The organism is bacterium (assembly GCA_021158245.1).
GTDB lineage: Bacteria > Zhuqueibacterota > QNDG01 > QNDG01 > QNDG01 > QNDG01.
Genome location: JAGGVB010000058.1, coordinates 1 through 109624, shown reverse-complemented (window position 1 = coordinate 109624; position 109624 = coordinate 1). Strand labels below are relative to the sequence as shown.

89 protein-coding genes are annotated in these 109624 nt (G+C 38.4%); 22 read left to right on the top strand and 67 right to left on the bottom strand.

Going from position 1 to position 109624, the window contains the following annotated elements; translation table 11 throughout:
• From J7K93_03510 to J7K93_03400, 23 genes are all read right to left on the bottom strand, one after another.
• The coding region (locus J7K93_03510; GenBank protein MCD6116061.1) for a 30S ribosomal protein S1 at positions 1–1997 on the bottom strand (1997 nt) is incomplete at its 3' end.
• A complete protein-coding gene (gene ispH, locus J7K93_03505; GenBank protein MCD6116060.1) occupies positions 1970–2902 on the bottom strand; it encodes a 4-hydroxy-3-methylbut-2-enyl diphosphate reductase in 933 nt (310 codons plus the stop codon). The genes ispH and J7K93_03510, both read right to left, overlap by 28 nt.
• Before the next feature lie 19 nt (positions 2903–2921).
• Positions 2922–3590 carry a (d)CMP kinase gene (locus J7K93_03500; protein MCD6116059.1) on the bottom strand — a complete coding sequence of 223 codons (669 nt, stop codon included), beginning with the start codon at positions 3588–3590 and terminating at the stop codon, positions 2922–2924.
• A 1-nt stretch (position 3591) separates the two neighbouring features.
• Positions 3592–4326, bottom strand: coding sequence for an rRNA pseudouridine synthase (locus J7K93_03495; protein ID MCD6116058.1), 735 nt, complete (start codon positions 4324–4326; stop codon positions 3592–3594).
• Complete coding sequence (scpB, locus tag J7K93_03490; GenBank protein MCD6116057.1) at positions 4307–4924, bottom strand: SMC-Scp complex subunit ScpB; 618 nt, start codon at positions 4922–4924, stop codon at positions 4307–4309. The genes J7K93_03495 and scpB overlap by 20 nt, the downstream gene beginning before the upstream one ends.
• Positions 4925–5656, bottom strand: coding sequence for a segregation/condensation protein A (locus tag J7K93_03485; GenBank protein ID MCD6116056.1), 732 nt, complete (start codon positions 5654–5656; stop codon positions 4925–4927). It abuts the gene before it with no gap.
• 14 nt (positions 5657–5670) lie between these two features.
• Positions 5671–6651, bottom strand: coding sequence for a tryptophan--tRNA ligase (trpS, locus tag J7K93_03480; protein ID MCD6116055.1), 981 nt, complete (start codon positions 6649–6651; stop codon positions 5671–5673).
• 21 nt (positions 6652–6672) lie between these two features.
• Complete coding sequence (locus J7K93_03475; protein ID MCD6116054.1) at positions 6673–7176, bottom strand: HNH endonuclease; 504 nt, start codon at positions 7174–7176, stop codon at positions 6673–6675.
• A gap of 236 nt (positions 7177–7412) precedes the next feature.
• Positions 7413–8831: a response regulator gene (locus J7K93_03470; protein ID MCD6116053.1), complete on the bottom strand. Its 1419-nt coding sequence runs from the start codon at positions 8829–8831 to the stop codon at positions 7413–7415.
• On the bottom strand, positions 8824–9285 hold the full coding sequence (locus J7K93_03465) for a response regulator (GenBank protein ID MCD6116052.1): 462 nt from the start codon (positions 9283–9285) through the stop codon (positions 8824–8826). Before J7K93_03465 ends, J7K93_03470 begins: the two co-directional genes overlap by 8 nt.
• Positions 9282–11717 (bottom strand): PAS domain-containing sensor histidine kinase, encoded by a 2436-nt coding sequence (locus tag J7K93_03460; GenBank protein MCD6116051.1) that lies wholly within the window; start codon positions 11715–11717, stop codon positions 9282–9284. Before J7K93_03460 ends, J7K93_03465 begins: the two co-directional genes overlap by 4 nt.
• Entirely contained in the window at positions 11690–12277 is a 588-nt protein-coding gene (locus tag J7K93_03455; GenBank protein MCD6116050.1) for a SpoIIE family protein phosphatase, read from the bottom strand. Before J7K93_03455 ends, J7K93_03460 begins: the two co-directional genes overlap by 28 nt.
• Before the next feature lies 1 nt (position 12278).
• Positions 12279–12668: an anti-sigma regulatory factor gene (locus tag J7K93_03450; GenBank protein ID MCD6116049.1), complete on the bottom strand. Its 390-nt coding sequence runs from the start codon at positions 12666–12668 to the stop codon at positions 12279–12281.
• Positions 12669–12688: 20 nt separating this feature from the next.
• The gene (locus tag J7K93_03445; GenBank protein ID MCD6116048.1) at positions 12689–13189 is read right to left on the bottom strand and encodes an STAS domain-containing protein; all 501 of its coding nucleotides are present in this window, start codon (positions 13187–13189) and stop codon (positions 12689–12691) included.
• A 21-nt stretch (positions 13190–13210) separates the two neighbouring features.
• Positions 13211–13636 carry an STAS domain-containing protein gene (locus tag J7K93_03440; protein MCD6116047.1) on the bottom strand — a complete coding sequence of 142 codons (426 nt, stop codon included), beginning with the start codon at positions 13634–13636 and terminating at the stop codon, positions 13211–13213.
• Positions 13637–13668: 32 nt separating this feature from the next.
• Positions 13669–14808 (bottom strand): response regulator, encoded by a 1140-nt coding sequence (locus J7K93_03435; protein MCD6116046.1) that lies wholly within the window; start codon positions 14806–14808, stop codon positions 13669–13671.
• 359 nt (positions 14809–15167) lie between these two features.
• Complete coding sequence (locus tag J7K93_03430; protein MCD6116045.1) at positions 15168–15995, bottom strand: DUF4249 family protein; 828 nt, start codon at positions 15993–15995, stop codon at positions 15168–15170.
• An 80-nt stretch (positions 15996–16075) separates the two neighbouring features.
• Positions 16076–18535: a TonB-dependent receptor gene (locus tag J7K93_03425; protein MCD6116044.1), complete on the bottom strand. Its 2460-nt coding sequence runs from the start codon at positions 18533–18535 to the stop codon at positions 16076–16078.
• Positions 18536–18661: 126 nt separating this feature from the next.
• A complete protein-coding gene (locus J7K93_03420) occupies positions 18662–19474 on the bottom strand; it encodes a hypothetical protein (GenBank protein ID MCD6116043.1) in 813 nt (270 codons plus the stop codon).
• Between the two features lie 263 nt (positions 19475–19737).
• Positions 19738–20202, bottom strand: coding sequence for a periplasmic heavy metal sensor (locus tag J7K93_03415; GenBank protein MCD6116042.1), 465 nt, complete (start codon positions 20200–20202; stop codon positions 19738–19740).
• Between the two features lie 20 nt (positions 20203–20222).
• Positions 20223–20771: a periplasmic heavy metal sensor gene (locus J7K93_03410; GenBank protein MCD6116041.1), complete on the bottom strand. Its 549-nt coding sequence runs from the start codon at positions 20769–20771 to the stop codon at positions 20223–20225.
• Complete coding sequence (locus J7K93_03405) at positions 20755–21117, bottom strand: hypothetical protein (GenBank protein ID MCD6116040.1); 363 nt, start codon at positions 21115–21117, stop codon at positions 20755–20757. Before J7K93_03405 ends, J7K93_03410 begins: the two co-directional genes overlap by 17 nt.
• A 58-nt stretch (positions 21118–21175) precedes the next feature.
• Positions 21176–21751: an RNA polymerase sigma factor gene (locus J7K93_03400; protein MCD6116039.1), complete on the bottom strand. Its 576-nt coding sequence runs from the start codon at positions 21749–21751 to the stop codon at positions 21176–21178.
• Between the two features lie 179 nt (positions 21752–21930).
• Between J7K93_03400 and J7K93_03395 the strand changes: the two genes are divergently transcribed.
• Complete coding sequence (locus tag J7K93_03395) at positions 21931–24285, top strand: carboxypeptidase-like regulatory domain-containing protein (protein MCD6116038.1); 2355 nt, start codon at positions 21931–21933, stop codon at positions 24283–24285.
• A gap of 574 nt (positions 24286–24859) precedes the next feature.
• The gene (locus J7K93_03390) at positions 24860–26833 is read left to right on the top strand and encodes a helix-hairpin-helix domain-containing protein (protein MCD6116037.1); all 1974 of its coding nucleotides are present in this window, start codon (positions 24860–24862) and stop codon (positions 26831–26833) included.
• Positions 26834–26983: 150 nt separating this feature from the next.
• On the opposite strand, the gene J7K93_03385 is transcribed toward J7K93_03390, so the two are convergent.
• From J7K93_03385 to J7K93_03325, 13 genes are all read right to left on the bottom strand, one after another.
• On the bottom strand, positions 26984–27769 hold the full coding sequence (locus J7K93_03385) for an HAD family hydrolase (GenBank protein MCD6116036.1): 786 nt from the start codon (positions 27767–27769) through the stop codon (positions 26984–26986).
• A 160-nt stretch (positions 27770–27929) separates the two neighbouring features.
• Positions 27930–29066 (bottom strand): response regulator, encoded by a 1137-nt coding sequence (locus tag J7K93_03380; protein ID MCD6116035.1) that lies wholly within the window; start codon positions 29064–29066, stop codon positions 27930–27932.
• Positions 29053–32940: a response regulator gene (locus tag J7K93_03375; GenBank protein ID MCD6116034.1), complete on the bottom strand. Its 3888-nt coding sequence runs from the start codon at positions 32938–32940 to the stop codon at positions 29053–29055. The genes J7K93_03380 and J7K93_03375 overlap by 14 nt, the downstream gene beginning before the upstream one ends.
• Before the next feature lie 9 nt (positions 32941–32949).
• Positions 32950–34062, bottom strand: coding sequence for a chemotaxis-specific protein-glutamate methyltransferase CheB (gene cheB, locus J7K93_03370; protein MCD6116033.1), 1113 nt, complete (start codon positions 34060–34062; stop codon positions 32950–32952).
• A gap of 15 nt (positions 34063–34077) precedes the next feature.
• Positions 34078–36420, bottom strand: a complete 2343-nt coding sequence (locus tag J7K93_03365; GenBank protein MCD6116032.1) for a hybrid sensor histidine kinase/response regulator — start codon at positions 36418–36420, stop codon at positions 34078–34080.
• A gap of 38 nt (positions 36421–36458) precedes the next feature.
• Positions 36459–36884, bottom strand: a complete 426-nt coding sequence (locus tag J7K93_03360; protein ID MCD6116031.1) for an Hpt domain-containing protein — start codon at positions 36882–36884, stop codon at positions 36459–36461.
• Between the two features lie 36 nt (positions 36885–36920).
• Entirely contained in the window at positions 36921–38525 is a 1605-nt protein-coding gene (locus tag J7K93_03355; GenBank protein ID MCD6116030.1) for a methyl-accepting chemotaxis protein, read from the bottom strand.
• A gap of 38 nt (positions 38526–38563) precedes the next feature.
• Positions 38564–39142, bottom strand: coding sequence for a chemotaxis protein CheW (locus tag J7K93_03350; GenBank protein MCD6116029.1), 579 nt, complete (start codon positions 39140–39142; stop codon positions 38564–38566).
• Positions 39139–40608, bottom strand: coding sequence for a chemotaxis protein CheR (locus J7K93_03345; protein MCD6116028.1), 1470 nt, complete (start codon positions 40606–40608; stop codon positions 39139–39141). Before J7K93_03345 ends, J7K93_03350 begins: the two co-directional genes overlap by 4 nt.
• On the bottom strand, positions 40605–41102 hold the full coding sequence (locus J7K93_03340; GenBank protein MCD6116027.1) for a purine-binding chemotaxis protein CheW: 498 nt from the start codon (positions 41100–41102) through the stop codon (positions 40605–40607). Before J7K93_03340 ends, J7K93_03345 begins: the two co-directional genes overlap by 4 nt.
• A gap of 24 nt (positions 41103–41126) precedes the next feature.
• A complete protein-coding gene (locus tag J7K93_03335; protein MCD6116026.1) occupies positions 41127–41501 on the bottom strand; it encodes a response regulator in 375 nt (124 codons plus the stop codon).
• Between the two features lie 435 nt (positions 41502–41936).
• Positions 41937–42452, bottom strand: a complete 516-nt coding sequence (locus J7K93_03330; GenBank protein ID MCD6116025.1) for a hypothetical protein — start codon at positions 42450–42452, stop codon at positions 41937–41939.
• Positions 42453–42659: 207 nt separating this feature from the next.
• Positions 42660–42998 (bottom strand): hypothetical protein, encoded by a 339-nt coding sequence (locus J7K93_03325; protein ID MCD6116024.1) that lies wholly within the window; start codon positions 42996–42998, stop codon positions 42660–42662.
• Positions 42999–43681: 683 nt separating this feature from the next.
• Between J7K93_03325 and J7K93_03320 the strand changes: the two genes are divergently transcribed.
• The 3 genes from J7K93_03320 (at position 43682) to J7K93_03310 (ending at position 47210) form a co-directional block, all read left to right on the top strand.
• On the top strand, positions 43682–43882 hold the full coding sequence (locus J7K93_03320; protein ID MCD6116023.1) for a cold shock domain-containing protein: 201 nt from the start codon (positions 43682–43684) through the stop codon (positions 43880–43882).
• A 603-nt stretch (positions 43883–44485) separates the two neighbouring features.
• Positions 44486–45856 (top strand): lysine-sensitive aspartokinase 3, encoded by a 1371-nt coding sequence (gene lysC / locus J7K93_03315; GenBank protein MCD6116022.1) that lies wholly within the window; start codon positions 44486–44488, stop codon positions 45854–45856.
• A 1-nt stretch (position 45857) separates the two neighbouring features.
• Positions 45858–47210: a diaminopimelate decarboxylase gene (locus tag J7K93_03310; GenBank protein ID MCD6116021.1), complete on the top strand. Its 1353-nt coding sequence runs from the start codon at positions 45858–45860 to the stop codon at positions 47208–47210.
• A 201-nt stretch (positions 47211–47411) separates the two neighbouring features.
• Here the strand turns inward: J7K93_03310 and ispG are convergent, their stop codons facing one another.
• Genes ispG through ligA form a run of 3 tightly spaced genes read right to left on the bottom strand, consistent with a single transcriptional unit; the run spans position 47412 to position 51804 of the window.
• Positions 47412–48503 carry a flavodoxin-dependent (E)-4-hydroxy-3-methylbut-2-enyl-diphosphate synthase gene (gene ispG, locus J7K93_03305; GenBank protein MCD6116020.1) on the bottom strand — a complete coding sequence of 364 codons (1092 nt, stop codon included), beginning with the start codon at positions 48501–48503 and terminating at the stop codon, positions 47412–47414.
• A gap of 33 nt (positions 48504–48536) precedes the next feature.
• Entirely contained in the window at positions 48537–49697 is a 1161-nt protein-coding gene (locus tag J7K93_03300) for an acetylornithine/succinylornithine family transaminase (protein ID MCD6116019.1), read from the bottom strand.
• Positions 49698–49716: 19 nt separating this feature from the next.
• Positions 49717–51804, bottom strand: coding sequence for an NAD-dependent DNA ligase LigA (gene ligA, locus J7K93_03295; GenBank protein MCD6116018.1), 2088 nt, complete (start codon positions 51802–51804; stop codon positions 49717–49719).
• A 182-nt stretch (positions 51805–51986) separates the two neighbouring features.
• On the opposite strand from ligA, the gene J7K93_03290 reads away from it, so the two are divergent.
• The 8 genes from J7K93_03290 (at position 51987) to J7K93_03255 (ending at position 60995) form a co-directional block, all read left to right on the top strand.
• Positions 51987–52910, top strand: coding sequence for a GDP-mannose 4,6-dehydratase (locus J7K93_03290; GenBank protein MCD6116017.1), 924 nt, complete (start codon positions 51987–51989; stop codon positions 52908–52910).
• Positions 52907–53650 (top strand): MBL fold metallo-hydrolase, encoded by a 744-nt coding sequence (locus J7K93_03285; GenBank protein MCD6116016.1) that lies wholly within the window; start codon positions 52907–52909, stop codon positions 53648–53650. Before J7K93_03290 ends, J7K93_03285 begins: the two co-directional genes overlap by 4 nt.
• On the top strand, positions 53651–54808 hold the full coding sequence (locus tag J7K93_03280) for a sigma-54-dependent Fis family transcriptional regulator (GenBank protein ID MCD6116015.1): 1158 nt from the start codon (positions 53651–53653) through the stop codon (positions 54806–54808).
• Complete coding sequence (locus tag J7K93_03275) at positions 54798–55304, top strand: LptE family protein (protein ID MCD6116014.1); 507 nt, start codon at positions 54798–54800, stop codon at positions 55302–55304. Before J7K93_03280 ends, J7K93_03275 begins: the two co-directional genes overlap by 11 nt.
• Before the next feature lie 116 nt (positions 55305–55420).
• Positions 55421–57154 carry a tetratricopeptide repeat protein gene (locus J7K93_03270; GenBank protein ID MCD6116013.1) on the top strand — a complete coding sequence of 578 codons (1734 nt, stop codon included), beginning with the start codon at positions 55421–55423 and terminating at the stop codon, positions 57152–57154.
• A 50-nt stretch (positions 57155–57204) separates the two neighbouring features.
• Positions 57205–59121 (top strand): M1 family metallopeptidase, encoded by a 1917-nt coding sequence (locus J7K93_03265; protein MCD6116012.1) that lies wholly within the window; start codon positions 57205–57207, stop codon positions 59119–59121.
• 14 nt (positions 59122–59135) lie between these two features.
• Entirely contained in the window at positions 59136–60029 is an 894-nt protein-coding gene (locus J7K93_03260; GenBank protein MCD6116011.1) for a hypothetical protein, read from the top strand.
• 12 nt (positions 60030–60041) lie between these two features.
• Positions 60042–60995 (top strand): hypothetical protein, encoded by a 954-nt coding sequence (locus J7K93_03255; GenBank protein MCD6116010.1) that lies wholly within the window; start codon positions 60042–60044, stop codon positions 60993–60995.
• Between the two features lie 75 nt (positions 60996–61070).
• On the opposite strand, the gene pepF is transcribed toward J7K93_03255, so the two are convergent.
• The 19 genes from pepF to J7K93_03160 all read right to left on the bottom strand — a co-directional run bounded on the left by pepF (position 61071) and on the right by J7K93_03160 (position 82669).
• Entirely contained in the window at positions 61071–62909 is a 1839-nt protein-coding gene (gene pepF, locus J7K93_03250; GenBank protein MCD6116009.1) for an oligoendopeptidase F, read from the bottom strand.
• A 415-nt stretch (positions 62910–63324) separates the two neighbouring features.
• Positions 63325–63672: an ORF6N domain-containing protein gene (locus J7K93_03245; protein ID MCD6116008.1), complete on the bottom strand. Its 348-nt coding sequence runs from the start codon at positions 63670–63672 to the stop codon at positions 63325–63327.
• A 19-nt stretch (positions 63673–63691) separates the two neighbouring features.
• On the bottom strand, positions 63692–65254 hold the full coding sequence (locus J7K93_03240; GenBank protein ID MCD6116007.1) for a radical SAM protein: 1563 nt from the start codon (positions 65252–65254) through the stop codon (positions 63692–63694).
• A gap of 6 nt (positions 65255–65260) precedes the next feature.
• Positions 65261–66454: a cell division protein FtsZ gene (gene ftsZ, locus J7K93_03235; GenBank protein MCD6116006.1), complete on the bottom strand. Its 1194-nt coding sequence runs from the start codon at positions 66452–66454 to the stop codon at positions 65261–65263.
• A 56-nt stretch (positions 66455–66510) separates the two neighbouring features.
• The gene (gene ftsA, locus J7K93_03230; protein ID MCD6116005.1) at positions 66511–67776 is read right to left on the bottom strand and encodes a cell division protein FtsA; all 1266 of its coding nucleotides are present in this window, start codon (positions 67774–67776) and stop codon (positions 66511–66513) included.
• A 3-nt stretch (positions 67777–67779) separates the two neighbouring features.
• Positions 67780–68553, bottom strand: coding sequence for an FtsQ-type POTRA domain-containing protein (locus tag J7K93_03225; protein MCD6116004.1), 774 nt, complete (start codon positions 68551–68553; stop codon positions 67780–67782).
• Positions 68550–69464 (bottom strand): UDP-N-acetylmuramate dehydrogenase, encoded by a 915-nt coding sequence (murB, locus tag J7K93_03220; protein MCD6116003.1) that lies wholly within the window; start codon positions 69462–69464, stop codon positions 68550–68552. The genes J7K93_03225 and murB overlap by 4 nt, the downstream gene beginning before the upstream one ends.
• A complete protein-coding gene (locus J7K93_03215) occupies positions 69464–70783 on the bottom strand; it encodes a UDP-N-acetylmuramate--L-alanine ligase (protein MCD6116002.1) in 1320 nt (439 codons plus the stop codon). Before J7K93_03215 ends, murB begins: the two co-directional genes overlap by 1 nt.
• A 96-nt stretch (positions 70784–70879) precedes the next feature.
• A complete protein-coding gene (locus J7K93_03210) occupies positions 70880–71254 on the bottom strand; it encodes a hypothetical protein (GenBank protein ID MCD6116001.1) in 375 nt (124 codons plus the stop codon).
• A gap of 19 nt (positions 71255–71273) precedes the next feature.
• Positions 71274–72368: an undecaprenyldiphospho-muramoylpentapeptide beta-N-acetylglucosaminyltransferase gene (murG, locus tag J7K93_03205; protein MCD6116000.1), complete on the bottom strand. Its 1095-nt coding sequence runs from the start codon at positions 72366–72368 to the stop codon at positions 71274–71276.
• Positions 72368–73492 carry a cell division protein FtsW gene (locus J7K93_03200; protein MCD6115999.1) on the bottom strand — a complete coding sequence of 375 codons (1125 nt, stop codon included), beginning with the start codon at positions 73490–73492 and terminating at the stop codon, positions 72368–72370. The genes murG and J7K93_03200 overlap by 1 nt, the downstream gene beginning before the upstream one ends.
• The gene (gene murD, locus J7K93_03195) at positions 73489–74844 is read right to left on the bottom strand and encodes a UDP-N-acetylmuramoyl-L-alanine--D-glutamate ligase (protein MCD6115998.1); all 1356 of its coding nucleotides are present in this window, start codon (positions 74842–74844) and stop codon (positions 73489–73491) included. Before murD ends, J7K93_03200 begins: the two co-directional genes overlap by 4 nt.
• Positions 74845–74849: 5 nt before the next feature.
• A complete protein-coding gene (locus J7K93_03190; protein ID MCD6115997.1) occupies positions 74850–75962 on the bottom strand; it encodes a phospho-N-acetylmuramoyl-pentapeptide-transferase in 1113 nt (370 codons plus the stop codon).
• Positions 75963–75965: 3 nt separating this feature from the next.
• Positions 75966–77351 (bottom strand): UDP-N-acetylmuramoyl-tripeptide--D-alanyl-D-alanine ligase, encoded by a 1386-nt coding sequence (locus J7K93_03185; GenBank protein ID MCD6115996.1) that lies wholly within the window; start codon positions 77349–77351, stop codon positions 75966–75968.
• A gap of 1 nt (position 77352) precedes the next feature.
• Complete coding sequence (locus tag J7K93_03180; GenBank protein ID MCD6115995.1) at positions 77353–78819, bottom strand: UDP-N-acetylmuramoyl-L-alanyl-D-glutamate--2,6-diaminopimelate ligase; 1467 nt, start codon at positions 78817–78819, stop codon at positions 77353–77355.
• A gap of 4 nt (positions 78820–78823) precedes the next feature.
• Positions 78824–80797, bottom strand: a complete 1974-nt coding sequence (locus J7K93_03175) for a transpeptidase family protein (GenBank protein ID MCD6115994.1) — start codon at positions 80795–80797, stop codon at positions 78824–78826.
• A gap of 24 nt (positions 80798–80821) precedes the next feature.
• Entirely contained in the window at positions 80822–81193 is a 372-nt protein-coding gene (locus tag J7K93_03170) for a hypothetical protein (GenBank protein ID MCD6115993.1), read from the bottom strand.
• Positions 81194–81195: 2 nt separating this feature from the next.
• A complete protein-coding gene (rsmH, locus tag J7K93_03165; protein MCD6115992.1) occupies positions 81196–82182 on the bottom strand; it encodes a 16S rRNA (cytosine(1402)-N(4))-methyltransferase RsmH in 987 nt (328 codons plus the stop codon).
• On the bottom strand, positions 82154–82669 hold the full coding sequence (locus J7K93_03160; protein MCD6115991.1) for a hypothetical protein: 516 nt from the start codon (positions 82667–82669) through the stop codon (positions 82154–82156). Before J7K93_03160 ends, rsmH begins: the two co-directional genes overlap by 29 nt.
• Positions 82670–82846: 177 nt before the next feature.
• Between J7K93_03160 and miaB the strand changes: the two genes are divergently transcribed.
• The 5 genes from miaB to J7K93_03135 all read left to right on the top strand — a co-directional run bounded on the left by miaB (position 82847) and on the right by J7K93_03135 (position 88036).
• Positions 82847–84193, top strand: coding sequence for a tRNA (N6-isopentenyl adenosine(37)-C2)-methylthiotransferase MiaB (gene miaB, locus J7K93_03155; protein ID MCD6115990.1), 1347 nt, complete (start codon positions 82847–82849; stop codon positions 84191–84193).
• A 79-nt stretch (positions 84194–84272) separates the two neighbouring features.
• Positions 84273–84629, top strand: coding sequence for a LapA family protein (locus J7K93_03150; protein MCD6115989.1), 357 nt, complete (start codon positions 84273–84275; stop codon positions 84627–84629).
• Positions 84626–85771, top strand: coding sequence for a tetratricopeptide repeat protein (locus tag J7K93_03145; protein MCD6115988.1), 1146 nt, complete (start codon positions 84626–84628; stop codon positions 85769–85771). The genes J7K93_03150 and J7K93_03145 overlap by 4 nt, the downstream gene beginning before the upstream one ends.
• The gene (locus J7K93_03140; protein MCD6115987.1) at positions 85768–86565 is read left to right on the top strand and encodes a tetratricopeptide repeat protein; all 798 of its coding nucleotides are present in this window, start codon (positions 85768–85770) and stop codon (positions 86563–86565) included. The genes J7K93_03145 and J7K93_03140 overlap by 4 nt, the downstream gene beginning before the upstream one ends.
• A gap of 157 nt (positions 86566–86722) precedes the next feature.
• Positions 86723–88036, top strand: a complete 1314-nt coding sequence (locus tag J7K93_03135) for a hypothetical protein (GenBank protein ID MCD6115986.1) — start codon at positions 86723–86725, stop codon at positions 88034–88036.
• A gap of 109 nt (positions 88037–88145) precedes the next feature.
• On the opposite strand, the gene J7K93_03130 is transcribed toward J7K93_03135, so the two are convergent.
• Both J7K93_03130 and J7K93_03125 read right to left on the bottom strand, forming a co-directional pair.
• Complete coding sequence (locus tag J7K93_03130) at positions 88146–88514, bottom strand: response regulator (GenBank protein MCD6115985.1); 369 nt, start codon at positions 88512–88514, stop codon at positions 88146–88148.
• Positions 88511–92182 carry a PAS domain S-box protein gene (locus tag J7K93_03125; GenBank protein ID MCD6115984.1) on the bottom strand — a complete coding sequence of 1224 codons (3672 nt, stop codon included), beginning with the start codon at positions 92180–92182 and terminating at the stop codon, positions 88511–88513. The genes J7K93_03130 and J7K93_03125 overlap by 4 nt, the downstream gene beginning before the upstream one ends.
• A 298-nt stretch (positions 92183–92480) precedes the next feature.
• Here J7K93_03125 and J7K93_03120 point away from each other — a divergent pair, with 298 nt between their 5' ends.
• A complete protein-coding gene (locus tag J7K93_03120) occupies positions 92481–94511 on the top strand; it encodes a response regulator (GenBank protein MCD6115983.1) in 2031 nt (676 codons plus the stop codon).
• A 191-nt stretch (positions 94512–94702) separates the two neighbouring features.
• Here J7K93_03120 and J7K93_03115 read toward each other — a convergent pair whose 3' ends face one another.
• Together J7K93_03115 and J7K93_03110 are read right to left on the bottom strand one after the other, a co-directional pair.
• Entirely contained in the window at positions 94703–95944 is a 1242-nt protein-coding gene (locus tag J7K93_03115) for a ribonuclease H-like domain-containing protein (GenBank protein ID MCD6115982.1), read from the bottom strand.
• Positions 95945–95980: 36 nt separating this feature from the next.
• A complete protein-coding gene (locus tag J7K93_03110; GenBank protein MCD6115981.1) occupies positions 95981–96331 on the bottom strand; it encodes a carboxymuconolactone decarboxylase family protein in 351 nt (116 codons plus the stop codon).
• A gap of 268 nt (positions 96332–96599) precedes the next feature.
• Between J7K93_03110 and J7K93_03105 the strand changes: the two genes are divergently transcribed.
• The gene (locus tag J7K93_03105) at positions 96600–97253 is read left to right on the top strand and encodes a YggS family pyridoxal phosphate-dependent enzyme (protein ID MCD6115980.1); all 654 of its coding nucleotides are present in this window, start codon (positions 96600–96602) and stop codon (positions 97251–97253) included.
• Between the two features lie 50 nt (positions 97254–97303).
• Here J7K93_03105 and J7K93_03100 read toward each other — a convergent pair whose 3' ends face one another.
• Complete coding sequence (locus J7K93_03100; protein ID MCD6115979.1) at positions 97304–97726, bottom strand: Hsp20/alpha crystallin family protein; 423 nt, start codon at positions 97724–97726, stop codon at positions 97304–97306.
• 296 nt (positions 97727–98022) lie between these two features.
• On the opposite strand from J7K93_03100, the gene J7K93_03095 reads away from it, so the two are divergent.
• Positions 98023–99678, top strand: a complete 1656-nt coding sequence (locus J7K93_03095; GenBank protein ID MCD6115978.1) for a peptidase — start codon at positions 98023–98025, stop codon at positions 99676–99678.
• 120 nt (positions 99679–99798) lie between these two features.
• On the opposite strand, the gene J7K93_03090 is transcribed toward J7K93_03095, so the two are convergent.
• Complete coding sequence (locus tag J7K93_03090; GenBank protein ID MCD6115977.1) at positions 99799–100440, bottom strand: T9SS type A sorting domain-containing protein; 642 nt, start codon at positions 100438–100440, stop codon at positions 99799–99801.
• Positions 100441–100707: 267 nt separating this feature from the next.
• On the opposite strand from J7K93_03090, the gene J7K93_03085 reads away from it, so the two are divergent.
• The gene (locus J7K93_03085) at positions 100708–101463 is read left to right on the top strand and encodes a hypothetical protein (GenBank protein MCD6115976.1); all 756 of its coding nucleotides are present in this window, start codon (positions 100708–100710) and stop codon (positions 101461–101463) included.
• Between the two features lie 93 nt (positions 101464–101556).
• Here J7K93_03085 and J7K93_03080 read toward each other — a convergent pair whose 3' ends face one another.
• The 3 genes from J7K93_03080 to J7K93_03070 form a co-directional block, all read right to left on the bottom strand.
• Positions 101557–103551, bottom strand: coding sequence for a methyl-accepting chemotaxis protein (locus tag J7K93_03080; GenBank protein ID MCD6115975.1), 1995 nt, complete (start codon positions 103549–103551; stop codon positions 101557–101559).
• A gap of 103 nt (positions 103552–103654) precedes the next feature.
• Entirely contained in the window at positions 103655–107266 is a 3612-nt protein-coding gene (locus J7K93_03075; GenBank protein MCD6115974.1) for a PAS domain S-box protein, read from the bottom strand.
• 58 nt (positions 107267–107324) lie between these two features.
• A partial coding sequence (locus tag J7K93_03070; GenBank protein ID MCD6115973.1) for a carboxypeptidase regulatory-like domain-containing protein occupies positions 107325–109624 on the bottom strand: 2300 nt, incomplete at its 5' end.

Sequence of the window (109624 nt, the reverse complement as noted above, 5' to 3'; positions counted from 1 at the left end):
GAAGATTCTTCTTTCTGATCTTTTTCTTCTTCTGAAGACTCTTCTTCATTTGCTTTTTCCTCTTTCACTTCCACGGAAGTTTCCGGTTCAGATTGTTTCCCTGCTTTTTCTTCTTTCTTTTCAACCTCTTCAGAAGCTTTTTTCAGTTTTTCTCCAGCAATTTCGCCGAGAGTTGCCGGCTCTTCCCTGGCCTTAAGAAAAGCATCAACATTTTTCTTCTCACTGCTTTCCTTGTCCTTTTTCTTCTTTTCTTCTATTTTCTTCTGTGAAAGGACAACTCTTTTATTTTTCCTGTCAAATTCAATTACAACAAGATTTAATTCATCGCCTTCCTTAATGCTCTTTGAAATTTTCTCAATAGAAGATTCTATCATCTGTGAAATAGGCACAAAACCTTCCAAACCAAGGGGGAGCTCAACAATAATACCTTTATCCACAAACCTGAGTACAGTGGCTGAAGTCTCGTTGCCTACTTTATAGGCTTCTTCAAATGCCGGCCACGGATCATCAGTCAACTGTTTGTAACCGAGAGAAATACGGCGTTCTTTTTTATTGATATCAAGAACCATCACTTCAATCTCATCACTCTTTTTAAGAACTTCACTCGGATGTTTGATCTTTTTTGTCCAGGACAAGTCAGAGATGTGAATTAACCCGTCAATACCTTCCTCGATTTCAACAAATGCACCAAAGTTGGTCATATTCCTGACAGTACCGGCAATTTTTGTTCCCACAGGAAATCTCTCTTCAATTTCCTGCCACGGGTCAGCAGTAAGCTGTTTCAATCCGAGAGAAATACGCTTTTTCTCCCTATCCACATTCAGCACCTTAACTTCAACAGTCTCACCTACGCTGACAATCTTTGAAGGATGCATACCATGCCGTGTCCATGACATTTCAGAAACGTGAATCAAACCCTCAACACCCTTCTCAAGTTCAACAAATGCACCGTAATCAGTAATAGAAACCACTTTCCCGCTGACAACAGAACCTTCAGGATATTTCTCCTCAACACCCTTCCACGGATGCGGCGTAAGCTGCTTCATTCCAAGAGAAATCCTGTCTTTTGCATCGTTAAAATCCAGAATAACAACTTTGATTGTCTCATCAAGCTTTACAATCTCTGAAGGATGACGAATTCTTCCCCACGAAAGATCATTTATATGCAGAAGGCCGTCAACACCGCCAAGATCAACAAATACTCCAAAATCCGTAATATTCTTGACAACACCGTCCAATACCATATCCTTCTCAAGCCCGTCAAGGACATCCTTGCGTTGTTCTTTTAAACTCTCTTCAAGAAGAGCCCTTCTTGATACAACAATATTTCTTCGTGGTCTGTTAACTTTTACAATTTTAAAGGTAAAATTTTTACCAATAAGGGAATCAAAATCCCTGATTGGTTTTACATCTATCTGAGAACCGGGCAGAAATGCGTCAACACCCTGAAGGTCAACAACAATACCTCCTTTAATACGGCGTACGCATTTACCTTCAATAGTTCCTCCCTGATGAAACGTATCCACAACCTGATCCCACAAACGCATAAACTGGGCTTTTTTCTTTGAGAGAATTAATTGGCCGTCAGTATCTTCAATATTCTCTAAAAAAACCTCAATCTCTTCGCCCGTTTTAATCTCTTCGGGATCATTGAACTCCTCAATAGGGATAGAACCTTCCGACTTAAACCCGATATCTACTAAAACTTCACTATCAGTCTTTGCAAGAATTCTTCCCGTTACAATCTCACCCTGACGAATATCAGCAAGAGTACGGTCATAAAGCTCTACGAATTTTTTGTACTCTTCATCTGAATATTCCTGGTCATCCTGGAACGGGTTGTCTTCCTGATCAAATGTCTGTTCAGGCTTGGATGCCTCTGCCTTTTCAACACTTGGTTCCTCAGGAGCAGGCGTTTGGTTTTCACCTCCTTTCATAACACTTTCGTCCTCCTGGCTCTGTTCGTCCATCATTTTCGGTTTTTCCGAATCCACCATTTAAATGTTCCTCCTTTTCTATTATTTAACCCTTTCGGGTTATTTTCCTTTTGCTGTTCTTCAATATATGCCTTTATCTCTTCCATCTGCCAACGCGGCGTAGATGCTCCCCCAACAATACCAAGACGCTGAGTTTTTTTAAACCACTCGGGGTCGATATCATTAATTCCTTCTATTCTGTAACAATCTTTAACAATAGAATTTGCCGTAGTAAAAAGCAGCCCGAGATTTGAAGAATCACTGCCACCTACAACAAGGACAGTATCAAAATCTTTTACAAATTTACGTACCTCTTCTCTTCTGTTTCCTATAAATCTGCACGTAGTATCAAAAATTTTAAGTATCTTTACACGTTTATTTAACTCTACTCTGATTTTGTCAAAAAGCTCTCCGTCAATTGTTGACTGCGCAAGTAATATGGATCTGTCACTCGTTTTCACTGATTCCGCTTCTTTAACACTTGATACAACAATACCGTTCCCTTTTGCCCGGGCAAGCAGCCCCTCAACTTCAGGGTGCTCATGCTTACCGGCAATTATAACAGCCCATCCTTCACGTACATTCTGCTCAACAACTTCCTGTGAATGTTGAACAATGGGGCATGTCGCATCAACTACAACCATTCCCAGTTTCCGGGCCTTGCTTATTGCATCAGGGATCTCTCCATGTGCTCTGATAAGAAAACCCATTTCTGCCATCTTGTCTGCCTCAGACCTCTTATCAAGTGTGCTCCGGTCAATCACTTCCATGCCCATGCTTCTCAGCCTGTCAACTTCTCTCCTGTTATGTATCAATTTACCCACAGAAAAAAGTTTATCGCCTCTTCCTATGGCTTCCTCAACAAGAGATATGGCCCTTTCCACTCCCGGGCATGGTTTTGATTTTTGTTCAATAACTATTTCCATTTACCGCCTTCGTACTTCTTCAGCCTTTAACCCTTTTAATAACAAGATTAACCTGCTGTTCAATATCAAGATTTGAAGTATCAATTAAAACCGCATCGTCAGCTTTTGTCAGAGGGCTGTTCGAGCGGGAACTGTCACGATTGTCTCGCCGCTCGATATCTTTGATTAAATCTTTAAGTGAAATATCAATCCCCTGTTTTTCCAGATCTTTTTTTCTTCTTAATGCTCTGTCATTTAAAGATGCTACCATGTAAAACTTGTATTTTGCATCAGGAAAAACAACTGTGCCCATGTCTCTGCCTTCTGCTACTACCCTGCCTTTTGATCCTATGGCTCGCTGTTGAGCAACAAGAATTGAACGGACTTTATCTACTTCACACACAGGCCCCACTGCTTTGTCAATTTCAGGCGTCCGTATTCTTTCTGTAACTTCGGTTTTGTCAATAAATACACGGGTTCCGTTACCATAAGGAATAAGGTCTATTTTTGTATCTTCTGCTGCCCTTCCTATTGCTTCAGTATTATCAAAAGAAATGTTTGAATCAATAACCTTTACTGTCATTGCTCTGTACATTGCTCCTGTATCAAGATAGAGCCAGCCGAGGCGTTGTGCAACAATACGGGCTGTTGTTGATTTGCCTGAAGCTGCAGGCCCGTCTATTGTAATAATGTCGCTTCTGATATTCATTTCAACCTGCTCTTTTAACAAGCCCCACAAGAGAATAGAGCATGCTTACTTCTGTTTGCGTAAGGTATCTCCACTCTCCTTTATTCAGGCTATCTGTTGTTAATCCTGCAAAAACTTTTCTGTTTAAATACTGCACAGGGTGCCCTGTTTTTTTCATCATTCTCTTAATCTGGCGTTTTTTCCCCTGATGTATCTTGATCTCAACTATGGATTTATCCTCTCCACTGGTAATAATCCTGGCCTCACCGGATACAATAACACCAGCATCAATTTCCACGCCATTTTTTAACTTTGCAATAATATCGGGTAAAACCCTGCCGCGGACCTCGGCCTCATAAATTTTATCTACTTCAAACCGCGGATGTGCAAGGCGGTATGCAAGATCACCGTCATTCGTTAGAATTAATACACCTTCCGTATCGAGATCAAGCCTGCCGACCGGAAAAATACGTTCAGTAACGTCAATTATATCAAGTACTGTTTTTCTGCCTCTGAAATCAACTGAGGATGTAATAACACCTGCAGGCTTATTTAAAAGTATATAACGATAGGATGTTGGTATTGAAATAACATTATCATCGAGCAAAACTGTATCTCTGCTGACATCAACCTTTTCACCAAGACGAATTACCTTCTCTCCGTTTAGCTGAACACGGCCCTGCTGAATAAGAAAATTTGCTTTCCTGCGTGATGCTGCACCGCACAGCGCAAGAAATTTATTTAGTTGAATTATCATTACTGTTTAAAATGGCGGCTGTAACATCTTCCGAAGCTTCTTCCGGAAGATTCTCCTTGTCTTTTAACAATTCCTCGATTTCCCTTGGTTTGGGGAGATCCGCCAAAGAGTTAATCCCAAAATAAATTAAAAAGTCTTTAGTTGTTTTATATAAAAGCGGCCTTCCGGGGCCGTCTGAACGTCCGGAAATAGTAATAAGTTTCCTCTCAAGCAGAGTTCTTAAAACTCCGTCACAGTTTACTCCGCGAATTGCAGAAACATCGCTGTTTGAAACCGGCTGCTTAAAAGCTATGACAGCAAGTGTTTCAAGCGCAGCCTGGGAAAGCCTCTGTTTGATCCTTTTATAAAAAAGTTTTTTTACCCACTGGGCAAAATCTTCTCTCGTTACAAATTGAAAACCGCCTGCAAGCATAGTAATCTGAAAAGATCTGTTCTGCTGGGAATATTCAAGATTAAGCTGATCAACTGCCTTTTTAATCTCTTTTACAGATGTATCCTCAATATATTTTTTCAACTGTTCAGCAGAAATTGGTTCATCCGAAGCAAAAATCAACGCTTCAACAATCTGCTTTAAATATTCTCCGTCAATACCTGCCAATCAAGCGCCCCTCTTTAAAATATATATCTCACTGAATAATGATGCCTGCTGTATTCTGATTTTATTGTCTCTGATAAGATGAAGAATTGCCATAAAAGTAGCAATTATTACAATTCTTTCCTTAAATTCCGCCATAAGCTCACCGAATGGTATTCTGTTATCAGATTCCAGCCTCTCCTCAATCAACTTGATCTGATCTTCAATAGTAACAATAACAGTTGTAACTGTATGGGAATCCACCTTGGGAGCATTATCAAGTGCAGTCTTAAAAGCGGTCAGAAGATCAAACAGATTCAGATCTTTCAGAACAATCTCTTTTTCTTCGTACTGTTTTTCCCATTCAAAATAAGATCGTGTAAAGTAGCGCCTTCTGTTGTCTTCTTTCTCGCCAAGATCTTCCGAGACCTCTTTAAATCTTTGATAATCAAGGAGCTGCCTTACCAATTCCGCTCTCGGGTCTTCTTCCTCACCTTCCTCGTCCAGACTCTCTCGCGGCAGCAGCATCCTTACTTTTATCTGGATTAGAGTAGCAGCCATTAAAATAAATTCACCTGCAACTTCAAGATCCAGCTCCCTCATAAGGCCAACATACTCCAGATACTGTTTGGTTATGTCAGCAATAGGAATATCGTAGATATCTACTTCCTGCTGCCTTATCAGATGTAACAGCAGGTCAAGAGGTCCCTCAAAATTTTCCAGTCTGACTTTATAACTGTCATTCTTTGTATAAATATTATTTACTTTTGTTACCCCATTTTCATAGCTCTTCGTACTTCTTTCATTGTGGCTTCGGCGACTTCCCTTGCTCTTCTGTCGCCGTCTTCTATGATTTCAAATACTTCATTTTTATGTTCGATATAATACTCTCTGCGGCTGCGGAAAGATTCAAACCTGTCGCTCAGCACCTTTGCCACTGCTCTTTTATGTGCAACACAGCCGAGTTCTCCCATTTTACACTGGCGTTCCACCTCTGCACAATCATCAGGGCTGAATTTTTTATGATATGCAAAAACAACACACCCTTCAGGATGCCCCGGGTCTGTTGCTTTGATTCGTGCAGGGTCTGTATATGCTCTCATTATCTTTTTTTCGATATCTTCAGGAGAATCTGAAATCGCAATAGAATTATTCAGGGATTTACTCATCTTTTTATTATCAAGGCCGGGTAGACGCGCAAATTTTGTGAGAAGCGTTTCCGGCTCAGGGAAAACTTCCCCGAACAGAGAGTTGAATTTCCTTGCAATCTCTCTTGTTATCTCAACATGCGGAGCCTGATCTTCACCGACAGGGACTGCATCTGCCTTATAAAGAAGGATATCGGCAGCCTGCAGAACAGGATAGCCCAGAAAGCCGTATACCATATTTGCACCGATGTCTAAATCTTTTGCCTGCTCCTTTAATGTGGGATTTCTCTGCAGGCGTGCTACTGTTACCAGCATGGAAAATATCAAAGTTAGTTCCGTATGTTCCTTTACATGAGATTGAACAAAAACAGGGCTTTTTTCAGGATCAAGGCCTGCACTCAGCCAGTCAATAACAACATCCACACTATTGCACCATATTTTATCCGTATGCTGCAGGTCAGTTGTAAGCATGTGATAATCAGCAATCATGTGAAAGCTGTTGTACTGATTTTGAAGTTCAATCCAGTTTTCAAGTGCTCCTACATAGTTTCCGAGATGAAGCTTGCCGGTAGGCCTCATACCGCTTAAAATCCTTTTGCCCATATTAATCCCAATCCTGCCTTTTTAGCTCATAAAAAGATACGGCTTCCATCTGTCATCAGGCGTACCTACAATATGCTGAATAAAAAAATGGTAACTCGGTTTTTTTGGTTCCCTCAACAGCTTCATACCAGCTTCTTCAGGGGTTCTGTCACCCTTTTTTGTATTGCATCTCATACACGCACACACCAGGTTTTCCCAGGTATCCTTACCGCCTCTGACGCGGGGTATAATGTGGTCAACAGTCAGAGGTTCCTCAGAAGTCCCGCAGTATTGACACTTATGATTGTCACGCCGGATAATGTTCTTCCTGCTGAGAACAATCCTCTTCTTGGGTATTCTTTTATAATCACTCAGGCGTACTATGCTGGGGAGGGGAATTGACACACTGACAGAATGAATAATGTCATGGTTACGCTCAACCATCTCCGCTTTATGGAGATATAGTAAAATTACAGCCCGTTTTGCACTGCATACGCTTAACGGCTCGTAATTTTGATTAAGCACTAAAACTCTGCTCTCCAACATTTTGACACCACCTACCCTAAATTTAATCCTAAATTTACAAAAAAATAAGCATATAAGCAAGCCATTTTCTTGTGCTTTGGATAAGTAAAACAGAGTATATTCGGGATAGCCTGATTGGTTTATTCTTCTCTTTACATACAGTTCAAACAGTAAAAAATCTACACCTGACAGCAAAGCAGTACTTTTTTTGAAAAAGACTTGCTCTCCGCTTGAAATTACATACAGAAAGTTATTTTTTATTTAACATATTTTCTGAATGTAATAATAAACTCTGTCCAGTCCCCTCTTTTAAGTTCAAGTCTGCCGCTAAGCTGATCTTCAGCCAGGATTTTAACAAGTTTCAGGCCGAGTGAATCTGTGTGATAAACATCAAAGTCATCCGGGATGGGTTCTCCATTGTTTGCCACTGACAATTTAACAACTTCATCCTCAATCGAAGCAGTAACTTTCACAATACCTTTTCCCTGAAAATTCACAGGAAAAGCATACTTAAGGGCGTTGGTAACAAGTTCATTAACGATCAATCCGCATGGAATCATATGGTCAATATCAAGAGTAATATCATCAACATCATATTCAAGTACAACATTTTCATAATCAATTCTATATGTTTTAAATAGATCAACAGTCAATTTTCTCAGATATTCTCTTAAATTTATATCTGCCATTTCTTTTGAGACATACAAATTTTCGTGAATCGCTGCCATGGATTTAATTCTCTGCCTGCTTTCAATTAATACTTCCTTTGTCTTTTCATCGTCCAGTTTCCCAATCTGCAGGTTTAATAGGCTTGAAATAATGGCAAAATTATTCTTTACCCTGTGATGGACCTCTCTCAGCAGAGCGTCCTTATCCTTAAGTGCCTGAAAAAGTTTATCCTTTACATCTGTAAGCTCTGTAATATCAACTGCAATCTCAAGCCGCACATCCTTTCCGCCCGGCCATTTTATTATTCTGTCTGTAAGCAGATAGTTTCTCTTGAGCATTTTATTATAAAACTCCCAATGATATGGTTCTCCATGTTGCTTTAGGAGGATTTCATTAGTGCAGAATTCACACGGTTTATCTTTATTCTGGAATTCCTTGTAACACAATTTCCCTACAGAGTTACGTTTAAGTACATTCATTAAATGCTTGTTAACATACAGAACTTTATAAGTTTTGAGATCACTTACGTACACAGCACTATCCATACTGTCAAAAATGCTTAACAACTGTTCTCTTTCTATTACAAGGGCTTTTTCAGCAGCAAGTTTTTCCCTCTCCATCTTTTTAATAGCAATAGCCTTTTCAATTACTGCAGGGAGTAGGCTGAGGTATCCTTCATCAACATCCTTTACAACATAATCTGCCACACCTATCTTCATTGCTTCTACTGCAATTGCTTCACTCCCTTTACCTGTAACCATAATGATTGGCAGGTCAAGCCCTTTCTCCGACATTTTTTTCACTACTTCAAGCCCGTCATAAACAGGCATTTTGTGGTCAACAGTAACTGCATCATAATTATTCGCTTCTGCCATCATTAAACCCTGCTTACCGTCATAGACAAGATCAACATCAAATCCGTACCTCTCAAGGCATTTTTTAATCAGAGAAGCAGTAGCTTTGTCATCCTCTATACAAAGAACATAAATATTCTCTTTCTTACCCATTTTTATCATCCTTTATCCGGGGAATCTCTCCTGTGGAGAATATCTGACCCAACCTTTTTATTGTATCTTCAAAATCGTCACACCCTATTTGTTTTGTCATAAACAGATTACATCCGAGGTTATAACATCTTGATATTTCGTTCTTGTCATCTGTAGTGGAAAGGACAATTACCGGTATATGTCTGGTTCTCTTATCAGACCGCATAAATTTCAGTACCTGATACCCGTCCATTACAGGCATGTTTAAATCCAATATCAACACGATATCTCTTATATGTTCTTCTCCCTCAAATTCACCCTCGCCGAATAGGTAATCTAAAGCTCTTCTTCCATTATCAAGATGTACAATATTGTTTTTTAAACCTGACCTTTTTAAATTTTTTATTATTAGCCTTGCATGCCCGTAATTATCATCAACAATAAGTATTGTAGCTGCCGCCTGATTATTCATCATACTCCCGTTAAATCTCCGGATTTATCCGGATTTTTAGATATTGTGAAGAAAAATGTTGTACCCTGGCCAAGTTTCGATTCAACCCGGATTATGCCTCCATGTCTTTTTACAAGTGTCTGTACATATGCCATTCCCATTCCCTCACCCGGTTTATCCTGTTTTCCTGCGCGCCGAAAAATTGCAAACACCTTTTCCATATCTTTTTCTGCAATTCCCCGCCCGTTATCACAAATAGAAAATTTGTGGAATTTGGAATCCTCTTCATGGAGTATCTCAATCAATCCGGGCTTATCTGTATCCATAAATTTAACAGCATTGTCAAGAAGGTTGCCGAAAATCTGTTCAATTGATGTTTTGTCTGCAGTTATTTTTACAAGATTTTTTGTTTTAACAGTGATATTTTTCTCTGTGATCTGGTGTGACAACGTTTTTACAATTTCATCAACTACTGCTTTAATATTGACTTTTCTCCATGTTAATTCCCGTCTGCCGATACGGGACAAAGTAAGAATCGAACTTATAAATCGGTCCATTTTTTCAACAGAAGCCTCAATAAATTCAAGAGCTTCAGGTATATCTTCCTCATAAGCAAATTTAATTTCCCGGCTGCTTTTTTCATCAAGGGTTTCAATGGCCGCTTTAATTATGGGGTCAAGAACCTCAATACCTCTTTTAAGTTCTCTCGAGAAACCTTTCAGATTAACAAGAGGAGCTCTTAGGTCATGGGATACAATGTAAGCAAAACGTTTTATTTCTTCATTACTCTCTTTTAAAGATTCCATGTTTTGTCTAAGCGCTTCTTCTGCCTGTTTCTGTTTTGTAATATCCCTGACTATTCCTACTCCGTTCCACATACCTTTAATCATTACAGAAGAGAATGAAAGTGAAGCGGGAAATACATCACCATCCTTCCTGACACCCTGTATTTCAGTAACACGTTCATCAATCAATTCTGCTTTTTTATCTTTAAATCTATTTATCCCTGTACGAAAGACAGATCTGTATTTACTCATTATGATTAAATTAATAATATCCTCACCAAGAGCTTCTGTACTTTGATACCCGAAAATTCTCTCAGCAGCAGGATTCCAAAAAGTAATTCTGCTGTTCTCATCTATCATTATAATTGCATCCTGAGCAGAAGATGTAATAGAGCTTAAATTCTCCTCACTCTCCTTAAGCGCGTTTTCCGCTTCAACACGTTTTGTGACATCCTGCTTAACTGCAGCATAATTAATAATTTGTCCTTTGTTGTTTATGATCGGGAATATTGTGGCTTCCTCATGATATAACGATCCGTCCTTCCGTTTATTAATAAATACACCATTCCAGGCTTTGCCGCGTGTTATTGTATCCCACAGATCTTTGTAAAATGCATCATCCTGAATACCGGATTTTAATACTCTCGGATTCTCGCCAAGAGCTTCCTTTACAGTATAACCCGAGGTCTTTTCAAAAAAAGGATTCGCATAAACAATATTACCATCCAGGTCTGTAAGAACAATAGTATTCTTTGCCTGCTTGACAACTGAAGCAAGACGCAAAACCTCCTGCTCAGCCTCTTTTCTTCTTGTTATATCCTGAGAAACAAACAGATAGCCTGTAATCCATCCCTCATTATTACGGATAGCTGTACCAATCTGATTAACAATAATTTGTGAGCCGTCCTTTTTTACATACGTACACTCCCAGTCATCCTGATCATAACGTCGTATTCTTTCTGTAAAAAGTTCAAACCCTTTAACAAAATGCCCTGTTTCCCTAAAAAAATCTATTGACCGCGCTTCAAGCTCGTGCTCAATAAAAAGATTTGATACCATTATCTTTCCGGTCAAATCACTCTGATTATACCCAAGCATTCTTACGGTACCGGAATTAATTAATGTTATAACTCCATCAACATCAGTGGAAATAATTGAAATGTGGGTAGCTGAATCAAACACAGATTTCAGCTTTTTGTGAGCAGATTCAGCTATATTACGCGCTTCATCATTGGTAAGGCTTGTAAAATCATTTTTAAGTTTGTCAATAAATCCCTTATCAGAGAAATCTTTAGTCCCCGGAATAGTGCGGAATCCTCTGAATACTCTAAATCCCTGTTGGTCTATATACTCCTCAACTTTGTCAAGAATTGACAGAATATTATCCGAATAATTTGAACTATTCAGTTTTCTACTTTTTATTTCAAATATAAAACTGCTATCTTCTCCATTTTCCCCGATTAAAGCACTCAGCACTGCAGCACTATTCTTTTCAAGAGCCCTGTTAATAATTTCAGAAACAGCAGTAGCCAATCTTGTAGCAGTTATTGTTGAAAATCCCAGATCCTCTGCCAGTCTTATTATCCTTACTCTCTTTTCAGTCAGGGCAAGGGAATCCTCAATAATTATACTCCCAATCGTAATCACGTCTTCACCTTTAGTACAATGCATGAAGCATCATCTGTTTCCCTGCCGAATAAATCAACAATAGATTTAGCTGCAACATCAGCAGAATCAGTCAATAAACCCGGATACTGCCTCTCTGATATAAGATTATGGACTCCATCGGAATGCAGAATAACGATATCTCCTTCAGACAGGGAAACATCTCTTACAGCAGGAGTTCTGTATACTTCCCCTATAATTCCTCTAAAAGGAATAAAGTCAGTTTTGTTTTTACCAAATAGCTTTAAAGCCACGTCACCAAATGCAAGATATGACATGGAACCGGTATAAGTATTCACTTTGCAGAATCCTGCAACAGTACCGCGAAGGTGATCCTTTTTAAGCCTTTTATGGATAATTTCAGCAAGATGAACAAAATCATGATTGTAGTGTTCTCTTACAATGTCGACACATATTTCAGCACTTTCCCATGCCTCCTTACCATGCCCGAGCACATCAAAAAGAAAACAGTATATGCATTTTTCGGTTTTGATTACACAAGCAGCATCCCCGCTAAAGGGTTTTTCAAGTGGTCGTATGAAATAGCTGCATTCCACATTTATCATATTAGTTCCATTTCCTTACTGTAATTCGTGTCCCCTTTCCGGGCTCTGTATCAACTTCCATTTCGTCCATTATCCGGCGTACTGCAGAAAGCCCGATACCGAGGGTTCCTCTCGTGCTGAATCCGTCCTCAAACGCTTTTTCAATATCTTCAATACCGGGCCCTTTATCTTCAGCAATTACTTCAATTCCCTGAACTCCGTTATTGTCTATTTCAGAAAGATACAATTCACCTCCATTGCCATGCAAAAGCATATTCCTTGCAAGTTCGGAAACTGCTGTAGATATAAGTACACACTCGGTTTTTCTAAAGCCCCTCTCCCCTGCTAATGCCTGAGCCTCAAATATAGCATCTTTTACTGCTTCTTCCCTGTCAATTATTATTTGAATCATAGCATAGATTGTTTTCTCTATTATAAATCTTTATCTTCATCTCTCGCATCAATTTCAAGGTTTTCATTAACATTCTGCTGGCCCGAATCGCCAAATTCCGATTCCTCAGGGACATCATGATCTTCCTGCACTTCAATGAAATCTTCATCATCAGAAGGTGGCGTTAAATAGTCAATTGCCTCCTCAATAGAACGCTTTATTATAAGGCCTCTATAATTAACATCGGAATCTACCAAGGATGCCACAACACCGGGAGTAAAACCAGTAAGCACGACATCAGTTCCCATCAGAGCAATCATTCTATATGTTGATGAAATTAATTCAAACAGATGAGAATCAACCACTTCCACTCCGGAAAAATCCATAATAACTTTTTTTGCACCTGATCTGTTTATTTTTTGCAAAACAGCATTCTGTATATCCTCAACTACAGATAATGACATTTCAGTTTTAATCAATACTGTTAAACAGTTTTGATAGATATCCATGCTGATTCCGGATAACATTCTATCTGGCCCCATTTCAAACTCCCGAAGGATTTACTATCTTTTTTTAACGTCCTCTTTCTTTACAACCATATAACCGACTTTCTCAAATGCCAGCTCAAGAGCATCTTGCAGAGCTGATGTTGTAACAACATCTTCAATCTCAATACCAAGATTTACCATTGTCTCACTAATAGCCGGAGAAATACCTGAAATAATGCACTCACATCCCATTAATTTTGTTGCTTTGGTAATTTTTAGTAAATGATTTGCAACAGCACTGTCAACCGCCGCGACTCCAAGAACATCCAGGATTACCACTTTTGCCTTGTTGAACTGTATGCTTTCAAGCATATCTTCCATTAAAATCTGCGTTCTTCTTGAATCCAGAACACCAACAACAGGAACTATCAACATTTTGTCCCAGATAATGCCAATTGGTACTGCAAGTTCCATCTCTTCTTTTGTTCTCTGCTTTGCCATAATTTTCTCCTATTAATTAAATTAATTTCTTATCAGGACTTTTCATTCTCTGCATCTTTTAAAATATATTTTGAAAGAGGGCTTGTGTCAGCAAAGGTCATTCCCTCAATTAAAATTCCGCTGCATGACTCCTTTATGGATTCAACCAGTTCGGCCAGTCTGTTTTCTGCATCGCCTGTTTCTGGGTCATTACTGTCTGGTTTCCAATCCGAAAGGTCAAAACAAACATTTTTTATGCCATTTTCCGTTCCGGTTATAATTCTCTGTTTTAATTTATTGACTGATTTCTCATCTTCCGGACAGCCATTTCTCAATTCCACTCTTATTGTCCTTCCTTCAATAGAGAAAAGGAAACCTGGAATTGTAATAATTTCTCTTAATTGGCTTTCAAGAAGCTCTGAATTCATTGTCCTTGTTATACCTGCAGCGTGCTGATCATTATTTTCTTTTTTAAATATATCAAGAAATTTCTTATTTGGGAATACTCTGACAATGACCATATCATTTTCCCTTGCAATATGGCTGAGTTTTGGCATAACAACTTTGCTGTCATACGTATCTGACGTTCGTCCGAGAATAATAATATCCGGTTTCTGCTTAAAACATGTATCATAGAGAACTTTGACATTTTCAACTTCAACAATAGAATAATATTTTCTAAATACAGAATTTACCTGTTTTCTAAAGGCAATGTCTTCATCAGCTACTACCATTTTAGCATTAAGTGCTTTTACAATCCTTTCGATTTCAATAGAATCCTGCTTTATTCCCGAATTAGAAGTATTTTTATTTATCTTTTCAAGCAGCCCCAAAAGTTTTTGAGTCATTGAATCCGTATCTGTTGATTTTACAATGTATCCCGAAACCCCCATACCAATTATTTTCATTACCTCATCTCTATCATTGGAACCTGTGCACATTATAACAGGCAAATCGGCAATCTTTTCATTATCACGTATAGATTTCAGTACTTCAAATCCGTCCATTACAGGCATATTTACATCAAGGATAACAGTATTAAAATTTTCAGAAGTTAATTTTTTTAAAGCATTTTCACCATCTTCCGCTTCTTCAAATTCACACTCCGGATTTTCTCTTGATATGGCTTTTAAAATAAGCTTCCTGAACCCCGGTTCATCATCAACAATTAAAATTTTGCTTTGCAAACTCATTTTTTCAGCTCCCGATGCATTCGTTACTAAAATTCCATAGCCAATACATTCTTTAAAAAAACAATTTATTTGTAAGCAAAATTTATACCAGGCATTAATTATATATAGGCTTGAAAATAAAGGACTTAAGGCAAGTATAAACAATAATATTTTTACCAGGTAGTACTTTTTTAACTATGAGCACATAATTTTTATGTACTTATCTGAAGCAGCAGGAAAATGCAATTATTTTCTTAAAACATGATTTTGTCTTTTCGAGCGAAGCGAGAAATCTTATAACCGCAATAAAAACAATAGATTTCTCGTAGCTTCGCTTATCGAAATGGCCGTAATGGGTCTTTTTAGAATAGACCCCTTAATCATTCAGGCACAACATTAAAGTATAAATAAATACTGCTATTAAATGCACTAAACACACCAAGGCCGTTCTTGATATTTGTCAACGGCTCATTCAAATCACGGGAATCCTGCTTTTTTGATATGTACAAATCAAGATATTCCTTATTGACACGATAAACTTTAATACTGTATCTGCCGTAATAGGACACATTACTAAAACTTATTATATATTTGTTCATATTCGATGGGGCAGAAATAAATGCACCTCGTTTTCCACCGAAAAATTTTCCGCCTCCACTTATTTCGATTGGTTCAGGATTTGTTTCTAAATTTTTCATTACTACATAAAATAATGCTGATGGATCTTCAGTCCAGTTAATAATTAAAACATGTTTAGTAGAATCAATTTCAAAACCCGGATATACTGCCTCTGGAATATACAATGTATTTGATGTCATAGCTACATCTTTCGGGGGTGGGGGAACTTGGGTTATACCGGAGGCATTTTTACCAAAGCAATTCACATTAATTTCAAAAACATCACCTTCCTCTACCGTTAAATCAGTACCGTCGTAATAATAATATCCATCTTCATCTTTCAATTGAAGATCATAACGCATGCCATCTTTCATCAAATATACTTCTGCATCGTTAATCGGCGGTGCGATAGTATCTTCGCTGGACAGAGCAAGTGTACTTGTTATCCGAATATCTTCTACCGGCTCATTGGCGAAAATATAACCTTGAATAACCACTTGATCTGCCTCCGGAACCAGAGAAGCATCTTCTGTGCACCCAGTAACCATGAACAATGCTACCAAAGCTCCTAACATATAAATCTTTTTCATTTTAGCACCTTTAAATTATTATTCATTTCAATACAAATTTTAGAAAAATTTATTCTGCTCTTTAAATCCGTATAAATTTTTCACTTTAGTTTCATCTTAAAATAAACTGTTGGTGTAAATCCAAGCATCAGAGCATCAGTGATAGTAATGGGTGTTGTATCCAAATTATATTCACGATACCATACATTTTTATGATTGTATGCATTAAATACACTAATACCCATTTCAGTGGCTAATTTATTTGACTCAAACTTACGAGAAATGCTCAGATCTAGACGGTGATAATCCAGCAGTCGATTACTGTTCTTATCACTCACGTGTATATAACTTTCAGTTTCACCATTTAGCAAATCAAGGTAATATTGACTCTCTGGTGCAGTATAAGCCTTTCCGGAAGCAAACACCCATGTTGTAGAAAATGTCCATGGTCCCCAATTGTATTTTGCTACTATATTAACTTCGTGCCTGCGGTCGTGACTTGCAGGAAACGGTTTGCCGTTATTAAAAGCCGGAAACGTATGTTCCACTTTGCCAAGGGTATAACCAACCCAACCGGTTAGCTTGCCCCTCTTTTTCTGTGCTAAAAATTCCAGTCCCTTGGCTACGCCCGTACCTATAAAAAAACGATCATTATAGTTTGCTTTGCTATTATAACGACGGGAGAATTCAATGAGGTTATCAAGGTCTTTATAATAAGCGTCCGCACTAAAAACATAATGATTATTTTCATAACTTAATCCGCATATATAATGTTCTGCAAAGCTCGGTTTAAGATTATCATCTGCTAAGAACCAGAAATCAGTACTTCCTTCAGATACTTTCTCATTTATAATTCGATTAACAAACTGATGGTAATGTCCCCACGCGCCTTTTAGCTGTATTTTGTCTGTTAAAGGAATGTTAATAGAAGCACGCGGTTCAAGATACAACTTTCTGGCAGTTTCTTGATAATAAATGCTTCTAAGCCCAAGAGTTAATTCTGCTGATTTAACTTTCCATCTATCCTGTAAATAGAGAGAATACTGTAATGAATTATTTGCTTTATTTAATATCTCAGTTGTATCGTTTAGTGTTGCCAAATACTTGGAATCAAATTGAGAAGTTTCAAAACCAAAATTGAGAGTATGAGATTTAGTTACAAACCAGTCGGCATCTAAGCGAAAGGTTAGGTCATTAACAGTATTATCTTCTTTTGATGCGAAGGAAAAACCATGTACATTACTTACACTATCATCAACAACTGGTGTATTATCACTTAAATTTCGAGTCCTATCAAAATCACTGAAATATTTTGAATATGCTAATAGCATATCCGTATGAAAACGATCCTGCCATTGTCTGGACCATTTACCGGAGAAACCCATGTTTCCCCATCTTGTATAGTCTGTTGTTTTAAGTGTTGTACTTTCCTCCGTACCACTGAATTTAAGTGGCATATTGCTATAATCCTGTGATTTATCTAAATTATCTTTACCGCTATAAATACTAAAATTGATAATATCTTTTGATGAAAGGTTCAAAGTCAGTTTACTGTTAAAATCATAAAAATAAAAACTTGGTAGAAACTCTGCTGATTGTGCACCAGCTCGGCCGCCTTTCCTGCTCACTTGGCCTCCAACAATACCGCCTGAGTCATCACCGGTCACAAAGCCATAAATATTATCATACAAAGAACTTCTGATAAAATCTGTATAAGAACGTCTGCCTGCTATTAAAAAAGTACCTTTATTAAAAACCGGTGTTTCAAAGTAGGCATTTGCACTTAAAAGATTAGCCCCGAAACCAAATTGCCGTTTATTTTTATTTCCGGTTTTACCGGTTAGATTAATAACACTTGAAAGTCTGCCGCCATACTTTGCGGGGAAACCGCCTTTTATAAGCTGAATATCCTTAATTGCATCAGTATTAAATGCACTGAAAAAACCGAAAAAATGATCAACATGATAAATAGTCATGCCATCGAAAAGAATCAGGTTCTGATCCGGAGTACCTCCCCGGACATAAAGACCGGATTCACCCTCATTTGCTCCGCTAATACCTGGTAGAAGCTGCATCGTACGAAAAATATCTACTTCACCTATATTAGGCAGAGACGATAATTGCCTTGGTGAAAATGTAACTTGACTTACCTGCTTTGCAGAAACATCAAGCATTTCTGCCTGGGCAGTAACGGTTACTCCTTGTAATGCAATCACTGTCGGCTTCATTCCTATAATAAGCGGCGTAATACCGGCATATGTATTTTTTACTTCAATAATTTTTGAAATATATCCGATATAATTGACTTGTATAGAGCATTTGCCGATAGGCACATCTACCAGCACAAAATATCCATCGGTATTGGTCGTTGTACCTCTATTAGTACCTTTTAATCTTATATTGGCATAGGGTAATGCCTCTCCGCTCTTTGCATCTATAACATACCCTTTAATATCGCTCTTGTTTAAACTTTTTTCAGCAAATGCTATGCTGCTAAAGAACAAAGTTAAAAGTAATATCGTGCAAATGTACGGTATAATATTATTTTTATTTTGAATCATTATTTCTCCAATCGATTTTACAACCATTATAGATTATTTGTAAATATTGTGACATACAAATTCAACCAATTGTAAATTTCTATTCCACTTCTCATGCCCCAATCTGCAGTTTCCGTACCATATAATTTAATTCACAGCATTCCCTGTTAAAATTAGTTTCATCCAAATTTCCTGCTTTTCAAAATTTTCATATCCAGGCGTCCTTTGTTCACTTCGCATCCCTCTGCCTCTACCCATACCACGTCCGCCACCCATTCTTCCGCCTCTTGTTGTTGAGCCGCCCTTTTGTTCCTTCAATTGACCAAAATTTCCGGAACTCATCCCTCCGAATTCCATACAAATACTCATCTCATCACCTGGTTTTGCACTTATTGGTATCGGCATTCTAATCTCAAAACAAAAAACTCCATTATGATTTGCTGAACCGGCAGATGGCCCCTGCGCCTGATTTTCAGCCATTTCTGATTTTTCTTCATCCTTGATGACAATAATTTTCCCAGGGCCGGGTAAAGTGCTTCTTAATCTTTTCGTCAGCCTATCCATTCTTCCGTTCTTTTCTGATGACATTATTTGTGAGGTCCCCATTTCAGACATGGATTCTAAAAATAGATTAACACTTCCGGCATATTGTATACCATATTCTTTACTCTTTTTTCCGTTCGTATCTAACCAGCATGTAATACCCGCTCTTTGAATTCTCCGTGCAAGTCTTTGATCTGTAAATCTGAACATCAGGTAAATATTCTCAGCATCATTAACTGAGCCCATAACAAAATTCTGCGTTTCAAAATATTGTAAATTAACACCTTCCCAATCAGAATAATTGCCGTCAATTTTCATTGGTTTATCTGTCCATTGATTATTTAACTCTTTGAAATTACAGCCGGTAATCATGATAAATCCTAATGTCAGTACTAATAATGATAATTGTTTTTTCATTTTTCGGTCCCCGTTGTGACAAGCAGTAACGATCATCCTTATCCACCTTGTTTTATTTGCATCAAATCAATAATATTAATTAGAACGATTTATACAGTTAATTTCTTCAAAATATATTACACTTCGACACTTATTATAAATCTGTAAAATGTCTATAATCCCCGTAATGGCTTTCTCCTTTAATAAAAATAGCGGACATGGTTTCAACTGTCATCACCACACCCGCTATTCATTTCAAAATCAAACAAAAAGACTTCAATTAATTACCTTCTGCGTCCTCTGCCCTTCATACATCCTTTACCCATTCTGTTGTGCATACTGTCAAAAACAACTCTCTGTTCCTCGGTAAGCAATGCTCTTACTTCCTGTCTGTGAGATTCGCCCATTTTCATCATCCTGGTCCTTAGAGAGCCGATATCTTCAATAACCTTATTGATTTCCGATGTATTAAGTTTGTCAGCAGTCCGGAGAGTATTTAGCCTTGCCCGTTTTTCAGCAATTTGATTTCTGATATTCAAACCGTCTTTCATAAATTTGGTCCTCAGAGTTTCAATCTTTTTCTGCTGGTCTTCAGTTAAATTCGGCAGCATATTGTGATGCATGCCCATGCTCTTGTGCATTCCGGGCTCACGCTGCTGCCCTTCCATTCTCATACCCATAGGTTTCTGTGCCATCACACTTGCGGCAAACGCCAGTAATCCGATTGTTAATACAGTTATACGTCTCATTGTTCTTTCTCCTTTTTCGTTTATCTTTGTCTTTTCCCGTTTTTCCTGCCATGGTGCATATTATTGTTACGTGTATCGCGATATCCGTTATTTGAAAATCTTTTTGAAGACCTGTCAACAAGCTCCTGAAGAACTCTTCGCTGTCTGTTATTACATACCTTTGTTAAAGCTTCAAAATGCTGAGCTATAAATTTTTCTCTCAGGCCTGAAAAGTACCCTATTTTCCTTGCAAACATTCCTATTTTCGCAGTATCCGGATTCTCCTTGAAAATCTCATTAAAAAGATTTTTTCTCAAAGGCCTGATATCATCATTTAAGTGCCGTATCTGATTAAAATGATCTCTTCTCATTTTCTCAAATTCAGCGATTTGAGAGGGATTAAGGTTAAGCCTGTCACATAAAAAATCCATTACCTTCGGTTTTCTGTCAGGCCCTGCCATCACAGGATGCGGTACAGGGATATCCTTTTTATAAAGAGTATACCACAATGCTGATAATGAAACAATATTTGCAACAACAAGAAAAATAAACAGGCCGGTATAGAACTTTTTCTTATTTGACGATGCCATTCTGCTCCCCTCCCTGCTGTATATTTATATCCAGTAATTCCGTATTATTTAATGCCAGATTATACTCATCTGCAAAATTTTTCTGAGCAGTTACAACAGAATCCTGTTTAAATATGTAATATATTGTAAAAATATTCATTACTGCAAACAGAAGAAGAAAAGCCGGCCTGAGAAAGGAAACAAGAGAGCTGCTCTTTCTGACAGCCTCATCAGAACTATCCATTCTAGCTTTGAGCCTGGTATAAAAGAAAGGATCCGCTGCAATAAGCTGAGGGCCTTCAAGAAGATTCATTGTCTTCTCAACCTCAATTGCAACTCTTTTATTTCTCAACTTTTCATCATTCATTTCTGTTTTCTCCTCTTTTCACTAATTTTGACGCTCTATGCATGAAAAACTTGCGCTCTTATAATAACTTTTTTTCATAAAGGTGCGATAAAATTCCCTTCAGATTCTTTGTGCTTCGATAAATCAGTGATTCAACCGAGCTTACGCTCTTGTTCATAATCTCAGCCACTTCTTTGTATGAATACCCCTGCAGTTTATTTAACACAATTGAGGTTTTCTGATCATCGGAAAGTTTGTTTATTGCCCTGTTTAAAATTTCTCTTCTCTCATTTTCCATTAGATCAAAATCAGGCCGTGATGCATCTGCCGGTTCGGCAATATTATCAGAATTATGCTCATAAAAAATCGTTGTGAGCTGATGGAATTTACCTCTTCTCTTTTTCTTCCTTAAAAAATCCAGGGACTTTGTAACAGCAATTCTGTAAAGCCAGGTAGAAAGTTTTGAATCTCCGCGGAATTTACCTATAGAGCGATAAACTTCAATAAATACTTCCTGAGCAGTATCTTCCGCATCTCTTTTATTCTTCAGGAAACCATAACAAATACTTACAACCCTGTCCTGATTGGCTTCTACAAATTGTTTAAATGCCGTAGAATCCCCAGTCTTTAACAATTTTATCAGTTTAGCTTCCATAATCCTTCAGATTTTTTCATAATAAATTAAGCTCTTTATATTAAGACGTATAAAAAAGAAAAAACTTGTTCCTGAACATCTATTTCTTTGAAACTTTTAAAGAAAATAATAGTATAAGTTAATAATTATTGTTATTTTTTACAAATCTTTAATTTTACATTCATGACTCAGGAGGATTTATGAAAGCCTTTTCAGCAGTTATTGCCATAATGCTATTTGCCTCTCCTCTCCCTGGCCAAAAACTGATTTCAGGTTATGTAATTGACGCAAGCACAGGCAAGCCCCTTTCAAACACAAACATACAGATAGAAAACACCTATAAAGGCACAATAACAAACAGCGACGGCAAATTTAAGATAGAGATAAAAAAGCTGCCTGCAACCCTTAATGTAACATACATCGGGTATATTGCAAAAAAAATTACTGTAACAGAATCTTCACCTTCATCAATTACAGTTAAACTAAATCCTACGGTAATACAGCTCAAACCAATCACTGTATCTGATGAAGACCCTGCCGTAAATATCATGCGTAAAGTAATAAAACATAAAAAATCATGGCTTAAATCACTCAGCAGATACAGAGTAGACGCATATTCCAGGATATCACTTGAGAATGATACAAGTATTGTTTATATCGCGGAGAGTAATTCCAGATTATACTGGGATAAAAACAAAGGAGATAAAGAAGTCATTGTTTCAAAAAAAACATCGGCAAACATTAAAAATACGGAGAACTTCGCATTTGCATCAAATCTTCAGAATCTCTATGATGACAATATAGACGTAGCAGGTTTTAAAGTCATAGGAGTTACAAATCCAAAGGCATTAAAATATTACAATTTTTCCCTTACAAATTACAGATCATTTAACGGGAAGACAGTTTATGACATTGAAGTATCGCCAAAGTCAAAATTACAGCCGACATTTAAAGGCAGAATCAGCGTTGTTGATGAGGACTACGCCATAATTGATGTTGACCTTGTTCCTTCGGAATCAGTAATACTGCCTCCTCCTTTTCAGAATTTTGAAATTCACTATAAGCAGCAGTACAGAAAATTCGGCAGCCTGTTCTGGCTTCCCGTTGACATGCGCATGCACGGCTTAATTAAAATCGGTATGGTGGGGCTGAATTTTCCGAAAATTATCTACAATCAAATTTCAGTGTTTACTGAATACAGCGTTAATTCAGCTTTTCCCGACTCAATATTTAAATCCAAAAAACACATTATTGTGGATTCTCTGTCAATCAGAAAAAATATAATGACAACAACTCCCGTACCATTAACAATGGAGGAATCCTCTGCTTACAAAAACCTTGACAGCACAATGACATTAAACAAAGCATTTAAACCAACCGGATTCCTTGCAAAATATGTTGTTGTCAGTGCATCAAATGATGCAGGAAGTGCCAGTACCAGCGCAGACACAAAAAAGAAAAAACGAACATTATTATCCTATATAAATCCAAGGTTTCAATACAACAGAGTTACAGGTTTTGGCCCCGGGATTGGTATTTCTCTCTCAAAGAAACATGTAAAAATACTTGCATCGACAGATTACTATGCAGGGCTTAAAGAGTTTGCATGGTCAATCCGCGGTGCAGCAAAGCTTAAGAATCTTTCTGTGTCAGCAGACTGTTTTTCCGGCGCACAAAGCAGATTTTCAGCCTTGAACTATCCGGCATTTATAAACACCTACTCCTGTTTAATCGGAGAAACAGATTACAATGATTATTACAGAAACAAACGATTCAGAACATCTCTTAAATACTCTGTTTCAAAGATCCCTGCCAGTTTAAAAATAGGAGTCAACATTGAAACCCACTCTTCCCTCGAAGAAACCAGCACATTTACACTTACGGGCAAAGGAAAAATAAGCAGATTAAATCCTGCAATTGACGCGGGAAACTTACGATCAGTATATCTGAATCTCTCCCTCGGACATGATCTTATTCCATTTGCTCCTATCAGCCAGAACCGCATCTCATTTGAAATAGAACACTCATCACCCGATCTATTTTCAAGTGATTTTAATTTTACATCCTACAGGTTAAACGGAAATTTCAGGATCAATACATTCCTGCGCAGAAGAATGCTTGCGCCCTGTATTGATGTACAATTTACAGCAGGCACTTACAAAGGTACATTGCCATTGCAGAAAATGGGGAATATTGGAACATCAATCGGAGGATTTATGCCTTTTGGAGTGTTTAAAACTCTTAAAAACAGGCCGGTGGAAGGAGAAAAATATGCTGCTGTATTTGCCGAACACAACTTCAGGACAATTCCCTTTGAACTGCTCGGCCTTCACTCCCTTGCAAGAAAAGGCCTCGGAATAATTGTTTTCGGCGCCATAGGCAGAACATGGATGAGTAAAAAGGCGTTAACCTACACTCCGCTTCAGATAACAGATACCTACAGCGAATCAGGTATTTCCATAAACGGGCTATTCGGCATTGCAAGGATTGATTTTGCCGTGCCTCTTACGAGAAAGGGTTTTTATGTGGGATTTGGAATGGCAAGGATGTTTTGATAAACTACCCAAAAGCTGGGAACAAAGACTTTAATCTTTGTTAATGTTATGATATTTCCTTTATAGGGGCTGTGTCAAAAGTCCTAACCCTGTCATTGCGAGCGTCTTTTTGCGAAGCAGTCTCTTCAATTCGGGCTCAATTTCTGAGATTACTATGTCGCTTCGCTTCTTGTAATGACTTCAAATCGACTTTTGATACAGCCCCTAATTTATTTCTTATTTTTTCGAATATTATCTTGACATTTTAAATTTTATTATTATATTATAGCATCATGCATAAGAGCTGCTAAGCACCTGCATCACAACATTAAATTACATTTAACTGTATGTACAATTATACTGTAACCTCGCAGGCAAAAAGTACTGTTGCTGCTTTTTCTATTTTTGTCATGTTTATTTTTTTTACATGGCAGGCCGGAGCACATAACCCGGTTACAAACCGATTATTCCTGACCCTATGTGTGACCGTTTTTTCAACTTGGAAAAATCCGGCTGCTCTTTTTTTTCCCTCATTTTACTTCTTCTATGTTAAAAATTTAGAATCTAACCATAAAAAACAGGGGAGCTATTAATTATGTGCTCAAAAAACAAACTTATTGCACGTTTTTCCATAATCATTCTTTTTTTACCTGCAGTTGTATTATTCAGCCAGGATATTCAGGAAAAACTTCTCGAAGACCAGAAAACAAAAAATACAATGATTTTGGAACGCCTCGAAGATATTAAAGCCAATCCTCTAAACATCAATTCCGCTTCTGAAAAAACCATTAATGCCATACCATTTTTTGATAACATATCTGCACGCAAAATTATCAGGGAGCGTAAAAAAAACGGAGATTTTAAATCATTAAGCGATTTTCAAAGCCGCATGCATTTTGATACTGATTTTGTAAAATTAATATCTTCATATATTAGATTTGACAAAATGGAAAAGTCCACTCCTTTATCCGTGTCTTTCAGGAACAGATACATGCGGAAACTGGAAAAAGAGAAAGGATTCAGCACCAATAAATTCAAAGGGCCGCCTGTTTACACTTACAATCGTATGACATTATCAAAAGGGCCATTTTCTTCAAAGATACTTATCCATAAAGATCCGGGTGAAGCGTCCTATGCAGACCATTTTGTCGGGTATGCAGAGCTGCACATTAAAAAACACGGGCTTAAGATTATTGCAGGCAATTTTATTGCGGAAACAGGCCAGGGCCTTACATTATGGGGGCCTTACAGTCAGTACAAAGGAGCAAATTCCGTAAAAGCTGCAAAAAATCGTACATCAGGAATTTCAGGTTATGCATTATCAACAGAGTTCGGATACATGCAGGGTATTGCGCTTTCTCTTTATAATCGGCATTTCTCATTAACAGGATTTTATTCAAAAGCACACAAGGACGCTTCATTAAATAATGACTCAACAGTCAGCTCCTTTAAAAAATCAGGGCTTCACAGAACCGAGTACGAAATCAAAACAAAGGGCAATGCCTGTGAATCAAATATTTGTTTTTCAGCATCGTACATAAATAAAAATAATTCAGCGGGATTTACAATTATGCACGCACGTTTTTCGCCTCCTTTAAATCCCGAAATAAACGAAAGAAAGCAATTTGAATTTAAGGGGCAGAAACTTTTTGTGTACGGCGCCCATTGGGATATCGAGGTAAAGAATGTAAATTTATATGGAGAATTATCCGAATCTGATCCCGGATCATGCGCCATTGTTACAGGGGCAGCAACAAATATCGGGCTCTTAAAACTTGCTTTCGTTTACTACTATTTTTCAAAAAAATTTTACAGTCCTTACAGCTCTTTTATGTCAATATCTCCTGCAAAAAACAGGCAAGGTATCTATTGCGGCATGAAACGTAAATTCAGCAGGCGTATCTCTGCATCCTTTTATTTAGACTTTCACCATACTCCGTGGAGAACATACTTTATTCCTGTTCCATTTAATTCATCTGATATTTTTTCTCAGTGGGAATTAAAACTCTCACATAAAGTGAAAATTTTGTTAAGGTTTAACAAAAAAACAGGGGCAAGAGCAATAAAAGATACTCATTCTTCAGAGCCTTTAGTACATGTTGCTTCTACTTCGCTTTATAAATTTCGCTCTGGAATCAGCTATTCTCCGTCAAAAAAAATCAGATTCAGGGCGCGGTTCGAAGCAGTCCGTTTCTCGATAAACGGCTCTTATTATGAGTCTATAAAGCATGGTGAAAATGGTTTTCTCTTTTTTGCTGACGGCCTGATAAAGCCATTTCATAAATCATTTGTCAATTTAAGAGCCATAGTATTTGACACCGAATCATGGGATACACGCATTTATGAATTTGAGCGTGACCTTCCGGGTGTACTTTCAAATACCCCACTTTACAACAGAGGAGAAAGGATTTACATCATTTTTGCATTAAATCCTTTTAAATCTTTCAAACTGTCTGCAAAGTGGTCGCTTACATTTTATCCGGGCAGAACTTATTTAAGATCAGGATACAATATGATTTACGGAAACAAAATTAATAAAATAGGAGTTCAGGGAGATATCTATTTTTAAAGAAATATTCTACTTATTATTCTAACTTGCATTATTCACAAATCTAAAAAGTACAAGAAAAAGGTGGATTCCCGCCAGGAGCATGCGGGAATAACATGAGGAAGGGGTTTTATTCCTGAATAATAAAGGTTAATTCACAAATCATTATCATTAAAGAGTGTTCAGCTCATCAAGCTTCAATAAACGGCAGCCATTTGCCCTGGCAATATCATACTCCCGTTCGGTATTAAATCCCCAGGTTGCCAGAAAAAGATTCACGCCCAGATCTCTTACTGAAACAAGATGAAGTACCTTGTCGTCTATAAAACTCATATCGGAAAAATCAACAGCATGCTTCTTTGAAAATGTTACAAGGTGTTCCCTTTTTGAACGGGCATAATCTTTATCAAGGATATTTTCATGTTCAAAATAGTTTATCAGGTCATACTCTTTCAGCAGAATTTCTACAGACCTGACATCTTTTGATGTTGCTATTGCAAGAGTGTATTTTTCTGACAGCTTCGTTACAGCAGGAATCACGCCTGTAAAAGCAGGCAAAATTCCAACCCACGCTTCCGGATCATTTGTCTGCATATCGTACCTGACCTTATAAAATCTTTTTTGATAACTGTCAATTATATCCGGCGAACACGACTTTTTAAATTTATCAAAGTCTTCCTGGGTTTTAATTGTGTTAAAAACGTTTTGCTCAACAATCCTTAATATTACATAATAATCATGAGCAAAATTCCCGAGAGGCATTAATTCCCTGAACATTCTGCAGAATTCTTTTTCCCTTTCTTCAAACTCAAATACTGATTTTTCCGATAGTTTCGAAGATACAGGTAAGTCATGCTCAGAAACGAGTTCTATGTATGTATTGATTGAGGTCATTAATGAATCGTGATATGAGTTGCATATAACTCCGTCAAAATCAAATACTAACAACTTACTCATGCTCAAACTTCCTCCCTGGCCTCGTATGTTTGCATTCAAATCTTACGATAATGAGATTTTGTTTCCATGGATTCAATAATCATGTTATTGTGATTCAGGCTTCTTCGGAAGTGACAGCCTCTCAATACATTACTTATTCATCATTAAAATCCATCCCTCATCATGCTGCGCTATTTGCAGGAATGTACAGAGAAATCATAACTCCATTACTATTGCCCTGCTCAATTGCTGCAATTCCCTGATATCTTGTAACAAACGCAGATGCCACAGTCAGGCCAAATGCAGCATCAGGATGATTTTTGGAGAAATAAAAATTTTCTAACTCTACCGAAGGTATATCATCAGTTCCCCATTTGCATTCACACTGGATACTGATATGCAGATATTCGCTCTCAGGCTTTTCCTTTAGCTGATTTTCAAACCTTTTCGGAAGCCGGCCCATACTGCTCGAAATCTCTATCCCGCCCTGATATTTTACTTCTGCCGACAGATTTACAAGTAATGCAATCATGGCCTGCTGAATTAACGAATACCTGCTTTCAATCATCACAGGCTCTTCCGGGACAGAATACTTGACAGATATTCCTTCTACATTGAATTCTATGAGCTCAACAATATCTATTAATAGAGGAACCAGATTAAAAACTCTGGGAATTTCGGGCTTTTCATCGGCAAAATCATACCATGTTTCCACTAATAATTTAATACGTGACTCAAGTTCAACAGCAATTGAAGCAGCCTGTTGAACTGCGCTGTCAGGATCAGCTTTTTCCTGAATTCTCTTTAACCTGCTGTGAAGCATATCCAAAAAAGATTTTATCTGAGTTGAAAGTTTTAAACCAATATAACCTGACCCTGCAGCTCTCTGGGAGGAAAAAAGAGCTTCTGACAAATGCTCATTCTGGATTTTAAGATAGGTAAGTTCTAATTGTGTCTTTATTCTCGTAGAAATTTCGGAAAGATTAAAAGGCTTTGTTATAAAATCTTTAGCTCCCAATTCAAAACCGTGGAGTCTGTCTTCAACATCTGTTTTTGCCGTTAAAAAAACAATAGGTATATCTTTTGTTGTCTCTTCGGCTTTTAAAAGCTCGCAAACTTCGTATCCGTCAGTTCCGGGCATCATAACATCGAGCAGCACAAGATCGGGATGGTACTTAATAGCAGATTTGAATCCTTCAAATCCGTCTTCTGCTGTAAGTACATTATAGCCCTCTTTCTCAAGATAATGAGTTAAAAGACGAATATTGGCCGGTGTATCATCAACAGTTAAAATAGTCATATTCTCAGGCTTCATCATTAACTCCAAGCAGTTTATACTCTTTTACAATAGCAATTTGCAGAGATGCTATTTCATCCCACTTGCCTTCACGGCCGTAATCTTCTATCTGAGCACCAAGTTTGGAAAAAACAGGGAATCCGTATGATCCTGCTGTGCCTTTAAGAGAATGGCCGAATCTTATAACTTCATCAATATCCTTCTTTTCCATATCCTCATTAAATTTCTTTATCTTTTTAGACAGGTCATCAATGAAGAATTCTCTTAGTTCAGCCATAAGTGGGTCATCTGCAATCAAATTTGTCTGTTCCGTTTTTGATTCTTTTTCCTCCGGTACGCCGGGGTCTGCAAGGTATTTATTGAGGATATCCTGCAATTTGTCGCGATTTATAGGTTTTGACAGATAATCCGTACATCCTGCCTCAAGTGTCTTTTTCTTGTGTTCCTTCATTGCATGTGCAGTAAGCGCAATTATCGGCATATCCTTGTATTTCTCCATACTTCTAAGCTTGCGCGTTGCAGTAAAGCCATCCATTACAGGCATTTCCATATCCATAAGCACAATATCATAATCTTTCTTTTTAAGCATATCAAGAACCTGCTGGCCTGTACCTGCAAGGTCTACAGCATATCCCAACTGACTTAAAAGAAGCCGCATTAGTTTCTGCCCCGAAGGATCGTCCTCTGCAAGAAGAATTCTTACAGCCTCTTCCTCTTCCTGCATTGCTTTATCAATTGCCTCTCTGAGAGACGGCATAACAAGATTATTAAGCTGATTTAACAGTGTTTCAGGCGTTTCACTTGTTTTCTGTAAAAGAAGTGCATAATTTTCATTAAGCCGGGATCTGTCTCTTGAAGTAAGTTTTTTACCTGTATAAATAACAACTGGTATATCTTTTGTCTTTTCTGAAGATTTGATCTTTTTAAGAACCTCAAACCCGTCTACACCAGGCATTAAAAGATCCAGTATTACAAGTGCAATAGGATGCGGGCTTTCAAGATACTTTACTACATCATTCCCATTCTCAAAATTCTTCACAATTACACCCATGCTTTTAAGAAGTTTGCCGAAAAGCACGTGTACGGATTTGTCATCATCTACAACAAGGACTTCCTTATTTTTCTTATCACTCAGCCCTATGGACTTGTGTAAAGTATCAAGAAGGGCCTTCTCCTGTGCAGGCTTTTCAATATACTCCACTGCACCAAGGCTGTACGCCTTTTTCTGGTTTGAAAGTACGGAACATACTATGACCGGAATATCTTTGGTTAAAGTACTTGATTTAAGATTTCTAAGCACTTCCCACCCGTCCATCTTTCCAGGTAATAAAATTTCCAGAATAATAGCATCAGGCCTGTAGAATTTTGCCTTAAGAATTCCATCATCACCTGTTGTACTGCACTGCACTTCATAGCCGTCACGTTTAAGATATCTCTGAAGCAGTTCCATTGCACTGCCGTTATCTTCTATTAAAAGCACAAGCGGCTCTTTACGCTTCTTTTTTGTCTGTATACTTATCTGCTTTGTTTTTCCTTTTCCGGCACCTACAGCTTTTATTTGTGCCTTCTGCACTTTTTTAACAGGAACTCCGACTTTTTCCGAAATTATCCTTACAGGCACGCTAAAGTGGAATGTAGTCCCTTTTCCGAGGTCAGATTCAAACCAGATTTTGCCGCCTAACAGTTCAACCATCTGCTTGCTCAATGATAGGCCAAGGCCTGTTCCCCCAAACCGGCGTGTCATTGACGCATCAGCCTGAGTGAACGATTCAAATATAGCTTGATGTTTGTTCGGGGCTATTCCAATACCGGTATCTGATACATGTACTTCCAGCATACCTCTGGCATTCTTCTGTTTCCGTACATTTACACTAAACCCTATCTCCCCGTCTTCAGTAAATTTGACCGAATTGCCGAGGAGATTAACCATAATCTGACGAATCTTAAGACTGTCGCTTTCAATATACGGAAGATGTTCAGGTTCAGTCGAAACTTTAAACTTAAGCCCTTTGTCAAGAACTCTCGGCCTGAGCAGCTGTGAAACATTTTCAACAAGTTCGGATAAATTACACTCCACAACATCCACTTCCATACGCCCTGTTTCGACCTTTGCCAGATCAAGAATCTGGTTAATAATTTCCAGAAGGCTTTCACCGTTAAGCTTGATAGTCTTTGCGAAATCGACCAATTCTTCGGGCAGATTCTCCTGAAGCAGCAGATCGGAGAATCCTATAATGCTGTTCATAGGAGTCCTGATCTCATGACTCATATTGGCAAGAAATTCACTTTTTGCTCTGTTAGCCTGCTGTGCAAGTTCACTTGTTTTTCTTTCGCTTTCATATAATCTTGCATTCTCAAGTGCCATTGCAATCTGATCCGCAAGCATTTTCATTAAAGCGGAATCCTTTTCATTAAACGAATCACTCTTTTTACTCATTATGTGCAGAACTCCAAGCAGTTTATCCCCTTTCTTAATAGGGGCTGCTATTTCCGAACGAATACCTGCAATTAGCGGCTGCAGATCCTTTATTTTCTTAATATCATTTACAGTAACAACTTCACCGGATTTTGCAGCCTTCCATACAGCAGAGGAGTCTTTTTCCAAAATCCAGCCGTCATGGAATTTTTTACTTTCAATACCCGCATGAGCTCCAATTACCAGTTTATTCTCATCTTCATCTTTAACGAGAAGCAGTATTGTATCCTCTTTGAATTCATTTTGAATTGACTCTACAACATAAACGCTTAGTTCTTCCACGTCAAGAGTTGACACCATTTTTCGTGAAATCTCATTAATCAGAGAAAGCTGTCTTATCCTCCTCTTCTCTTCCTGCAGGAGCCGGGCATTCTCCATTGCAACTCCAGCCTGTCCTGCAAGAATTAAAAGAGTACGCATGTGGGATTCACTGAACTGATGCAGCCCTGTTTTAAGCAGTGCTATAACTCCCATTGTCTCGTTTTCATACTGCATAGGTACTGCAAGAACGGAATATGTCGGGACATTTTTGTTCTTCAGATACCTGGCCTTGGGGTGCTTTGTTATATCCCCCACCATTTCAGGTTTTCCACGGGAATAGACAAGGCCCACAATCCCTTCTCCGATTTTTAACTTTTTAACTTTATCGCTGTTTTTCTCTCCCTGTCTCTGGCCTGCAAATATCGGGATAAGATATTTTTTACTTTCATCAATCGAATATACAATACACTCATCATAGTCAATGAGTTTTTTGACACCGTCTCCGATTGCACGTGCAACATCTTCCGGCATAAGCATCCTGTTCAACTTGCCTGTTACTTCATTGATTGTCTCTATTGTCTCTATTGCTCTTCTCAATTCTTTATTAGTCTCTTCAAGTTCCTGATTTCTCTGTACAGCATTCTCAAAAGTTGAAAACAGAAGATCCAGAATCTGCATTCTGTCGGAAGTTATAAAATGTTTCTGCCCTGCAAAAATAATTTCTATACCCATTTCAGTAATTGAGTTCTTTCTAAGTTCCTGATTTGCAAGTATGTACTGAATTCTGGAAACAAGGAATTGTTCACTGTAGGGTTTTGTAACAAAATTGTCAGCTCCGCTGAGCAGACCTCTTATCACATCTCTCGGATCAAAAAGTTGTGTTAACAAGATTACAGGGACATATTGCAGCTGTTCATCGGCACGTATCTGGCGGCAGAATTCGTACCCGTCCATTTCAGGCATCAGAATGTCACTTATCACGATAGTCGGTTTACGTTTCCGCATCATTTCAAGGGCATCCTTGCCGTTCGTTGCCATATGTACCGTATAATTTCTCCGCTCAAGTATGTATTTTAAATGCATTGCCTGAGTCGGACTGTCTTCCACAACTAATATTTCAATATCGGCTTCAATTGGTCTTAAATCTTGCATTGACATAATATTTTCTCACTGATTAGTATGAGTTATAACTCTTTTTTTCTCTTTATCCCTGAATTCCGCATCATTATCTATCAACATTTTATTAAGTTCTTCAGCTATATCCGGGCACGGAAGCACCTTGTCAGCTGCGCCGAGAGCTACAGCTTCACCCGGCATTCCGAATACAATACAGCTATCCTCGTCCTGTGCAAAGGTAAGGGCCCCCTTATCATGCATTTCTTTTAATTCTGCAGCTCCGTCTCTACCCATCCCGGTTAATAAAACACCTACACCTGACATTCCGAATTCATCTCCTATAGATTTAAACAAATGAGCTACTGACGGGCAAAGCCGATCTCTGCTTTCTCCGCTTATCAGCTTTACTTTAAAATCTTTTGTTATCAGCATATGAAATCTGTCAGGAGCAAGATATGCTTTCCGAGGTAAAATATTTTCATTATTTTCAGCTATTTTCACATCGTACTTTGTTGTCTTTCCAAGCCAGTCTGCAAGCCCTGTAAGAAACCCCGGTGCAATGTGCTGAACAATTACTATTGGGACAGGAAAGTCTCTGTCTATGTTTGAAAGCAAACTCTGAAGTGCAAGAGGCCCACCTGTTGAAGATCCCACGGCAACTATTTTGTAAGTTTTCCGCCCGCTTCTTTTTTTATGCCCTGTATGCACATGATGCGAAGTAATAACCGTTTCTTTCTTTCTTAAACGTGCCCATCTCCTTACGACTTTGACACTTGACATTGCTTTTACGGTATCTATAAGCTGACGCAGGGAATCGTCACTGTCAGTATGAGAAAATCCTCTCGGTTTTTCCAGGGCTGCAACTGCTCCCGCTTCCATTGACCGAAAAGTTTTACTAACTTCAGTGGGATCCCAGCTTGCACTGCATATAACAATCGGGACAGGATTTGTTTCCATAATTTTTCTTGTAGCTTCAAATCCGTCCATTCCCGGCATGTGAATATCCATTGTAATAACATCAGGCTTTAATTCAGCAGCCTTTTCAACTGCTTCAAGCCCGTTACATGCAGTTCCCACAACAGTCAGTTCAGGATCATTGTTGAGTACATGTTCGAGATAACTTCTTATAACAGAGGAATCTTCTGTGACAAGAACTTTAATCATAGGTTTTTATCTTCCCTAAATTAGCTTACTTATAACATCAAGTAAATTACTCTGATCAAAACTTCTTTTTACAATGTAGGCGTTAGCTCCTACTTCAATACCTCTCTCCCTGTCTTCCTTGGACTCAAGCCCTGTTACAAGAATCACAGGAGTGTCTGTTGTTGATCTGTTTTTCCTGATATTTGACACAAGTTCAAAACCGTTCATTCTCGGCATTTCCACATCAGAGACTACAAGGTCATACCTGCCGCTTCGCAAAGCTGAAAAAGCATCAGCACCGTCAACAGTTGCTTTAACAGAATATCCTGCTGATTCAAGAATATTTTTAAGCAGCGTTCGTGATGTTATTGAATCTTCTGCAATAAGTATAGACTTCTTTTCTTCCTGTTTTTTTTGCATTGATACCTCCTGCAGGGGGGAAGATATTACTTTTTCTGCGGATTTGATAATATCCGGGACATTAAGAATAGGCACCACCTTTCCCGATCCAAGAATCGTTGCTCCTGCAATATTTTTTACACGAATTATCTGTTTTCCGAGGCCTTTAACTAAAAACTCCTGTTCATTGACTACTGAATCCACTCCGAGTGCAACCATTTTATTTGCAGATCTGATTATAACAAACTGCAGCATATCTGATTGTGCTGCAGTTCCGACATCACGCCTCAACCCAAGCACATCGCTCAAGTGGATTAAAGAAATCATTTTATTGTGAATTGTTACTACTCTTTTATTCTCAACTGTTTTTATTTTTTTAACCGGCAGCCTCATTGCACGTTCCACATTTACAGTCGGCACAACAAAACTATTCCCTCCGGCCTCTATCAGGGTACCCCGAAAAGTAGCAAGTGTAACAGGTATCACAATACGAAAGCGTGTCCTTTTACCAGTCTCTGTCTCTAATTGAATCAAGCCGCCCAATTTTTCTACTTTTTCACGTACTATCGCAAGCCCGAGGCCTCTTCCTGAGATATCAGTAATTATCGGGCTGGTAGAGAGATCTGATTCAAAAATAAGAGAAATAGCTTCTTTCTCACTCAGATGCCTGGCTTCCTGCTCACTTATTATCCCTCTTTGAACAGCAGTTTTCTTAACTTTTTCAGGATTAATCCCTGCGCCGTCGTCTTCCACCACTATTTCAATTTTATCGCCTTCAATCTGAGAAATTGATATGGATATTATCCCCTGTTCCGGCTTCCCTGTTTTTTTTCTTTCCTCTGGTTTTTCAATACCATGATCAATACAGTTCCTTAAAAGATGGATGAGAGGGTCTTTTATCTCTTCAAGTATTCTTCTGTCAACTTCCGTAGTACTGCCGCGCATAACAAGCTCAACATCCTTATCCTGATCCCGGCTGATATCCCTGACCACTTTCGGAACCAACTTTAAAAGTGTTGAAAACGGCAGCATTAATATGGTTTTCATATCTTCGAGAAGATTGTCAATCATTCCGCTTAATTGACGGAAATTTATTTCTGCAAGTTTATAAACATAGTTAAGCTTGTCATCAACATCTCTCAATTGATGAAAATTCCAATTAAAAAACTCTGCTTCAGCTTCGCTCGAATTTTTATCTAGAATTTCCAATCTGCCTGACGGCCCTCTTCTTATTGAAGAATATACTTTTTCCCATTCCTTTCTCCAGATGTCCATTGTAATAAGGACCTCTTTGAGATCAGTTGTAACCTGCTCCGTCCCAAGCTTGGTAGAAACCATTTCTTCAACCTGAAGAAGGATAGAATCCATTCTTGACGTGGGGATACGTATTGTATCTGTGACAATTGGTTTGGTATCCACTCTTTTAACATTTTTTATGTCATCTTTTATTTCTGGTACATCTTCTTTTTTATGAGATTCAGTTACTTTTTTACTACCGGTTTCTTTCTTTTTAACAGTAACTGGTTTCCTTTTATTTGTTGCCTGCTTTTTAATATTTTTTTTGACTTCACTTTCTGATACAGTTTTCACGCTCATGTTTTCAATGCGCTCAAGTTTGTTGTAAATATTATTAATATCAGTAGAATCAGGAGAATCAACCGCATCTGATACAACATCAACAGCATCAAGCAGTACATCAAATATTTCTCTTGACGGATTAAGTTCCCCGCTTTTAAATAAAGCAAAAATACTTTCAAGAGCCTGGCATAAATGTTCTACTTTGATAAGATTTACAGCTCTTGCTGCACCTTTTAAACTGTGCGCTTCCCTGTAAATTATTTCTAAAATTTCAAGTCTGTCACCGTCTGATGCTTTCTCAAGATCTATAAGGCCTGAAGATATAATTTTCAGATGTTCTTCTGCCTCCACCTTAAACATAGATAAAAGCTCTTTAAGAAAGTCGTCATCGTTTTTCATCATTTCTCCTAATTACCAGCCTTTAGCAATTATATTTTTTTCTATGCGTTTTGCAGCAATATTCTTTCATGTATCTGGCTTATAAGCCTGACAAGCTCTGATTTATCGCCCAGCACCTTTCCTTCTTTGTCAACAGATTTTATCAGAAGCCCAAGCTGATTCTCTGCAATATCAAAAATTTCAAAAGTATCATCTGTCAGCATGGATTCCTTCTGCTTCAGCATTGAAAATATTTTCTCAAACTCCTGGCCGATTTCTTCGAGATCAGTTATTCCAACTGTCCTTGCAGCACCTTTCAGGCTGTGGGCTGCTCTGAATATAGTTTCCACAACTTCCTTGCGTTCAAGCCCTGTAACTCCCTGTTTAAGCTTCGAAACACCGGAAGATATCGTTTCAAGATGCTCCTGCGCTTCCATTCTGAACATCTCAAGAATCTGCTTAAAAAACTCCGGATCACTTATCTGCATAATTTCACCTGCACGTTATGATTAATAAAAACATCTCTATAATTTATATAATTTCACAATATCCATCAAAGTCTGTCCAAGATTGTAAAGATCCTGAGCAGCAGCTTCCACCTGTTTTGTTGCACTTACATTCTGATTACTGGCCTGTTTTATTGATTCCATTGCAGATACAACCTGATCCATGCCGACTGTCTGTTCCTGGCTGGATACTGCTATCTGGGTAGTGGCCTGTGCTGCTTCAGTAACGCTGTTAGCCAGTCTTTGAATTGTTTCACCGGATTTTGCCGATTGTTCCACTCCGGATTTAACGGCCTTTGTACCCTGCTCCGTCTTCATAACAGCTTCACTCGTAGATTTCTGAATTTCGTCAAGAATTGCTCTTATTCGGTTTGTAGCCTGTTTTGACTGCTCAGCAAGTGTTCTGACCTCTTGTGCTACAACAGCAAAACCCTTCCCTTGCTCTCCGGCTTTTACAGCTTCAATTGAAGCATTAACAGCCAATAATCTTGACTGCTCTGCCACGTCCTCAACAGTAGTAATAATACTGCTTATTGCCTGTCCATGTTCACTTAAACGCATAATACTTTCTGCAATAGATTCCATCTGCTCTTCAATCCTCTGCATCTCTTCAATTGTTTCCGCAACGGTTTTCTCACCTGCCTGTGAAATTTTTACAGACTTTTGAGCACTTTCCGACACATGCTTTGCTTTTTTGTTCGAATCAATTGCAGTCTGCCTGACCTCTTCAACAGTTGTATTTGTCTCTGTAGCAGCAGATGCTGTTTCTGCAGCTGCAGATGCAATCTGAGTTACAGATGTAGAAATCTGGCCGGCAGAAGAAGCAAGTGCATTAGATGCCTCCTTGATCTGTACAGCCATTTCCCTGAGGCTTATAACCATTCTCCTGAAAGTTCTAAGGAGTGAGCTCATTTCATCAGTTCCTTCGGTTTCCGGAATATCAATGGTCAATTGGCCGTCTGCAACCTGTTCTGCTACATTAACTACAATGTCAAGAGGTTCCATTACTGATTTTATTACAGCTATTGATAATACCATACTCATTGCAAGTCCAATAAAAATTATTAATCCTATTAAAATAATTAATAATCTGTTTTTGGACCCTATGCTGGAAAATGCCTGACTAACGTTTCTTTTTTCTCTAACAATATTTTTTTGAATTATTGAGTTGAGTGTATCATGCATGGGTTTTAATTTTTGTAAACTTCTATTAATTAGATTCTTACTGCTGCCTGATGATATTTTATCAACAACATCCAGAAAAGCACTGGAAAAACTATCATACTCATTTTTATCAGGCATTAGACTAAGTTTAATTACAGGATCAGATTCTGCCCTTGATAATTCCGCTATGAATTGCTGATGAATGATATCTGCCTGTTTTGCCAAAACTTTGTTTCGTGTCAAAGCAGCATGTTCAACAACACTATTCATTTCCTGAAGTATTGATTTAAGTTCGGAATTAAAAACCTGAACCGGTAGATATTCTGTGCGGATACTATTCAGGAGCTTATCATTTTGGGTTTTGATCAAGCCCGCTGTAATAAAAATCGTAAGCAGTATAATTCCTGCAAGAAAAGGGATGAAAAAGATTTTTGTCTTTAATTTCAGATTTCTTAACATAGTGTACTCCGTGCAAAGTTTATTTTATTAATATATTTTTATACTTCCGAGTTTATTATTAATCTTTTATCACCAAATATTTTGTCCACATCAAGGACAATTAATTTATCCTCGGTAATCCCGTGTATATAATTTCCTATAGTATCACTTGTGACCAATAAATTTGCTTTAAAATCAACATCCGAAATATTTCTTATACCCATTATTCTATCAGCCAGTATACCGAGTTCACTCTCTCCATTCTCAATTATAATCACTCTGTTAAGGTCAGTAATACCGCTGTCAGGCAGATTAAAAAGCTTTTTAATATCAACAATGGAAACAATCCTTCCCCGAATATTCGTAATTCCAAGTAAAAACGGTGGCGTGCCGGGCAGCGGAGTAAAATTTTTTAAAGGGTAAACCTCCTGTACAAAAGACGATTTAATTCCATACAACTCGTATGCAAGAATAAACTCGACAACTTCGAACTTATCCTTATCCTGCCATTCATCAGCCATCTCTTTTGCAAGAGCCTCTGCACGTTTTTTTAATACCGCCTTTTTATCAGGCATGTATATTATTTTACTCATGCTATTATTTTTTTCAATAGTAGAATTTTTACTTTCCTCGGTCATCCGGGATTCTCCGTATTTTTCATACTCTCTATCACATGAATCATTCTTCCTGCAGTAATTCCGTCAAATTCAGTCAACACATCATCTCTTTCTTTTAATCTGAGCAGCTTTTCAGCATTCTCAAAACATTTTTTTGCTTCTTTATCTTTACCGAGCTGATGCGAAATATTTCCGAGAATAAAATACGCTACAAAAGAGTCAGGCTCCAAATATATTACATTTTTCAAAGATTCTACAGCCTTATCCAGCTTCCCCATTTCCTGATAAATCTCTGCTTTCAGCTGATATAATTGAAAATCAAGTTTATTATGTTTAAGGCCCTTTTCAACCCAGTTCAGTGCATGCTTTAAATTACCGAGATTTGCACAACTGCGGGACAGAAGTAAATAAACCTGTACATTCTCAGATAAAACAGGATCATTGACTACTTTTTTCAGGATTTCAGTTGCAAGTTTATAGTTCCCTGCCTCAAATGCGTTAATTGCCTCTGTAAAATCATCTTCTTCTTCGGTTTCATTGTCCGTGGTAATAAATTTTGAAAAATCCGTAACAGTAACAGGATGTAATTCAGGGAGATCTGGTTCATCATGCGTAATTTCCGGTAATTCAAAAGGCGTTTTGGAAGTATCTTTACGATAAACAATCGCGCCGGGAAAATTGACAGTCTGAAATTGAGAAAACAGGATATGGGATGCTTCACTTGATCCTACAATCAGCCATCCGTTATCATTAAGCCCTTCATAAAATCTGTTAATAACCGACCTGACTTGTCCCTGAGAAAAATACATCAAAACATTTCGGCAAAGGATAAGATCAAAAGACTGTAAATTAATAAATGACGGGTTCTCGACACTAACGAGATTAAGATAACTAAAATTTACAAGCCGCTTTATCCCTGGAATTATCTCATAAACTCCGTCATCAATACGTGTAAAATACTTCTCTTTAATCCAGAAAGGAGTATTCCTGAATGACCATTCGCGATAAATTCCTTTTTGTGCCTTTTCAAGGAAATCTATATTTATATCAGTACCGAAAATCACAATTTTCCACGAATCAATATCAGGTATCATTCTGGTTAAAAGTATTGCAATTGAATAGGGTTCTTCTCCGCTGCAGCATCCTGCACTCCATATACAAATAGTTTTAGTGCCATTTCTCCGTGCCTGAATAATACCTGCAATAATATCTTTTTCAAGTGCCTGAAAGACTCTTGATTCACGGAAAAAATATGTCTCGCCAACTGTAAGATGGCGGGCAAGTATTTCTATCTGACGTTTTTTTAAAGGTGATGAAAGTAACCAGTTAATACACATTTCTACATCGGTGAATCCAAATTCTTCTGCAGATTCGCTTACACCGCGCAGCAGATCCAATCTCCTCTCCTTTGGAAAATGGAGTCCCATTTCGCTGTTAATAAATACGCTTAGCTGGTCAAGAAGAATATTTGGTACGCGGGATATCATTTTTTACTCGTTTTCTTTCCCTTTTTTGCTTTTTCGTTAACTTTTTTTAATGCCTTATCAATCTCCCTTTCCTCTCCGAGGCTGAGGAAAGATTCGATATCATGAATGAGAACAATGTCTCCTGCAATTTTCAATGCACCTGCTACATGCTTCATTCCCGGAAGTATTTCATCCTTAAGTATCTTCTTATTGTTTGCAATCTTTGTTATTTCGATAACATCATCAACTACCATAGCTACTATTCGTGTTGAAGTTTTAGTAATTATAAAATGATCCATCAGGTCTATATCTTTTCCCGGCATTCCAAACCTTTTCCTAATGTTTACAACAGGAATAACCTGGCCTTTTACATTTATTATACCCATCACAATACCAGGCCCTTCAGGGAGGTCTGTAACTTCCACAGACAGAGCTATTCTCTTTACAGATTTTATGTTGATTGCAAACTTTTTTTTATCCAGCACAAATATCAAATACTGATCTCTATCACTCATATATTAATCAATCTCCCATGTCCGTTATTGAGTTTTTGATAAAAGATCTTCAACAACTTCAATCACTTTGTGGACATCAAATGGTTTCGTAATATATACATCTGCACGGGTTTCCTGAGCAAGTTCAATTTCCTTACTGTCATCTTTTGCCGTTAGAAAAATTATCGGCACATTGCTCAGCGGTTTGTAGAATTTAATCAGCCGCGCAGCTGTAATTCCATCCATTCTAGGCATCACAACATCCATTATAATCAGGTCAGGGTTTGTTTTTTTGGCAATTTCCACTCCTTCAAGGCCATCCTCGGCAACGAGTGTTTCAAAGCCCTGGCGCTGCAGAAATTTTGAAAGAAGCATCCTCATGCCCATATCATCATCAATAATAAGGATTTTACCTGGCAATTTTTCCTCCTCTTACCTTATGCTGATCTTTTTTCACAATGAACAGTGAACTTTTCAAAAAGTAATGTTATATACTAAAATATGTACATTTTCCAGACACTTTTGTATTTCGGCAAAAGCCGTGCCATTACAAATAGCCTTCTAAAGTCGGGCTGAATATTCTCCATTTACAGCCTGTATCAGGCACTGTGCTTTTGTGAATTGACATATTTTCAGTGTATTATTCAGAAGCAGGAGAGAAAAAAGGAAATGCTCCCCACACCACAGCCTCTTTGCCCGCCAATCCGCCAATGGACTGACAGGGTTTCACGAATTAATAAAATTTATTTTTATGCTTTTTTATTAGTGTCATTCGTGTAATTCGTGGATAAAATTTATATCCCGCTGAAGCCGAATCGAAATGACCCATTTTTTTTGCTCAATGATAGCTATTTATTACTTAAGAAAAGCTTTTGCCTCTTTTTTCATCTTCTTCCAGTCAAACTTTTTAACAAGGCCCAAACCTTCTCTCTCTTTTAATCCATCGTAATTAAACGCAAATATTGCACCGGAATTACTTTTATTTTTTATCAGAGTAACAATAAAAGTACCCTGCTTTTTTCTTTTATCATAAACAGAAACAACCTTAAATCCTCTGATTGTATAATTACTAATTTTGTAGTTGGGCTTATGTTTTATATCAGGCTCCATTTTCTGTAAGGCCTCTTCCTTGCTTGTTATCAAAACTGTTGTATGAATTTTTTTATCTTTCAACGTATAAATGCGGTATGCATTTGCCATTTTCATGCTGCCGAGGCTGACAGCCATGCCATTAGCTTTTTTTGCATTCCAGCCTTTCAGATCAATTAGCATACCTTTTAAATTATCTGCAGTCTGGGCATTAACAGTTGTAATAATGCATAATAATGACAATGCTATAAAAAATATAATAAATATCTTTTTAGTATTCATCTTTATTCGTCCTCCATTTTATTCAATATAGACTCCGATTGATACTATTTACAATTTAATTGGAAAAATTGCAATATATTTTTTATAATAGAAAAAATATTTATAACTATATAAAGAATGCGGTTCAAAAACCGCACTCTTTATTCCAATTAGAACATATCTTACAATGAATAATAATTATAATTATAGAGAAATCGATAAATATTACTATTTATCAGGATCTTCTCCGTCTTTAATCCATGATATCCCTACTTCTTCCCAGTTCGGTGTACTGGATGCATCAATATAGCGCTCCCAGTCATAAATACCAGTCTCTTTAGCAAGACGCCGAAACTGCAATTTTAATATTGTGCTGTTTATAATAACCACAGACCTGACCATCCCCTTCTCTTTGTACAGTTTCTGTCCTGCTTTTAAAACTTCCTGGGCATCTGCAGGGAGTGGTTTCATATTGCTCATATCCACAAAAACACCAAACTCACTCGGTGCAGATAGAAGCTTCTGTTTTGATTCATCATGCCACCTCTGCATCTCTTCAGCCTTCATAAAATCACTAAAAATAATTTAGTACCCCCACTCTTTTTTTTCAATCTTGAACATATTTACCTCCTATAGTTGCATATTCAACTGCCTCTGCAGCACGTCCTGACTACTATTTTAAACAGTAACCGGTGATTTTTTACCCTATAACAGCCAAATTAATTCCAGTATTAATTAATTATTTAACATAATAATTATTTTTTATCTTAACCATATCTAATTGATTTATATATAGTTATCAATCATCACATATAAAGTGTTAATAAATTTTTATCAAAGAACCATCTAACTACATAACCAATTAAGGCAATTAACGTACCAATATTGTATTTTTAATGAATAGCATCAATCAACGCTGCTTTTGCCATGAATATCTGTGCATTTTCCCGTACAAACACAGCCTCTATCAGTTAACTCTCTATAATTACAGGATTTACTATCATATTATATAAATTTTATCGTTTTAATTAAAGAAATTGCTTGCATTATCAATTATCATTTTGTATATTATTCTTAATAATTCATAGTACGTAGCTGTTTTCTTGTTTTCGTTTTATTTGTAGGACGTGTAAAAACATCGATAAGACCAAAAATAAATTCGTGGATGACAGTCAAGCACTGTTAACACGATTTTTTTTTGCAGAAGACAGAAACGTACGAAACACATATTTAAATGAAGGATAGTTTTCATGGAAAAAGGTACTGTCAAATGGTTCAATGGCTCTAAGGGCTATGGGTTCATCTCCAGAGAAGAAGGGGATGATGTTTTTGTACATTACAAAGCGATTGAAGGTGATGGTTACAAATCACTGGACGAAGGCGACGAGGTTATGTTTGAGATAGGACAGGGTCCTAAAGGATTACAGGCTATTAAGGTATCAAAAGTATAAATCTTGCTGACAGAGTTCGCAAAAGCCCTGGTTAGAAATAATCGGGGCTTTTGCAATTTACGAAGTGTAATTAAATTTATTAACAAACAAATCGTGTTAAATTATCTCAAAAAATTATGCAATAATTTATAAAAACAGCCCGAAGCAGATTCCAGCTCAGGGCTGTTATAGATGATAATTAAAAATCATTAGCAGTATAATCCGGGAAGTAAGGGATAAACATTGATATCGGATGCTACACTAAAAATATACGATTTTCCCCTTTAAACACAACAAATATTTTAATTTTTACAGAAAATGCTTGCATCAATGCATTTCATTCTTTATTATATTCAAATTCGATTAGATAGAGGTGCCTGTTTTATCAGTACCTTTCGGGGATGCCCGCGGAGGCAATTTTCCCGGAAAAGAAAGGAAAGCAGGCCGAGACAGACAAATATCCGCAAGTTTGTTTGTCGGCCCGGTTCGTGAACAACAGCCGGTCTGTCACGGAACAGTCCGTGGAGCGCTATTTAATCATTCCGGGACTTTAAAAATATCCAGGGCTGATTGAATACTTCTGCGGATTCAATCAGCTTTTTTATTTGTATAAAGGAAAATTATATGATAGTGATGAAGTTCGGAGGTACCTCTCTTAAAGATGCAGAAGCTGTCCAGAGAGCAACAAACATAATAAAATCAAGGAAACAGGAAAATCCCATAATAGTTGTTTCTGCAATGAGCGGAGTAACAGACAATCTTTTAAGGCTATGTAAAAAAAATACTAATAAAAACGAGATAATATCTGACATTAAAAAACGCCACATAATGACAGGAGAGCTTCTGTTTTTGCATGATTCTGAATGGGAAGAGTGCTTATTATTCGCTTTCTCATTTTTAGAAGAGATAGTATCTTCGGAAGCACAATGCACTCCTGAGATATCAGATTCAATTGTCAGCACAGGAGAGTTTCTGTCTGCAAATCTTCTATCTGCAAATCTGAGGAAAAGCGGTATAAATTCACAAATGGCAGACGCCCGGGATATTCTTCTTACAGACAGTTCTTTCGGCTGTGCAAAACCTGACTTGACATCCTCATTTGTACGAATTAAGAAGTATCTCATCCCTCTCACCGACAAAGGAATAATACCTGTTATTCAGGGATTTGTAGGAAGTGACAATTCTGGCAGAACTACAACTCTGGGACGGGGAGGCTCTGACTACTCAGCAACTATATTCGGTGCGCTTCTCGAAGCAGACAGAGTGGAGATATGGTCAGATGTTGACGGTGTGCTTACTGCTGACCCTTCAATTATATCCGAGGCAAGAAGGATAAAACAGATGACTTTTAACGAAGCTGCGGAACTTGCATATTTCGGAGCAAAAGTTCTTCATCCTGCAACGCTTATTCCGGCCATTGAAAAAAATATCCCGGTAGTAGTTCTTAATTCCATGCATCCGTCGGAACAGGGTACTCTCATAACCTTTGACCAAAGTGTACCTTCTGAACCAGGACTTGTTAAATCAATTGCCTACAAAGAGGGAATAACTGTAATTACAGTGACTTCCACAAGAATGCTGATGGCTTATGGATTTATGTCTGCGATATTTAAAGTTTTTGATAAATTTGAAACACCTGTAGACCTTGTAACAACGTCAGAAGTAAGTGTCTCAATTACAATTTACAAAACGGAACATCTTCATGAGATAATCATGGAACTTAAGGAATTTGCAAAAGTTGAATTTCAGCAGAATAAAGCTATTGTCTGTGTGGTAGGCAGCACTTTAAAAAATGACCCTTCAATAATGGGAAGAATATTCCATCTGTTCAATGATGTACCTATTCATATGGTTTCACAGGGAGCTTCTGAAATAAATATCAGTTTTGTAATTGATGAGCAGGATATAAAACATGTTGTTTCAACCCTGCATGAATATTTTTTTGAACGTACGTTAAATACAAAAATGTTTATTAATGTGGAACATGGAGCTTAATGTGGCCGATTTAAATATTAATACTGATTTTTTGCCAAAAGATAAACTCTTTCCTGAAGGAAATATAACAAGCAGAGACATTCTTAACGCGGCAGGAATGTGCGAAACTCCCTTTTACTTTTATGATGGTAGTATGATTGAGAGGCAGTGCAGTACATTAACGGGAATGCCGAACGCATTTGGAATAAATGTGAGATACGCTATCAAAGCAAATCCGTCAAGGGCTGTACTTGAACTCATAAAAAAACAGGGCATGATGTTTGACGCAGGCTCTTTAAACGAAGCTGCAAGAGCCTGTATTGCAGGGATATCTTTTAATAAAATCCTTCTTACAAGCCAGGATGTCCCGCATGGAGAAGATCTTATCCTTCTTCAAAATATGATGAAAAAAGGGCTTAAATACACCGTGTGCTCTTTTCTCCAGCTTAAAAACATCGCATCATTTGTAATTAAGAACAAAATTGATCTTTCCATAAGGATTCACCCTGGACAGGGTTCAGGAGCATCTGCCACAAGAAACACAGGTGATCATTATGCAAGTTTTGGAGTACAGGAGTCGGAACTTCCCAAAGTTCTCTCCTTTGCAGAGGAAAACAATATTAAATTCACCCGCATCCATGTGCATATAGGATCAGGAAGCAATCCTGAAGACTGGAAGAAAAATGTTAACAAAACTCTGAGCACTGTTGAAAGATTTTTCCCTGACGTCCGAATAATAAATCTCGGAGGAGGGTTCAAAGTTGCACGCATGCCTGACGAAACCGCCGCAGACACGACAGAGCTGGGAGAATATACAAAAGAGAAATTTATAAATTTTTACAGGCAGACAGGAAGAAAAATAATTCTTGAGATTGAACCGGGTACATATGCTGTTGCAAACAGCGGTTATCTTGTAACTTCAGTAATTGACATAAAACCAAATAAAGACGAGACCTTCTGGTTCTTTCTTCTGAACGGAGGAATGGAATCAAATCCGCGCCCGCTTATGTACGGCGCCAGACATCCATTTTATATTGTAGCAAAACATGGAAATCTGCTGTGGTCCGATTATATGAGTTCTGCTAACAGCTCTGTTCCAGGTGTAATTGTAGGCAGATGCTGTGAAACAGGCGATTCACAATGTTTAAATGAAGACGGTACAGTTGCTCCCCGTGCAATGGTAAAACCTGAGACAGGGGATTATATTATAATAGGCGGCACAGGGGCTTACAGCTCATCCCTTGCACCGTTTAACTACAACTCCTATCTTCAGGCAGCAGAGCTTATGCTTACTTCAGAAGGAGAAATAAAAATAATCAGAAAGCCCCAATCTCTTGAGCAATTGCTTATTAATGAATCAGGGCTTGAAGGTTAAAACTATTGGTTCTTCCGGGAAAGAGTTGGAAATTATAAAGTTCATAAAGTTATAAAGTTCATAAAGTTATAAAGTTCATAAAGTTTGTAAAGTTCATAAAGTTTGTAGATTCAATAACTGACCTTTTTTTGCCGGCATCTGAGAATTCCCTTTAAAAAATGTCAAAAAACGGACGCCCAGGCCCTATTCCCTTTTTACTATTCACTTTTCGCTATTCTCCTTCCACTCATCCACCTCCTTTTTCAGCACAGATACGATATCCTTCTCGGGAATTTTTTTAATCACCTCGCCTTTTTTAAAAAGCAGCCCTTCATTTTTTCCGCATGCAACACCGATATCTGCTTCCCGAGCCTCGCCGGGACCGTTTACAGCACATCCCATTACAGCAACAACAACCGGTTTATCGATATCCTTTAAAGCCTCTTCAAGTTCCTCAACAATGCTTGTTACATCAGTCTCTGTACGTCCGCATGTAGGGCATGAAATTATAGTAACGCCTTTTTTCCTGAGATGGAGAGAATTTAATATTGTAAATCCTGCTCTTATCTCCTCAGCATTATCTCCTGTAAGGGATACACGTATGGTATCTCCTATTCCTTCTGCGAGAAGCGTGCCTATTCCGACTGCCGAACGAATTACTCCGCTCTTTACGCTTCCCGATTCTGTTACTCCGAGATGGACAGGATAATCTGTCTCTTTTGATACAATTCTGTTTGCTTCTATCATCACTCCTACATCGGAAGCTTTTACAGAAACAACAATATCGTAAAATCCATGTTTCTCACAAAATTTAATGTGGCGCAGAGCGCTCTCCGCAAGAGCCTGTGCTCCCGGGTGGCCGTACTTTGAGAGTATATCTTTTTCAAGTGAGCCGCTGTTTACTCCTATTCTTATTGAAATACTTTTTAAAGATGCTGCTTCGAGTATCTTTGCCACACGCTCTTCAGACCCGATATTTCCCGGATTAATTCTGATTTTGTCCGCTCCCATTTCAATTGCAAGAAGAGCCAGACGATAATCAAAATGTATGTCAGCAACAAGAGGGATATTGATCTGCTCTTTTATTGCAGGGATTGCATATCCGGCTTTTTTATCAGGTACTGCAACTCGTATTATATCACATCCTGCTGCAGAAAGGACTCTTATCTGTTCAACAGTACTTTCAACATCGTCTGTTTTTGTATTTGTCATGGACTGGACAGTCACAGGTGACTGGCCTCCAATTGCCACCTTGCCGGCAAACACTTCTCTTGTTATTCTTCTCTTCTGTGTAAACACCGGATTATCAAGCATTCATACCTCATTACATTTAATGTATCATATAAATTATTGAACTGATTCAAGTGCGCTTTCCAGAACATCAGCAGCTATTTTAAGTTCTTCCTTTGTAATAACCAGCGGAGGTAAAAGCCTTATCACGTTTTCTCCTGCTGTCAGTACAAGAACACCTCGGCGCTGCATTAAAAGCACAATACTTTTTACCGGTATAGTGAGCTCAATTCCTATCATAAGCCCCCTGTGCCTTATCTCTTTTACAGCAGGCAGTCTTTTACTTTTTATAAGAGAAACAAAATAATCCCCTTTTATGCCTGCCTCTCTGACAAGAGCGTTACTCTCAATAAATTCGATGACAGCAAGAGCCGCAGAACATGACAGAGGATTCCCTCCGAATGTTGATCCGTGCTTCCCGGGCATTTTCGGAATTTTATCCGATACAAGGACGGCGCCGATTGGGACTCCTCCGCCAAGGCCCTTTGCAATAGTAACAATGTCAGGCTTAATATCGTACTGCTCAAAAGCAAACATTGATCCTGTACGCCCTATTCCTGTCTGCACTTCATCAATTATAATGAGTATATCATTTTCAGAGCAGAACCTGCCCAGTCCTTGTACAAATTCCTGATCAGCAGGATAAATTCCTCCTTCACCCTGGATAATTTCAATAATTATCCCAGCTGTGTCTGTATCAACAGAGTTGATAAAAGCATTAAGGTCATTAAACTCTGCAAACTTAAAACCCGGTACCAAAGGTTCAAAAGGTTTTTTATACTGCTCTTTATATGTGGCGCTCAAAGCGCCCATAGTCCTGCCGTGAAATCCTCTTTTCGCGCATACAAAATCCGTCTTTCCCGAAGACAGTCTTGCAAACTTGATTGCAGCTTCCATTGTTTCAGTACCGGAATTACACAGATATACCCTGTTTAAGTATTCCGGAGCAATTCCTGTGAGTTTTTTAGCAAGAAGCATCCTTGTATCATTGTAAAAAAGATTAGACACGCTGATCAGCCTTCCTGCCTGATCTGACAAGGCTGATCTTAAAAACTCATTGGCATGTCCTATGGAAGCGACACCTATCCCACCGACACAATCAATGTATTCATCGCCATTCTCGTCCCATAAACGGGATCCACTCCCTCTTACTATAACAAGATTCCGCCTGCTGTAAACTTCAAGCTCATCTGTCTGTATATTTGTATTATTTATCATACCATCTTTTTTATTCAGATTATATTTCCATCTCAAGCTGATTACCTTTCGGTAAAATCTTCTTTTTTGCCTTTTCAATAATTTTTACAAAAGTATCCTCATCCATAATTTCAACACCAATATCCAGTGCCTTGCTGTATTTTGATCCCGGATTCTGCCCAACAAGGATAAAATCAGTCTTTGTACTGACACTTGATTTTACATCTCCGCCTTCTGATGTAATTAATTCTGCCGCACCATCTCTTGTAAACCTGCTTAACGCTCCTGTAAGGACAAAAATTTTGCCTGCAAATACACCTTTTTTCTTTATATCTCTCTCTTCTTCCATTACAACACCTGCACGGCTCAGTTTATCAAGAACAGCTATATTAGCATCCTGATTAAAAAACGTTACAATACTTTCTGCCATTACAGGCCCAACTCCTTCAATTTCAGTCAGTTTCTCGATTTCAGTTTTTTTCAGATTATCAATTGAGCCGAAATTATCCGCAAGTACTGCTGCAGCCCTTGTTCCGACATATCTTATCCCCAAAGCAAAAATAACTCTGTCAAGTGGCCGCTTTTTACTTTGTTCTATATTTAATAAAAGATTTTCTGCACTCTTATCCCCCATGCGTTCAAGGGAAGCGACATCACCTTTTTTAAGAAAATAGAGATCTCCGTAATCTTTGACAAGCCCTTTATCCGTAAGCAGCTCTATTAATGCTCCTCCCAGTCCCTCAATGTTCATTGCACCGCGTGATGCAAAATGTTCTATCCTTCTCTGAACCTGCGCAGGGCAGCTTACATTTTCACACTGGACCCTTGCTTCGCCCTCTATTCTGACAAGAGGGCCTGAACATACAGGACAACGGTCCGGCATTTTGAAGGGTACTGCATCAGAGGAACGCGTTTCATAAATAACTTTTACAATTTTGGGGATTACATCTCCCCCCTTTTCAATCAGGACTGTATCTCCTATTCTGATATCTTTTCGTTCGATCTCATCTTCATTATGCAGGGTTGCTCTGCTTATCGTTGATCCTGCAAGGAGTACAGGTTTTAGCACTGCAACAGGTGTTACTACTCCTGTCCTTCCCACCTGAAGATGTATGTCCATAAGTTTTGTTGTTGCCTGCCTTGCTTTGAATTTATATGCAATGGCCCATCTTGGACTCTTTGCCGTACTTCCAAGTTTCTTCTGCTGATCAATGGAATTAACTTTAACAACAATCCCGTCTATCTCAAAGGGAAGAGAATCTCTCTTATCCTCCCATTCATTACAGAAATCAATGACATCAGTAATCGACTTTCTTAATACTGCATGCCTGCTTACAGGCAGTCCGAGGTCCCTTAAAAGATGCAGGCGGGCCTTATGTGTTGATATATCAATCTCAGCACTTACTTCCCCGGGATTTATGATTCTGAGATAATAAGCCGAAAATTCCAGGGGCCTTTTTGCCGCAGAACGGGGATCCTGCAGCTTCAAAGACCCTGCCGTTGCATTTCTCGGGTTTGCAAAGAGCTTTTCTCCCCTTTTTTCCTGCTCTCTGTTTAATAATAAGAATCCTTTCCTGGGCATGAACACTTCGCCCCTGACTTCAATATTTCCCGGAAATCCCGGTTTAACAAATAATTTCAGCGGTATGGATTTTACAGTACGAAGATTTGCTGTTATATCATCACCGCGCTTGCCGTCGCCTCTTGTAGCTCCCTGAATAAAAACGCCATCGCGATAAATAAGAGATACAGCAATTCCGTCAAACTTATGCTCCGCTACATACTCATACTTCTCACCTGCCAGCAGTTTCCTTACTCTGTCATCAAATTCATTCAATTCTTCCTGTGTGTATGTATTCGCAAGACTCAGCATTGGCGCCTGATGAATAATACCGGGAAACTCTTTAGTGGGCTCGCCTCCCACTCTCTGGCTCGGTGAATCAGGAGTCACAAGATCAGGATTTTCTTTTTCCAGGCTTATGAGTTTTTCCATTAACCGGTCATACTCATAGTCGGAAATTACAGGGTCTCCGAGAACATAATATCTGTATTCGTGAAATCTTATATCTTTCCTTAATTTTTCAATTTCATCTCTTGCATCAGACATTGTTTTCACCCTTTTCTTCATCTTTCCCATAATATAAAACTACGTGAAAATATTCTTTTTATCAACCTTTTTTTATCTTCATAACCTAACGATCCTGCCGTTAATTATAATTATTATTTCATATAACATAATATCTTGATTTTTTCCCTGCTTATTACTATAATTCATGTATACAATTCATACGGATTTAACAGGAGGAATTAGTGAAGATACTCGTAACCGGCGGTGCAGGTTTTATTGGGTCACACATTACAGACGGCTTTATAAACCAGGGGCACGATGTTGTTGTAATTGACAACCTTGAGGCAGGGAACATTGCGAACCTTAACCCCAAAGCCAAGTTCTATCTTATTGATATAAGAGCCGAACAAATTGATAAAATATTCAGCATTGAAAAATTTGACATTGTTTGTCACCACGCAGCACAAATGGATGTAAGAAGGTCTGTGAAAGAGCCTCTGTTTGACGCAGATGTAAATGTCAAAGGTACATTGAACCTCTTACAGAATGCTGTTAAATACAAAGTAAAGCGTTTTATGTTTGCATCTACAGGCGGAGCGATTTACGGAGATCAGGATGTATTCCCGTGTGATGAAACACACCCTACCCGTCCGGTCTCGCCTTATGGCATCACAAAACTCGCAGTGGAAAAATACCTGTTTTTCTATGCAAGAGAATACAATCTAAAATATACAATCTTCAGATATGCAAATGTTTACGGCCCAAGACAAAATCCCCACGGAGAAGCAGGAGTTGTTGCTATATTCACAGAAAGACTTCTCAAAGGAGAAAAGCCTGTAATAAACGGCGACGGACTTCAGACGAGAGATTATGTATTTGTAAAGGATGTAGTCAGAGCCAACATGGCAGGTTTGAACATAGACGGTAATAATATTTTTAACGTCGGCACAGGCATTGAGACAGATGTTAATACACTTTTCAGTATGATAAACAAAGCAATAGGTGCAGATGCCGAAGAAAAGCACGGCCCTGCAAAACCAGGGGAACAGCAGCGCAGTGTAATTAGTTTCGACAAAGCAAAAAAAGTTCTGGAATGGGAACCCTCACGCAGCCTTGAACAGGGGATAGAAGAAACCGTTAATTTTTTTAAGAATAAATTAAAATGATTTTACAGGCTATCGGTACATCATCCAGTATGCCTGTTCCAAACAGGGGAAGTTCATGCCTGATTCTGCAGGCAGACAGTACAAAAATACTGCTTGATATAGGTGACGGTACGGCACGTCAGCTTGCAAAATTCGGCATTGATCCGGCAGAAATTGATGCAGGAGTAATCACTCATGCTCATATTGATCATTCTGCCGGCATTTTCGGCCTTCTGTTCTGGATGAAACTAACTGAACGTAAAAATGATTTCATAATCTATGCACCTGAATATTTATGCGATGCATTCCGAACCTTTTTACCTTACATGAGAATCAGGCCTGAAACGCTTCCGTTCAGGCTTATTTTCAGGCCTTTGAAAAATGGTATTTTTTTTAAAAATAGCAGCCTTTCTTTAACAGCAGCAGGCAATGATCATCTGAATGCCGGAAAGCAAGGGGAAAAATTTAATGAGAATGTGTACAGTTTCAGCATTATCATCACAGAAAGAAATAAAAAGGCAATCTACTCGTCTGATGTCCGGTCATTAAACCATCTGAGAGATTATGCTTTTAACTCTCCCCTTCTTATTTCTGAAACTGCCCACATTTCAATGGATTCGGTTCTTTCATTTGCAGAAAAATTTAATATTAAAAAAATAGCTCTCACTCATTTCCCGCCGGATTTTAATCCGGACGGAAAATTCGATAATTCCGACCGGAATGTTGTTTTACTCAATGATGGAGATATTTTGAGGATCTGAATGGAAAAAAAAGCAAACAGTATTATCTCATCTCTCGGTATCATAGGAAAGTCTGACGAGTTTCTTAAAGTACTTGAGACGGTTAAGCAGGTATCTCCATTGCAGATAACTGTACTGATTACAGGAGAAAGCGGAACAGGCAAGGAAAAAATAGCAAGGGCAATTCACTTGTTAAGCCCGAGAGCTCAGAACCCGATAGTTACTGTAAACTGCGGAGCAATTCCCGAAGGGTTGCTGGAGAGTGAGCTGTTCGGGCATGAAAAAGGCTCATTTACAGGCGCAACAGAAAAACGAAAAGGTTATTTTGAAATTGCAGACAGAGGATCGCTTTTTCTTGATGAGATCGGAGAAATGCCCCTGTCCACCCAGGTGCGGCTGCTTCGTGTACTTGAAACGCAGGAATTTATGAGGGTTGGAGGCACAACATCCATCCGAACAGATGTGAGAGTTATTGCAGCGACAAACCAAAATCTTGAACAGGCTGTTTCAAAAGGTGAATTCCGCAAAGACCTCTTTTACCGGCTAAACGCAGTAAATATACAACTCCCCCCATTGAGAAAGAGAAGGGACGACATAAGAATGCTTGCTCTGTATTTTGCAAGAGAGCTAAGTGAAAAAAATAACATTCCGTTCAGAGGGTTTACAGCAGATGCGTTCCGGCTGCTCGAACAAAATCCGTGGCCCGGAAATATCCGCGAGTTAAAAAATGTAGTAGAACGGGTTTTGATCCTTGGAAAAGGTGAAAAAATAGATGAAGCCCTTCTTACTTCACATCTTAAAACAACTATCCCCGAAGATGACAGAAATCTGCCTGTTGTTTTAAATAAGTCTCCGGATCAGGCCGAGCGTGAGCTGATATACAGGGCACTGGTGGATTTAAGGCTTGCTGTGGAAGATATCAGAACCTTTATCAGAAAAAACTATAATCCTCCGTATAAGCCAATTCCTCATCCGATTTCTTCCGAACTGCCTGCAACTCCCATAGATCAGCCGATTGCACAGGAAGATACAAATTTCAACCTCAGAGACATGGAAAGAATTCTTATTGAACAAGCTTTAAGGAAATTTAAGGGCAACAGAAGAAAAGCAGCAAGGGCCCTTGGAATAGGCGAAAGAACTCTATACAGAAAGATAAAGGAGCACAATCTTGAAGATTAAAATTGCGGATATCCTGAAATATATTTTATTTATTTTTATTTTTGCTTTTCTCGGATTTTCTGCAGGCTGCGGAATCTACTCTTTTTCCGGATCCACTATTCCATCTAATATCAAAACAGTAGGAATCCCTCTTTTTGAAAATAACACTCCGGAATTCGGCATTGACCAGCAGATTACAGATGCATTAATTGAGGCTATATCCGCAGACAATACTTTAAAAATAGCAGACACACGAAATGCAGATTCCATTTTAAAGGGAACAATACTTCAGATTACAGACAGGGCAGGACAGTACGATGCTAATGAAAACGCTTCATCGTACAGAATTACAATTAACATTAAAGTATCTTTTGAAGATGTGAAAAAGCGTAAAGTATTCTGGGAAGAGACCTGGTCTCAGTGGGGCCAATATGAAAGCGACAGAAATCAGGGAATTAAAGATGCAGTATCAAAACTTACAACAGATATTCTTAACAAAACAGTTTCAGGTTGGTAAAAAACTTAAAATTTATACATTAATTTGAGAAAAATGCTTGTCATTAAAGGTAATTATTAATACATTTTTTAGATTCCCCCAGGTGAAAACATTTAAATTATTCAACAGGTCAAAGCATGAATGATAAAAACATTACTCAATCTCTTGAAAATATTATAAAGAATAACCCTAAATCCCTTGTGTTTGCCCGCCTTGCAGGGCTCTATCTTGAACAGGGCAGAATTGATGATGCAATAAATCTGCTTGAGCAGGGCATTCAGGCATCCCCTTCTTATGTCACAGGACACTTTGTACTTGCAAAAGCATACATTGCAAAAAATTTAAGAGAAAAAGCAGAAGAGGCTCTTAAAAAAGTCATATCACATGATCGTTTATTCCTTCATGCCCATAAACTACTCGGCGACCTTATGGCAAGAATCGGATGGGAAAATCAGGCTGCTATTCATTACAGGGACATTCTTGAAATAGATCCTCTTGACGAAGAGACAGCACAGATGCTGGATACTTTTTCATTTTCAGTAAAACCTCCTGAAGGTAAAAACGTATATTCCGGCCCCAAAGAAAAAGAGTGGATATCCGGTACTCCCCCTATTTTTGAACGCAGTGAAAAGGTCTCACAGAAAAAACAGGAGCTTAATATCAAGGCAGGCGAGGCTTCATCTTCAAAAAATTCCGAATTGGATCTTTCCGAATTTGATCTTGAAAAATTTGCCGCATCAGGAGAAGGCCTCAATAAAATATCCGAAGATCATTCTGCTGACAATAAATCTAATGAAAGCTATTCAGGGGAGTTGGATCTTTCGGATTTTGACCTCGACGATATTTCAGCTTCTTCCGGGAACGATAATAAAAACCAAGAACTTGAAAATACTATTAACAATGCTGAAAAGCTGTTTGAAAAACAGCCTGAGAATAAATCCGAAACAGAAGAGGAAAAGGAAGCTGGCAAAAATAGTGCGGCTCTTCCGGAGGATGAACCGGAACTTGCCGAAAAGAATATTTCAGAGCCTGATATTAACGAAAATCTGCCTGACACAGGACTTGATGAAATAGTCAATGATATAAATCAGGCCATAAATCAAAAATCCGAAACTGAAAATCTCTACACCGAAGATGAACATTTAAAGGACATCCTGCTGCCTGATGAAGATACGGATGTTAAACCGGAAGATACATCTGACGAACCATTCTTTGAAGAAGGCTTTCTTTCAAATATAACAGGAACTACAGATCAGGGAAGTCAAGACACAGCAGAACAGGTACCTGTATCTTCTTCTGAAGAAGAGAGTATTGATTTCTTTAAAGATGAAGAATTCGACGAACCCGGAATAAGCGATCAATTGTTTAAAGATGAAGATGCCGAAGTTTCTTCAGGCCGGGATACTGTTTCTGCTGAAGATAAGGAGCCGGAAATTGAAATTCCCGATTCAACTGAAGAGATCCCTGCTGATGATACAGTATCAGAGGAACAGGAAGAATCTATTACCGATGTTTCTGACGCAGAGATAACCGAACAAATTGCAGAAAAAAAAGTACAAGAAGAATCTCCCGAACCTCTATCGGAAATTAACGAAGACACCGGGCAGGGAATAACAGAACAGCCCGCTGAGCAGCAAAATGATATTTCGGAACCAAAACCGGAGCCGGAACCGGAAGAAGATGCAGACAATGGGGAAAAAAGCTCTCTTAAAATTGTAAGCCCTACTCTTGGAGAGATATACTCGGCACAGGGGCAGTTTAAAAAGGCAATTCAGGTTTACGAAATATTAATTGAGAAATACCCCGAAGACACCGAAAAATACACGCAAAAAATTAACGAGCTTAAAAAAAAGCTGGAGGAATCATCGTAACAGCATAATATTAATCATGAACAAAGGGCAATTTTTCAGGGAGAGGTACTATGAAACAGCATCTTCGAATATGCATTTTTATCCTCATCCTCCACTCACTACTCTGGTCTCAATCATCTGCTCCGCGAAGTCCGAGGAATGCTTCTTACACTATTGATGTAACTCTTGATGTACAAAAGAAGCAAATTTCCGGCAAAGAAACCATTATTTGGAAAAACATCACATCAAAACCTGCCAAAGAGATATATTTTCATCTCTACATGAATGCTTTTAAAAATAACTATTCAACATTTATTAAAGAAGCAGGCGGAAAGGCAAAACTCCTTGAGAAAAAAAATCAATGGGGATGGGTTAAGATAAATCATATATCCGATTACAGGGGAATAGATTTAACGGGAAATCTTTATTTTGTTCAGCCGGATGACAGCAATTCTTATGACAGGACAGTTGCATTGCTCAAACTCAAAAGGCCGGTACTCCCCGGAGCCTCAATAACTCTCAACCTGAATTTTACAACTCAGTTCCCTCCAATTTACGCAAGAACAGGATTTTATAAAAATTTCTTTCTCGCAGGGCAATGGTTCCCAAAAGTTGGTGTATTTGAAAAAAACGGAAAATGGAACTGCCATCAATTTCATAGAAACAGTGAATTCTTTTCAGATTATGGAAAGTATAACGTAAGCATAACTCTTCCTTCAAATTTTAAGATTGAAGCAACAGGAATAAAAACCGATGTAAAACAAATTGACAGCTCAAAAAAAGTGACTTTTTATGCCGAAGATGTTCATGATTTTGCATGGACAGCATGGCCCCATTTTCTAAAAAAAGAGATAACTTACAAAGGCATCAGAATCTCTCTGATTTATGAAAAAGACCATGAATCTTCAGTAGAACGCAGTTTTACTGCAATCAGACATGACCTCGATTTCTTTGAAGAATGGGCAGGAAAATATCCTTACAGCCATATCACAATACTGCATCCTCCTACAGGAGCATTCAGGGCATCCGGAATGGAATACCCCCAGTTTATTACAGGCGGTACTATCTGGAATATACCCAAAGGCCTGAGATTTGTAGAGATGGTTGTTGTCCATGAATTCGGCCATCAATTCTGGTACGGCATTGTAGGGAGCAACGAATTTGAGGAAGCATGGCTTGATGAAGGAATTAACAGCTATTTTGAATCTAAAATAATGGACAAGTATTACGGACAAGAAACATCCCTGATAGACTTTGCAGGAATAAAAATCGGAGAAATTTCCAATGCCCGCTCCGCGTACATAGGCAAAGCAAGGCTTGACAGAATACTGAGGCCGTCATGGACCTATATAGGCGGAGGTTATTCTCTTTTCTCCTACCAGAAATCTGTACTTATGCTGAGAACTCTTGAAAACATTATCGGCACTGATAATATGAAAAAAATATTCCGCACGTACTTTGACCGCTGGAAATTTAAACACCCCCATTCTGAGGATTTTATAAAAATTGTAAATGAAGTAACAGGGAAGGACTATAATTTTTATTTTGATCAATTTTTAAAAAATTCCCTTGAACTTGATTATAAGGTTGAATCTGCCTTCTGTCATAAAGTACGTAAACCCAAAGGCATATTCTCAGATTCCGCAAAAACAGAATTAAACAGCAAAAAAAATCTATTCCGCTCTGTTGTGAAAATTTACCGAAAAGGAGAAGCTGTGCTCCCTGTTGATGTACTAATTGTATTTGACAGCGGGGATTCATTGAAATTCGCCTGGGACGGTAAAGACAGATGGAAAAAATACACTTTTATAAGACCTGACAAAATCCTCTCTGCTGCCGTAGATCCTGGCGGAAAACTTCTGCTTGATTCAAATCATACAAACAATTCTAAAACCGCTGAAATAAAAAACAGGCCCATTCTGTACTTCACTTCTAATTTAATTTCATTCTATCAGGCAATATTTCATATAATCACGCTTATTATTTAACTGCAGAGGGAATCATGGTTATAAAAATATTTTACAGCTCAATTAAAAAGGTATTCGGCAACATAAAATTGTGGCTTTTCATCTTTTTATCTCAGCTGATTTTAAGCATTTTTATTGGAATACCGCTTTCATCTGAATTCAGGGACTTTGCAGGCAGGAGTTTAAGCGCAGGCTCTATTTTTTCTGGAGGAATAATATCTATTTCCATTACTGAATTTAATATATATAACCAGGGAGCAGTTCAATTTGCAGGATTGCTGCTGATATGGCTGCTGTTCTTTTTTCTTTTCTTCTACATGTTCCTTAAAGGCGGTATAATATCATTCTTCATGGGAAAAGAGGACAAATTTACCTTTGCAGGATTTTTTAAGGATTCTTCCTTTTACTTTTTCAGGTTCATCAGGCTTTTTCTCTTCTCTATCCTGTTTTTGATTCCTGTTCTGCTTCTCAATATTCCTCTGTCAGCTCTTGCAAAAAGCATTGCTGCTGATTCGGAATCATTGATACTTCTTCTGCTTATTATACAGATACTTATTATCGGTTCTCTCATGGTATTAGTAAAAATAGCATTTGATTTTGCACAGATAAGAACAATTTTTACTAAAAACAGAGTTATGAGAACTTCAATAAAAGAAGGGTGGAGATTTGTTTTCCGTTACCCTTTTAAAACTCTCAGTCTGTTTTTTATTTTTTTTGCGGCAGCAATTGCCCTGACCCTGATTTATCTTGCTATTATAAAGATTATTCCTCCTGATACAGCCTTTGGAAGCATTCTGTATATTGTTTGGCAGCAGATATACGGTTTTGCACGCACCGGACTGGTTCTCGGGTTTATTGCAGGAGAAGTACAACTTTTTTCTCAATTTGAACTTCCCTTCCTAAAATGGTGGTACAATGACAAGGACTGAATCAGAGTATAGATGAAAAAAATTATTATTGGTATTCACGGGCTGAAGAACAAACCTTCTGTTCAAATTCTCGAACAATGGTGGAAAGATTCAATAATCGAAGGATTGGAATGGAATAAAAAAAGAAAATTGAAACAGATTCCATTTTATCTTGTTTATTGGGCTGATATTCTTCATAAAGAGCCTCTTGATGCATTTGAAACAGACCCTGCACATCATCTTTTTCTTGCAGAACCTTATGTTCCCTCTCTTCGTATCGGCTTTAATAATGACGAGCATGAAAATATAAGCAATAAAATTGTAGAGCTGTTTGAAACTCAATTTGCCAAAGTTTTTTTAAACAGCGACCTCACAATTAATTTCTCCGACATTACTGACATTCTTATTAAGCACTTGTTTAAAGATCTCAATGTGTACTACTCTCCTGAATCTGCAGATGATAACGGAGTCAGGGAAAAAATTCAAAATCGTCTGTTTGATGTTCTTTATAAAAATCGTAAAAAGAAAATTATGCTGATTGCCCACTCAATGGGTTCAATTATTGCCTACGATGTGCTTTTTAAAAAACAGGACATTTTGAATATCGACACCTTTGTCACCATAGGCTCTCCTCTCGGGATCCCTGTTATAATGGAAAAAATAAAAAAGGAGCATAGGCTGAGAAATTCCGTTAAAACTCTGCCTATACCGGAATCAATTAAAGGGCAATGGATAAATCTTTACGATCCGGAGGACAAAATACCGCTTAAATACACTCTTGCTTCAAAATACAGAAAAAATAAATCCGGTGTAAAAGTAAAAGATCAGTTAGTATATAATGATTATGTATTTAAGAACAGAGAAAATCACCATAAATCATTCGGTTATTTGAGGACATCCAAAATATCGGATTTAATCCTCCAATTCTTAAGGAGAGAAAACTTTTTTGTAAAACTGATTAAAGGATTAGGGAAACTGCACAATTGATTCACGAGCAAAACATTCTTAATCTAAGAAACAATCTAAGGGCACTGACCTTTGTAAATCTTTAAACAGATAGATTTATTCTCCCCTCTCAGCCAAAATTTTTTCAATTTCATCCATAACATTATTTACATATTTAACGGTTAAATCAAAAGGTTCCAAACTGTTCATATCAACGCCTGCAACTTTCAAGACATCAATAGGATATTCAGAACACCCGGCTGATAAAAATTTAATTACTTTTTCCTTTGCACCCTTTTCTTTGTTGATCACCTTCAGTGCAAGGGCTGTGGAAGCAGTAAAAGAAGTCGCATACTGATATACATAAAAATTATAATAAAAATGAGGGATATATGCCCACTCTACTCCTGCCATATCATCTATAAAACAAAAGCCCTTATCATGGCCGTAGTATCTCTTCAGCATATCAATATAAATTTCAGTCAGTGCATCACCTGTAAGAGGCTCTCCCTTTTCAGCTTTTTCATGAATCTTCAGTTCGAACTCAGCAAACTGTGTCTGACGGAAGAGAGTGCCTTTTACTCCGTCAAGATACTCCATAAGCAGAGACAATCTAATATCGGAATCCTCAATTTCGGAAAGCATCTTATTCATAAGAAGGGCCTCATTAAGAGTAGATGCAACCTCTGCAACAAAAATAGAATAATCTGCCGTAGGGAAAGGCTGATTTTTGTTTGATAAATAAGTATGCATGGAATGTCCCATTTCATGAATCAAAGTGCTTACATCATTGTACTTTCCATTATAATTTAGAAGCATATACGGATGAACATCATATCCGCCGTCATTGCTGTAAGCACCGGAACGTTTTCCGGTTGTAGGATAAACATCAATCCATTTCTCAATAAATGCCCGATTTACAACTGACAAATATTCTTCACCAAGCGGTTTAAGTGCATCTATCACAATCTGACGAGCCTGGTCATAACTGAATTCAAGATCCACACTCTTAACTGCCGGTGCATAGAGATCATAGTAATGGAGTGTATCGACTTTGAGAAGCCTTTTTTTTATTTTAAGATACCTGTACAGCGTTTCGATATTTTTATTGACATTATTGATAAGAGATATATATACTGAAACCGAAATATTGTTTACATCAAGGGCTGCTTCGAGAGATGATTTATAACCTCTGCTTTTTGCGTAGAACATATCTTTCTTTACATTTGTATACAGGCCTGCACCAAGGGTGGATTTAAATTTTTTATAGTTTTCCCAGAATTTCTCAAATACTATAATTCTATCTTCCCTGTTTGCCAAAGCACGGTACCTGCTAAAACCAGCCTGGTCAATTTTCACAATAGTTCCGTCATGCAGTTTCACTTCAGGATAAGGCATCTCTGCATTTGAAAATATTGAATATATTGTATATGAGCCGTCCGTAATCATACCGGCAAGGGCCAGGATTCTCTCCTCCTTCTCAGATAATTTATGAGCCTTACGGCGAAAAATATCATTCAGGTACATCTCATATTTTCTAAGGCCCTGCTCATTCCTGAGAAAATTATTTATCACCTCTTTATCTACTGCTGCAATCTCCGGTTCAATAAAAGCAGCTTTTGCACTATATTCAGTACCAATCTGTGACATCTCCTGACGAAAACCCAAATACTTTGAATTTCTCGTATCTTCATCAGATTTCATTGAGGAATAGGAATAGAGCCTTGAAAATTCTTTTTCAAGAGAGCTGTTAAATTCAAGGCACTCAAGCAATATCTTTGATGAAGAAGCAAGCCTGCTCTTGTATTTGACAACCCCATCCATCTTTTTTATAAATTCATCTTTTGCTTTTTGCCATGATTCATCCGATTGAAATATATCAGACAGATTCCACTTGTATTCTTGAGATACTTCTTGTCTTGATCGTGTCTGTGATTTGACAATCCCTGTTTTCATATTAATAAAACTCCTTAAAACCTTTATTAAACCTTTAATTTTACTGCTTTGTCTCCCTGATCTCTATTAACAGGGAAACAATTTAAGAACTTTAATATTACAATAATCAAGGTTAAAAACAAAATATTTTATAGAATTCTTTTTTAAGTTATTAACAAAAACAGCTCTTCAGAAAAAGCAATGGTGGTTTTAAGGCCTATACAACAAAATGAAAATTTTGTATAGACAGAGGATCAACGGAAGGCTTTACAGCTTTATACTTTATAACTTTCCACTTTATAACTTTCCACTTTATAACTTTTCACTTTACAACTTTCAACTTTATAACTTTCCACTTTATAACTTTCCACTCAATTAAACAGGATTAAAAGAAACATCTTGTTTATTAAAATAAAAATATCAGGCAAAGCACTAATTACGTAGCAACAATATAATCCAGAAGCCTGAACAGCCTCAAAAGTCTCATATTAGCTTTAAGTGCTTCAGTATCTTTAATCAACCCTGCAATAAGTGTTGCAGACTGCTCTGTAAAAAGTAATGTTCCCGATGCCTTGTTCGTGGTACTTTTCTTCTTCTTTTCCGAACCTTTAACTGAAAAAACCATACTTCCCGGAAACAAACTTTCATGCTTTGCAAAAACATCACGCAATGTATCAGTATTAACGCCATAATAACTTGCCAATTCATAATCCGGAATTACCATCTGTCCTTTGTAAAGAAAAATATCGGGCATTGAATTCCTTGAAATACTTGATTTTATCACGGCTCCTCTCCTCATCTTTTCAATCAATAAAGTCCCACTCCTTTATTGCACTTTTATCTCTTCCTGTAAATATCATTTCATCAAGAAAAATATCTCTGTTTATTAAGGCCTCTTTCCATGTAATACCTTGTTGTATTGAATCCATTAATGCCAAACCGGTTTCTCTGTTTCCCAAAGCAAGTACTGATTGCAGTATATCCCTTTTTGAACTTTTTGCAGATACATGTATTTTTTTATCAATCCTTTTTTTAACAATATTGCGCCTTCTTACCAAATCTCTCTCTCTTGCAACAGGTTCGGATTCAAAAGGAGTAAAAGGCTTTGGAATAAATGTGTTAATGCTTAAATGCACTTGTTTCCCCTTATTTGACCCTGAAAATATTTTTTGAATCCTGTTTGTCAAATCTGCAATTGCCTCTGCATCATCATCTTTTTCTTCAGGAAGGCCTATCATAAAATAAAGTTTTAATATTCGGACTTCCGTATACGCAAGTTTTTCAACTCCTTTTAGTATTTCACTGTCAGCTATCTTTTTCCCAATTAAATATCGCAGTCGCTCGGAACCCGCTTCCGGAGCTATTGTAAAAGTACGCAGCCTGCTTCGTTTTACTACATCCTGCATTGCCTCTGTTATCTTATCAGCTCGGATAGACGAAAATGAAATATCATATCCCATATCAAGGATCTTTTCGCATAAGTCCGTTAATTTCGGATAATCCGATACAGCAGACCCTTCAAGCCCTATCCGTTTTGCACCCGGATTAAACTCTTTAATGGATCCTATAATAGTTTCATGACTCCTGTACCTGAAAGGTTTGTATATCTCTCTTGCCGCACAGAATTTACATTTTCTAGGGCATCCTCTGCTTAATTCGGTAACAAACATATTTTTAAAATGACTTCTTGAACTCACTATCGGTGTATAAGTCGGATACTTGTCAAGATTTAAAAGAACCTGACGCGTAACCTTCTTTGTTCTGCCTTCAACATACATCCCCGGCAGCATACTCAGAGTCTCCAAGATATCTGCACGTGATAGATGGTTTTCTTTAGCTTCAGTCATTACATCGCCGATAAGCCTGAAAACCTCCTCTCCGTCGCCCATAAGGAGGCCGTCCACAAAGGGCAGTAATGGAGAGGGATTTAATCCTGTAACAGGGCCGCCTGCAATTATCACAGGATCATGCTTTGTACGATTTGAAGAGAGAAGCGCAATTTTTGAAAGAACAAGAATTCGTATAATATTAATAATATCCAGCTCAAATGAAACTGAAAAACCAATCAGATCAAAATTATTCAGAGGCTTTGATGATTCAAGCGACAGTACCTGCTTTCTTTCGTACATTTTATCAAAAAAAGCCCGCTCGCAGGACATTCCCGGATGTTCATTGAAAAAACGATAAACCGTATGAAATCCCATATTCGCCATTCCTACACCGTAGGTATTGGGGAATACGACTACTGCCTTCACAAGAGCACTTTTTTTTAGCTCTTTTTTCCCGAGTTCCTGATTTAAAAGCCGGCTGTGAAAGCTGATTATACGTTCTCTCGTCCATCCTGAACTATTCTGACGAAAAGTCATATAAAATCAGTCTAACTTCCTTCTGATGAAAGCAGGAATTCCAAGATCATCCTTACTGACAAAAGAAAAGCCTCCGTCATTACCAAAGGAATCTCCTCCCATGGCTTTTACAATGGGATCCTCCGAATACTTTTTAATTAACGGTATGTCTCCTTCACTTTCCGAAAGGCCCAAATCTCTCTTTTCGTGTCCGTTTCCAAAATTGAATCCGCCTTTTGAACGGCTTTTCTGAAATCCGGTTGCAACAACTGTTACCCTTACTTCTTCTTTCATGCTTTTATCTATCACTGCACCGAAAATAATATTTGCGTCAGCACCTGCTGCATTATAAATTACAGATGTAGCTTCATTGATATCATTTAGGCTCAAATCGCTTCCGCCTGTAATATTAACAAGCACTCCCTGTGCCCCGCTGATTGATACATCATCAATAAGAGGGCTTGATATTGCCTGCTCCGCTGCTTCTTTTGCTCTGTTCTCTCCGCTTGCTACCGAAGAACCCATTATGGCATCACCCATCTGATTCATTATTGTTCTGACATCTGCAAAATCCAGGTTTATCAATCCGGGAACATTTATAACATCAGAAATTCCCTTTGTCGCATGAAGCAGAATCTCATCGGCTACTCTGAAAGCCTGTTCGAGAGGAGTATGTTTCGGTACAAGGCTTATCAGTTTCTGGTTAGGCACAACAATCAGAGTATCAACATTCTCTTTCAGCATCTGTATACCCTGAGCAGCTCTCTCCTGCCTCTTTTTCCCTTCAAACATAAAAGGTTTTGTAACAACTCCAACAGTAAGTGCGCCAAGGTCTTTTGCTATTTCCGCAACAACAGGTGCGGCTCCGGTCCCTGTACCGCCGCCCATACCGCAGGTTATAAAAACCATGTCAGTTGACGAGATAGCCTCAATTACTGCATCCTTGTTCTCTTCAATCCCCTTTCGGCCCATCTCAGGATTGCCTCCCGCACCAAGCCCTTTTGTGAGATTCTTGCCTATTTGGATGCGCATAGGAGCTTTGTTGTTGTCAAGAGCCTGCTTATCAGTATTAATTGCTATAAACTCCACACCCGTAAGACCGTCCTCAATCATACGGTTTATAGCATTTCCTCCTGCGCCTCCTACACCTATTACTTTGATTTTTGCAACGACATTGTCATCATCTGCAAAATCAAACGCCAGCGTTTTTCCGTTACTCATTATGGCCTCCTTGATATGTACAAACTGTGATTAATTCCCTTTTTAAAAAACCGGCATTAAATAAAATCTTCTGCGAATTTTTTCATCCATTTATAAATTCTTGTAAAAAGCCCCTCTTCATCCGCACCAAGGTGTTTTACTTCCTCTTCTCCCCGTCCTGCCCCGAAAAATACAAGGCCTACTCCTGTGGCAAAAATAGGGCTTGAAGCTGCTGCATAGAGGCCGGAAAAGCCTTTTGGTATTCCAATAGTTGCAGGCAGGCTAAAAACTTCTTCTGCCAAAACTTCGGCTCCTTTAAGAAGTGATCCTCCTCCTGTAAGAACCACACCCGCACCAAGGACATCTCCGTAATCCGATCTCTTAATTTCCTTAGCAGCAAGCCCGAAAATCTCCTCCATTCTCGGCTGTATTATTGATGTAAGCATAGATATCGGAACTTCTCTTGATTCCCTGTTTCCAATACCCGGGACTATAAACATATCTTCTTTATTTATTATGCTTTCAGTTGCATATCCGAACTTTCTCTTTATTACTTCAGCCTGTTCAAGGGGTGTCCGCAGCCCCAGTGCAATATCATTTGTAACAATCTGCCCTCCCAGGCCTATTACAGCAGTATGCCTTATTGCGCCGCCATAGAACAGAGCCACATCTGTTGTACCTCCGCCCATATCAATCAACGCTACGCCAAGATCTTTTTCACTTGCATCAAGAACAGCGCTGCTTGAAGCAAGCGGCTCCAGAACAATACCTGCAACCTTAAGCCCGCTTCTTGTTACACTGCGTACTATATTCTGCGCAGATGTGACAGCACCTGTCACAATATGTATTTCCGCCTCAAGCCTTACTCCGGAGATACCTACAGGATTTTTAATACCTCCCTGATTATCTACAATAAATTCCTGCGGGAGTACATGCAGCACTTCTCTGTCAATCGGGAGTGCAATTGCCTTTGCTGCATCTATAACTCTGTTGACATCCTGCTGTGTAATTTCATGCCCTGATCTGGATACGCCTACAACACCCCTGCTGTTTACGCTTCGTATGTGATCGCCGGCAATGCCGACTATAACCTCTTTTACGTCAACACCCGCTGTAAGCTTGGCTTCATGCACTGCCTTGCTTATTGACTGGACTGCCAAATCAAGGTTAATCACAACTCCCTGGCGCAGCCCCTGTGACGGGCTGGTACCTACTCCGAGAATATTTATTAATCCATCCTCATTTAACTCTCCGATTACAACACCAATTTTACTGGTACCTATATCAACACCTGTTACTATTTTTCTGGTGTCGCCTCGTAATATATCTCTCGAAGGATTCATAGTTTATACCCTCATTCCCACAACGACCTGTCCTCTGAACCTCAGGTCAATGTAATTTACTTTTGACAGAGAGCGGTCTCTTTTTAATTCGCCAAGGATTGCATCAAGATATGTAATCTTTCTTGATATTTCTTTTCTTCCCATCTTTACTGGTATTCCCCTGTTTCGTGTAAAAAGCACTACCTGGCCCCCTGATTTTAAAACAACTTCTGAAATATTGGTGTAAAGAGACGGCTTCTGCCTGATTATTGCTGTAATTACTGATAACCCCTGTTTTGCAATGCCGCCTCCTATCTCTATGCCGACCTTCAGCCCCCCTTTAAAATTACCGCTTATTACAGGAAGATTATACATCTTTCCGGGAATTGTAGGCAGCACAAGTCCGTGTCTGTCTATTGAATAGAGATCCCCCTGAAAATTCAGAAGCGCAATAGGTTCCTTCTCTTTTACCTTTATTTCAATCTTGTCAGGAAGCCTTCTGATCACAGAGACATCTTCTATAAAAGGATATGTTTTTATTGAATTAACCGCATCTTCTAACCTTGCATCCCATATCTTCTTTGCTTTATCAAGGCCGCTGAGGCTCAAAATTTCTTCATCGGAAAGATAGTTGGATCCTGTAATTTTTATTGATTCTATTTTAAATAAAGGAGACTGATCAAGCCAGTGCAAATAACCTCTGCCTGCAAAGTAAATAATACAGAGTGCAGCGCCTGTATATATCAATTTTACAAGGCTGGCAAGAATCTCATCTTTTTTTATTATACTCCTGCTCATAAATCAAATCCCAAAAAATGAATTTCCGGTTCCAGAGTGGCACCAAACCGTTTTAAAACTCTTTCCCGTACTTCATCAATAAGTCTTACAACATCCACAGCTCTTGCTTTTCCTACGTTGACAATAAAATTTGCGTGTTTTTTGGAAACCATTGCATCACCGATTCTAAGCCCTTTACACCCGGCGTCTTCTACAAGCCTGCCTGCAAAATCTCCTTTGGGCCTCTTAAAAACTGATCCTGCTGAAGGAAGGGAAAGCGGCTGCGTTTTTTTTCTCTTTTGAAGATAGGAACGCTGAACTGCTTCCATCTCCTTCGGATTTCCATCTGTTAAGTTGAATACAGCTTCCACAATAACACTCTTTTTCTCCAGGCCCGTATGCCTGTATCCGAAATTAATTTCATCTCCGGATATCTTTTCAAGGGTATTGAACTTGTCCAGAATTCTGACTGCTTCCACAACATCGCCGATTTCTCTTCCAAAAGCCCCTGCATTGAGCGAAATACAGCCCCCTATCTGGCCTGGTATACCTGAAAGCTTCTCCAGACCGGAAAATCCTCTGATAGTGCAGAATGACAGAAGCCCTGAAAGTGTAACTCCGGCTCCCACAGTCAATTCCGTACCTTTTACTTTAATATGCCGAAAAGTCTGGGAAAGGTCTATGACTACCCCCCTGAAACCATCATCACTTACAAGAAGATTTGTACCGTTCCCTATTACAAATACAGGATAATTCTCCTGCTGGCAATAAGTTACAAGATTTGTAAGATCCTCCATATCTTTTGGAAAAACATACAAATCTGCAGGCCCCCCGATTTTAAAGGAAGTATGAGAGCTGAGCATCTCATTTAGCATGACATGCCCTTTGAAAACCTGTTTAAATCTCTTCAGATTTCTGGTCCCTTCATTCATCAGGATTTCAGCCTCTTTAATATTTCCTCACCAATCTTCCATATATCGCCTGCACCCATTGTGATCACCATATCGCCTGGTTTTATTATGTCCCCGACAAAATCAGCAACTTTGTTTTTATCAGGAATGTAATTTACATTTCTGTGGCCGCGCAGTTCTGCAGCATCTGCAATTAACCGGCCCGAAACTCCTTCAATTGGTTTTTCCCTTGCAGGATAAATATCTGTTACAATCAAAATATCCGTATTGAAAAATGACTTACCGAAGTCCTCATAAAAATCTCTTGTTCTGGAATACAGATGTGGCTGGAATATTGTTATAATCCGCCTTGAATAACCGTCTTTTGCTCCTTTCAGGCTCGCTTTTATCTCTGTTGGATGGTGTGCATAATCATCTACAATAATGACGTTCTTCTCTTTGCCTTTGATTTCAAAGCGTCTGTGCACGCCTGTGAACCCTTCAAGAGCCTTTTTTATGTTCTTAAAATCAATCTCAAGCTCAAAACCTACAGCTATTGCTGCAAGAGAGTTCTTCACATTGTAAATTCCGGGTAAATTTAATTTTATTCTTCCAAGTTTTTTATTTCTGTAATAAGCATCGTACTCTGAGCCGGATTCTGAAAAAGTGACAGATTCCGCTCTTATCTCAGCCTGCGGAAAAAGTCCGTAAGTTACGATTCTGCGTTCCAATTTTGTAACCATCTCCTGAAGAGGCTCTTCATCAAGGCAGAGTATCACTGCTCCGTAAAACGGGACTTTATTTGCAAATTGAGTAAATGTCCGCTTGATATCATCCAGATCCTTGTAACAATCAAGATGCTCATTTTCGATATTTGTTATTACTGCAATAACAGGTGTAAGCTGCAGAAAAGAGTGGTCATACTCATCTGCCTCTACAACAACATATTCACCCTCTCCGAGTTTTGCATTTGTGTCAAGGCTGCGCAGTTTGCCTCCCACAATAAGTGTGGGGTCAAGACCGCCCTGTTGGAGTACCAACCCTGTCATTGAAGTAGTAGTTGTTTTCCCGTGAGTGCCTGCTACTGCCACACCCTGCTTCATGCGCATAAGTTCGCCCAGCATCTCTGCCCTTCGTATAACAGGTATCTTTTTCCTGTGTGCTGCTGTAACTTCTTCATTGGATTCAGGTACAGCAGATGATATAACAACAACATCCGCATCTGAAATATTCCCGGCACTGTGCCCCTGGTATATTGATGCACCGAGTTCATGAAGATGTTCTGTTACCGAACTGGACTGAAGATCCGATCCGGTTACCTTAAATCCCAAATTCAGAAGAACCTCTGCAATCCCGCTCATTCCTATTCCGCCTATTCCGACAAAATGAACGCATCTCGTTCTCCCTAAATAGATACCGATAATACACCTCCATCCGGCATGAACCGGAAGATTAATCTATGCAGCACGTTTTGAGGCCATTTTTTTTACAGCCTTTTTCAATTCATCCTCTTTAAACGGCTTTGCAACCCATGAAAATTTTCTATTTAACGATTTTCCATCCTGCAAATCCGTCCTATCCCCGAGAATAACGAGAGATGTGCCGTACTTTTTATAGATCTGCTGTGCAATAAGAGAAGTATCACGTTTACCTCTCAGCAAAGTATCAAAAATAATAACTTCAGGCCTGTAGTCCTTTACAAATTTCATCAGCTCATCCTGAGTTGTCGCACGTCCGAGAAGATCAAAACCCCACGTTTTAACAAGATTTGCTACATCTTCAGCTATTATTGATTCACTCTCAGCAAGAACTATCTTTGTCTGTTTTTTCATGAATAGCCCCTTTTTAAGGTTATATTTCAATCTCTTCAAGAATACTTTTTACAATAGATTGTGCTGCATCGGGTTTACCGAAACTCAGCGCATTTGCCGCCATTTTCTTCAATTTTATTTCATTACTTATAATCGATACAATTTTTCGAATAATAGTTTCAGAATCAGCCTCTTTTTCACTGATCATTTCACCAGCTCCGGCTTTGCATAGAATCTCCGCATTCTTCTCCTGATGATTATTAGCTGCCGCAGCAAAAGGGATGAAAAGACAAGGAATCCCGAGCCGTGTAATTTCGGCAATTGTAGTTGCGCCTGAGCGGCACACAACCAGGTCACTTACGCCGTATGCTGCAGCCATGTTTTCTATATACGGATAAATCTTAATATCAGGATTATTCACTTTTCCCTTAATCATCTCCGCCCATCTCGGGCCTGCTGCCCATAAAATCTGTAATTTATGGTCGATTGCAAGCAATGGGCCTGCTTTTTCCATTAAATTATTGATAAAAAGAGACCCCTGGCTTCCTCCGAAAATAAAAACTGTTTTTTTATCTTTATTAAGATTAAAAAATTTTATGCCCTGCAGCCTGTCTGCCTTATCCAAATCGTTTCTTGTAGGATTCCCTGCAACTACTTTTTTTGTTTCCCCTTTAAGATATTTTTCGGTCTCTATATAACTTGTAAAAACAGTATTTACTTTTGGAGCCATAACACGTGTAACTAACCCGGGCCTGATATTCTGTTCCTGAATAAATACCGGAACGCCTGTTATAACTCCTGCCCTGAGAACCGGCCAGCTTGCATACCCGCCTGTGCCTATTATTGCATCAGGATGGAATTTACGAATTATTGTAAAAGCCTGGAAAAATGATACTGCCATTTTTAAAGGAAAAAGCAGATTTTTTACTACACGCCCCCTGCTGATCCCGCTTATCCATACAAATTTAAGATCATATCCATGTGCAGGTACAACAGAAACCTCTACTCCTTTTTTGGTACCGACAAAAAGAATTTTGCAGGAAATACTTTTCTTAAACTCATTCGCCAGTGCAATCCCGGGATAGAGATGCCCTCCTGTACCTCCGCCTGTAATTATTATTCTATACTCTTTCATCAGAGGCTGATTCCTTCAAAAGAGCCGACCTGCATCTGTGAGTTTCTTTTCGAAATATTTAGAAGTATGCCTATACCTATCATATGAACTATAAGTGACGACCCCCCGTAACTTAAAAACGGAAAGGGCAGCCCTGTTGTAGGCAGAAGATTTACAACGACTCCTGCATTCATTAATGCATTAATAAGAATCATTGCTGTAATTCCTCCTGCAAGAAGAAAACCATACCTGTCCTGGGAATTCACTGCTATGTGTATTCCTCTCCAGAGAACAATTACCAGAAGCAGAAAAAGAAAAAGCATACCTATAAAGCCCATCTCTTCGCCATAACTTGCAAGCACAAAATCAGAAAACGGCTCCGGAAGAAAAAAGAGCTTTTGTTTTCCCGCTCCGTAACCTACTCCTGCAAGGCCGCCGTGAGCAAGCCCTATAATGGACTGTTTCACCTGATAACTCATTGACCCGCCGTTAAAAACAGAATTCCAGAAATCTCTTAATCTCTGCATCTGATAAGGAAAAATTGCAAAACCCAAGGCCACAAATGGTACAGGTGCCGCTGCCATAACAGCAAGTTTCTTCCCGGGTACACCGCCGATAAACAGCATTGTTAATCCTATAAAAAACATCACCAGAGCTGTTCCGAGATCAGGTTCTATAAAAACAAGTACAACAATAGATAAAAAAATGAAATAATGAATTATAAGTGTCTCCCTGTTCTCGGAAATTCTGCCTTTTGATTTGGAAAAAAGGGCAGCCATATAACAAATCAATATAAGTTTCATAAACTCCGAGGGTTGAAATCCCATTCCCATAAGAGAAATAGCCCGTCTGCTGCCGTTTATTTTCGGCCCGGACAGGACAAAAAAGAGGAGAAGTATAAAAGCCAACAGACTGAAGGGTGTAATATATTTTATGAACCTGTAATCAATTTTATATGAAATCAGCATAAAAAACAAGGCAAGTGCTACTTTGATCAGATGTTTCTTTATAAATAGAAACGCGTCACTGTAATCTTCAGCCCCCCTGAATGAACTTGCGCTGTAAATTACAAGTATACCTATCAAAACAAGTATAGCAGTTACTGATAAAAGGATGATGTCGGGCTGTCCTTTTCTATTCATCATTTTTTTAGTTTCCTCACCAAATCTTTAAATTTATCACCTCTGTCCTCAAAATTCCTAAACATATCAAAACTTGCACATGCAGGTGAAAGCAGTACAGCATCACCTTTTTCTGCAGAAACACTGGCAAGATATACTGCTTCTTCCATGCTTTCCGCCAGCACAGTATCAACAGCAGGCCCTAAAACCTTCTCCATCTTTTCAGCAGCCTCGCCAATTAAAAGCATTTTTCTGACATGTTTCTTTACCATAGTTTCAAGTACGGAGAAATCCGAATCCTTGTCTCTTCCCCCTGCAATCAGGACTACAGGCTCTTTGAAGCTTGTCAAAGCATACCGGACAGAATCCACATTTGTTGCTTTGGAATCATTGTAATACTTTACTCCGTCTATCTCCTCCACAAACTCCATTCTGTGAGGCAGACCTTTGAAAGTTTTAAGCACCTCAGAGATAATTACAGTATCGACAGATGCATTGATACCTGCAATTGAAGCTGCAAGGCAGTTTAATACATTGTGAACACCCTTTATGCCAATTTCAGACACATCCGCCAGCTGATATTCAGCGGAATTTCCGATTACAGTCAGGATGTTATTTTTAACATACCCTGCTCTTCCTTCTGCCTGTTCAAGTCCGAACTCATACTTTTTACCGCGAACATTCGATAATAGATTTTTTACACCTTCATCATCGCCGTTAAAAACAGCAATATCTTCTTCGGTTTGATTTTTAAAAAGCCCTGCTTTCAGTTTACCGTATGTGTCCATTGTTCCGTGTCTGTTAAGATGATCAGCCGTCAGATTCAGAAAAATGCCTATGTGCGGCCTGAAATCAGATACAGCCTCAAGCTGAAAACTGCTTACCTCGACAACTGCATATCCGCTGCTGCTTACAGACTCTGCAACTTCTGAAAATGCAGTGCCTATATTTCCGGCAGTAATACTCTCTATACCTGCCCTCTTCAGAATTTCACCTGTCAAAGCAGTAACTGTAGACTTGCCATTTGATCCGGTTACAGCTATAATTTCCCCCTTAAAGAACCATGAAGCAACTTCCAGCTCACTATATAGAGAGATATTCATACTTCTGAATTTTTCCGCAACCGGGCTTGATATTGAGATACCCGGGCTTATCACACAAAAATCACAATTATAAATACTGCTGCTGTGCCCTCCAAACTCATACTTAATGCCAAGCTTATTCAGCATAGAGACAGCAGCCTGCATCTTATCTTCGGAAGCAAGTTCCGTTACAAATACCTGTCCCCCATGCCCGGATATAAGTTTCGCCGCACCGAGGCCGCTTCTGCTGGCTCCGAGAATTGTAACACGTTTATTTTTAACATCTATAACCATTGGCTTTACCTGACTTTAAATGTACTCAAGCCTAATAGTGCAAGTAAAATTCCTATTATCCAGAATCGGACAACTATCTTCTCTTCAGGCCACCCCAAAAGTTCAAAGTGGTGATGAATTGGAGCCATTTTAAAAATACGTTTTCCCCTGAGACGGAAAGAAGCAACCTGCAGAATCACTGAAAGGCTTTCTGCTACAAAAACACCTCCTACTATAAAAAGCAGCAGCTCTTTCTTCAGAATCACAGCCATTGTACCCATTGCACCTCCGAGTGCAAGAGCTCCTGTGTCACCCATAAATACTGATGCAGGGTGGCTGTTAAACCATAAGAATCCCAAAGATGCTCCTATCAGGGCAGAACAGTAAATAGTAAGTTCACCCGCATTCTTCAGATACAGGACATTGAGGTAGTCACTAAAATCCACACGGCCTGTTACATAGCTCATACCTGCCCAGGCAGCAGCAGCTATACCCACAAGTCCGATTGCAAGGCCGTCAAGGCCGTCTGTCAGGTTTACTGCATTGGAAGTGCCTGTAATTACAATGATTACAACAGGCAGATAAAACCACCCGAAATTAATCAGAAGATTCTTGAAAAACGGAATACTTGTGTACCAGCTGACATTAACAACTTGCCCGCCAAGTTTAACACCGGAATATTCCTGCGAGAAAGTTACAACAAGGCCAACCAGGAGCCCAAGTAATACCTGGCCTAAAAGCTTGTACCTTCCTATAAGGCCCTTGGGCATCTTCTTTACGACTTTAAGATAGTCATCCATAAAGCCTACTGCACCCATCCACAGAGTAGATATAATCATCAACTGGGTATACATATTGTTAAGTTTTGCAAAAAGAAGTACAGGTACCAGCACTGCAATAATAATTATGATACCGCCCATAGACACAGTACCAGCTTTTTGTCTGTGAGAATCAGGGGTTTCAGTTCTGATTATCTCTTTAAACTGTTTCTTCCTCAGCCACTTGAGAATAAAAGGCCCGATGATAAAAGTTACAAGCAAAGCTGTCACAGCTGCCGAAGCTGAACGAAAAGTTATATATCCGAGAAGGTTAAAACCTATAAACTGGTCCCTCAGAGGATAAAGAATATGAAAGAGCATAATTTACTCTCCCGCGTTTTGAAATTTTAATTGTTTAAGTTCATCCACAACCTTCTCCATCTGCATTCCTCTGCTCCCCTTTACAAGCACAACATCATTTGGAGAGATATAGCCAATTAAATTCCGGATCAGATCTTTTTGAGATAAATAATGGCTGACATGTATAAGGCCCGATTTTTCTGCTGTCTCGGCTGTGTAGGCCATGTCTCTGCCAATACAGAAGAGTGTATTAAATCCATACAATCCCAGTTTCTCACCTGCAGACTGATGCTCTTTCCTGCTGTATTTCCCAAGCTCAAACATATCTCCGAGCACTGCGATGAGATTTGTACCCTGCCCCGCCATCTCTTTTGCAGCAGCAAATGCAGCTTCCATTGAATCAGGGTTAGCATTGTATGCATCATTTATAAGAATAAAGGGATTTGTAAATACAACATCTGTTCTTTTATCAACAGCTCTGAATTCTTCAAGTGATTCCTGAATATCCCGCAGAGAAACCCCTGTATATATTCCCACAGCAGCAGCTGCAAGGCCGTTGTAAAGATTGTGGAGGCCGGGCAAATTAAGTGTAACTACAGCTCCGTTAAAATCCATCACTGCATTTCCTCCGGAATTTATACGAGGGTTACTCCCCTTAATATCACACTTGCTGCTGAATCCGTATCTGATTATTTTCACATTATTTAGCTTTATCCGGTTTAATCTTTCATCATCACCGTTAAGGAAAAGTGTTCCCCCTTCCGGAAGAGAATCAGCCAGCTCTCTTTTAGCTTTAAAAATATTGTCAATTGATCCGAAAAAACCTATGTGCCCTCTGCCTATATTTGTGATTACTCCATATTCCGGCTTTGCAATACTGCAGAGATTCTTGATCTCCCCGATATGATTAGCGCCCATTTCAAGCACTGCAAACTCCGGTTCATCCTTCCATGACAGAATTGTCAAGGGAACACCGATATGATTGTTAAGATTACCGGAGGTTTTTACAACCTTGTATTTTTTTGAAAGAACAGATGCTGTCATCTCCTTTGTTGTTGTCTTTCCGTTGGATCCTGTTATACCTGCTACCGGCAGATTGAACTTGCTTCTGTAAAAAGATGCAAGGTACTGAAGGGCTTTTAACGTATTATCAACATATATAAGCGCAAAAGGCCCGCCTTCTTCCGAAATATTCACATCTCTTTCAACTACAGCTCCGATTCCTCCATTTTCTCTCACATTATTTACAAAATCATGGCCGTCAAATCGTTCACCCTTTAATGCAAAAAACAGGGACCCTTTTCCGCATTTGTTTGAGTCTGTTTCTACAGACTCCACATTTTTTACTCTCTCTTTAGAAGAGAGAGCAGCATTAAAAAGGTCTGCTGTTTCGCCAAGGGTTAATTTCATTTTATTTATGCCCTTGCATTAAATATTTTTCTGCGATTTTTCTGTCGCTGAAAGGAATTTTTTTTGCTCCGATAATCTGATAAGATTCGTGCCCCTTACCTGCAATAACAACAGTATCTCCCTCTCCGGCTGATGCAACTGCCTGTTTTATTGCCTCTTCCCTGTCAGAAATCACATGTATCTGCGGGTTTTTTTTACCCACTCCTGCAATAATTTCATTAATAATTTCATCAGGGTCCTCTGTTCGCGGATTATCAGTGGTTATAAAGACCTCATCAGCAAAAACATAAGCCGCCCTTCCCATCTCAGGCCTCTTTTCCCTGTCCCTGTCACCGCCGCAGCCGAAAACCACAATAAGCTTTCTATCTGTGAATTCTCTGGCACATTCAAGTACTTTCTGAAGAGCATCCGGAGTGTGGGCATAATCAATGATTACCCTGAATCTTCCGTCGGCTGATCTTATACCTTCCATTCTGCCGGGAACTCTTTTAAGGGAAGCTATTCCTTTAATCACATTTTCTTTTGACAATCCCATCTCAAACCCTGCAGCAGCAGCTGCTGCTGCATTGTAAACATTGAACATACCCCAGACAAAAATTGTTAAATTGATAATTCCGTCCGGGGTTTTCAAAGAAAACCTTGTTCCTCTGTCAAACGGAGTGACAGATAAAATTTGATACTTAGCTTCAGGAGATTTTCCGTATCCTGCCACATCCGCGGAAGAAGCTGCTTCCATAGCCATAAAAAATTTATCATCATAATTTATTATGCTTTTCCCGTCAGAATCTACCATTGAGAAAAGTTTGGCCTTTGCCACTGCATATGCATCAATAGTGTGATGGTAATCAAGATGATCGTGGGATATATTCGTAAATACAGCTTCAGTAAAGGAGAGCCCGAATACTCTGTACTGCTCAAGAGCATGGGAAGATACTTCCACAACAGCAAGCGTTACACCGCTTTTCTTCATTTCATATAGATATCTGTAAAGGCCCACTGCATCAGGAGTGGTTCGCACTGCATTTTCCTCATGCCCCGGCCACCTGTAATTTAATGTGCCTATTACTCCCACGCTCTCTCCCGCCTCACTGAAGAGAGATTCAAGAAAATAAGTTGTAGTTGTCTTTCCGTTAGTGCCTGTAACCCCGATAAGCTTCATGCTGTTTGCAGGGTCTCCGTAAAAATTCTTTGCAAGAAGAGAAAGCACTCTGCGTGAATTTTCACAAAGAACCAGAGGGGCATTAATATTTTCAATAAATTCTTCGGCGATTACAGCAGCAGCGCCTTTTTCAACAGCTTTCCTGATAAATAAATGTCCGTCGGTTTTTAAACCGCGTACAGCGACAAAAAGATATCCCGGCTTAACTTCTCTTGAATCACAGCTTATACCGGTAATCTCAATTGTACCGTCGTATTCAGCCGGCAAATCAGCAGACATACAGAGATTTTTCAGCTCTTTTGTTATCATACAATTACAGAGTGGTATTGCAAATAAGCCGGCATATCATCCCCTTTTTAACTTTATTGCCCGGCCCTGGTATCTGCCTTAATACAACACCACAACCCTCTATTTTTACCTTTATTTTATAGTCTATCAGCATTTCGAGAGCATCGCGCACAGTAAATCCCGTAAGGTCAGGCAGGTAGTGAATTGATACGGCTTTGCGGGATTTTTGTGATATTTTATCAGCCTTCAGAGGAAGCTCTTTTGTGTAAGATGCAAAATCAATCCTCTTTCTGCCCTTATTTTTTTCCTGAGGCAAACGCGGAATTCTTCCCGGGCCTGCAATTCCCTGTAGCCGTGATACTATTGCAGAAAATACAGGAGCTGCAGTATGTGAGCCCCAGTAACTTCCCTTAGGCTCGTCAAAAACAATAACGAGAACAAAAAATGGTGTATCAGCAGGCCAAAATCCTACAAATGAGCTCACATAGGCGCCTTGTACGTAACCTTTCATACCTGGTAAAGATTTCTGTGCAGTACCGGTTTTACCTGCAACTCTGACTCCTTCCACTCCAGCTGCACGGCCGCTGCCGTTCTTTACAACAGATTCAAGAATTCTTCTCATTTTAAATGCAGTCTCTTCAGAGATAACACGCCTGACCACCTTTGTCTCGGAAGTACGCACCTCTTTACCGCTGCTGTCCAGAATTTTTTTCCAGATAAGAGGTTTTAAAAGTCTGCCTCCGTTAGCAACTGCAGATACTGCATCTGCAATCTGAAGAGCTGTTCCGGCAATTCCCTGTCCGAAGGAGGTTGTTGCAACTTCAAATTCATTCCAGTCGTAAGCTGGATGAAGTATTCCGGGCTCTTCGCCGGGAAGATCCACGCCTGTTCTGTTTCCGAATCCAAAATCTCTGATATACCTGAACAGTGTCTTTCTGCCAAGTTTCTGCCCCACTTTTGCAATTCCGATATTTGATGATTTCTCAAGTACCTGCGAAAGAGTCAGCCATGCATAGGACTCATTATGATCGTGTATCTTATGCCCTGCAAGTGTATATTCTCCGTTTTCACAATGAATAAGTGTGTTTACTTTAAATTGGCCTGTCTGCAAAGCTGCAGATGCAGTCATAACCTTAAAAATGGACCCCGGCTCAAAACAGTCCTGAATAGCTCTGTTTCTGATAAACTGATTAAACTTCGGCTTGTCATTGCCGTATTTCCCAACTACAGAAGATATTGCAAGAATATCACCGGTTAACGGATCCATAAGAACCGCTGTGCCGCTTTTAGCATTGTACTTTTCAACACTGGCCTTCATCTCTTCTTCTATAATAGACTGGAAAGCATGATCAATTGTAAGCACGACATGATGCCCATCCTTTGACTGCTCTGCAGGATAATCAATGCTTGTGAATTTTTTATTACGCGCATCTTTCTGAAGTATAGCCCAGCCGTCCCGCCCTTCAAGCCAATCGTTCAAAGCCTGTTCAACTCCGCCTACTCCCTGCCTGTTATTGTTAACAATACCGATAGTCTGAATTGCAAGATCTCCAAAAGGCCGCACACGTTTTCTTTCACGGACAAAAACCAGCCCCTGCATGCCGGAATTCTTCAATTTTATCTGCTCTTGTTCTGAAATATCTTTCTTTATGTAAACAAAGGACTTACTTCCATCTGAAGACATTTTATCAATGCACTCCTGCTCGTTAAGCCCCAAAGATTTCGAAAGGAAAAAGGCCGCCTTTTGTTTATCTTTTATAATAGACGGATCTACGGCAAGTGAATAGATGGGAAGATCCATAGCCATAATGTTCATATGCCTGTCATAGATAATCCCTCTGTGGGCCATTAGTTTGACTCTGCCCTGATATTGCCTGGGAGCCATTGAACTCCACGGTTCGCGTGAAACAACCTGAAAATGAAAAGTCCGCACGAGCACTCCCGCTATCAGGAAAAAAAATAAGAATCCCACAAATTTTAAACGTGTCTTTTCACTCATCAATCATTATTTCCCGTATAATATTCAACGCTGTTCATTAAGGCTCAATCTCATGCCTGCATACTGCATCTTCTGCAAAGACTTGTGAATTGATTTCTTTCCCGGCTCATTTAAATCAACGGTTAATTCATCAATCATAACCGCAGGTACAGAAATTAACCCCTGTGCTTTAGCCAAAGTTGAAATACTCTGATAGCTTCTCATCCGGTTTATCTGCATCCTGAGATCATTTACCTTAAGGACATAATCCTCTTTCTCTTTTAAAAGATTGTCATTCTCAAGAATAGCAAGGTTTATTTCAACACTGCCCAGCAGATACAATACCAGTACCGCTGAAAAGAATAAAAGGAAGAGAAATACTCCGAATCCGGAATTTCTTTTTTTTCTCCTCGGCATATTTAAATCCTCCCTGTTTCTTCCGTTTCAGACCTCTTTTCAGCAGCCCTCAACAAAGCACTTCTTGCTCTGCTGTTTTTTTCCATCTCCTCGATAGAAGGCCTTACAACTTTCTTTGTCAAAATTTTAAATAAATATTTTCTTTCCCCGAGGTTTTCCTTATCCCTGTGAAAATCAGGAGAATAGCCCTTAAAAAATCTCTTTACCATTCTGTCCATTAAAGATTCATAACTTATTACAACTATTCTTCCTCCCGGACGCAGAAACAGATAACTTTTTTCAAGGCCTTTCTGCAAATCTGAAAGTTCGTCATTTACTGCAAAACGCAGAGCCTGCCAGATTCGTGACAAAACCTTTACTCTTCCCTTGTATGGTGTCACGGAACGTACTATCTCTGCCAAATCTTCAGATGTCGTGATCGCATGTTTTTTCCTCTGCTCCACTACTTTTCTTGCAATTCTCCTGGACAGCCTCTCTTCTCCTAAAACATAAAAGAGATCGGCAAGGTCTTTCTCCGAAAAAGAATTTATAATATCCGAACTTCTCTCATCCTGTTCAGCATCCATACGCATGTCAAGAGGACCTCCTGCCAGATAACTAAAACCCCTTTCATGAGTGTCTATTTGATAAGAAGAAATCCCTAAATCTAAAAATATCCCGTCAACTGTTGAAATCTTAAGGTCTGAAAGTATGTAGTCAATCTCTGAAAAACGTCCCTTTACTGCTGTAAACTTTTTACCAAAGCCCTCTAACCGCTTTCCCGCAAATTTAACGGCTTCTCTGTCTCTGTCAATTCCAATAAACTTTGCATTGGAGCCTGTCTTGCTTAAGAAAAGTTCTGCGTGCCCTCCTCCTCCCAATGTAGAGTCAACATAGATACCTGAAAGGTCTGTTAATAAAAATGAGACACTCTCTTTCCCCATTACAGGATTGTGAAAAGAGCCTGATTCACCGCTCCTGTCATTGATCTTCTTTTTCAACCCATCCATAGCGCCTAACCCTGTCTTTTGGTGTGGCAGAACTCTGAGCAATAAACATATTATAAATATCAGGGCTCCAAAGCTCGAGATGATCAATAGCGCCTATTACCATAACCTTATCCTTGATTTTTGCATAATCAAGATGTTCCTGCGGAACAGTGATCCGCCCTTGATTGTCACAGCGCACAGGATGAGCATCGCTGACTGTTTCAAGAAAATAGCGGCGCTCCTCATCATCTTCGGTTCCTCTGTAACCAAAATGTGAATTCAGGCGTGCCGCTTTTCTCGCAAAAACATCCCGCGGGTACACAAACAGGCAATCATTCGGCCCTCGGGTTATATGAAAAATTATATCTGTCTGCTTTAATTCTTTCTTATTATCAGTGCTACCAGTCTCTTCATGCTCTCTGAAAAGCTCATTAACTGCAGAGGCAGGAATGTTGATTCTTCGTTTTGAATCAACACCATACGGAAATTTGCCTGTGAAACAGAGCACTTTAGACTCCTCATTGACGTACTTAGGGCTACAAGAAGAAATCCTAAGAACTTTTAGGGAATTTTAGGGACACCATAAGTAAAACAATAATTTCTTAATTGTCAAGGGAAATTTTAAAAAAGTTACATATAGAAAAAGATTGCATTTCAGCCATTAATCTCCTAAATTTTATGTGCTATGAATACAGAACAACTGAAAAACAAGGCTGTAAGTTTTTACATTGAAACTTACGGCTGTCAGATGAATAAATATGACTCCGAACTCGTTCGTACAATCCTGAAGGACTCAGGATATGAAGAAACCGGTTCGCCTGAAGATTCGGACATTATTATAATAAACACATGTGCAGTACGGGATCATGCAGAGCAGCGGGCAATGGGACGGATAACTGTTTTTAAAAACTGGAAAAGTATGAAATCCGGCCGCAGGCTCGGTGTAATTGGGTGTGTAGCTCAGGTTTCTTCGGAAAAAATCATAAAAAACTATCCTTATGTAGATTTTATTGCAGGGCCGGACTCTTACAGAAAACTTCCGGACATGATTTCAGAACATACAGACGGATCATGTATTGATACACTGTTGAATTCAGGAGAGACCTATTCCGGTATTGAACCTACCCGCACAGGAGATGTAACAGGCTGGCTCTCTATTGCGAGGGGATGTAATAATTTCTGCTCTTACTGTATTGTCCCCTACACAAGAGGAAGAGAGCGAAGCAGATCATCACAAGATATAATTAAAGAGCTCTATTCAATGGCACAGAGCGGAACTAAAGATGTTACTCTTCTCGGGCAGAATGTAAACTCGTATAATGACGGAGAAACAAATTTTGCCGGCCTCTTAAGCAAAGCTTCAGGAATACCTGGGATTTTAAGGGTTCGCTTTCTTACTTCGCATCCCAAAGATATTTCTATTGAACTTCTTAAAGTAATGGCTGAAAATGAAAAAATCTGCCCTCATCTTCACCTTCCCATGCAGGCAGGGTCAGACAGAGTACTTAAAGCTATGAACCGTGGGTATACAATCGGCCATTACATGGATATAGTTGAAAAAGCAAAAACTATTGTACCTGATCTTACATTAACAACTGATATCATTGTTGGATTTCCGGGAGAAAGCGATGAAGATTTTGATGGAACATTTAACACGATGAAGGATATAAAATTTGACGACGCTTTTACATACAGATTTTCCCCGCGTGAAGGAACAAAAGCAGCAAAAATGACAAATAAAATTCCCGAATACATTATTCACGAAAGGCTTGATTCTATTATTGCACTCCAGAGAGATATCTCTCTTTTAAAGAGAAAAAATATGATGGGTAAAAAAGTTGAAGTTATTCCGGAAACGACAAGTAAAAATTCAAACGAGGAATGGATAGGAAAAACAGCAGGAAATTATCCGGTTGTATTTCCAAAAAACAATACCAGGGCAGGCGAGCCTGTTGATCTGATTATTACAGAGCTGAGAGGGATTACTTTAAGGGGAGTTCAGGAAAAAGAGTATAAAGAAGCTCTGGTTTAAAAAATTTATGGAACTTTATGAATTTTAAAACTATATTCTTAATAATACTTAAACACTAAATAAATCACAGGAGGCGTTTATGTGGGTCTTTCGATGGATACTGACCGCGCTTGTAATTCTAATAATCCTTGGTTTTGCCCTGCAGAACCAGGAACAAACCGTGTCTGTGCATGTTCTGAACTGGACAACATCAAATCTTCCATTATACTTCATCCTCTATATCTCTTTTGCAGCAGGTGTACTTACATGGGTTCTTGTTTCAATGCTCAATATGCTGAAATTAAAAAATACAATACATAAACTTGAAAAACAGAATACAAAAATTCGTGAGGAACTAAATAAACTGAGAAACATTAATATTGATGATGAACCGCCGGCAGAGCCGTCACAGGAGGTGGAGCTGGCTTCTGATGATCAGGGAGAAGAGGAGTCATGACACTCATCTATTATATTTTAATAGCCGGAGCAGCACTTGCAGTTATATTAACAGCTTCGGCAGTCATATCAAAAGAGAAGAAAAAAAGATTTACTCCCCCTTATACAGAGGCACTGCACTGTTTTATTGAGGGTGACAGGGAAACTGCTTTGGAACTTCTAAAAAAAGCCGTTAAAACTGATACTGAAAATATTATGGCATACGTTCTGCTTGGAAATATTTTACGGGAACAGGGGAATCCTCAGAAAGCTATTAAAGTCCACAAAAATCTTCTTGTACGAAGCAACCTTACAAAAACTCAAACAAGAGAAATTTTATCATCTTTAATCAGGGACTATAAAAAAGCCGGGCTGCTCGTACAAGCTGTTGATATGGCAGAGCAGCTTGTAAAACAGGATAAAAAAAACACTCAATATCAGGAAATCCTTCTTTCTCTTTATGAGGAAAGTAAAAGCTGGGACAAGGCATTTTTTCAGAGACAGAATATTAATCGGTGGAATAAACATAAAACTCCAAATATTCTTGCTTTATACAAAGTTGAAGCAGGGCTTGACGCAGTAAAGGCAGGCATGGAAAAAGAAGCACGCATTCGGTTTAAGGAAGCACTGAAATTAAATAAAAAGTGTATACCTGCATATCTTCTGTGGGGAGATTCGCTGCGCAGAGAAGGCAGGGATCCTGAAGCTTTTGAAGTATGGGCCACTTTCACAAAAAAAAATCCCAAGTATGCATATCTGGCATTTGACAAAATAAGAGACCTGCTTTTTGATCTCGGCAGATACGGAGAAACCGAGATCATATACAGGGAAGTAATATCAAGAAACCCCGACAATTTTGAAGCGCAGCTCAATCTTGCAGAGCTTCACATGAAACAAGGCGATATTGAAAGGGCAGCTCAAGAGTGCCAAAATTTGTATGAGAAATATCCGGGCAATAAAAAGTGCGGGCTTTTATTGATAAATCTTCTCCGGCACAGAAAACAAGATAAAGAGGCATTCCAGACAGCGTTGGAGCTGCTTAAGAATGATACGGAAGAAGCAGTTTACACCTGCTCTGCCTGCGGGTTTAAAACAAAAAAACTTATCTGGCACTGCCCTTCATGCGGAGCATGGGATTCATTTCTCGGGGGCTGTAAAGAGTGAAAAAAAATATCTGCATACTTTTATTCTTTTATTTTATTATGAATTTTAATTCTGCATTCGGACAGTCAGCCGGTTCAATAGTGGATCTTATTCGTAAAGGAAAAATAGAGGAAGCAAAAAGAACTCTAAACTCCCTTGATAAAAACAGGTACACGCCTGATCTTCTACTCTTCCTTAACGGCCTTTTATCAACTGACGGAGATGAAGCTGTTAAGAATTATACTAAGCTAATAAAAGAATATCCTCAAAGCCCTTATTGCGATGATGCACTTTTACGCATTGCACAGCAGAAATACGCTTCCGGCCTTTACAAGCAGGCCAAAAATGAATTCATTGAGATCACAAATAAATTTCCGAATTCTCCGTTAAAGGCCAAGTGCATATTTTGGGCCGGGATGTCTTTATATGCTCTCGGCCAAGAAGATTCAGCTCTGATGAAGTTTTCCGAAATACTCAGAAAATATCCTGATACGGAGATTGCCAATTCCTCAAAAAAGCAGATTGAGCTTTTATCAGGGAAAAAACAGGTAAAAAAAGACAACTTACAGAATAACCGCCAGACTCCTGCATTCTCAATCCAGGTAGGTGCATTTACACGTCAGCAGAATGCAATTTTAAGGAAATCTTTTTTTGAGAAAAAAGGGTATCGCGTAGAATTAAAATCAAAAATGAAAAACGGCATGAAATTATACCTTGTATGGATAGGAGCATTCAGCTCAAGGGAAGAAGCTTATACATTTGGGAATACATTAAAAAAACGCTACGGCTTAAAATACACACTTATTACAAGATAACAGTTTCATCATACTTTATCATATTTTTAAAAACATACCAATATTTGTCATTAATCAAAAAATCAGACAATATTTTGGAACATCGGTTTAAGAGCTGCGTATAAAACTAACTACACAAATTAATGTAACTTTAAATAGTAACAGAGAATGGAAAAGAATGAAAGCACAAAAAGAGTTTGCACATGGGCGGAATCAATCACACATCATTGTACTGATGATCTTTATATTATTATTCTCTTCTGTATCAAAAATTATTTCAGCAACTACAGCTGAACCTTCACAAAAAGAATCATGGAAAGACAATGCCGTAAAAATATTTCTGGACATTTCATATAGATATAAAAAACATGCTGAATATATTAAAACGGAAATTCCTTTTGTAAACTATGTAAGAGACAGAAAGCAGGCACAGGTTTTTGTAATGGTAACAACACAAAGAACAGGCAGTAATGGCACAGAATTCACTGTGACATTTATGGGCCAGAGTAATTTTGCTTCTATGAATGACACTTTAAAATACATCTCTAAAAAAACAGACACTGAAGAGACAATTAGAGAAGGCCTGGTTCAGGCAATAAAACTCGGTCTTGTAAGGTACGTTGCTCGGACTCCTGCAGGGAATATGCTCAAAATTAAAATGCCTTTGCACAATTCGGGAACCACAACCATTTCAAACGATAAGTGGGATCATTGGGTTTTTGGCATAAATCTTTCTTCGAGATTAAGGGGGCAGGAATCAACTACCAGTAATAATATTGATGGTTCCTTGACTGTGGACAGAGTTACAAATGAATTAAAAATCAGCGCATTTGCAAAAGCTGAATATGACAATGAAAAATATGACCTTTCAGACGGCCAATACACAAGCGTATCCAAATCTTACATGATGAGATCCACAGTGGTTAAGAGTTTTGGGGAACACTGGTCTGCCGGTTTTACTTCTTCTATAAACTCATCAACATACTCCAATGCAGATCTGTTCGGTTATTTTGCTCCGGCAATAGAGTATGATATTTTTCCCTACAGCGAATCAACAAGAAAGCAGTTCAGATTAATGTACAGAATCGGATATCATAACAACAAATATCTTGAAGAGACAATTTACGATAAAAAAGAAGAAGTGCTTTTTAGCCAGCGTCTTGATGCAATATTTGAGCTTAGGGAAAAATGGGGATCCGTACACACAACCCTTACAGGATCTCATTATCTTCACGACTTTGATAAAAACATGTTCCGTCTGTCCGGTTATTTAAGTTTCAGAGTTTTTGAAGGATTCGAATTGATGGTTCACGGCCGTGCTTCAATTATTCACGATCAGGTATCTCTTGCAAAAGAAGAAGCAACTGAAGAGGAGATACTTCTGCAGAGAAAGCAGCTTTCTACACAGTACAACTATTCCGTAAGTTTGGGAATCCGGTTTACATTCGGCTCTATCTACAATAATGTTGTAAACCCGCGTTTCGGGAATTGATATTTCCGGAATTCATCAAATAGAGCTGCAGCAAAAATCTGTTTGGTGTTATTGCAGGGATCTCAGTAAACAGCCTGTTAAAGAAGGTTCTCAGTCAAATTCGGTGTTTTTATTTTAACACTGAATTTAAAGTATCCAAAAGTTTCCATTGTGAGACGGGTTTTATAATAACAGCAGCAGGCTGAATCAATGCTTTTATTTCCGAATTCTCCAGATCAGGATTACCTGTAAGAAAAATTATGGGAATATCCTCTTTTTCTTTAATCTGTATTGCAGCACTAATTCCATCTATCTTGCCTTTTAACTGGATATCCATTAAAACAAGGTCCGGATGTAAAGAAATTGCCGAATTAACTGCTTTGTCGCCTCTTGAAACTATACCTGAAACTTCATATCCATTTTCAGCCAGCCATAATTCCATTTCATGGGCAAAAATCAGTTCATCTTCTACTATAAGTATTTTGTATAAGCTCATCATTTATCCAGTGGGAAAGTAATAATAAATTTTGTTCCATTTCCAGATGAAATCCGGAGTTCACCATCAAGCTGTTCTGTTAAAATATTTACAAGTTTTAACCCAAAGGAATCCGGATTCTCAAAATCAATATCTTTAGTAAGGCCGGAACCATTATCCTTTACAATTAATTTTGCCATGTTATTTTTATCTTTTTTAAATGACAAATAAATTATACCTTTGGACATATCTTTAAATGCATACTTTAATGAATTTGTAATCAGTTCATTTACAATTAATCCGCACGGGATAGCAGTTTCTATATGTAAATAAATATCCATAATATCATATTTCAGGTTTACTTTATTTCTGATATCGCTTCCTGAAAGTAATTCTACTGCCATACTTTCAAGATATTTCTTAAAATTAATTTCCGAAAGGTTGTCTGATCCGTACAGCATTTCATGAACTCTCGCCATAACTAATACACGCGCCTTTGTTTCATTGAAATTTTCAATCGCTTCTTCATCTTTTAATCCCCTCTGCTGCAGGCTGATGAGGCTGTGTATTATCTGCAGATTATTTTTAACTCTGTGATGGATTTCTCTTATAAGCACATCCTTTTCTTTTAGGGAATTTTTAAGAGCATTTTCCACCTTCTTTTTTTCTGTAATATCATTGACATTTACAATTCTGTACAGAACTTTTCCTTTTTCATCCTTTACAGCAGTAACATCAATTAAAGATGGGAAACGGGTACCGTCTCTTCGGATATGATCAGCCTCAAATATGTGATGTCCCTTTTCCTGAGCAATATTTATATTTTTAATAACCTTGTCCATTTCATCCTGCGGGAAAACAGCAGTAATCGGTTTACCCTCTAACTCTTTAACTGTATAACCATGCATCGCGGCAAATGCAGGATTCATTAATTCTATACTTTTTGCTTCATCAATGCCGCCTATAACTATTCCCCATCCTGCAAATTCAAAAATATTTGCCCACTTTTTAAGCTCTTCCTCAGATTTTTTTCTGTCAGTAATATCTTTAACTCTTGCAAGAAGGTAGGTTTCTCCGTCAATCTCAAATCTGTTAAGACTCACTTCAGCAGGAAATACCGTACCGTCTAATTGGCAGTGATTCCACTCAAAAAACTGGGGTTTACCATCCAGTGCTGCATTAATGTATTCAAGTGCCGCATCTTTGGACTTTCTCCCGTCAGTCTGATATTTTGGAGAAAATCTGTATGGTGTATTTCCAACTATGTCTTCTCTTTTACACCTGAACATTTTCAATGTAGATTCATTACAATCTGAAAAAATTTCTCCTTTCATTGTAAACAGAGCATCACTGGAAGATTCGAAAATAGTTCTGTATCTTGTTTCGCTCTGTTTTAATATGACTTCTGCTTTCTTGCGGTCTGTTATATCATGGGCATTACCGAAAACAAATTTTTTACCTTGCAGAGTAATTGAAAAACCGCTGATTTCAACATTCACTTTTATTCCGTCTTTTCTCTTCAGGGTTATCTCTCTGTTTATAACTCTTTTGCCAGAAACATTTTCTGCAAGCATTGCAGCAACTTTGGGAATCTGACTCTTTGGTAAAAGATTAAGATTAAAAATATTTTTACCTATCAATTCTTCTTTCGTATATCCAATGAGATTTTCTGCTGCTTTATTCCCGTCAATCAGGTTTCCCTTCATATCGTGAATGTAGTAGGCGTCAGGGGCAAATTCAAACAGTATTCTGAACTTCTCTTCTGATAGTTTAAGTTCCTGCTCAATTCGTTTTCTGAACTTCTCTTCTGATAGTTTAAGTTCCTGCTCAATTCGTTTTCTCTCAGTAATATCGCTGTGAGTTCCGATGAACTGCAGAGGTTGGCCATTTTCATCCCGTTTAACAATAATACCCCGTCCCAGAATCCATATCCAAGTGCCACTCTTTGTCTTAAAACGAAATTCCACAGAATATCTGTCTATTTCACCGCTGAGATACTTTTCAGCCTGTTCCATAACATAATCAAGATCAGCAGGATGTACTTTTTTCTGAAATTCCTGCAGATGATGGGGAAAATCACCGGGCTTATAACCTGCCATTTCATAGTATCTTGGATCAAAGTAAACTTCGTTTGTTATTAAATTCCAGTCCCATGTGCCGTCATTTGCGACCTTCATTATTTTTGACAGCCGGTCTTCACTTAACCGTAACTTTTCTACAGCTTTTCTATTCTCTTCTTCCAGTTCAATTCTGTACAAAGCAAAGGATAAATCTCCCGCAAGCTCTTCAAAAAGCTGCTGCTCCTCAACATCTATTGATAAATTTTCGGGGAGTGAAACTGAAAACAATCCATAAACTTTATCTTCATATCCAAGCCTTATTGTAAAAGCCTTCTCTGTCGGATTTGTTCCAAGCAAGGGACAGCCCTTACATTCTTTATGAGTATTTTTTATAAAAACAAGCCCATCCGTTCTCATTGCCCTTCTGCAGCACTCTATCATTGACCCGGAATTCAACTTTTTAAGCACTTCTTTAAATTTTTTTCCAATATTCGATTCTGCTGCATATTCAATTTTATTATTTTTGTCCAACAAAGCTATCCATACACTGGAATACCCCCTGGTTTCAGTTAAAATACTACAAGCTTTACTGAGGAGCTCTTTTTTATCTTTTTCACTTGTTATCAGCTGATTAACATTCCTGATAGAACCGAGAATAAGGTTAAGATGTCTTATACGTTCTTCTGCATTTCTTCTCTGAACTGCTATTGCTGACTGTTTTACAAAAGTTTCGATTATACTTTTATCCACATTAAGTTTCTGATCCTTCTGCATGAATATTAGTACCGTGCCGAATAATTTTCCCTCTTTTACAAGGCCAATTGTATAGATTTTACCGACGTTAAAAAGCTTTTCCAATACAGAACAGACTTTCAAAGGAACTGTTTTAAAAAAGATATCATAAAGTGTCCTGCCGCTTTCGTGAAGCCTGCCGTCATTTAAATAACTAAGCTCCTTTTCATCAGCCTTGAAATACAGCTTCTTCAAATCCCTTCCAAGTAATTGAGCAACTTTTTTATACCCTTGTCCCAATCCTGCAATAGCCCGATTCGTCAGTATGCCCTGCAACGAATCAATAGAATTAACAACTACGTATGACTTCCCCATAATAAAAGATTGAAGCTGCTCTGCTATAAATTCATAGATATTCCTATCAAACGATAATTCAACAAACATCATGGCAACATCTGATAAAATTTCCAGGCTTTTCTTCTGCTTTTTCTCCTTCGCTTCTGCAATTTTTCGATCAGTAATATCTTCCACAACTCCGTCATAGTAAACTACTCTGCCCTTTTCATCACGTACAACTCTGGCGCTTTCCCTTACAAATAAAAATGAGCCGTCCTTTCTGTACCATTTTGATTCCAGTCCCTTTATTTCACCATTTTTTTCAAGTAAGGATTTAAATTCTGATCTTTTATACTCCTCATAACCTTCTTTTTCAAGATCCCTTTTTGCAAGCTCCTCAAACGAGTCATACCTCAGCATTCTCACAAGCTCCGGATTTGCCATTAAAACCCTGCCGTCAGGTGTGGTGCGGTAAATACCAATCGTTGAATTCTCATAAATACTTCGGAACCTCTCCTCATTATCCATCAATTCATCTTCTGCTTTTTTATTTTTATTATCCATAACGTGTAAAATAACTATTTTTTGTAGTAAAAATCAATTTTTTTATTCAGCCGTTATCTAATGTAAATTTAACTGCAATAAGAATGCCAGCAAAAATTAATGGAGTCACAACAAATATTCCATTATGAAATTTTTATCCTTTACTAATAATTACGGCAATTATTTCACAATCTCCTGTTTATACAGAAGTTAGAGCTACAATTAAAAGCCATTTAAACTGGCATGGTCTTTGTATATAAACAATATTGACATTATCTGAAAATTATCAATATCCATTACAAATAACCTTGGAATTGAGATGAATATTTATCGATCACATAAATGGCTTTTAAATTCATTTGCATTCAGCCTGATTTACTGGTTTCTGGAATCTATCCGGGACGCGTTGATAATTGGCAATGGAACTCTTTATGAACGCCTGTTCAAACCCGAACCTATAGCATTCTGGATGAAGCTTCTCGTAATATGCATCATTATTCTTGGAGGTGCAGCAATTGATTCCATACATAACGAAAAAAATAAATTAAAAAACAAGAAAAGAAATGTAATTTCTCCTGGAATAGGTTTAAGCACTATTTACTGGCTTCTTGCCGGATTTCGCGATACGCTTTTGAACAGCAATTTAAATATTACTGCATCCATCTTTCACCCCCCGGCTCTCTATCTATGGATGAGGCTTCTCGGTATTTTCATGATTATGCTCCTCGCTCTGATTGCACAATCATCAATTAATTCACTCGAAGCTGAAAAAAAAGAAATTGAGGCAGACAAAAAACACGTGTTCCAGATAATTGACCAGATGGTTTTTCCTGTGCAGCTTACCAGCCCTGACGGCATAATTCTTCAGATAAATAATGCATTTAAACAGACATTCCCGACAATTGCCTCCATCTGCGAAAATAGAATTGTACACATTTCCGACATACCATTCTACAAAAAAATTAATATCATAGAAAGTATAATCAAAGCTAAAAATAACAGGACTATTTTTATCCCCCAAATTGTTTACGAAAACGGTATTTCAGATACAGGGCCCAAAAAACGCTTATACGAAGCAACCATATCCCCGATAATAAGCGACAACTCATGCTGGTTAATTATAATTATATGGACCGATATAACAGATAAAATCGAAGCGGAAAACCAGAAGGAAGAGATACATTCACAGCTCCTTAAAGCTCAAAAAATGGAAGCTATTGGAAATCTTGCCGGTGGAATAGCTCACGATTTTAACAATCTTATAACAGCGATACAGGGAACGGCAGAACTTGCAATTATGGACATTAATGAAGCCAAAGCCAACACGGATTCTCTTCAGGCTGACCTTAAGGATATAATACATGCTTCCGGACGTGCAGCGGAATTGACAAATCAGCTTCTTCTATTCAGCAAACGGCGCATCATGGGATTTAAAACTATTCAGATTAACGATACAATTTCAGGATTAATCAAAATCATTACAAGGCTCCTTACTGAAAATATTTCAATACATTCCGAACTCGAGCCTGACCTATGGACTATAGAGGGGGACCGCAGCACTCTTGAACAGGTAATCATGAATCTTGCTGTAAATGCAAAGGATGCAATGCACATGGGCGGCAGGCTTTTTATATCAACAGAAAATATTGTAATTACACAGGATACTGCTGTAGTAATACCTGAATCACATCCCGGAAAATTTGTCTGTATTACTGTATCTGACACAGGTACTGGAATCCCTGATGATGTCAGGGAGAATATATTTGAACCGTTTTTTACTACAAAAGAAGCTAAAAACGGCACAGGACTGGGGCTTTCCGTTGCGTACGGAATAGTTCAGCAGCACAGGGGTTGGATAAATGTTTACAGTGAAGTGGGATCAGGAACGACTTTTAAGATATTTATTCCTGCAGGGACCAGAGAAGTTTCATACGAGAAAGACGAGACTATTGAAATTAAGGATGTAAGCGGGCACGGTGAGAAAATACTGGTTGTTGAAGACGATGAGAGTGTGCGTATGACAACAGTGCGCGCGCTTCGCAGAAGCGGATATCAGGTTGTTTCTGCAATTCATGCAGAAGATGCAGAAGATATCCTGATTCATCAGGGTGGAGATTTTGCTCTGCTTTTAACAGATGTTATTCTCCCCGGTAAATCAGGAATTGAACTTGCTCACATGGTATCATCAGAATTCCCTGGTATAAATATAATACTCGGCAGCGGCTACACTGATGCAGCAAGGCTTAAAAGCGAAATTCTTGACAAGGGGTATCTATTTATTCAGAAACCGTACGAGATATTCAACCTTCTCACTAATGTACGGCAAAAAATCGGAAATATGGACCAATAATACATACTTGGGACTGTATCAAAAGTCAATTTGAAGTCTTTACGAGGAGCGAAACGACATAGCAATCTCAGGAATTAAGCACGAATTAAAGAGATTGTTTCTTCCGGCAAGCCGGAATCGCAATGACAGGGCTATGACTTTTGATGCAGCCCCAAGAGCATTGCACGGCCGTGCATCTCTGCAAGATCTTTTTACTTTTTACTAAATTTCTCTTTTCTCCTCAATCTCGACAATCTGTAAATAAAATCCTTTTGCTTCAAATTGTAAAGAGGCTGCGGGTTTAACTCTGCCTGCAAATTCAGGATCTCAAGAGCTTTTAAAACAATATCTATCGCTTTTGAAATTTCTCTTTTCCTGTGCTCATAATACTTTGCAAGCTCTTCGTATATTTCAATATTCTTCGGCAATTTTTTAATAATGTAAAGCCATATATTTTCCGCCTCTTCCCATCTTCCTGTTCTCTTGTAAAGTGCGCCGAGAGGAATTAAAGATTCAACAATATCCTCGGTTTTATCTGCCCTTCTTGCAGACTGCTTAAAACACTCTACAGCCTTTTTGTAATTCCCTGTATTATAATATATTTTGCCAATACTGATAAGATCCTGCCAATGTTCAAGTTCTGCTGCCGAGCCGGCATAAATTTTTCCAAGCAGAGACACAGCAGCAGCAAGAGAAATAATATCCAGTACATTATGCCGTAAAACTTTTGAGAGTTCTTTGTCATTACCTGTACGTATAAAGTCAAAGTAAACTCCCGGAATGAGAGATCCGTGTATATCTTCCCCCCTGCTGAAATATAGAATCTTTTCCTCTACATTCGCCAGGCTGCAGCTTCCAATTCGTTTTCTCCACACTCTGCGTACCGGAAAAAGCAGGTCAAGATGATTTAATGATGTAAAAGGATTATCCATTCCTGAAATCGTAAAACGTGATGCAAGTATATTCATATCATAGCACTTGCCATTATATGTAATAAGTGCACTTCGATCACCAATTGCCTCTTTAAGAGCGTGAAGCACAGCCTTTTCTTCAGAAAAATCACGCATTAAAAATTGCTCAACTTTAAAACTATCATCATCATAATAACCCATACCTGTTAAAAACGGTACTGTGCCTGCACCTCCTGCAAGGCCGGTTGTTTCAGTATCCAGAAAAATAAATTTTTCCACATTAAAATCATGAAATATATCCGTTCCGGTTACTATTTGATTTAAAATTCCGATTGATAAATTCCGGAATAAATCAAGTTTAACTATTCCGTAATCAGAATTTATTGGAACTTCTGAAACTGACTTGAAAAAAGCTCCAAATTCATTTTCACTGATATTTCCCGGAATGGAAAGGTCCCGGTTACAGTACGCCGGTTTGGTACCTGCAGGTTTCTTAATCCCTGTATTACTATCTAAGAAATTTAATTTCTCTCTTATATCCATAAAAATGCAACTTATCCAATCTATTTCATCGCTTCACTACTTTTCTTCCTGTCTGAGTTTGTCCAGCATATCAAAAGCATATCGTAAATGAGGAATAGTGATTGAGCCTCCTACAATGAGGGCAATTGAAAGAGTCTCATGTATCTCCTCATCCTCCGCATTCTCTTCTATACATCGTATAAGATGATAGAGAATGCAGTCGTTGCATCTCATAACTGTGGATGCAACAAGGCCGAGAAGTTCCTTTGTCTTGGCATCCAACGCGCCATCTCTATAAACAGATGTGTCAATAGCAAAGAACCGTCTTATATCAAGATTCCCCGCACTCAATATTTTATCATTCATCTTCTCTCTGTACTCTCTGAACTCTTTCAATTCATCACCCATAAATCCTCCTATCTGTTTCTTTATACAACAGGAAATCCAATCTGTATATTCTCCCCGTTATCATCAATATAAATTATTCATTCACGATATACTCACCAAAAATAATTAATGGACATGTGTCAGTCAGATAGAGAATTAACTATTTTTTCAATATAACCTGAACAGATAATTAAATCAAGGTTTCATCTTGACAAAGTGGGTTATAAGAGTTAATTTATCTTTGTTATTTTACCAAATTAAATGTAGAAAATAATAATAGGAATAGGCAATGATTACCGAAAATGTTAAAAATATTATTAATGAGCTCCCCCGGGGGGTTCTGCTTGAGGCAGCAGCAAAAACAAGAACCGAAGAAGAAATTGACCAGGCAATAAAAGCCGGAGTTAAAATAATCGGGGAAAATTATATTCAGGAAGCTGAGGCTGCAGTTTCTGTAATTCAGGGAAGAGTGCCCCTGCATTTTATCGGCCATCTGCAAAAAAACAAGGTTAAAAAAGCAGTTAAAATATTTGACATGATAGAAACTCTTGATTCCATAGGCCTTGCAAAAGAGATTGACAAGAGAGCACTTGCAATAAACAAAGTTATGCCTGTACTGATTGAGATTAACAGCGGCAGGGAACCTCAAAAATTCGGGATTCTTCCTGAAGAGGCTGAATCTTTTATTGTAAGCCTGAAAGCGCTGAAAAATATTAAGATATTGGGTTTAATGACAATGGGGCCATTTACCGATGAAGAGGAGCGAGCAAGGCCATATTTTAAAGAGACCTCACGTCTTTTTAAAAAATTTACCAATGCCGAAATTCCACATATTGAAATGAAGTACCTTTCTATGGGAATGACCGGGACATACAGAGTGGCAGTGGAAGAAGGTGCAAATATTGTTCGAATCGGGACAAAAATATTCGGGCCAAGGGGATAAAAAAGCCCCATCCTGTTTTCAAGAACGGGGCTTCTGACTTTTGAAAAAACTTAATTAATAGCAATTTCTTTTGGTTTGGAGATTTCCGCTTTCGGAACTTCAACTGTCAATACACCGTCTTCATATTTTGCTTTAATCTTTTCAGGATCAACATCCTGAGGAATTCGGAAAGATCTCTGGAATTTCCCGTAAACTCTCTCTTTCTTGAAGAAATTCTTACCGGTATCCTCCTTTTCCTCCCTTTTTTCTCCGGAGATAGTAAGTATATTGTCTTTAAAACTAATACTGATATCTTTTTTCTTCATACCCGGAACATCTGCTTTAATTTCATAAGATTTCTCATTTTCAGCAATATCAATAGTAGGACTCCACACAGTATCACTATCCCCAAACCAGAAATCGTCAAAGAATCGATCAACATCAAAATTGCTGTTTACAATGTTTCTCAACGGATTGTATTTTACTAGTGTCATGGCTAACCTCCTTTAATTTTTCTTTCAGTCTCTGCCTTGTTAATAAGCAACTTGCATGCCACTTGATAAAATTAATCATATCATATTGATTCTACTAATCTTACAGCACCATCATCCTTAGACTGCAATGTGTGCCATAATGGCATAATGTATATTTAAATTGCTTAGTATGTGCCATTTTGACGGATTTTATTCATAAAACTTTTAATTTGCGTTATTCACAATAAATCTTTATATTTTTATACTCAACCAGTTTTAAAAACAGTTAAATTAAGGAGAACAGCATGCGTATCGGAATGTCATCATTTACAGCTCTGTTTATTAGTATATTTCTGCTTGCAGGGTGCGGAGAAAACATAATTAACAAAAAAGCTGATATAACATACGTAAAAGATCAGCTCAACAAATTTACTCCGGTGAATTTGACGGCTGACCTCTCATACCTGCCTGCAGAAGAGACACAAGTTGTAAAACTTCTCGTGAAAGCATCGGAAACGCTTGATAATATATTTTTAAAACAGGTATATAAATGCAATATTGATATTCAGCATGAGCTCATAAAATCCTATAGCCCTGAAGATAAAGAGTATCTTGCACTTTTCAATATAATGTTCGGCCCATGGAACAGGCTTGATCATAACAAACCTTTTATTAATAGTAATAAAAAACCTGACGGCGCCAATTTTTATCCCATTGACATGACAAAGCAGGAATTCACTGATTGGATTAAAACTCATCCTGAAGTTAAAGAAGCTTTTGAAAGCAGTTTTACTGTAATCCGCAGAAAGGAAGATAAACTATCAGCTATCCCCTATTCGGAATTCTTTCAAAAAGAACTGAATAACGCCGCAAAATATCTGAAACAGGCCGCAGATCTGACTTTGAATTCTTCGCTGCGAACATTCCTTATTTCCCGAGCAGATGCATTTCTTTCCAATGATTACTTCCAAAGTGATATGGACTGGATGGATCTGAACAGTGACATTGAAATTGTAATCGGGCCCTACGAGGTCTACGAAGATAATCTTTTCGGATACAAGGCTTCTTTTGAATCATTTGTCTGCATTGTTGATAAGGAAGAGAGCAGCAAGCTTCAAACAATAGGCAGTTATCTGAATAAAATGGAAAACAACCTTCCGATTAAAGACAAATATAAAAACTTTGACCGCGGTTCTTCATCTCCAATTAAAGTGGCCAATGAAATATTCACTGCAGGTGATGCCAAAGCCGGAGTACAAACTCTTGCGTTCAATCTTCCGAATGATGAAAAAGTCAGAAAAGCCAAAGGGTCTAAAAAAGTTTTACTTAAAAACGTAATGCATGCGAAATATGATAGAATTTTTATACCGATTGCAAAAAGAGTGCTTGATAAAAAAGTTTTGAAAAAAGTTTCTTTTGATGCATATTTTAATCATATACTCATGCATGAAGTAAGCCATGGCCTTGGTCCCGGCAATATCAAAATCGGGAATACAAAAACAACTGTTAATAAAGCCCTTAAAGATGCTTATTCTACTATTGAAGAGTGCAAAGCGGATGTACTTGGTATGTATAATTGCCAATACCTGATTGATCAGGGTGTGTTTCCAAAATCTCTTGAACATTCTCTTTATGCTACAAATCTTGGCGGTATGTTCCGTTCCATACGTTTTGGAATAAGTGAAGCCCACGGAGGCGGTGTTGCAATACAGATAAACTCATATCTTGATGCAGGGGCATACAAAGTCAATAAAGACGGAAGTTTTACAATAAATGAGAGAAAAATCAAAAAAGCAGTCAAGGATCTTGCTCATAAGGTATTAATGATTGAAGCTGCAGGAGATTATAAAAGTGCAAAAGAGTTGATTAAAAAATATGGGATAATCCGGCCTGAAGTACAGACAGCACTTGATAAACTTTCCGATATTCCTGTTGATATAAAACCTGTGTATCCAATTGAAAAAGAACTGTAAGATATAATTAAAAAATAAAAGGCCCTCTGCTGCATCTGCATCATGAGGGCCTCTCTTTTACCTTCTGCCTCTCTCGGGCGTTTACAAATAGCTCTCCTATGGTCCTATGGTCATATGATACTATTTGTTAAATATCATTCTTTTTGTCTCAATCTCCCCGTTAACAATCAAGCTATAAAGATAAACGCCGCTTGTAACACTATTTCCGTTTTCATCTTTACCGTTCCACACCACTTCTCTTTTCTCTCCGGCGCTCTGCGAATACTCATTAACAAGAGTTTTTACTGTTTGGCCGTAAATATTATAAACTGTCAACCGTACTTCTCCGGGCCTTTTTAAAGTGTAGCTTATAGTTGTCATCGGATTAAACGGGTTTGGAAAATTCTGACTTAATGCAAAATTCTCCGGTTGTATTTTTCCGTCTTCATCTATTCCTGTAGGTTTTGATGCCTGGCCGCTAATCCACTTTATCTCAGGTGAAAGCTCACTTACATTCCCCCATGAATCATACGAAGCTACTGCAAAATAGTAAGTTTTCCCTTCTTCAATGTCTATAACATCATATTCGGACACATCACCCACATCTATAACGTCTGTGTAATTCCCCTGTTCAGTGCCATAATAAATTAAATATCCCTGGACATCAGGCTCAGTTACACTGCCCCAATTAAGAGTTACTGAAAAAGCAAAACCGTAAAATATAAACAAAACCAGAAAACCTGTAAAAATTTTAATCATTCCGGCTTTCAATGGGTTCTTCATGTCTTTTATCCTCTTAAAATTCTATCCCTCTTACACTTGAAAAGGCAAGCAATATGCCATAAAAATGCAGAGGGGCTTATATATTTAATAATCAAGAAGATAACCCGACAGGAACTATCTGTAATTCAAGATTTAAATTGCATTTTCCGGCAAATATTGCCGGAAATAAGAGGCTGCTTTTTCCCGATTGATTAGATCATCAACTTTTTGTATATTGATATCTGATTTAAGGCCATATAAAAAAAGTAAAACATCTATGAGTGAAAAATGCATCTTTACATATTTAACGATAATGCAAAAAATAATAAAATAGATATCCGGTATCTTAAAAACAGACTCGAAAAAATTTCTCAATCTACAGAAAGCACGAATCTCGTTGTTGCGTTATATCTTAAAAGCACGAATAATTCATCATTTGGCTCTGCATATATAAAATGTTTTACTCCAGATAACTTTACAACAGCCCGGGGTAAATGGAAATTTACCAAAAACTGGCCTATACCGGAAGATCTGCCTGATAAATACAGTTTTATTAGAATTTGTATAGGGCATCAAGGGAGATTTCCCAGAACAGAAACAGATAGATACGGATGGAAACTGTCATTTAATTCTGTATACGATAAAGCGGCTTTTATCTTCGCTCATGAACTTCATCATTATAGAAGATATCACCTGTCACTGCATGAAGGAGAAGGTGAGCAATCTGCAAACAAATGGGCATTGAAACACCTCGTCAAATCAGGATTTCTAATCTCAGGCCGGAAACTGCCTCTGAACAAGAGGGATAGGAAAAAAAGAATACAAACGCTGTTCGATCCCTTAAGGAAATTCAGGCATTTAAAAGCAGGTGATTCTGTTAAAATCGTTATAGATCCGAAGAAAAGATATACAGGGGAAAAAGTCCTTGTAGTAAAATCTGTCAGGTCAAATTCAAAACGAATTGTTGTTGAAACATCTGACGGCAGACAATGGCGATGGCCAATGGCGTGGCTATCTGTGCCTGAATCAAAAAAAATAAAATAATGTAAAATAAATAAAAACAAGCCGGGGATTATCGCACTTTTCTCACCCCGGCTTTATTTTGACAGATACATTTAAAATCTAATTTTTATTCTTTTACTTCTCTTCCAGTTTGAATTGATTAACGATATTACGGAGTTCTTCTGTTTGCTTGTTCAATTTATCAGCTGCTTCAGATAACATCTCAACTCCCCGTGCCGATTGTTTGGCAACTGAACTTACAGACGATATGCTGTGAGACACTGTCTCCGCTCCGCTGCTCTGCTCTTTTGATACTACTGCTATCTGCTTTATCTCAGTAAGGCTTGCTGAAACCGCTTTAGAGATATCCTCAAAAATTTCCTCGGTTCTGCTTGATATCTCAAGGCCCTTTTCAACAACACCCCTGACATCCTTCATGGAAAGCAGCGCTGACTCTGTATACTGCCTTATCGCAGAAATGGTTTCACCAATGTTTTCTGTCGCCTCTGTTGTCTGTTTAACAAGGCTTCTGATCTCCTCTGCAACTACTCCGAATCCTTCTCCGCCTTTATTGTCTGTTGCTGCTGCTGCTTCTATTGAAGCATTTAACGCCAATACTTTGGTCTGTGCTGCTATATCACTTATTACCCAAACTACTTCCCCTATCTCATTTACACGCTCTGACAGCTTTCGTATTATCTCCGCTGCTTTATCTGCTGTTGTCGATATTTTGTTCATGCCTTCACGTGTATCCTGAATAGAAATCAAACCCTGTCCTGCAACACTGTTGGCCTCTTCCGCACGCTTAGCTACTTCATCCGTGCCCCGGGAATTTTGAACTATCCCGCTTGTCATCTGCTGCATGCTTACTGCCACTTCACTTAATTGACTCGTCTGCTCTTCTATACCTGTTGAAAGCTCTGACGATGTTGTGCTTATCTCCCGGGTAGCTCTGTCTACGCCTTCTGCATTGTCTCTTACCTGCGATACTATGGAATGAACTCTCTCAATAAATACATTAAACCATCGCGCAAGTTCACCCATCTCATCCTTTGTCCCTATTTCAAGGCGGCGTGTTAAATCTCCGTCTCCTTCTGCTATCTCTTTCAGCATACTTACAAGGTGATTTACAGGTTTGGAAATTGTACCTGTTATAAACAGCACCGCAACTATCAGGAATATAAGTGTAACTATTATTATAAATAAAGATATACGTGTTAAACGTACAAGAGGGCTGTTTATTTCTCCTTCTGATACACTTAATACAAGGCTCCAGCCTACGCTTTTAACCGGTGTGTACATAAAGTATCTATGTTCTCCGTTAAAAACCACTTCTGATATTCCATTCTCCTGGTTCTTTATCTTCTTACTAACTGCTGCTATCCCTTTATAATCCCTGCCATCATCTTTAAAATCCGTTATCTTCTTTTTTAACACATACTCCTTATCAGGATGATAGTAAAATGTCCCGTCATTACCTATCAAATATACTTCGCCTGTCTTGAAAACATTTCCAAGCCGCTTCATTACTCCTGTAAAATGCTGGAGGCTTAAATCAACACCTCCCACACCAAGCAGCTTTTTATTATCATCATAAATCGGGACACGTACATTGGCTGCAATAGAGAAATCAACAGCGTCAACATCTATGTCAAAACATAAATGCCCTATTTTTACAGCTCTCTGATACCATGGACGTTTCCCCACTCTGTAATTATCATCTACAATAGGCCGTTCTGCACTTTCATAGTACCATTGAGATTTTTCACTGGCAATAAATGCACTTTTTATTTCGCCGTCTTCTTTTACGTATCTTTTCAATTGGCTGATAATTTTTCCGTATTCAGGATCCATGGCACTCTTTACTCTTTTGATTTTATTTCTCTTAAGCCATGTTCTTATCTCATCGTCAAGGCAGAATGTCCATGCAATTTTAGCTTTTTCATTCAGATATGCCTCAAGATTTGATTTTACTCCCTCTACCTTTTCTACGGCTTGTTTTTGCGTTTCCTTAACTACCAATTCTTTAAGGAATCCATAGTAAACGCCAAAAATAATAAGGAACATAATCACATTAATCCCAAGGATTAATATCAGCATTTTATCCCGGAGCTTTAAATTCTGAAACATTATTGTGACCCTTCCTTTAGTTTAAATTGATTAATAATTATATCAACATTTTTTCTCTGCCTGCCCAATTTATTCTTTAAGATGCATATAAAAATCTTATTGGTCAGGCTGCAATTTCTTCAACAACCCGAAGTAATTCTCTCAGAGCATAGGGCTTTTCAAGAAAACGATACCCTTTTTCACTTATTTCCGGCCATCTTACTTTTTGATCAGTATATCCGCTGCTTATCAATATTTTCAGATCAGGATTAAGTGATAAAAATTCACTGACAAGCTCAAGCCCGCTTTTATCAGGAAGTACAACATCACTCAGAATCAGATTAAAATCTCCCTGTTCCTTTATAAATACTTCCTTTGCTTCCTGTGCTGAGCCGGCACTGAAAACTCTGTATCCGCTCCTGTTTAAACCGTAACAAGTGGATTCTCTAACTTTCTCTTCATCCTCCACAAGGAGAATTTTCTTTCCACGGCCGTTAAATTCATTAATTGAGATCTTCTTTTTAACATCAGCTTCTGCTGCCTGCTCGGTTGAAGGCAGATACACTTTAAAACATGTCCCTTCTCCAGGTACGCTGTCTACATTAATCCACCCGTTATGCTGTTTCATAATCCCATAAACAACAGATAACCCAAGCCCTGTACCTTTACCGACACCCTTTGTACTGAAAAAGGGCTCAAAAATATGCTGCATTGTCTCTTTATCCATACCCATACCTGTATCGGAAACACTAAGGCATACAAAGGACCCGGCGCGTGCTTCAGGAATATCTTTTATGTCGCTCTCTTCCAATGTAACATTTTCTGTCTTAATATCAAGTACTCCGCCATTAGGCATAGCATCTCTCGCATTAACAGAAAGATTCATTACAACTTGCTCCATAGTTCCTAAATCTGCTTTAACTGCCCACAAATCATCCTGTAGATTAGTTCTAACATCAATATCTTCTCCTATAATTCTGTGCAGCATTTTATTCAGATTCGTAATAGAATTATTAATATCTATTGTTTTCATCTCCATAGGATGCTTCCTGCTGAACAGCATAAGCTGTCTAATAAAATCAGCAGCTTTGTCAGTTAACTTGTGTATTTCACTTAAATCTTCATACAATGTACTATTCTCATCTATCTCCATTAATGTAACTTCAGTACTAACCTGAATTGCCGTAAGCATATTATTGAAATCATGGGCAATCCCTCCGGCAAGAATACCTATTGCTTCCATTTTCTGCGCTTGAATAAGCTGAGCATGAATTTTATCTTTTTCCTCTGTCATTTTCTCATGCTTAATCTTGTTTCTCTGAACAGTAATTCCGAATGCAAGGTCACTCGCCATCTCTTCCAGCAGTTTCACTTCTTCATTGTCAAAAGCATTAAGTTCGTCAGAGTATATATTTAATATGCCTATGACCTTATCTTTATCAAATAATGGAAGGTGAATAGAAACTTTAAAGCCCAGTTTTAAGGCCTGACGGTAGTAATCCCTCTCCGGCATTTCTATATTATCATACTTTACGACAACGGCCTTTTTATCATTATACGCTCTGGTAACAGGATTTCTATCTTTTTGTAAATCCTTCAACGAGAGGCAATCACTGCTAATAAAATCTTTTGTCTTGCCTGTAACGACAAAATTGTCAAAACATTCTTCGCCGTCTTTAACAGAAAGAAAACCTGTCCAGGTTTGTTGATACCCGCCGACTTCAACAAGAATATTACTGACATTATTCAATAGATCTTTTTCTCCGGATGCTCTTACCAATGCCATATTTCCTGCACTCAGGGTTTTTAATGCACGATTTACTCTTACAAGTTCCACCTCAACACGCTTTCTATCAGTAATATCTCTTATAATACCAAAACCTGCAACAATCCTGCCATCTTCTCCATGTTGAGGAGTTGCAGTTATAAGAACATTCCTTATTTCACCGGATGGCCTGATAATTTCAATCTCATAATCACCTATTTTACCTTCCCTGCGTGACATTGTCTGACTTCTTATAACTCTGAATGTATCTTCATCAACAAAGTCGCTCATATTCATCCCGATAAGAGAATGAGGAGGAACACCAAAAATTTTCTCACATGCTGCATTTGCGTAAGTGAAATTCTCATTAAGATCAACATGAACGATTCCTTCTCCTGTATTTTCAACTATCAGCCTGTATTTTTCTTCACTTCTCTGCAGTTGTGATGCTGCCAGTTTTTTCTCTGTAATATCCTCTAAAACTCCATCTATGTAGGTAATATTTCCCTGATTATCCATAACTGCTGTTGCTGTTACAGAAGCCCAGATAACAGCGCCGTCTTTTCTGCGCAATTGAACTTCCTCATTTGTCACTTCACCGTATTGTGACAATTTAGAGCGCAGTCTGCTATGTTCTGCTTCATTAATATACAACTTCGATGCAGACAAAGCAAAAAGCTCTTCTTTTCCTGAATACCCAAAAATTTTAACATAAGAGTTATTAATTTCTATGAACCTTTCTTCCAAATCTCCGGAAGTACGAAAAATTCCTGCGTGGATATTTTCTGTAAGTGTTCTGTACTTTTTCTCATTTTCATGCAGGTTTCGTTCAACAAGTGCGTGTTCTTCCTTTTTCCGAAGTATTGATATTCCAAAAGCGAGATCATCTGACATCTCTTGAATTATACTTAACTCATGGCCGGAAAAGGCATCTTTTCTGTTTGTAAAAATCGTAAGAACTCCGATGTTCATACCACCGCATGAAAGAGGGATTGAAATCAGAGACTGCACTGACATCTCTACACCGCAATATTCGCAAAACTCTTGGAATTCAATATCCCTGCCATACAAAAAGACCGGTTTTTGGCGCTGGATAGCCTCACGTGCAGGATTGTAGACAAACTCCTCAAGTATTCTATTCTCATTTGCATTTCCCATATTAATTCTGCCGGCCTGAGAAATCACTCTTATGGATCCATCATTTACATATCCCGCCCATACTGCTTGATAACCGCCAATATCAATAATAATATTGCAAACAGCATTTACAAGATTGAACTCATCTTCTGCCTGAACAAGGGATTTATTACCCTTGCTCAGCATTCTTAAAAATCTGTTTATGGTTCGTACTTCTTTTTCTGCTTCTTCCCGCTCTTTTATCTCGTAGGATAGTTTTTTATTAGCTATTATAAGATGAGCCGTTTTTTTCTCAATAAGCTGCGCCATCTCATCATTCTCAGCTTTTATGCCATTTGATGACTCCGCTTCACTTTTTAAAAGCAGATGTGCATACACAGCAAACAAAATAAGAATCAGAATTACAAGGCTTCTCATCCAGAAATCCATTGGTGACGGGAAAATAAGAGCATGGATAAATGTTGCTTTGTGAAATACAAAAGCATCACGGAAAGACTCAATTACCCAGTAAATAATTATACTGCCGACTCCTGCGCCTATAACTTTACGCGGCATATTTTTAAGCCCTGCGACTGCATTAATCATTGTTTGTTTTTCTTTAACCTTGTAAAGCCTTGCACCAAACAATATAATTATAAATACTACAAGCGCTCTTGTCCAAAATCCAATTGGGTCCGGCATAAAAATACGATGAAAAATGTTTTCATTCCCAAATATTATAACATCCCTGACTGACTCCATAATCCAGTAGAATAGTCCGAATCCAAGCCCTGCTAACAAAAAATGCATGTTGTGTTTAATAAAATTCTGGCGCTGCAAAATTACTCCGTTCATTTTCCACCTCAAATCCCATCTTTCATTTGGGTACTTAGGGTTAAGATTTTAAAACATCTCATTTATCACCATTTTTATCTTCTTCTATCAGCACACCACCCTGTTGAAGGATTTTAATTTTTCTCTTCCTGGGAATAACACGGACTGATATCTCCTTCTTTTCGAGGGGCTTAAGATTAATTTCAAAATTACTTTTTTCCAGTTTGAAATTATCAGGGATATTGGTACTGAAAATTTTAAGCTCCCAATTTCCCGGGCGTAAATTATCAAAATAAAAATACCCGTCCTTGTCAGAAAACCAGCGTTTTACTTCATTATCTTTTTTCAGTTCTACAATAACTTCGGGCACCCCTCCGGAAGGATAAAGTTTCGGCCCTATTCCGGCCTCCATTTTTGTAGCATCTACTCCCTGGTCAATCTCTCTTCTCTTTTTAACTGAATTATCCGGAGTAGTAGTAAAAAGAAGTATACGGCCCGAAAGTGTAGCTGCTTTTGTAATTCCCAATACAATTTGCTTTTCCTCTCCTCCTAATAAAGATAATTTTAGAGGCATTTTCTGCACTCCAATTGTATTCATACCAAGATTTGATTTATCAATGTTTAAAAGATACTCACCGGGTACTGTCGGGGGGAAAGCAAATTCTCCATTTTTGTTCGTTACAGTTACAACATTAGCCATTCTGACAATAACTCCTTTAAAAGGCACTCCGTCTTCTGCATTGTATATTTTCCCTTTTACAACTCCAAGGCCATGTTTTTTCCCGACTGGTATGGATACGGGAATCATATAAGAAAAAAGTAGAGATGTTTCACGCATGTTAAAAGTGTTCCGTACAAGAGAATATCTTGCTTTTGCTGAAAAAACATGCCCGTTCGACATTGTGTGGTTAAGGCTCGCTTCAAAAAGGTCTCGGTTTCGGAAGTACTCTTCTCTTGAATAATTGTTCTGATAATTGAGAATCAAAGATGTTCTGCCTGCAACCTTGTATCTCAAATTCAAACCGAATGTCACCCTCTGCTCCTGTTTCATTGAATAGCGGTTATTAATATTCACATATAAATAACTCCTTGCTGAAAAATTGTCTCCCGGAGCAAGATAGATACTTGCCATGTACCTATACATTACAAGAAGAGAATCAAGAAGCTTGTTATATGTTTTCCCTGTTTCTATTGATCCTGTAAAACTTACCGGCCCGATCTTGTACCTTCCGCTGAAACGTCCGCTGATTTCTCTATAATCAAATAAAGATATCGGCATTCTGTCTTTTCTGCTTTTAAATACCATGTCTCCAAAAAGCTGAACTTTTTTCCCCGGCCTGTAAGCAACACCTATTTTACCATATTTTGAGAAAGGCGCGGAATACTCTGTTGTATCTATCTCAAAATTCTGATGTTCTTGTCTATAATTGGCCATTAACTGTAAATCTTTTCTTAATTTGCAGGTTAAAGCTGCTGTAAAGAAACGAGTATCTGTGTAATATCCCGGAAAATCCTTATCAGCAGCAATAAGATTTAATGAGTAGAAAACAGCAGGAGTTTTACCAGTCAAATGTATCTGATATGCAGCCTTCTTCTCACCTGATGCAATTTCTGCATCAATATTCGTTCCTGCAAATTTGGTAATACGTGTATGAATGCTGAATAATGTCCCGTGTCTCGCTCTTCCTTTTTTATTCAACAAATTCAAGCCTATTTCCGCTCCTTTTGCAGGGATATAATTCAAGTACAATGCTTTTTGAGTTTCATTCGGTTTGAGCCATCTTGTTTTAAAAGCATATCCGCCCGCAGTAAATTTACCTTCCTTTATACCAGCCTCTACTCCTCGGCCGTATCTGAAATGCTCAAGTAAGGGGGAAAGAGTAAAACTTTTATCTCCTATATGAATATTAAATCTGTTTGTCCTGAAAAGGGCAAAGTACTCTTCATGTTCAAAAAATATTGACCTCCCGTACGCATCAGGGCCTTTTAAACCGAATTTAAAATACTTGTCAGAGCCGTCATTGATAACGCCTTCTCCTGAGACAGTAATCTGAGTAACGGAATTTTCTTTGGAATTTCTCTGCATTCCATGTGATACTCCCACCTTAACAGGGAACATATGATATCCGCTCTTTTTATTAACTCCGGTAGGTACAATTTCTACGGTCTTTATATTTACTTCTCTGTCATTTACATCCAATGCAAAATATGCAGTAAACATAACTCTTTGGGCAAAATTTGATTCAATCGTGCTGTCCGTTTTTACACTTACACGTACCTTGACAGACTGGCCTGAATTAAGCATAATTGAAGAAGGAACGACCTTACACGGATAATTTTTATTTATCCCTACAGAAAAATTAATTTTTGCTTCTAAAT

Coding starts and splice junctions, on each gene's coding strand:
- J7K93_03400 (MCD6116039.1), bottom strand. CDS start 21,751: ATGGAAGCTAAACTGATAAAATTGTTAAAGACTGGGGATTCTACGGCA.
- J7K93_03215 (MCD6116002.1), bottom strand. CDS start 70,783: ATGAGCGGGATTGCAGAGGTTCTTCTGAATTTGGGATTTAAGGTAACC.
- J7K93_03350 (MCD6116029.1), bottom strand. CDS start 39,142: ATGACCGAGGAAAGTAAAAATTCTACTATTGAAAAAAATAATAGCATG.
- J7K93_03475 (MCD6116054.1), bottom strand. CDS start 7,176: ATGTTGGAGAGCAGAGTTTTAGTGCTTAATCAAAATTACGAGCCGTTA.
- J7K93_03115 (MCD6115982.1), bottom strand. CDS start 95,944: ATGGATATAAGAGAGAAATTAAATTTCTTAGATAGTAATACAGGGATT.
- J7K93_03345 (MCD6116028.1), bottom strand. CDS start 40,608: ATGATATCCCGCGTACCAAATATTCTTCTTGACCAGCTAAGCGTATTT.
- J7K93_03240 (MCD6116007.1), bottom strand. CDS start 65,254: ATGACTTTTCGTCAGAATAGTTCAGGATGGACGAGAGAACGTATAATC.
- J7K93_03395 (MCD6116038.1), top strand. CDS start 21,931: ATGAAAGCCTTTTCAGCAGTTATTGCCATAATGCTATTTGCCTCTCCT.
- J7K93_03495 (MCD6116058.1), bottom strand. CDS start 4,326: ATGATAATTCAACTAAATAAATTTCTTGCGCTGTGCGGTGCAGCATCA.
- miaB (MCD6115990.1), top strand. CDS start 82,847: ATGAATACAGAACAACTGAAAAACAAGGCTGTAAGTTTTTACATTGAA.
- J7K93_03145 (MCD6115988.1), top strand. CDS start 84,626: ATGACACTCATCTATTATATTTTAATAGCCGGAGCAGCACTTGCAGTT.
- J7K93_03355 (MCD6116030.1), bottom strand. CDS start 38,525: ATGTTAAGAAATCTGAAATTAAAGACAAAAATCTTTTTCATCCCTTTT.
- ftsA (MCD6116005.1), bottom strand. CDS start 67,776: ATGAATCCTTCGAGAGATATATTACGAGGCGACACCAGAAAAATAGTA.
- murB (MCD6116003.1), bottom strand. CDS start 69,464: ATGAATGAAGGGACCAGAAATCTGAAGAGATTTAAACAGGTTTTCAAA.
- J7K93_03175 (MCD6115994.1), bottom strand. CDS start 80,797: ATGAGTGAAAAGACACGTTTAAAATTTGTGGGATTCTTATTTTTTTTC.
- J7K93_03105 (MCD6115980.1), top strand. CDS start 96,600: ATGATTACCGAAAATGTTAAAAATATTATTAATGAGCTCCCCCGGGGG.
- J7K93_03440 (MCD6116047.1), bottom strand. CDS start 13,636: ATGGCAAAGCAGAGAACAAAAGAAGAGATGGAACTTGCAGTACCAATT.
- J7K93_03445 (MCD6116048.1), bottom strand. CDS start 13,189: ATGGGGCCAGATAGAATGTTATCCGGAATCAGCATGGATATCTATCAA.
- J7K93_03430 (MCD6116045.1), bottom strand. CDS start 15,995: ATGAAAAAGATTTATATGTTAGGAGCTTTGGTAGCATTGTTCATGGTT.
- J7K93_03410 (MCD6116041.1), bottom strand. CDS start 20,771: ATGGCATCGTCAAATAAGAAAAAGTTCTATACCGGCCTGTTTATTTTT.
- J7K93_03095 (MCD6115978.1), top strand. CDS start 98,023: ATGTCATCATTTACAGCTCTGTTTATTAGTATATTTCTGCTTGCAGGG.
- J7K93_03470 (MCD6116053.1), bottom strand. CDS start 8,831: ATGGGTAAGAAAGAGAATATTTATGTTCTTTGTATAGAGGATGACAAA.
- J7K93_03265 (MCD6116012.1), top strand. CDS start 57,205: ATGAAACAGCATCTTCGAATATGCATTTTTATCCTCATCCTCCACTCA.
- murD (MCD6115998.1), bottom strand. CDS start 74,844: ATGGTTATAGATGTTAAAAATAAACGTGTTACAATTCTCGGAGCCAGC.
- J7K93_03435 (MCD6116046.1), bottom strand. CDS start 14,808: ATGAGTTTGCAAAGCAAAATTTTAATTGTTGATGATGAACCGGGGTTC.
- J7K93_03110 (MCD6115981.1), bottom strand. CDS start 96,331: ATGGGTGATGAATTGAAAGAGTTCAGAGAGTACAGAGAGAAGATGAAT.
- J7K93_03340 (MCD6116027.1), bottom strand. CDS start 41,102: ATGAGTGATAGAGATCAGTATTTGATATTTGTGCTGGATAAAAAAAAG.
- J7K93_03385 (MCD6116036.1), bottom strand. CDS start 27,769: ATGAGTAAGTTGTTAGTATTTGATTTTGACGGAGTTATATGCAACTCA.
- J7K93_03130 (MCD6115985.1), bottom strand. CDS start 88,514: ATGATGAGCTTATACAAAATACTTATAGTAGAAGATGAACTGATTTTT.
- J7K93_03100 (MCD6115979.1), bottom strand. CDS start 97,726: ATGACACTAGTAAAATACAATCCGTTGAGAAACATTGTAAACAGCAAT.
- J7K93_03225 (MCD6116004.1), bottom strand. CDS start 68,553: ATGAGCAGGAGTATAATAAAAAAAGATGAGATTCTTGCCAGCCTTGTA.
- J7K93_03455 (MCD6116050.1), bottom strand. CDS start 12,277: ATGATAAATGTGGAATGCAGCTATTTCATACGACCACTTGAAAAACCC.
- J7K93_03270 (MCD6116013.1), top strand. CDS start 55,421: ATGAATGATAAAAACATTACTCAATCTCTTGAAAATATTATAAAGAAT.
- cheB (MCD6116033.1), bottom strand. CDS start 34,062: ATGATTAAAGTTCTTGTCACAGAAGATTCCTCTGTTATAAGAAGTTAT.
- J7K93_03360 (MCD6116031.1), bottom strand. CDS start 36,884: ATGCAGATAAGTGATCCGGAGTTTTTTAAGCAGATTCTTGAGATGTTC.
- J7K93_03450 (MCD6116049.1), bottom strand. CDS start 12,668: ATGATTCAAATAATAATTGACAGGGAAGAAGCAGTAAAAGATGCTATA.
- J7K93_03325 (MCD6116024.1), bottom strand. CDS start 42,998: ATGAAGGCTGAAGAGATGCAGAGGTGGCATGATGAATCAAAACAGAAG.
- J7K93_03170 (MCD6115993.1), bottom strand. CDS start 81,193: ATGCCGAGGAGAAAAAAAAGAAATTCCGGATTCGGAGTATTTCTCTTC.
- J7K93_03185 (MCD6115996.1), bottom strand. CDS start 77,351: ATGAAATTAACCCTTGGCGAAACAGCAGACCTTTTTAATGCTGCTCTC.
- pepF (MCD6116009.1), bottom strand. CDS start 62,909: ATGAAAACAGGGATTGTCAAATCACAGACACGATCAAGACAAGAAGTA.
- J7K93_03320 (MCD6116023.1), top strand. CDS start 43,682: ATGGAAAAAGGTACTGTCAAATGGTTCAATGGCTCTAAGGGCTATGGG.
- J7K93_03415 (MCD6116042.1), bottom strand. CDS start 20,202: ATGAGACGTATAACTGTATTAACAATCGGATTACTGGCGTTTGCCGCA.
- murG (MCD6116000.1), bottom strand. CDS start 72,368: ATGAAAGAGTATAGAATAATAATTACAGGCGGAGGTACAGGAGGGCAT.
- lysC (MCD6116022.1), top strand. CDS start 44,486: ATGATAGTGATGAAGTTCGGAGGTACCTCTCTTAAAGATGCAGAAGCT.
- J7K93_03420 (MCD6116043.1), bottom strand. CDS start 19,474: ATGAAAAAACAATTATCATTATTAGTACTGACATTAGGATTTATCATG.
- J7K93_03500 (MCD6116059.1), bottom strand. CDS start 3,590: ATGAATATCAGAAGCGACATTATTACAATAGACGGGCCTGCAGCTTCA.
- J7K93_03255 (MCD6116010.1), top strand. CDS start 60,042: ATGAAAAAAATTATTATTGGTATTCACGGGCTGAAGAACAAACCTTCT.
- J7K93_03365 (MCD6116032.1), bottom strand. CDS start 36,420: ATGATGAAAAACGATGACGACTTTCTTAAAGAGCTTTTATCTATGTTT.
- J7K93_03405 (MCD6116040.1), bottom strand. CDS start 21,117: ATGAATGATGAAAAGTTGAGAAATAAAAGAGTTGCAATTGAGGTTGAG.
- J7K93_03285 (MCD6116016.1), top strand. CDS start 52,907: ATGATTTTACAGGCTATCGGTACATCATCCAGTATGCCTGTTCCAAAC.
- J7K93_03080 (MCD6115975.1), bottom strand. CDS start 103,551: ATGTTTCAGAATTTAAAGCTCCGGGATAAAATGCTGATATTAATCCTT.
- J7K93_03120 (MCD6115983.1), top strand. CDS start 92,481: ATGAATATTTATCGATCACATAAATGGCTTTTAAATTCATTTGCATTC.
- J7K93_03330 (MCD6116025.1), bottom strand. CDS start 42,452: ATGAATACTAAAAAGATATTTATTATATTTTTTATAGCATTGTCATTA.
- J7K93_03300 (MCD6116019.1), bottom strand. CDS start 49,697: ATGATAAATAATACAAATATACAGACAGATGAGCTTGAAGTTTACAGC.
- J7K93_03135 (MCD6115986.1), top strand. CDS start 86,723: ATGAAAGCACAAAAAGAGTTTGCACATGGGCGGAATCAATCACACATC.
- ftsZ (MCD6116006.1), bottom strand. CDS start 66,454: ATGAGTAACGGAAAAACGCTGGCGTTTGATTTTGCAGATGATGACAAT.
- J7K93_03375 (MCD6116034.1), bottom strand. CDS start 32,940: ATGTCAATGCAAGATTTAAGACCAATTGAAGCCGATATTGAAATATTA.
- J7K93_03465 (MCD6116052.1), bottom strand. CDS start 9,285: ATGATGAATAATCAGGCGGCAGCTACAATACTTATTGTTGATGATAAT.
- J7K93_03380 (MCD6116035.1), bottom strand. CDS start 29,066: ATGATGAAGCCTGAGAATATGACTATTTTAACTGTTGATGATACACCG.
- J7K93_03180 (MCD6115995.1), bottom strand. CDS start 78,819: ATGATAACAAAAGAGCTGAAAAATCTCTGTATGTCTGCTGATTTGCCG.
- J7K93_03460 (MCD6116051.1), bottom strand. CDS start 11,717: ATGCATTGTACTAAAGGTGAAGACGTGATTACGATTGGGAGTATAATT.
- rsmH (MCD6115992.1), bottom strand. CDS start 82,182: ATGGATGGGTTGAAAAAGAAGATCAATGACAGGAGCGGTGAATCAGGC.
- J7K93_03210 (MCD6116001.1), bottom strand. CDS start 71,254: ATGAAAAAACAGACAAAGATAGTTCTTGCTGAGAGTGAATCAATAATA.
- J7K93_03125 (MCD6115984.1), bottom strand. CDS start 92,182: ATGGATAATAAAAATAAAAAAGCAGAAGATGAATTGATGGATAATGAG.
- ispG (MCD6116020.1), bottom strand. CDS start 48,503: ATGCTTGATAATCCGGTGTTTACACAGAAGAGAAGAATAACAAGAGAA.
- J7K93_03075 (MCD6115974.1), bottom strand. CDS start 107,266: ATGAACGGAGTAATTTTGCAGCGCCAGAATTTTATTAAACACAACATG.
- J7K93_03190 (MCD6115997.1), bottom strand. CDS start 75,962: ATGCTCTTTCATATTCTTTATCCTCTGAGGGACCAGTTTATAGGTTTT.
- ispH (MCD6116060.1), bottom strand. CDS start 2,902: ATGGAAATAGTTATTGAACAAAAATCAAAACCATGCCCGGGAGTGGAA.
- J7K93_03425 (MCD6116044.1), bottom strand. CDS start 18,535: ATGATTCAAAATAAAAATAATATTATACCGTACATTTGCACGATATTA.
- J7K93_03260 (MCD6116011.1), top strand. CDS start 59,136: ATGGTTATAAAAATATTTTACAGCTCAATTAAAAAGGTATTCGGCAAC.
- J7K93_03390 (MCD6116037.1), top strand. CDS start 24,860: ATGTGCTCAAAAAACAAACTTATTGCACGTTTTTCCATAATCATTCTT.
- J7K93_03090 (MCD6115977.1), bottom strand. CDS start 100,440: ATGAAGAACCCATTGAAAGCCGGAATGATTAAAATTTTTACAGGTTTT.
- J7K93_03085 (MCD6115976.1), top strand. CDS start 100,708: ATGCATCTTTACATATTTAACGATAATGCAAAAAATAATAAAATAGAT.
- J7K93_03150 (MCD6115989.1), top strand. CDS start 84,273: ATGTGGGTCTTTCGATGGATACTGACCGCGCTTGTAATTCTAATAATC.
- J7K93_03280 (MCD6116015.1), top strand. CDS start 53,651: ATGGAAAAAAAAGCAAACAGTATTATCTCATCTCTCGGTATCATAGGA.
- trpS (MCD6116055.1), bottom strand. CDS start 6,651: ATGGGCAAAAGGATTTTAAGCGGTATGAGGCCTACCGGCAAGCTTCAT.
- ligA (MCD6116018.1), bottom strand. CDS start 51,804: ATGAAGAAAAGGGTGAAAACAATGTCTGATGCAAGAGATGAAATTGAA.
- J7K93_03200 (MCD6115999.1), bottom strand. CDS start 73,492: ATGATGAATAGAAAAGGACAGCCCGACATCATCCTTTTATCAGTAACT.